This is a genomic window from Streptomyces sp. NPDC058534, assembly GCF_042717365.1.
GTDB lineage: Bacteria > Actinomycetota > Actinomycetes > Streptomycetales > Streptomycetaceae > Streptomyces.
The window spans coordinates 46,119-159,177 of sequence record NZ_JBHXNW010000005.1 but is presented as its reverse complement, the minus strand read 5'-3'; the positions used below and the strand labels follow the sequence as shown (position 1 = coordinate 159,177).

The window sequence follows — 113,059 nt, the reverse complement described above, 5'->3', positions numbered from 1 at the left end:
CTGGAGGCGGCTGATGAGGGTTCCCCGGCGGGCGTAGCCCTTGATGTAGGTGGCGAGGGTGGGGTGCTCGCCCCAGGTCTCCGCCGAGGCCCGGAAGGAGGACGCCAGCGATTCACGGACCGTGTCGTCGCCGAAGCGTTCGATCTCGGACATCATCGTGCGCAGCTCCTGGTAGAGCAGCAGCGACCACAGCCGGGCCGCCTCGCCGAGCAGGGGCAGCTCGGCCTCCTCCACGTCGTGGCCGGCCTCGCTGAGCCAGCGGGCCGCGTCGTCGAGGGCGGCGTTCACCGTGGGGTGGGGCTTGCCCAGTCCCGCGTCGCGGACGATCGCGACCCTGACCCGGCCGGGCTCGCCCAGGGGCGGGCGCACCGGCAGCCCGACGGGGTCGCTGAGGTCCGGTGTCACCATGGCGTGCAGTCCGCGGCGGACGTCGTCGACGGTCCAGCCGAGGGGGCCGTGGACGGCCATGGTCTGGAAGGACATGGGGCTGTCGAACTCCTCCGCCCCGCGCGGTTCGGAGCCGGAGACCAGGCCCATGGTGGGGCGCAGGCCGACCGCGCCGCAGCAGTAGGCGGGGAATCGTACGGAGCCCCCGATGTCGTTGCCCTGGGCGATCGGGGTCATCCCGGCGGCGACCGCGGCGGCGGCGCCTCCGGAGGAGCCGCCGGGAGTGTGGCCGCTGTGCCACGGGTTGAGCGTCCTGCCGTGCAGGTCGTTGCCGGTGAACCAGCGCACGGCGAAGGCGGGACTGTTGCTGCGGCCCATCAACGTGGCGCCGGCCTCGCGCAGCGCGGCGATGCAGACGGCGTCTTCCTGGGCGACGGCGCCGGCCCAGGCGGGTACGCCGTGCGAGCTGGCGTATCCGCGTTGCGAGGTGTTGATCTTGGTGGAGACCGGGACGCCGAGCAGCGGAGGAAGCTCCTCTCCGGCCGCGATCGCCGCGTCGGCGGCGGCGGCCTGGGCGAGCGCTTCCTCGGGCCGGAGGTCCACGAGGGCGTTGAGCGCCGGGTTGGTCTCCTCGACGCGTGCGAGGAACGCCCGCGCGACCTCGGTCGCGGAGAAGGACTTCTCACGGATCCCGGCGGCCAGTTCGTCGGCCGAACGGTCCCACAGCGGCTTCTCGCCTGTGGTGTCGGTCATCGGTGTCTCCTGTGATGAGGGCGTGGGGGTCACTTGTCTGTGCCGCCGAGGTGGGCAGCCCACGGCATGCCCATGTAGGCGAAGGAGGTGGGCGCGCCGCTCACGCGCTTGTTCATGAACATTCGTTCGTGCGTGCTGGCCAGGTAGACCACCGGGGCGGAGGGGGTGAATAGGGCCTGGGCCTCCGTGTACGCCTTGGCCGACGCTGCCGGGTCGGAGGAGGTGCGAGCCTTTTCCAGCAGCCGGGTGACATCGGGGTTGTTGTAGTTCGTCCAGTTGAAGATGCCACGGGGCGTGACACTCTCGGCCACGTAGGAAGCGGGGTCCGGCATGGTGACGTAGCCGAAGGTCAGGACGAGGTCGAGGCCCTTACGGACCGCGGGGTCGTAGAAGAGGGAGGACATCTCGGTGGGCTGGAGCTGCTTGATCTCGATGTCGACGCCGATCTTCTTCGCGGCGGCCTGGATGAACGTCAGCGCCTGCAGCCCGCGCTGGTCACCGGCGGGGATGGCGGCCACCAGCGGGCGAGAGAGCGGGGCGGCCTGGTCGGCCAGCTTCCTCGCCCGCTCCACGTCCGGCTTCGGAACGGCGGGCAGCGCCTTGTAGGCAGCGTCGAACTGGGCCGCGGCCTTGTCGCCGCGCCAGGTGGGCGGCGGAACGAGCGACTTCAGTGTGGTGGCGTCGCCACCGAAGACGTTCTTGATCAGCGCGTCGCGGTCGATGACGTGCGACAGCGCGTCCAGCAGCCGGCGGTCGGCGGCGGGGGACTCGGCGTTCGCGGGGATGAGCAGCACGTTCTGGGTGGACGGACCGAGGTGGATCGCACCGCTGTCGGCCTTCGCGAGCGCGGTGGCGCTGCTGGGCGGCAGCTCGTAGGTGCCGTCCACCTCACCGGACAGGAGCGCGCTGGTCAGCGTGTTGCTGTTGGTGATGAACCGGAAGACGACCTGGTCGGCCTTCGGCTTCAGCTCGGTGTCCCAGTAGGCGTTGTTGCGTTCAAGGGCGATGCTGCCACCGGACTTCCACGAGCCCAGCTTGAACGGCCCGGTACACATCAGGCCGCCCTTGGCGGTGCCGTAGGCGGGTCCTGCCTTCTCCGTGTATGCCTTCTGGTTCACCGCACCGAACGACGTGGACAGTGCCTTGGGGAGGGTCTGGTCGTAGGTCTTGGTGCGCAGCGTCACCTGGTGCGGACCTGTGGCCTTGATCGACGTCACGGCGGCCAGGTAGTTGCCGTACAGCGCCTGCGTCTTCGGGTCCCGCTGCCGCTCCAGGCTGTGGATCACGTCCTGCGGCGTCATGGGAGAGCCGTCCCAGAACTTGACGTCGGAGCGCAGATCGAGCACCAGCGTGCGATCGTCGGTCCACGTGACCTTCTGGGCCAGTCCGGGACTCAGGGAGAAGTCCGCGTTCATCCGCGTCAGCGTGTCGCAGAGGTTCGCCTCGACCGTCTGGGGAGAGTAGTCGCCGATCTTCGCGGGATCCAGGGTCGTCGGCTCCCCGTAGGGGAGCGCCCAGGTCACGCGGTCCACCTCGGAGGTCCCCGGCGTCGTGGTGGTGGTGAGACCCCCGGGCCGGGGCGTTGCGCCGCCTGCGTTCGACGTGGTGGTGCAGCTCGTGGCGGCCAGCAGACCCACGCTCGTGAGCACCGTCAGCGCCGCTTTCTTCGCAGCCATGTCTGTAGCTCCTTGCCGAGAGGAGTGAGGAAGGAAGGGGGACGCTCGCGATGGGGGGAGGGATGCCGACGAGCCGTCGTACATGAACGTCATATAACGTTGTTGCATGTCACGCTCGCATCTGATGAGCTGACGAGTCAAGAGCACCGCTTGACCTTCTCGTCGGGCCCGAGCTTCGCATCCGCTCCACAGAACCGGAGATCACCATGTCCTTCACTCCCGCTCTCGACTTCGCGTTCGAGATCCGCGCCAAGGTGACCGAGACGCTGCACATCGGCCACGGCGACGGGGAAGTCGCCGAGTTCACCCCTATCGTCGGAGGCAGCGTCGACGGCCCCCTCCTGCGTGGAAAGGTCCTCCCCGGCGGAGGCGACTGGAGCAGTACCCGGGGTGAGGTCTGTGAACTGGAGGCGCGCTACCTGCTCCAGGCGGACGACGGCGCCGTGATCGACATCGTCAACCGCGGTTACTACCGGCCCAAGGCCGACAGCCCGGACCAGTTCGACGGAGACCTGCACGTCACGGAGGCCGGCCACTACTACCGGACGTCACCGGTCTTCCGTACGGACGCACCCGCTCACCGCTGGCTGGCGGAGACGGTCTTCGTCGGCCTCGCCCGCCCGGAGGGCGAGGACGTCGTCGTCATCCGCATGTACGCGCTCAGGTAGAAACCGCCGATCCGTGCTCAGGAAAGGGACCGCCATGCGTGATTCAAGGCGTCCCGGAACCGGTCGATCTCCTCGGCGTCGAGGCCGGCGAGCATGCGCTCCTCGAGAGCGGCGGCCGGCTCGGCGTACTCGGCCAGTAGCCGGCGCCCCGCGTCGGCGAGCAGGATCAGGCGCTCGCGGCGATTGGCGGGGTTGGGCTCGCGGCGGATCAGTCCGCGGCTCTCCAGTGCCCGGACCATGTCCGCCATCGACTGGGCGGTGACGAACGAGTCGCGGGCGAGTTGTGCGGCGGAGATGCCGTCGTGCCGCTCCAGCACCGTCAGGGCGGTGTACTGCAACGCCGTGATGCCGACGGGCTTGAGCAGCTCCTCAAGGCGGGCGCGCACCGCCAGTTCCGTCCTCTTGACCAGGTAGAGCAGCGAGGGGCTCACGTTCGTCCTCCTGCGGTGACGGTCTGCGCGGGTCGGTCCATGTCGTTCCTCCACTGGATCCGCCGGAGCGGCGGCACGCCCCACCCTAGGTCATTGACAGGAATCCTGTTGTTTGACCAGACTGCCTTCATCAGGATTCCTGTCGATCCCGGCTCGTTTGCCGGCGTTCTCGGCAACCCCCACTCCGCTCAAGAGAGGCACCCTTCATGGATCTGCACGGGAAAGTCGCCGTGGTCACCGGCAGCGGGCGCGGTCTCGGGCTGGGATACGCCCAGGCCCTCGCCGCGGCGGGAGCCTCGGTCGTCGTCAACGACGTCGACCAGGCCGTTGTGGAAGCCGCTGTCGCCGCCATCACCTCCGAGGGCGGAAAGGCGGCCGGCGTCGTGGCCGCGGTCGGGGACAGCGAGGCGGCCGAGCAGTTGGTCGAGACGGCGGTACGGGAATTCGGGCGCCTGGACGTGCTCGTCACCAACGCGGGCATCCTGCGCGACCGCGTGCTGTGGAAGATGACCGACGACGATTTCGACGACGTCGTTCACGTCCACCTGCGCGGCACCTTCACCTGTGCCCGGGCGGCCGCTGTGCGCATGCGGGAGCAGGGCACCGGCGGCCGGCTCGTCCTGATCTCCTCGCCGGCCGGGCAGCGGGGGAACTTCGGTCAGACCAACTACGCGGCCGCCAAGGCGGGCATCGTCGCCATGGCCCGGACCTGGGCCATGGAACTGGGCCGTGCCGGCATCACCGTCAACGCCGTCGTCCCTGTCGCCGCCACCGAGATGACCAAGACCGTTCCGGCGTTCGGGCCGGTCATCCAGGAGTCCGAGCGCACCGGCAACCCGCTGCCGGACTGGCTGCGCAAGGACGAGGGCCTCGGCACCGTCGAGGACGTCGCCGGCCTGATCACCTTCCTGGCCTCGGACGAATCCAAGGACGTCACCGGGCAGGCGATCGGCGTCGGCGGCGACCGGCTGGCCCTGTGGGCGCACCCCAAGGAGAAGGCCTTCGCCTTCGCCGACGGCGGCTGGAGCGCCGACGCGATCGCCGCCCAGTGGCCGGCCGGCGTCGGCTCAGAGCCCGAGACCTTCGGCATCCCGGCACCCAAGGCCCCGGAGGCATGAGATGGGCGGCCTCGCGCTCGACCTCGACCGGCTGACCGCCATCGACGTGCACACGCACGCGGAGGTCTCCAAGGACGGCCACGGGGCGCTGAGCCCCGAGCTGTTCGGTGCCTCGGAGGCGTACTTCAAGGCCCACAGGCACCGGCAGCCGACCATCGAGGAGATGGCGGACCACTACCGCGAACGTCGCATGGCCGCGGTGGTGTTCACCGTGGACGCCGAACACGCCACGGGACACCCGCGGATCTCCAACGAGGAGATCGCGGAGAGCTGCGCGGCCCACGCCGATGTGCTGATCCCCTTTGCCAGCGTCGACCCGCACAAGGGACGCGCGGGCGTGCGCGAGGCCCGGCGCCTGGTGCAGGAGTACGGCGTCCGCGGGTTCAAGTTCCACCCCAGCATCCAGGCGTTCTCCCCCGACGACCGGCTCGCCTACCCGCTCTACGAGGCCATCGAGGAACTCGGCGTGCCCGCCCTGTTCCACACCGGCCAGACCGGTATCGGTGCTGGCGTCCCGGGAGGCGGCGGCATCCGGCTGAGGTACTCCAACCCCATGCTCGTCGACGACGTCGCCGTCGACTTCCCGCACCTGCGGATCATCCTGGCGCACCCGTCGTTCCCCTGGCAGGACGAGGCCCTCGCGGTGGCCACCCACAAGCCGCACGTGTACATCGATCTGTCCGGCTGGTCCCCGAAGTACTTCCCGCCGCAGCTCGTGCGATACGCCAACACCCTGCTCAAGGACAAGGTCCTCTTCGGCTCCGACTACCCTGTCATCACTCCCGACCGGTGGCTCGCGGACTTCGACAAGCTCGACATCAAGCCCGAGGTCCGGCCGAAGATCCTCAAGGACAACGCCGCGCGTCTGCTCGGACTGCTCAAGAACTGAAGGAGTCGCCGTGTTGAACCAAGGGATCGGCTCCTGGCCGGCGCGCCGGGCCCGCAAGACACCCGACCGGGTCGCCGTCGTCCACGAGGACGACACCTGGACCTATCGCGATCTGCACCAGCGCGTCCTGCGTCTCGCTCACGGTCTGCGAGCCCTGGGCACCGGACGGGGCGACCGGATCGCGTATCTGGGTCCCAACCACCCGGCCTTCCTGGAAACGCTGTTCGCTGCCGGGGTGCTCGGCGCGGTCTTCGTCCCGCTCAACACCCGGCTGGCCGCACCGGAACTGGCGTACAACCTCTCCGACTCGGGCAGCACCGTCCTCGTCCACGCCCCCGAACAGGCCCAGGCCGCCCGCACCGCCGCCGACGAGGCCGGCGTACGCCACCGCATCGCCCTCGAGGACCCCTCCGACGGCACCCTCGGCTACGAGGAGTTCCTCGCGGGCGGCGGCACCGAGCCCCTGGACGAGCCCGTGGCCCCGGAGGACCCGTGCATGATCATGTACACCTCCGGGACCACGGGCCACCCCAAGGGCGCGGTGCTCTCCCACGCCAACATCGTCTGGAACAGCGTCAACGTCCTTGTCGACACCGACCTCCGCGGTGACGAAGTGACCCTCGTCGTGGCGCCGCTGTTCCACACCGCCGGTCTCAACATGACGTGCCTCCCCACTCTCCTCAAGGGCGGCCGGGTGGTGCTGTTCGGCGCCTTCGACGCCGAACGCGTCCTGGAGACCATCGAGAGCGGGCGCGTGACGTACTTGTTCGGCGTGCCCACCATGTACGACGCGATGGCCGCCCGGCCCCGGTGGGCGACGGCGGACCTGTCCAGCCTGCGCACCCTCAACTGCGGCGGCGCCCCTGTGCCGGCCCGCACCATCGCCACGTACCTCGCCCGCGGCCTTGCGCTCAGCCAGGGCTACGGCATGACCGAGGCGTCCCCCGGTGTTCTGTTCCTGGACAAGGAGCAGACGTCGGCCAAGGCCGGCTCCGCGGGGGTGCCCCACTTCTTCACCGACACGCGTGTTGTACTGCCCGACGGCCGCGACGCCGAACCCGGGCAGCGTGGCGAGATCCTCGTCCACGGCCCCAACGTGATGACCGGCTACTGGGGCCTGCCTGATGAAACCGAGGCCGCCTTCACCGGCGAGGGCTGGCTGCGCACCGGCGACGTCGCCCGGACCGACGCCGACGGGTACGCCTACATCGTCGACCGGGTCAAGGACATGTTCGTCTCGGGTGGCGAGAACGTCTATCCGGCCGAGGTCGAGGACGTGCTCTTCACCCACCCCGACGTCGCCGAATGCGCGGTCATCGGTGTTCCCGACCAGGTCTGGGGCGAAGTCGGCCGCGCCGTCGTCGTCCTCAAGTCCGGCGCCCGCGCCGAAGAGCACGACATTCTCGACCACCTGCAGGGCCGGCTCGCCAAGTACAAGATCCCCAAGTCGGTGGTCCTCGCGGACACCCTGCCCCGCACGGCCTCCGGGAAGATCATCAAATCGGCCCTGCGCGACACCTACGCCGACGGCCCACCAGACCGCCACCGCACCTCGTGAGAAAACCCTCTGACCGGCCGGGCTCACCGCTACCTGTACCGACGGAAGGACCCTCCATGCCCACCATCACCAACGGCCTCGACGGCCTCAAGTCCCTCAGCGGAGCCGACCTCGGCCGCACCGACTGGAGGGAGATCACCCAGGAGCGGGTGAACACGTTCGCCGACGCCACCGACGACCACCAGTGGATCCACACGGACCCGGAGAAGGCCAAGGACGGCCCCTTCGGCCGCCCCATAGCCCACGGCTACCTCACCCTCTCCCTCATCATCCCGCTCTTCGGAGAACTCCTCGACATCGCCGGCATCTCCATGAGCGTCAACTACGGCCTCGACAAGGTCCGCTTCCCCAGCCCCGTCCCGGTCGGCGCGAAGATCCGCCTGCACGGCGTCGTGGGCACGGTGGAGGAGGTCAAGGGCAACGGCGTCCAGATGCCGCTGACGTTCGCCGTCGAGGTCGAGGGCAGCGACAAGCCCGCGTGCGTGGCCCAGGCCGTCTACCGTCACTACGCCTGATCAACTCGAACACCGCGTCGGCCCGCGCAGTGATCCAGACTCACGACCACGGCCTTCGCGCTGATCCACTCTGTGACGGAGCACGGGATCAGGCGAAGGCCGCCTACACGTCAGGGCAGGGTCCATTTCTGGTTGGGACCGGTGTGGCAGGTCCACAGGTGGACCGGGGTCCCGTCGTTCCAGGTTCCGCCGGAGGCGTCGAGGCACTTGCCGGACTGCGGATTGCGCACGGTGCCGTCGGCCTGTGGCTGCCAGGACTGCGCGCCGGAACCGTTGCAGGTCCAGAGCTGGATGCGCGTGCCGTCCGCGTTGCCACCGCTGGAGACGTCCAGGCACTTGCCCAGTGCCTTCACCGTGCCGTCCCCGGACACCGTCCACTTCTGCGCGGCCGTGCCGTTGCACGTCCACAACTGGACGGTCGTACCGTCGGCGGTCTGCGAGTTGTCGACGTCCAGGCACTTGCCGTTCACGCCCTTCACCTCACCCGCGGACGGCCCGGCGTTCAGTTCCTTGGCCCGGATGTTGCGGAACGACACCGTGTCGCCGTCACCGTGGTTCTGGATGCCGATGTGTCCCTGGCGGAGGCTTCGGGCGGGGTCGGTGTTGGTGAAGTCGTTGATCTTGCGGCCGTTGAGGAAGATCTCCAGCCGTTCGCCGGTGACGCGGAGTTCGTAGGTGTTCCACTCTCCGGGCGGGTTGAGCGCGGCGTCCCGCGCGGCGATGTCCGCCGCCTGGAACCCGTAGACGGAGCCCGTGGTGCGGTCCGGGGCGTCGGTGGCGTCGATCTGAATCTCGTAGCCGTTGTTGACCGCGGACCAGGGGTCGTCGGAGGCGGGGAAGCCGAGGAAGACCCCGGAGTTGGAGTCGTCCTCCATCTTCCAGTCCAGCTTGACGGAGTAGTCGCCGGTGAACTCCTTGGCGGTGTACCACATCATGCCGAGGCCGCCGTACGACGTCAGGGAGTCGTCGGCGAGCGTGAATCCGCCGGGACCCGCCTGGCTCCAGCCGCTGGTGCCGGAGCCGTCGAAAAGGCTGGTGTAGCCGGTTTCCGGACGGCAGTCCGACTCGGTCATGCCGGCGGCCCACCGGACACCGCCCAGCAGGTGGCGGCGGAAGTCGGCCTGTCCGTAGGACTCGTCGGTGTGGCCGCCACCGGTGTAGAAGGCACGGCCGCCTTCGTAGTCCTTGCACCAGGCGATCGGATGGTCGCCGGACATGGAACCGCCGGAGTAGCTCGACTCATCCAGCGAGGCCAGGACGCGTGCGGAGGCGCGCGGGTTGGTGCGGTAGTTGTACCACTCGTCGGTGCGCTGCCAGGTCCGGTCGAGATGGGCGGTGGCATCGTGGGCCCGGTCCTCGACCCGTACGGTGGCGGACTGGACGGCGGGATGGGACTGGAAGAGGGCGCCTGCCAGACCCTCGTAGAACGGCCAGTCGTACTCGGTGTCTGCCGCCGCGTGGACGCCGACGTATCCGCCGCCGTTGTTGATGTACTGCTCGAAGGCCGTTTGCTGGGCGTCGTTCAGTACGTCACCCGTGGTCGAGAGGAAGACCACCGCCTCGTAGGGGGCCAGTCCGGCGGTCGTGAAGGCTCCCGCGTCCTCGGTGGCGTCGACGGTGAAGTTGTTGGCCGTTCCCAGTTCGCGCAGGGCCGCCAGCCCGTCGTCGATCGACGAGTGGCGGAACCCGGCCGTCTTGGAGAAGACCAGGACCTCGTAGTGGGGGTCGGCGGCTGCCTGCGCCGTCTGAGCGGCGGGTGCCGACGGCGGGGACGGTCTCTCGGGCGCTGCCGCGGCATGGGGCGTGGCACTCAGTGCTGCTGCCGCGATCAGGGCCAGGGTACCGATCAGGTTTCTGTGCAAGGCGGCGTCATCTCCTTCATTGAGAGGGGACGGACTGCGGAGTTGCGGGTGGGGTGGGGTGGGGCTCTGAAGAGATGCAGTAGGGCTGTCGTGCGAGTAGCCGGACGGTCCATCACGGCGCATGCCGGTCGGAGGTGCGGGAGATGCGGAAGGTGCGGGAGGTGCCGCGGATGGCGCGTCAGACGCCAGTCCCGTCGCACCGCGGACGAGGGCAGTACGGGGTTCAGCGGGCATGTGGGGACCGGGTCGCCCGGGCATTCCGAACGGGATGGTGGGCGAGCTGCCCCGGCGATGCTCACATCGCGGAGATCCGGCGCGGGACGGGACCGGCGCGTCATCGCTCCGTAGCAGCTCATGGCAGCGAGATACGGCCGTAGGCCGGGCCTCGAACCTGCCCACGTCGCCGCGCGAGGCGCTCGCACTACGGGATTCGGCTCGTACTCGCCCAGGAGGCCGGCGTCCGAGGCGGATCACGTCATGCGCGAGGCACCGATCCGGAGTTCCCGTCCGTCAGACTTCGCACGACGCGAGAGTGTCCGCCGACGCCGTCGGCCACAGGCGATCGCGGATACCGATGGTGGGTTCTGCCGGGGTCGGGAAACATGGTGGAACCGGCTGACCGACGGCCCGCGGGACCGCCACTGGCCTGGGGCAAGAGCTGGGGTTCTGCTTCGTAACGGTCGTTTTGAGCGCACAGGTGTCTCCCGAAGCTGTGAGGGGTTGGGGCATGCCCGTCAGGTGGCATGTGCTGGGAGTACTGGCGCGCGCCGTCGCGCCGATGTGCGGCTGTCGTGAGGTTACGACCTGACCGCAGTAACGAAGCTAGCGGTCCTTGCCTGAGTGCGTAAGGCCTTCAGCACGAAGCACGGCCACTTTTCCCTTGATCGGGACAAAGAGGTCTCGGAAGGCGTTCGAGCGCCCTGCTTCCTCGGCGGAAAAGCCGGACGTCTCACCGTCGACCGGGCCTGCGGCATCGACCCACTCTGTCGTCCCCCGCCCCCTGCCCGCCGCAGCCACCGTCCGCCCCCACTTCGACCGGCACGTCCTCGACGGCGCCGATGTCCGCGCCGCACTCCCGGACCTGGTCGGCCTGGCCTCCGGAGCAGAAAGTGCAGAGAGCACGACATTGGCCCGGACCGTCCCCCTCTGCTCCGGGCCGACGCGTGTGTCTGTGCGAACAGCGCTGACACCAAGGCGCAAGTCTTGATGGCCAGGCCGTCGCGGTGCCATTCGTCCCACGGTCTGTAAGGCAGTGCGGTGACTCCCGGAGTGACGATCAGGGCTCTGGCACTCTGCTCACCACGCAGTGGCCGGCGACATCGGAACCTCATCCTCATGCTGGAGCCGCTCTCGGCTTCGTTGCGCACCGCCGCACGGTTGGCGAACAGCGCCGCGCCATCCAGGCATCACTTGGCTCGGGTGGGACCGCCCCGGCCGCGAGGCAGGGCACCTCGGACAGGTGCGGCCGGGGCGGGGTATGAGGTGCCTCGAATCCGAGGTCGCCGGGGGATGACGGGTCGACGCGGATCCGCCGCCCGGTGGCTGTCCAGGAACACCGGACCGGCGGACGACGATCCGTAGCCGGATCACCATCATCACAACCTGGACGCAAAGTGTCAACACTTTGTCTCCCGCTCGGCTATCAGCTCATCAAAGGCCTCCGAGGCCATGGGGAACCTTCTCCAAGAGGGCGGTGTCCGGGAGCGAGGCGGCAGACCGGGTCGCGCGGGGGTGTCGTGCGGTGATCCGGCCCGCGTCGTGCAGGTCGACGTGAAGAATGCGGACCGCTGTGAACTGCAGCTTCAGAACTGCCGAGATCTCGACCATAGCTGTCGGGTGCCGACATGGCTCCAGGATCCGGCGGTGTTCCGGCTGCATCCACGCCGTCGGTCGGCACTCGCTGACAATAAGGGTCACCAGGTCGCAGAACGCGCTGGGGTGACTGTGTCCGCTCGGAAATGTGAACAATCGGTCGGGGTTGCCAGTGTCCACCGGGTGGTGCCCGACGACGCCCGGATTCGCGCTCTCCTGACCCAGAACCGCGAGATGCGCCCCGGTGCCGGCCCCAGAGTGCGGGGCCCGGGGCTGTCCCTACTGCCCGTCGTGGAGACCGACGTCAGGTCCGTTTGTCGCTGCCCTCATGGAAGGCTTCGAGGATGTGCTCGGCGGCCAGGGTGGCGGTCAGTTCACCGTCACGGACCCGGCGTTCCAGCGCGGGCGCCCGGGACTGTACCTCGGGAGAGGAGTGCAGGCGGCCGAGCAGCTCCTCTCGGACCATGGTCCAGGTCCAGTCGACCTGCTGGTCCCGGCGGCGGTCGGCCAGTCGCCCGGTGGACTCCAGCAGGGTGCGATGCCGCTCCAGTCTCTCCCAGACGGTGTCGAGGCCTGCCGACTCCCGCGCACTGCAACTGAGTACCGGCGGCGTCCAGAAGGCGTCCTTGCCGTGCATCAGCCGTAGGGCACCCGCCAGTTCTCGTGCTGCGGCGCGGGCGTCACGCTCGTGCGGGCCGTCCGCCTTGTTGACGGCGATGACGTCGGCGAGCTCCAGGACCCCCTTCTTGATGCCCTGCAACTGGTCGCCGGTGCGGGCCAGTGTGAGCAGCAGGAAGGAGTCGACCATGTTCGCCACGGCCGTCTCGGACTGACCGACGCCGACGGTCTCGACGAGGACGACGTCATAGCCTGCCGCCTCCATCACGAGGATCGACTCGCGGGTGGCCTTCGCGACACCGCCGAGGGTGCCGGCCGTGGGGGAGGGGCGGACGAATGCCGCCGGGTCGACGGCCAGCCGCTCCATCCGCGTCTTGTCCCCGAGGATCGAGCCCCCGGTCCGGCTTGAGGACGGGTCGACTGCCAGGACGGCGACCCGGTGCCCCCGCTCGGTGAGCATCGTGCCGAAGGCGTCGATGAACGTCGACTTGCCCACCCCCGGCACTCCACTGACCCCGATGCGCCGCGCCTTTCCGCTGTGCGGCAACAACTCGGTCAGCAGCCGCTGTGCCAGCGAACGGTGTTGAGGCAGTGTGGACTCGACGAGCGTGATGGCCCGCGCCACTACCGCACGCTTGCTGTCGAGCACTCCCTCGACGTACGTGTCCAGATCGATCACCATCGCGGTCGCAGCCTCACAGACCGTCGTGTCCGAGATCGGCGCCGAGCCGGGTCACGAGGTCGTGGGCGGCGTCCGGGATCACCGTTCCGGGCGGGAACACGGCCGCCGCGCCCATCTCCATCAGGGTGGGAACGTCCTGGGGCGGGATCACACCACCCACCACGATCATGATGTCCTCGCGCCCCTCCTCGGCGAGCTGCTCGCGCAGTGCCGGTACGAGGGTGAGATGACCGGCGGCCAGCGAGGAGACGCCGACGATGTGCGCGTCCGCCTCAACGGCCTGGCGGGCCACTTCGGCGGGAGTCTGGAACAGCGGGCCGACATCCACGTCGAAGCCGAGGTCGGCGAAGGCGGTGGCGATCACCTTCTGACCGCGGTCGTGGCCGTCCTGCCCCATCTTGGCGACCAGGATGCGGGGACGGCGGCCCTCGGCCTTGGCGAATCGGTCCACGAGGGCCCGGGTGCGGTCCACGGACGGTGACTCGCCTGCTTCGTTGCGGTACACACCGGAGATCGTACGGATCTGGCTCGCGTGCCGCCCGTACACCTTCTCCAGGGCATCCGAGATCTCCCCGACGGTCGCCTTCGCCCGGGCCGCGTCGACCGCGAGCTCCACCAGGTTGCCCTCGCCCCCGGCGGCACGTGTGAGCGCCGCCAGCGCGTCCTGGCAGGCCGACTCGTCCCGCTCGTCACGCAGGCGTCGCAGCTTGGCGATCTGCTGGGAGCGCACCGAGGAGTTGTCGACCTTGAGCACGTCGATCTGCTCGTCGGTCTCGACGCGGTATTTGTTGACGCCGATGACCGGCTGCCGGCCCGAGTCGATGCGGGCCTGTGTGCGGGCCGCCGCCTCCTCGACCCGCAACTTGGGTATACCCGCGTCGATCGCCTGGGCCATGCCACCCGCCCGTTCCACCTCTTGTATGTGCTGCCAGGCGCGGCGGGCGAGGTCGTACGTGAGACGTTCGACGTAGGCGCTGCCGCCCCACGGGTCGATCACTCGCGTCGTCCCGGACTCCTGCTGGAGGAGCAACTGCGTGTTGCGGGCGATGCGGGCGGAGAAGTCGGTAGGGAGCGCGAGCGCCTCGTCGAGAGCGTTGGTGTGCAGGGACTGGGTGTGCCCCTGTGTGGCGGCCATCGCCTCCACGCACGTGCGCGTGACGTTGTTGAACACGTCCTGAGCGGTCAGTGACCAGCCCGATGTCTGCGAATGCGTCCTCAGCGACAGTGACTTGGAGTTCTTCGGGTCGAACTGCTTCACCAGCTTCGCCCACAGCAGACGGGCCGCACGCAGCTTGGCGACCTCCATGAAGAAGTTCATCCCGATCGCCCAGAAGAAGGACAGCCGGGGCGCGAAGGCGTCCACGTCCAGGCCGGCCTCCCGCCCGGCCCGGATGTACTCCACTCCGTCCGCGAGGGTGTAGGCCAGTTCGAGGTCGGCCGTCGCTCCGGCTTCCTGGATGTGATAGCCGGAGATCGAGATGGAGTTGTAGCGCGGCATGCGCTGGGAGGTGAAGGCGAAGATGTCGGAGATGATCCGCATCGACGGCTTCGGCGGATAGATATAGGTGTTGCGGACCATGAACTCCTTGAGGATGTCGTTCTGAATGGTCCCGGCAAGCTTCTCCGGCGGTACGCCCTGCTCCTCCGCCGCCACGATGTACAGCGCGAGCACCGGCAGCACGGCGCCGTTCATCGTCATCGACACGGTCATCCTGTCCAGCGGAATGCCGTCGAAGAGCTGCCGCATGTCGTAGATCGAGTCGATCGCCACGCCCGCCATGCCGACGTCACCCGTCACCCGGGGGTGGTCGCTGTCGTAGCCGCGGTGCGTGGGCAGATCGAAGGCGACGGACAGGCCCTTCTGGCCGGCGGCCAGGTTACGGCGGTAGAAGGCGTTCGACTCCTCGGCGGTCGAGAAGCCGGCGTACTGGCGGATGGTCCAGGGCTGATTGACGTACATCGTCGGATAAGGGCCGCGCAGATACGGCGCGATGCCCGGGCGGGTGTCCAGGAAGTCCAGGTCCTCCAGGGCCTGGCCCGTGTACAGCGGCTTGACGGCAATGCCCTCCGGTGTCTCCCAGAGGGGCTCGTCCCGGCCCGTGGCCTGCTTGACGGCTGTACGCCATTCGTCGGCGCCGCCGCCGACGGCCGGAACCCCCAGCTCGATCCCGGAGAAGTCAGGGATGGACATCAGGACACTCCCATGCGGTCGAGGGTGGCGGACAGCACGGCGACCGTGTCACAGCCCGCGAAGACGTAGGAGTCGATGTCAGCGTGGTCACGCGGGCCCGCGAGGAACACGTAGGAGGCACCGGCGGCCCTCAGCTCCGCGACCACGGTCTTGGCCTGCTCCTCGTACACGGCGTCACTGGAGCACAGGCACGCCTCGCGTGCCCCGCTCTCCTCGAAGGAGCCCTCGGTGACCGGCTCGATGCCGCCCGCCTGGAAGAGGTTCGAGGCGAAGCTGAGGCGCGCCGTGTGGGCCGCAGCCGGGCCGAGCGCGGCCAGGAAGATCCGGGGCCGGGCGCCGGTGGCGGCCAGGTGGGCGTCGGACCGGGCCCGCAGCGCTTCGAACTCCTCGTCCCGGCGTACCCGAGGCAGGCCGCCCGAGCGCGGCGTGGGCGCAGGCTTGCGGACGACCGGTTTCTCGGCCAGGAATGGAAACTCGCTGACGCCCGTGATGGGCTCGCGCCGCTTGGCGAGCTTGTTGGTCCGGGCTTCCCAGGTGTCGGCGAGGTCCTGCCCGAGCCGTCCCGAGCGCAGGGCTGCCGCCTGCCCGCCGATGCGCTCAAGCCACTGGAAGAACTCCCAGCCCGCGTGGGCCAGTTCGTCCGTGAGCTGTTCCACGTACCAGGAGCCGCCCGCCGGGTCGATCACCCGGGACAGGTGCGACTCCTCGATGAGGATGGTGGAGGTGTTGCGTGCGATGCGTCGCGCGAAAGCATCTGGCAGACCGAGTGCATGGTCGAAGGGGAGCACCGTCACGGAGTCGGCGCCGCCCGCTCCTGCGGCCAGTGTGGCGATTGTGGTGCGCAGCATGTTCACCCAAGGGTCGCGGCGCGTCATCATCACCGGCGAAGTCACCACGTGCTGCAGCTGCGCCCCCGCTGAGGGCGCCCCGCACACTTCGGCCACCCGGGCCCACAGCCGCCGCGCTGCGCGCAACTTGGCCATGGTGAGGAACTGGTCGGCGGTCGCCGCGTACCGGAACTCCAGTTGCGCGCACGCCTGTGTGAAGCTCAGCCCTGCGTCGGTCAGCTCTCGCACGTAGGCGACGCCGGTCGCGAGCGCGCAACCGAGCTCCTGGGCGGCCGAACCGCCCGCCTCGTGGTACGGCAGCGCGTCCACGGTGAGAGCCCGTAGGCCGGGGTACTGGTCGGCGCACTGCCGTGCGAGAAGGCTCAGCGACGCGAAAGGCAGTACTTCTCCCGTCCGGGCCTCATGCCCCAGCGGGTCCGCTCCCAGGTTGCCGCGGGCGGCCTTGTCGGCCACGCCCCGCTCCTCGTACAGCCGTAGAAGTTCCCTCGCCGCGAGGGCGGCTTCGCTGCCGGCGTCGAGAACGATCGGTGCGAGGTCGAGATAGACGTCGTCCAGGACCCGGCCGAGCGAGGACAGTGGGATGCCGTGGGCGCCGACGGCCAGCCAGAGTGACGTGACGCCGTTCTCCAAGTCGGCGAGAACCGCGTCGCCGTCGGGCGCCGCGTGCCATTGCCGTACGTCCCAGCCGCCGACGGTGTTTCCCTGGGCCCGACCCCCGCGTACGAAGGGCGCCAGCCCAGGAAGGCCGGCGTCGGGGGCGGCGTCGCTCCCTGTGTAGAGGGGCCGGGTGACGAGCCCGTCCTCCAGCGGGGTGGACAGCGCTTCTTCCGCCGCGCTTCCGGAGGCTCCCTTGCCGGACTTGCGCAGGACGCTCTCCACGAGAGCCTGCCACTGCTCGTGTGAGGCGTTCGGGAACTCGCCGGCGAGCGAGAGCCCGTCGTCAGGTAGGACGGTCATGGAGGCCTTACCGAAGTCGTCGGACGTTGCCGTTCAGAATAAGAAGCCACCCAAAAAGTGTCAACAGGGCGACTCGATCTAAGCGGAAACAGGTGCGGTAAGGTGTGATTTGAGCTCAATCATGACATGCACTGCCGCAAAAATGTTGACAGATTATGCTGCGGTGCCGCTATGGTGCTGGAAGGTCGCACCTTGCGCACGAGTCCGGCGCCGAGGCGTGCGCTACGCCGCCGTCGCCATCCGCGAGAGGCACATCGGCCCTGGTCGGCCGAATGCCCCGACCCACTCCTCCCGTGCGCTGTCACATGCGCCTGGACCCGCACGCCCAGTCAGAATCGAGTACTCGATCGTGCCGATAGACATCACTCGCCTCGCGCAGGCCGAACGCTTCCAGCCTCCCGGCCATCACAATGTCGGACCCGTCCACCTCTTCGGTGGTGAGCAGTACGACGGAGCCGTCACGGTGGCCTTGTCGCACTACCTCCCCGGTGGCCGCGCCGACATGTCACCCGTGCCGGTGGAGACGCTCTACCTCGTGCTGACCGGCTCACTCACCCTGGCCGACTCCGACGGCGGAATTCACGTCCTGGATGCGATGGACACGGCACGCCTCACGGCCGGAACCTGCCGCAGCGTCGAGAACCGCACGAACCTGGCCGCGAGCATGCTGGTGATCCGGCCGAACCCCACGAGTCCGTCGTTCAACACGTCCGAGGTCCGGTCATGACTGGGGCCCTCGGCGAACTGCTCGTCGTCGACCTGACCCGGGCTCTGGCCGGGCCGCAGGCAGCCATGATGCTCGGTGATCTCGGCGCCCGCGTGATCAAGGTCGAGAGCCCCACGGGGGACGACACGAGGTCCTGGGGACCGCCGTTCGTCCACGCGGACGACGGCACCCCGGAGGCGACGTACTTCCTGGCGTGCAACCGGAACAAAGAGTCGATCACGCTCGATCTGAAGCGTGTCGAGGACGCGCAGGTGCTGGCCCGGCTCATCCGGCGGGCAGACGTCCTGCTGGAGAACTACAAGCCGGGCGCCCTGCAGCGCCTCGGATTCGGGACCGCCCGCCTGATGGAACTGAATCCGCGTCTGGTCGTGCTGTCGATCAGCGGGTTCGGCCACGACGGCCCGGAGGCGAGCCGTGCCGGGTACGACCAGATCGCCCAGGGCGAGGCGGGGCTGATGTCGCTCACCGGACCGGACGCCGACCACCCCCAGCGCGTCGGCGTGCCGATCGCCGACCTGCTGGCCGGCATGAACGGCGCGTTCGGCGTGCTCGCGGCGCTGCGTGAACGCGACCGCACCGGCCGGGGACAGGTCGTCCGCACCTCGCTGCTCGCGTCCGTCGTCGCGGCTCACGCGTTCCAGGGAACCCGCTGGACCGTGGCCGGCGAGGTCGGCCGGGCACAGGGCAACCACCATCCGACCATCGCTCCGTACGGGCTGTTCCGTTGTGCCGGGGGGAGTGTGCAGATCGCCTGCGGAAACGACGCCATGTGGCAGCGCCTGTGCGCCGCGTTCCACATCACGGCAGACGATCCACAGCGCTACGCCACCAACGCCGACCGCATGGCCAACCGGGACAGTCTCACCGAGCTGCTCGAGGGCGTCTTCGCTCACCACGAGCCGGACGACCTCCTGAGCCGGCTCGCCGACGTGGACATCCCCGCCGGCCGGGTCCGCACCCTGGACGAGGTCTACGAGTGGGAGCAGACCCGCTCGCAACACCTTCTCGTCGACATCGAGCACCAGAACCTGGGGAAGATCACGCTGCCGGGCTCGGCCCTGCGCACCTTCGCCGTCGACGACTCGGGCACCGAGACGGAGACCACCCGTTTCGGCCACCGCCCGCCGCCGGTCCTCGACGGCGACGCCGACGCCATCCGGGAGTGGCTGGACACGGAGGAAGTCCGCGCCCGAGTCACCAGCATCTGACGACATCCATGCACAACACGTCTGCGCCGGCCGGGACGAGCCGCACGCAGATCGAGAAGGAGGTTCCGGTGAGAGGTATCGAGCCGGTGACAGCGGCTACGCAGCTGCGGCAGGCTTTCGGATGCTTTCCGTCCGGAGTCACCGCTCTGTGCGCCTACCGCGACGGTGAGCCTGTGGGCCTGGCCGCGAGTTCGTTCACATCCGTGTCGATGGAGCCGCCTCTGGTGTCGGTGTGTATACAGCACACCTCCTCCACGTGGCCGAAGCTGAGGGATCTGCCGCGAGTGGGGCTGAGCGTGCTGGCCGAAGGCCAGGACGAGATCTGTGCACGGCTGGCGAGCAAGGCGGGGGACCGTTTCGCCGGAGTGGACTGGTTCGCCTCCGCAGACGGCAGCGTTTTCGTGGACGGCGCCACGCTCTGGCTCGACTGCACGATTCACGAAGAGGTCACCTGCGGAGATCACGACATCGTACTGCTGGCCATCAATGGACTCAGCGCAGCTCCGGACACCTCCCCCCTGGTGTTCCACGCCAGTCGATTCCGCCGCCTGGCCAGTATCTGACCAGGCAGGGCGCCGCCCTTCCCGGGCGAGCGAAGCGGACCGGCACCGGCGATGTGTGTCGGACGACGGTGGTGAGGAAGTGAGGCTTGACGATGGACAGTACGCAATCGCCGGACACGGCCGACCGGGGAGCCGACCGTAGGGACGGCATTGAGTTCCAAGGCCGCGATCACAGGAGCGCGCGACATCATGACGCCGACGGAACAGCCTGCGTTGAGACCCCGGCAGCGATCGTCGACGCTCCCGGCAGTGAACCGCGGCTGGGCCTGGTCGTCCTGCCGCCGCGCACGCCCGGCACCACGCTCGTCGCCGTCGTCGCGGCACCGCTGAACCCGCTGGACCTGTTGATCGCCTCCGGCACGTTCCACTCCGCCCGGCACGAGGAACCCTACGTTCCCGGCAGCGAGTGCGTGGGCATCGTCCTGGCCTCCGACCGGTACCCGCTCGGTTCCTGGGTCTACGGCGAGAGCGAGGCGTCGCCCGATAGCCCGGGCGCCTTCGCCACCCAGGCGCTCATCGCCGACGAAGACCTCCTCCTGCTGCCCGACGGCCTCGACCCGGTACGCGCCGCCGCGGTCGGCAACTCCGGCATTGCCGCGTACATGCCGCTGATCGAGGAAGCCGGGCTCCGTCCCGGAGGAACCGTGCTGGTGCTGGGTGCCACCGGCGCGGTGGGGCAGCTCGCCATTCAGGTCGCACGCGGATGCGGAGCGGGCCGTGTGACGGGCGTCGCCCGCGATCAAGCGGCGCTGAGCGGACTTCTCGCCCTCGGCGCGGACGCCGTCGTCGACCTGCGCGCCGACGAGAGCGCCGAGGAACTGGCAGCGCGTCTGCTGGCGGTGGCAGGACCCGTGGACGTCGTCCTGGACGGCGTGTACGGCATGCCGCTGGAAGCGGCGCTCCAGGCGTGCGCACCCCGGGCACGGGTGGTCAACATCGGCAATCCGGCCGGGGCGACCGCCCAGGTGCCGGCCGGGCTGCTCCGCGGCAAGCAGCTGACCCTGTCGGGCTTCGCGGGCCTGCACGTCCCGCTGCGGGACAAGAGGGCGGCACTGACCTGGCTGTGGACCGCCCTCGCCCACGACGAGCTGAAGGTCGAGGTGCGCACCGCCGAGTTGGAGGAACTCCCGCAGGCATGGCGGGCCCAGGCAGACTCGCCGCATCACAAGTGCGTCGTCCTGCCCTCCGGGGCGCACCGTCGGCACACGAAGCAACCGGAGCCGGGCGCATGACGACGAGACAAGACACCAACCCCGTCACGCCTCTCCGGCCGGTCGTCGACTGCGTGGTCGTCGGCGGTGGCCCCGTCGGTCTGCTGAGCGCCCTCCTGCTCGGCCGGGCCGGTCTCCAAGTGTCCGTCGTGGAGCGCTGGCCCGAGCGGTACCCGTTGCCCCGAGCCTGCACCATCGACCACGAGGCGCTCCGCATCCTCCAGGCGGCCGGGCTCATGGCCGACTACGCCCACCTCTTCGAACCCTCTCAAGGGGGCAGAGGCGGGTACGAGTTCCGCAACGGTGAGGGCGAGCTCCTGCAGGCCATCGACTGGAACCGAGCCGCAGAGTCGGGATGGGCCAACACCAACGGCTTCTACCAGCCCGACCTGGAAGCGACCCTCGAGGACCTGGCGGTCGCGACACCCGGAGTGCGCGTGCACCGTGGGTGGACCTTCCATGAACTGACCCAGGACCACGAAGGCGTGTCCGTCCAGGTCACCCCCACCGAGAGCCCCGACGAGACCGTCGAAGTCCGGTCGCGATGGGTCATCGGAGCGGACGGAGCCAACAGCGCCGTCCGCTCCGGACTCGGCCTCGAAGTCGGGGACTCGGGGTTCGAGGCCGACTGGCTCGTAGTGGACTACCAGCCACTGGCCGAGGAGAAGTGGAGCGCCTTCGTCACGCAGTACTGCGATCCGGCACAGCCGGCCACCGCGGTCAACAGCGGCCCTGGACGGCGGCGTTTCGAATTCATGTGCCCGGCGGACATGACCGTCGAAGAGCTCGGCCGGGACAGCACGGCCTGGCGGCTCATGGCGCCCTGGGGAGTGACACCGGAGACCGCCCGGCTGGAGAGGCACGCCGTCTACACCTTCCGCGGCCGCTGGGCCCACACCTGGCGCAGGGACAACGTCTTCCTGGCCGGGGACGCGGCTCACCTCATGCCCCCCTTCCTCGGGCAAGGACTCTGCTCGGGCCTGAGAGACGCCCGAGCGCTGACCTGGCGGCTCGGGATGGTCCACCGCCAACTGGCGTCACCGACAGTGCTCGACACCTACGGTCCGGAACGCGTGGGACATGTCCGGGAGATCATCGATGAAGCGGTCTCCGCCGGCCGTGTCATCTGCGAAGTCGACGCCGGCCGGGCGGCTGCCCGGGACGCCGCGATGAGGGAGCGGTCACGCGACCCCGAGGCCGGCACCCGCAAGCCCCCGCACCCCCGCCTGGGTGAGCCGTCACTGACGTCGGCGAGCGGGGGCAGGGACGGACAGCTGGCTCCTCAGGGGCGGATCGAGGTCGACGACCGGGTGGGCCTGTTCGACGACGTCCTCGGCGGCACCTGGCAGCTGATCAGCCGTGCCGGGGACCCCGCAGGTCTGCTGAGCGAGGCAGACGCGGCATGGTTTCGCCTGGTGGGCGGCGTGACCGCTGACGTCTCGGGCCGAGGTTCGGTCAGGGATCTCGACGGTGCCTATGAGCACTGGTTCACCGAGCACGGGTGCGAAGCGCTCCTTGCCCGGCCCGACTTCTACGTGTTCGCGGCGGGTGAGCACACCGACATCCCGTCCTTCGTCGCAGGACTGCGCCGGGCGCTGGACCCGGCGTCCGCGCAGGGGCGGCCAGAGTCCGAACGGCGGAGGGTTCCAGATGGACACGCATGAGGCCGTGACACTCACCAAGGCCACGGAAAAGGAATCACCCGACAGCGCCGCGGGGTGGCGGACGGCCGCGGCGTCCGCGCTGGGTCTCGCGTGCGGCCCCAGCGTGCTCACGGTGATGGCGTTCGGCGCGTTCATCACCCCGCTCGACCGGGAGTTCGGCTGGGGGGTGCCCGCCATCGCCCTGGCCGCCTCCTTCCTCAGCATCACGATCATGGTCATCTCGCCGATTCAGGGCCTCCTGGTCGACCGGTTCGGCGGCAGGCGGGTCATCCTGTGCAGCTCTCCGGTCTTCGCGCTGTCCCTGATGGCGATGTACTTCCTGCCCGACAGCCTGACGGTCTTCTACCTGGCCTGGATCTTGATCCCGGCGTGCGGCCTGGGCCTGTGGCCGGTCTCCTATCTCCGGCTCACGGCGGGCTGGTTCGAGCGCAAGCTCGGGTTCGCACTGGGGATCGCCAACTCCGGCATCGGGGTGGGCACCGTGCTCGTCCCCATCCTCACCGCCTTCCTGATCGGGGCCTTCGGCTGGCGCACCGCGTTCCTCGGGCTCGGAGTCTTCGCGCTCATCGCGTTTCCGGTCGCGTACTTCCTTCTCGCCGAGCCGAGCGCGCGCAGGGCGGTAGCGCAGGCTGGAGGTGACACGCTTCGAGTCGCGGTGACGAGGCGTCCCTTCTGGCTCGTGCTCGGCGCGTTCCTGTTGCTGGGGGTGATCGGATCCAGCATCATCGTCCACCAGATTCCGCTGCTCCAGGACGCCGGTGTCCCGGAGAATGTCGCCAATCTGGTGCCGGTCGCGCTCGGGGTCGCGCTCATCGTGGCGAGGATCGCGACCGGATGGCTGCTGGACCGCTTCAGGGTGTCGCTCGTGATGTCCATCTACCTTGTGGGCGGCGTCGCCGCAGTGCTGTTGTTCGCTGCGGGACCCAACGTGGTCACGGGCATCCTCGCCGCTTCACTGGCCGGGTTGCTGATCGGCGCCGAGTTCGACGTCCTCAGCTACCTGATCCCTCGGTACTTCGGCCGGCTGGCCTTCGGCAAGATCTACGGAATCGCCTTCTCGGTGTTCCAGATCGGCGCCGCGATCGCCGCTTCGGCGGTCAGCGTCAGCCGCGACGCCTACGGCTCCTACACGCCGGCGATGCTCACACTGTCCGTCGTCTGCGTGGTCTGCATGGGTCTGTTCCTCAACCTCGGTCCGTACCGGGACGAGGGTGCGGCCGAGCACCGCGCCGAACCACCGTCCATCCCACTCCCACCCGAGAACGCGATCAGCCCACGAGGAAAGCACGGCACGTCATGACGGCACTGTCACACTCGCATCCGAGCAGCGAACTCCCGCAGGCGCACCGACCGCGGCCGGGCGGCTCGTTCGACGCGACGGCTGTCACCTTCGCCGCGATGGGACTGTTCGACGCGCTGAAGGGCGACCAGCGTGCGCGAGTGCTGTCGCCCCACGAGGATCCCGGCCGTACGCACTGGAACTTCCTGCCGGAGTCCGGTCGCGTCGGCCTGCCGCTCGGAGAACTGGACCGGCACCAGGAAGCGCTGGCGCACCGGCTGATCGCCGAGTCGATGTCGATCCCCGCCTACGCCCGAGTGGTCCAGGTCATGGCCAACGAGCACGTGCTCCGGGAACTCAACCTTCCCGTCTTCGGGCACATCGCGGCCACCTTCCGCGACGCGCGCGGCTACTTCTTCACCTTCTTCGGCCAGCCGCAGCCGGACACCACCTGGGGCTGGCGGCTGGTGGGACACCATCTGTCGATCAACGTGACCGTCGTCGACGGCGACCTGGTCAACGCCACGCCCTTTCTCCTCGGTGCTGAACCGGCTCGTTTCGGCCCCTTCCGGATTCTCGGCGAGGAGGAGGACGCCGCCTTCGCTCTCCTGGACAGCCTGACCGGCTCCCAGCAGCAACGGACGGTCATCCACTCCAGGCCGCCGGCGGACTTCGTGACCCGTACCGTCCCCTCCATCGGAGAGGTGGAGTACCCCGCGTACCACGGTGTCGGCCGCCGCGACGCGATGATCACCGACGAGGACCGCAAGGCCCTGGCCTACTTCAGGGCGCACCCCCGTGGCTGTCGGGCGGGTGACCTCTCACCCACCCAGCGCGGGCACTTCGACGCCCTATTGGCTCTGTTCGTCGAGCGCGCGCGTCCTGGGCTGGTGGGCTACGAGATGGACCGCATCGCGGCTGCCGGAGGCGTCGAGGACCTGCACTTCGCCTGGGCGGGCGGCACCTCCATCGAGCAGCCGCACTATTTCCGCATCCAGGGCCCGGTCACCCTCGTGGAGTTCGACAACGCCGAGGACAACGCCAATCACGTGCACAGCGTCTGGCGCGACCCCTCGAACGACTTCGGTGCCGACCTGCTGATCCAGCACCACCTCCAGCACGACCACGCCGGGTCGCACGAGGACCGAGTAGGACCCCCGGGGCCACATTCCGGGGAACGAGAAGGGGAAGCCACATGAGAATCGTAGGTGTCAAGCGACCGCACGCCGACTCGGGCGTGGAGATCGCAAGCCTCGCCGAGGAAGGCGACGCCGTCACTGTCATAGCCTCCCTGGCGGACTTCTGGGCCGACCCGGCGGGGCAGCTGTCCCGGCCGCCCGCCGGCCCGGTGCTCGCCGCGAGTTCGGTCGAGAAGGTACCCCCCGTACGGCCCGACGCCCGTGTCTTCTGCATCGGGCTGAACTACCTGCAGCACGCCGCTGAGGGGTCCTTCCGCGACCAGGAACTGCCCCCGTATCCCACCCTGTTCGCTCGGTGGACCCAGTCCTTGACCGTGGACGGCGCTGAGGTTCCCGTGCCCTCCAACGAAGAGGGCCTCGACTGGGAGGGCGAGGTCGTCGCCTGGGTGGGCACACCGCTGGTCGACGCCACCCCCGAGGAGGCCCTGCAATCCGTCATCGGATACTCGACTTTCAACGATCTGACCTCTCGCAAGGCACAGAAGCTCACCTCGCAGTGGATTCTGGGGAAGAACGGGGACCGGTCCGGGCCGATCGGCCCGATGATCCCCGCCGCTGAGGTCGGCGACCTCAGCCAGGGTCTGAGGCTGCGGACGCGGGTCAACGGGGTAACGGTGCAGGACGCTCGTACCGATCAGATGATCTACACGGTGGGTGAGACTCTCTCCTTGATCTCCCACACCGTGTCCCTGCGTCCTGGCGACATCCTCGCCACCGGAACACCGGCCGGGGTCGGTTACGCCCGAAAGCCCCCGCAGCTGCTTCAGCCGGGGGACACCGTCGAGGTCGAAGTGGAACGGCTGGGGGTACTGCGCAACACGGTGGTGGGAAATCACCGTCGGTCCGCTCATGACGTTCACTCCGAACGCCGTTCCTTCGACGGTATCGGCGCCTGAGTACCAAGTGTCGACACCTCTGGGCAGGGATCACCAAAAGTGTCGGCAGCCTGACGCCCGATGTCGGCTACGGTTGTGTGTGCGGCTCATTCCGAGCGCCGCTGAGGAACCCGCACATCATGTGGGAACGCACGAGAGGTCGGCAGAGTATGACGGCACAGCCAGCGGAGGCGGAGGCCGGCCTCGCCCACCCCGACGAGGTGAGCAGAGCCCACCACACGCTGCGGCGTGCGATCATGCACGGCGATCTGCGACCGGGCGACCCGCTGTCACAGGTCGCTCTGGCCCGGCAAATGGGGGTGAGCCGCGGTCCCCTGCGCGAAGCGCTCAGGATCTTGCAGCGTGAAGGGTTCGTCCAGCAGGAGTCGCAGCACCGCGCCCGTGTGACGACGTTCAGCAACGAGGATCTCGATGAGCTGTACGCGATGCGCATCAGTCTCGAAGCGCTCGCGATCGGCATCGCCGTTCCCCGGATGGGCCAGGAAGACTTCCATCAACTGGACCAGCTGCTCAAGGAGATGGACGAAACAGCGCGCACGGGAGACGTCGAGCAGTGGGAGTGCCCGCACGAGCGGTTCCACCGCGCACTGGTGCACCCGTCCGGCCCGCGCCTCGAACGCGAACTCGCCCTGCTCTCGGACCACGCCACACGCTATCGCCTGGCCTTCGTCTCCTGGAACCCGCTCGAGTGGCAGGCGGAGACGAGCACGCAGCACCGCACGATCGCCGAGGCGGTGAAGGCACATGACGCGACCGCCGCCTCGCACGCGCTGGCGGCCCATCTCGCCCGCACCGCTCTCGTCGTCCTCTCGATCTCAGCACCCTCCTACGAGCCCGTGCGCATCCGCAGGGCCCTGGCCGCGGCCGGCGTGCAGTAGCCGCTCACGGGGCCCTGCCGCGGAGACAGCTTCAGTCCTCGCTGGATGCGACCGGGAGTTTCGTCTGGATGAGGTCCATGACGGTGGAGTCGGTGAGGGTGGTGACGTCTCCGAGCTGGCGGTTCTCCGCGACGTCGCGGAGCAGGCGTCGCATGATCTTGCCGGAGCGGGTCTTGGGCAGTTCGGCCACCGGGAGGATCCGTTTGGGTTTGGCGATGGGGCCGAGGGTGGTGCCGACGTGGCTGCGCAGTTCGGCGACCAGGTCGTCGGATTCCGCTGCCGCGCCGCGCAGGATCACGAAGGCGACGATGGCCTGGCCGGTGGTCTCGTCGGCGGCGCCGACCACGGCGGCCTCGGCGACCGAGGGGTGGGAGACGAGGGCGGACTCGACCTCGGTGGTGGAGATGTTGTGGCCGGAGACGAGCATCACGTCGTCGACGCGGCCGAGGAGCCAGATGTCGCCGTCGTCGTCCTTCTTGGCGCCGTCGCCGGCGAAGTACTTGCCCTCGAAGCGTGACCAGTAGGTGTCGATGAACCTTTGGTCGTCGCCCCAGATGGTGCGCAGCATTGAGGGCCACGGCTCGGTGAGGACGAGGTAGCCGCCTCCGCCGTTGGGTACCTCGTTGGCCTCGTCGTCGACGACGGTGGCGCAGATGCCGGGCAGTGCGCGCTGGGCGGAGCCGGGCTTGGCCTCGGTGACGCCGGGCAGTGGTGTGATCATCATTGCGCCGGTCTCGGTCTGCCACCAGGTGTCGACGACCGGGGTGCTGTTGGCGCCGATGTTCTTGCGGTACCAGATCCATGCCTCGGGGTTGATCGGCTCGCCGACCGAGCCGAGGACGCGCAGGGAGGACAGGTCGAACTTGGCGGGGATGTCGTCGCCCCACTTCATGAACGTCCGGATCGCGGTGGGCGCGGTGTAGAGGATGGTCACGCCGTACTTCTGCACGATCTCCCAGAAGCGGCCCTGGTGCGGGGTGTCGGGGGTGCCCTCGTACATGACCTGGGTGGCGCCGTTGGCGAGCGGGCCGTAGACGATGTAGGAGTGGCCGGTGACCCAGCCGACGTCGGCGGTGCACCAGTAGACGTCGGTCTGCGGTTTGAGGTCGAAGACGGCCCAGTGGGTGTACGCCGTCTGTGTGAGGTAGCCGCCGGAGGTGTGCAGGATGCCCTTGGGCTTACCCGTGGTACCGGATGTGTAGAGGATGAACAGCGGGTGCTCGGCGTCGAACGCCTGCGGTGTGTGCTCGGCGGACTGCCGGTCGACCGTCTCGTGCCACCACTTGTCGCGGGAGTCGTCCCAGGCGACGTCCTGCCCGGTGCGGCGGACGACGAGCACGTGCTCGACGGTGCCGGCCCGCTCGGCCGCCTCGTCGACGGCCGGCTTGAGGGCGGAGGGCTTGCCGCGCCGGTAGCCGCCGTCGGAGGTGATGACGACCTTGGCGTCGGCGTCCTGGATGCGGGTGGCCAGGGCGTCGGAGGAGAAGCCGCCGAAGACCACCGAGTGGGCGGCGCCGATCCGGGCGCAGGCCAGCATCGCGATCGCCGTCTCCGGGATCATCGGCATGTAGACGGCGACCCGGTCGCCCTTCTGCACGCCCAGTTCCAGCAGGGCGTTGGCGGCCCTGGAGACCTCGTCCTTGAGTTCGGCGTAGGTGACGGCGCGGCTGTCGCCGGGCTCGCCCTCGAAGTGAATGGCGACGCGGTCGCCGTGGCCGGCCTCCACGTGCCGGTCGACGCAGTTGTAGGCGACGTTGAGCCTGCCGTCCTTGAACCACTTGGCGAACGGCGGGTTCGACCAGTCGAGGGTCTCGGTCGGCTCCTCGGCCCAGGCCAGCCGGCGGGCCTGCTCGGCCCAGAAGCCGAGCCTGTCTGCCTTGGCCCGTTCGTACGCCTCTGCCGTGACGTTGGCGTTCGCGGCCAGGTCGGCAGGGGGTGCGAACCTGCGTTCTTCCTTCGCGAGGCTGGCGATCGCCGTACCGTCGATGGCTGCTTCGGCGTCCCGTGATGCCGACATATCTGCTCTCTTTCTCCCCGCGAGGGCACGCAGCGCCTCGACGCCTCTTGCGCGCGCGAGTGGCCTCCATGACCACTGCCTTATCGCACGTGACACTTTGGTGAATGTATCTTGTATCCGAGTCCTGGTCCAGGTTCAACCAGGCAGGAGTTGCCTCGACCGTGGACCTCGCGAGCCCCGAGGCATATGCGAGGTAACAGCTCGCTCGTAATCACCACGCGGGTATTGGCACTGACACCTGGTAACCGGCATGCTGCTCGCAGGGCACCGCTGAGAGAAGGCGTGAACCTTCCTTGTGCCCATGGCAATCTGCGTGTAGTGCCGCCCGATCCCGCGGACCGCGCCGCTTCAAGCCGCATTCACTGACCGCAGCCGATCGCTGTCACGTTCGACACCGATCGTCCGCCGTCGCATGTCCCGGTCGGCGCATCCCCGGCCGGTTCTCCCTTGCGCACGATCAGGAGACATGATGGAACCATCCGGGTACTCATTCTTCGAGGTGAGGCCTGCTTATGCGCCATCACCCCGTCCAGGTCAGGACGACGATGCCTTCGCCGTGCTGCGCGTCGCGGTGGCACGTTCGCGCAAGCGATTCGTCATCGTCAACGCCTCGGCGTGGGCGGTGGCCGTAGGAGCTCCCCCTCTTACCGGACTGCCGGCGGGCACCGAGGCCGTGGGCGAACTGACGGTCGCCATGGTGCTGTTCGCCGTACAGAGCTGTCTGCTGCTCGCCTCCTCGGGGCGACTTGACCGCACTCAGCGTGAGGCACACCGGCACTGGACCGACGGCCAGGCCTCCGTCTCGTTCCCCGAGGGCGGAGAGAACCGATGAGGTACCGAGCCGAGCAGTTCCACGCCGCAGAGGCCTTGGGTGCCGCACCGCTGGTGGCATTCCTCTTGGTCGTCTGCCTGGCAGTACTGCTGTATCTGCTCTACGGAGCGGGGGACCCCGACGAGACCACGGACGTCTACGTGGCCGGCAGGTCACTGCGACCCGTGCACAACGCCCTCGCCCTCACCGGAGACTACATCTCCGTCATCACCCTGCTGAGTGTCACAGGGCTCGTGGCACTCACCGCGCACGACGGCATGGCCATGGCCGTCAGCGGCGTCGCGGCTCTCGGAGTCCTGCTGCTACTCGCCCAACCACTGCGCAACGTCGGGCGGTTCACGCTCGGCGACACGTGGAGCGAGCGCTTCCCCGGTACGCGGGCGCGGGTCGCGGGCACCGTCGCGACGCTCTGCTTCTGCCTGCCGCTCATGGTCGTACAACTCGTCGTGGCCGGCGCGGCCGTGTCCTTCCTGCTGGGGCTCTCCGATCTCGGTGCGGCGGCACAACTCTGCACGGCGCTCATCGGAGGCATCATGATTTGCGCCTCCTCCCTCAACGGGATGCGGGGCAACAGCATGCTCCAGACGATCAAGACGGTCGTGCTCCTCCTCGCGATGGCCGTGCTGGCCGGCCAGGTGCTGGACAAGTTCGGCTGGAGCCCCAACCGCCTGATCGATGCGGCGGGCCGCGGGGCCACCGAGTCCGTGGGTACCGACGCAGGCGGCCCACTGCACCATGGCGGCGCCTCCGGCACACTGTCCCAGCTCTCGGCGCAGATCACTGTGGTGCTCGGAGCCGGCGTCGCCCCGCACATACTCATGCGGCTGAAGGCCTCCGACCGGGGCGAGTCCGCGCGCCGCACGGTCAGGTACACCATCGGTCTGGTCACGGTCTTCTCCGGGCTGGCCGTGCTGGTGGGCTTGGGCGCGACGGCACTTGTGGGCGCGCGAAGCATCGCGGCGGCCGACCCGGAGGGCCTGGCCGCGGTCCCGCTGCTGGCCTTGCAGTTGGCCGCCGACGGGTCGAGCGGTGGTGCCATACTCGCTCTGACGGTGTCCATGATCTTCCTCACCAGTCTGACCGTCGTGGCCTCGCTGACCCTGTCGTCGGCGGCGTCGCTCGCGCACGACATCTACGCCCCGACCGCTGGGCGCACTCGGTCGATGACGAGCGAGATCTGGGCGATGCGCTGGTCCAGCGGGGCCGTTGGAGCGCTTGCGGTGGTGCTCGCGGTCGCCCTGCAGGGCAAGAGCGTGGCCTTCCTTGCGTATTTCGCCGTCGGAGCCGCGGCAGCCGCCATCTTCCCCGCGCTCGTCCTCGGGTTGTTCTGGCCGGGCTACACACGCACCGGCATGCTCTGGAGTGTCTACGGAGGGCTCGGCTGCTGCGTGGTGCTGCAACTCTTCGGACCGGCCGTCTCGGGAACGCCCGCTTCGATACTGCCCGGGGCCGACTTCGCGTGGTTCCCACTGGAGACGACCGGCCTGGTGTCCATCCCGGCGGGCTTCCTTCTCGGATGGGCGGCGAGCCGGGCATCGGCTTCATCGGCAACTCGGTTCGGACACACGCAATTGGAGAAGCAGGCCCTGACCGGCTCCTCGCGCTCGGCCCGCAGCGGCTCGTGGAACGGCGGGCCGTGATCGCAAGAAGTACGGTCCTGACCATGGCTCCGCGGCCGGGTCAGGACCGGAGGGCGGGCTACTACGGTCCCCCGGGTGAGGGGAGAGCGACGGCTCGGAGGAAAGCCTGGGTGAAGGTCTCGATCGCTTCGTCCGTCGTAGGCAGGTCGATGTCGATGACCAGGCCGGTCACGGGGCGCAGCAGGAAATGCAGGAAGATGGGGCTGGTCATCTGCTGCGTGAGCAGCAGAACAGGCATCTCACGAATACGGCCCGCTGCGGCCTCTTCGGCCAGCCACGCCCCCATGCCCGTCAGCAGACGAGGGGTGACGGACTGGAAGACCATCTGCACGTTCTGGTCACCGGGTCGCGCGAAGACTTCTGCCAAGAGGGCCGGCAGGACGCGCGGCTCTCGCTGCAGAGCGTCCACGAGCAGTCGGTAGAACCGGCGAACGGTGTCCTCCAGGTCGCCGCGCGGCCCGGCCAGGAACGCCTCCACGTCGACGATGGGGCTATAGCGCTCGAACACGGCGCGCAGGAGCTCGTCCCGCCCCCCGAAGGTCACGTAGAGGCTCGGCACGGAGCACGCGGCCGAGGCTGCCACGCGTTCGAAGGTGACCGTTCCCAGTCCCTGTGTGCTGATCAGGTCCGCGGTGGCCTCGATGGCGCGCTCTCTCACCGGCTTTCGTGCCCCTGAGGCCATGCCGGCGGCCTGCAGGGCCTTGTCCAGGGGGTGCCGGGTGCCACCCAGTCGACGCAGCAGTGTGCTGCGGGAGATTCCGGCTTCCAGGGCGATGTCGCGCAAGGTCACATCTGCTGCAGGCACGCCTTGTGCGGTCGCGGCTCGGAGCGTGGCGTCGATGATTTCTTGGGGAACGTCGGGTGACTCATTGGTCCGCGACCCATTGGTACGTGGCATGTGTGTTAATGTACTATCTAATTGAGTTCCAGTCCAGGATGGGTGAGGGCCGTTCTCCCGCTCGCCCTTGGTGCGCGGCGCTCAGAAAGTCCTCTCATGACCAAGCACTCTTCCGCGCCCGCCTTTGGACGCGAGCTGACTGTGGTGGTCCTGGGCTTGACCGCCCTGGTCACCTTGACGCGGTGCGCGTTCGCCCTGCCCTCGATTCACGAATGTCATGGCGGGCGGACGCGCTGGTCGCGGATGGGTCTCGCGTGGTACCTGATCGGGCGTTTCCCATGGCGTAGTTGGCCCCGAAAGTCATCGCTCCGTGCGGTTGAGCTCTGCGGCGAAGAAGGCCGAGGCGCTCTTCAGGATCGCGTTGGCCCGGCGCAGCTCCTCGTTCTCGCGTCGGAGGACCGAGATCGGCTCCTCGTCGTCCACAGCCACGGCGGAACCCGCGTCATCCCCAACGTCGGCGCGAGCCGCTGCGCGTGCTTGATCCGCGCCGGCGGGGCCCGGACCCGAGCAGCCGTCCAACAAGCCGGACGCAGCCCCGCCCCGGTGCGCCTCCACGGCCGCCCTCGTGCGGTCTTCGTCGCCGAGCGTGATCGCCGCCACGAGCTCCTCGTGCACGGCCAGACGTCGGGCCAGATAGTCGTTCGGGGTCGAGTCCGCCTCACGGTCCGCGCGGACCGTCAGTTCCGCGATGCACCGCATCGTGCCCACATACATGGCACGGGCGAGGTGGTTGCTGGTGATCTCGGCGATACGTTCGTGCAGCGCCCAGTTGGCCTGGAGGAAGCGCTCCAGATGGTTTCCGGCCTCGCGCAGCGCATCGAGGCACGCTTCGAGGTCCTCGGCGTCCCGATCGGTCCGGCCTCGAGCCGCCTCGAGCGCGATGAGCTCCTCCAGCGAGTCGCGCACGGCGATCGCGTCCGCGACCGTCGTAGCCCCCTGCGGAACCCTCAGCAGCGTCTGACGCAACCGCACCACTGGACTGACCTGCGCGACGAAGAGACCGCCTCCACGCCCGGGACGCACCTCCGCGCTCCCGCGTTCGGTGAGCAACCGGACCGTCTCGCCGATGGTGGCCCGGCCGTACCCGGTCTGCTCCCGCAGCTCCTCCATGGTGGCTATCCGCTCACCAGGGCGCAGGCCCCGGGTGTCGATCATCTGCTCGATGTCCGAGGCGAGACTCTTCGCCAAGCCAGGTGGTCGCGAATACATGCGAAAGATTCTAGCTCTTGACATGGGGACGTAGGCCTAGCAGGCTCGGAAGCACCCGAAACATACGGGTGGTTAATTCAAAGGTCTCGCGGGTGGTATGGCCCCGTGATGGACCAGGACAAGACGGCGCAATCCGTAGCAGGACCGCCACCGTCATGACGCAGTCCCTCGGCACAGTGCCCCTGGCGTTGAGCGATCAAGGCCTGCGGCTCCCGTGCACGACTCCGAAAGCAGGACTCCATGCTGTGTAAGGGAAGGTTCGCGGGACCGGTCGTCGGCCTGCGGTTCGAGACTCCCACGTGCTCGGGTTTCACAGATGAGAAGGGGACCTTCGAATACCGGGACGGTGAAACCATCGCCTTCTCGGTCGGGGCGGTCCTGCTTGGTGCGGCGCGCGGCGCGGAACGCCTCACTGTCGCCGACATCGTCGCGAGGGTCGACGGCAACCTGGACAAACTGGCCGACCCGGGGCTGACGAACATCGCCCGCTTCCTGCAGACCCTGGACCGGGACGGCAGTCTCGACGACGGGATCACACTGACGCCGGAGATCCACACGCTGGTCGGTGACCGCGTCATCAACTTCCGCAATCAGACGACGCTGGCGCCCGGGCCGGCCGACCTCATCCAGGCGTTCACCGACGACCCGGCGGTCACGGTGCTGCTCGACGATCTGAACCAGGCGAAGGTCTTCAGCGATGCCACACCGCGCAAGCTGAGGTCGGCCGCCGCCGCGCGCAATGAGGTGCGGCGCAACGTCCTCGGCATCCGGCGGTACCGCGACGTCAAGATCCCCACACGGAACGGATCGTTCGTCTACGCCGACGTCTACCGTCCCGATCACGGGGACCCCGTCCCCGTCGTCATGAACTGCGGCGTTTACGGCAGGGCATTCGTCCACCACTCGATCTGTGGCGAGGAGGACGCCGAACAGCACGAGCTGATGGAGGAACGGTACTTTCTGGGCAACCCCAACGGGTACGAGTACGAGAACCACGAGAGCGTCAACACGGTGACCTGGATCCCGCGGGGCTATGCCGTCGTGCGCGTCGACAGCCCAGGGGCCGGCAAGAGCCCGGGCACCCTGGGAATCTGGGGCATCGACGAGGCGGAGGCGTTCTACGACGCCATCGAGTGGGCCGGGGTACAGAAGTGGTCCAACGGGAACGTCGGGCTGTGGGGCATGTCGTACTACGCGGTCAACCAGCACGCGGTGGCGAGCCTTCGGCCGCCGCACCTCAAGGCGATGATCGCCATCGGAACGGACGCCGACCTCTACGAGGAAGTCATCTACACCGGAGGCATCCTCAACGAGGAGTTCTTCCCCATGTGGTTCCAGAAGGGCATCGCACCCGCGATCTGCGGTGAGGTCGACGCCAAGGACTTCCTGGCGATGGCCAAACAGAATCCCTTCAAGGACTCCGATCCCGCCCTGGTCTTCGGTCCTCGGTCCGAGGTGCTGATGAATCCGGATCTCAACGATGTCTCGGTGCCGCTCTGGACCGTCGCCGTGACAACGCACCCTGCCAATTTCCACCAACTCGGCAGTAGCGAGACGTACCTCGGCACTCCTACGAAGAACAAGAAGATCGACTTCTGGGAGGACTGGTTCATGAAGTCCTACTCAGCCTCTGCGGTCTATGACCACGTGGCGTTCTTCGATCACTGGCTCAAGGGCGTCGACAACGGGATCATGGACAAGCCGCCCGTCCGCCTCGAAATCCGGACCGGGCGCGGTGCTTCGTACCTGCAGGAAGAGCAGGAGTGGCCGATCGCCCGCACCGAGTACGTCAAGTGGTACCTGGACGCCCGGCCCTCCGATCTGGAAGGGGCCCTTCCCTGCGACAACGTGCTGAGTCTCGGGCACACGCTCCCCGACGCAGAGCGGTCCGTGGACTATTCGGCCCAGGTCGACCCGGCCGCACCCGTCGTACCGCCGGCGCCGATCGCGGGCCGGAAGGAGTGGACCACTGCGCCGTGCAGTCCCGGTGCCACCTTCGTCAGTCCGCCGCTGGAGGCGGACACCGTGCTGGCCGGGTACAGCAAGCTCGTACTGTGGGTCTCCTCCACCAGCGAGGACATGGACCTCTTCGTGTCTGTGCGAGTGCTGGACGAGGACAACAACGAAATCGACTTCTGCGGTCCGGCGGTCATCCCCGGCATCCCCACCGACCTCTATCCCCTGGCCAAGGGATGGCTCAAGGTCTCTCACCGCGAGCTGGACACCGAGCGTTCGACCGACTTCCGGCCGAAGCACACCCATCTCCGTGCTGACCACGCCCCGCTGCGCAGCGGCGAAGTCGTCCCCGTGGAAGTGGAGATCATTCCGAATACGGGCCTGGTGCGGGCCGGCCACCGCATCCGGATCGACATCCAGCCCTACACCGGTGTCGGCCACGGCAGCAGGCATGCCTATGACGCGTCGTATCACGACGGTGCCCGGAATGCGGTCTACACCGGCCCGGAGCATCCGAGCTATCTGCAGCTGCCCGTCCTGCCGCCCAAGGAGGCATGACCGGCCTCGGCAGGTACGCGCGTCGGCCCACCTCCGACCATTACTTGCCTAAGGCGACCTTCAAGACCGCTTCGTTCGAAGCAACATTCGAATCAGTAATGGAGAGTCTGATGAATCTTGAGGAACTGAGCGCCCGAACGGAAATCCACGATGTACTGCTGCGTTATTGCCGCGGTCTCGACCGAGTTGATATGAGCCTGGTTCGCGGCGCCTTTCACGAGGACGCGTGGGTGCAGTTTCCGGAAAGCTTGCACGTCGGTCCTGTCGATGGTTTCGTGGAATTCCTGACGGGGGAGATGCCGCGCTTCGTTCGGACCATGCACTTCCTCGGCAACAGCCTCATCGAATTCGACGGTCCTGCCGTCGCGCATGTGGAGACCTATCTGCAGGCCGACCATCAGGGCTCGGATCGGCACCAGTGGAAGAACGAAACCGTCAAGCTCTGGGCGCGCTACCTCGACAGGTTCGAACAGCGGGACGGGCGGTGGCTGATCGCACGCCGCAGGCTGCTCGTCGACTGGATGTACAGGTATCCCGCCGACGGCTGGTTCGACGATCACCCCGACGCCTCGGTGGGGCGCCGGCACGGGACGGACCCGAGTCTGCGAAAGGTTGCCGGCTTCAGCGGGACGCCGCTGGGAAGTGGCGAATGGCCCGTCTGATCCAAAGTTATCCGAAAAGGCAACCGAGGAGGTAATGAAATCATGGCGATGACTGCGAAAAAGGACATCGATCGGCCACAGGCTCGGGAAATCCTGGCCCGTGTCGAGGATATGCAGACCTGGCTGCGTGAGCACCAGCCCGCCGCGGAGCGAGAGCGTCGTATCCCCCAGGAGAGCATTGAACGTCTCGACGCCGCAGGTGTCTTCACCCTGACCACACCGAGGCGCTACGGCGGTGCGGACTTCACGACACGTGAACTCCATGCCATCTACCGGGCTCTCGGCGCGGGGTGCGGGGCGACATCCTGGATGGTGTGGGCGGCCGCGGGAGGAAATCTGTGGAGCTTCTCCTTCGCCGACGGTGTCATGGCGCCGGTGTACGAGACGCCGTGGGTCGGTAACCGCACCTTCGCGCTGGGAGGCACGAGCCGGCGCATGTCCGGGACCGCGCGCCAGGTCGACGGCGGATGGATGATCAAAGGCGCCTGGCCCTTCGCCACCGGCAGCGTTCACGCCTCCCACGGATTCCTCGCCGTCTTCTATGACGAGACCGACGACGCGAAGGTCGGCATGGTTCTCGTACCGAAGGACTCACTCGTCGCCCGCGATGACTGGGATGCCATGGGCCTGGCGGCCACGGGCAGCCAGACCATGGCGACGGATGGTGAGCTGTTCGTCCCGGACGAGCGCTTCAGCACCCCTCAGGAGCTCACGGCCCGCCTAGCCGAAGCCACCGAGCAAGGAGTGGGGCCGCGCCGCGGGGGGCTTTCCCGCTCGCTCGTGACCGGCACCGGCACGGCGCTCGGCATGGCTGATCACGCCATGGAAGTCTTCCTCAGCGGGTTGGGGAAGCGGAGCATCCCCTATTCGACCTACTCCAAGCAGCTCGAGGCGCCGATCACCCACCTCACCGTGGGCCGCGCTCACGCGCAGATCCGAGCGGCGGGACGAGTCGCCGACGCCGCGGCGGCCGAACTGGACCGACTCGACGCCGAGGGCCTGGACCCCACGGAGCGGGAGATCGTTCAGTTCCACACCGACGTCGCTCATGTCTGGGACGCGTGTAGCTCAGCGGTTGAGAAGCTCTTCCACGCGTCTGGAGCGTCCGCGATCATGAAACGCCAGCCTCTGCAGCTGATCGCCCGCAACTGCCGTGCCGGCAGCCTCCACTCGGCGCACACCATCGACACCTGGATGGAGAACATGGGACGCACGCTGTGCGAAGTCGAGGCCGGTCCCACGTCCACGAGCGTGCTCGAACGACGGGCCTAGGCGGTCGGGATCAGAGTCCAGTTCTTGACGCATGAGAGGGATGCCCCCATGTCATCCGCCGCATTTCGCAAGTACCTCTTCCCCGCGCATCACTCGCGCGTCGCCGACCTCAGGGGCGTTGACGCGTACGCCTACCGCGACCTCGTCCGAGTCGAGGGCACGTTCACCGGTGACATGATCAGGGACTGGTCGCGCCTCTACAAGAACGACTTCGTCGGTGTCACCGAGGACGGAGCCCTGCGTGAGGGGCTCCACCGTCTTGGGCCCGCCGAGCCCGGAGAAGAGGCGCCGGTGGCCGCGATGGTCGCCGCGGCGCACCAGTTGCTCGACACGCTGGACGAGGACGGTCGGGCCCGACTCTCCTACCCCGTGGACGCAGTCGACTGGCAGACGTGGTCCAACCCCGAGTTCCTCCAGTTCGACACCGGCCTGCGTTTGGAGTTCCAGCCGGCCGAGGTGCGGCGTGCGGCGCTCGCCCTCGTTGAGGCGTCCCTCAGCGCCGAGGGATACGAGGCAGTCCGCACGGCGATGCGGATCAACGCGTTCCTCGGCGAGGTCGTCGGCCTGGAAGGCATCCTCAACGAATACAGCTACAACTTCGCCCTGTACGGAGAGCCCGATCAGAGTGTCCCGTGGGGTTGGCAGCTGTACGGCCATCACTGTGCCGTCAACTGCCTGGTGGTGGAGGGGCGCATGTCCTTGAGCCCCGTCTTCCTGGGCGCGGAACCCAATGAGATCGACGCCGGGCCCCACGCCGGCGTGCGCGCCTTCAGCGAACGAGTCGCGCTCGGCAGGCAGCTCATGGAGGCACTTCCGGAATCGCAGCGGCTCAGGGCCACGGTATACGAGCGGATGATCGATCCCTCGATGCCCGATGGCCGCCTGCACCCGGGTGACGAACGGCATCTCGCCGGCGCGTTCCAGGACAACCGGGTGATCCCCTTCGAGGGCATGCCGGTGTCCGGCATGCCGAAGGCGGCCCAGGATCTGGTCATGGCCATCGTCGAGCAGTTCGTTGAGCATCTGCCCACCGGTCCCCGTACCGCCAGGCTGCGGGAAGTGCGAGACCACCTCGACGACACCTGGTTCTGCTGGATCGGTGGCCACGGCCAGGACGACGTCTTCTACTACCGCGTTCAGTCACCTGTGCTCATCGCCGAGTTGGACCACCACTGTGGTGTGTGGCTCGAGAACGACACTCCACAGCCCTTCCACATCCACACAGTTCTGCGCACTCCGCACGGAAACGACTACGGCCGGGCCTGGGTACGGCAGTGGCAGCGCGAGCATCGACAAAGATCGTCACGCCGTCCCGCGTACTGACCGCGACGTCCTTCTCGAAGATGACATCGAAACGTCGTGCGTGAAGTTAGTTTACATGTACTCTGTAACCGAGTTCCGGCTCAACTGGGCTGACTCTTCGCGTCGGAGAGCGAGGATTCCGGCACCGCGACATGATGGATTCACCGGCCTATGAAAGGCGGTGACACCACATGGATGTGAGCGGGACGGGAAATTGTCCTGTCCTTGCCGGGGTGGCGACCGCGCTGATCGACGATCGTGGCATCGTGATCGGCTGGTCCCGTGCCGCGGAACAGCTGCTGGGGCGTGCGGCCGCTCACGTCCTTGGGCGATCCATTGTCCGGCTGCTGGCCGAGCCCGGTGTCATCGCCGGTGGTGAGCTGCCCCGAGACGGCGAAGCCGAGTTGCTCAGCGACTCCGGGCAGGCCATCGCTGTCCGCTATCGCACCGAGAAGTACCAGAGCCTCGGGCTCTCCCTGCTCCTGGCAGTGGCCGTCGAACAGGCGGCCGAGACTGAGTGGGACACGGCGTTGTCGCGGGCGCTGCTCAGTCAGAGTCGCATCGGTTTCATCCTTCGGGACAAGAACCTCGCGGTGGTTCGCTCCAACCAGGTGCGCGGAGCCGTCGCTGGTCCGACGGTTCCTGTGGGTAGCCGGCTCTCCGACGTAATGCACCCGGACGACGCCGCCGGCGTGGAGGCGGCGTTGCGGGGTGTTCTGGAGACGGGCGTGCCGCTGGCCGCCCATGAGCAGCGTGTGCGGTCTGCGCGGGCACCAGACGGTGACTGGTCGCTCGCCGTGTCAGCCGTACGAACGGAGGACACGCGTGGCCGGCCCACTGGGGTCGCCGTCCTGTTCACCGATGCGACCAAGCATTTGCGGGCCGACCGACGGCGGGAATTGAGCCACCGGGCGTCTGCGGGGATCGGCGGCACACTGGACATCAACCGGACGGCCCAAGAGATCGTCGACACGCTGGTTCCCGACGTCGCCGACGTCGCCTGGGTCAACCTCGCCGACGCCACCTATACGGGAGACGAGCCACCGAAGACGTTCGGCGGCGGTGATCTGCATCTGCGGAGGGCCGCGGCGCGTATCGCGACCGGCCCGTGGCCCGCCGCGCTGCTCCAGCCTGGCGAGCCCATCCCTCACTTCCCTGATCTGCCCCTGGTCCGTGAGCTCCAGGAGGGCCGCACCATAGTCGTGGGCCGGGCAGCGCTGGAACGAGCGCTGGTCGACCACCCCTGGTTGCGGCTGGTGGCACCCCGGAACGGGCACTCGATGATCGTGGCTCCGCTCTTCGCGCGCGGCCTCGTGCTCGGGGTCGTGACGGCGTGGCGTACCGATCAGGCCGAACCCTTCGACGAGGAGGACGCCGGCCTGCTTGCCGAGATCGCGGCTCACTCGGCCCTGGGCGTGGACAATGCCCGCCGATACACACGCGAGCATCGTGCCGCCGTCGCCCTGCAAGAGCGCCTGCTGCCACAGGCGTTCACCTCCACCCGAGTCATGGAGACTGCCGGCGCGTACCTGCCCGCCGCCGGTGGGGCCGAGATCGGCGGTGACTGGTTCGACACGATCGAGCTCCCCTCGTTGCGGACCGCCCTCGTCGTCGGGGACGTGACCGGCCACGGACTGCATGCCACCGCGACCATGGGACGGCTCCGAACCGCCGTTCAGACGCTGGCGGATCTGGAACTGCCACCTGACGAACTCCTCGCTCATCTGGATGACTTGGTCTCCCGGCTCGCCGACGAGGCGGAGCTGTCACATCGTGACGTCGTCGGAGCGACCTGCTTGGTGGCTGTGCACGACCCGGTCGAGGGACACTGCACGATGGCCTCGGCCGGCCATCCGCCACCGTTGCTGGCCCTGCCGAGCGCGGATGTGTCCCCGGTGAGTGTGCGGCCCGGGCCACCCCTCGGTGTCGGCGGCCTGCCGTTCGAGCCGACTACCGTCGCTGTGCCGCCCGGCAGCGTTCTCGCTCTGTACACCGACGGTCTGCTTCAGCGTTACGGCACGGACATCGACAGCAGCACGCGTGACCTCTCGGAACGGCTCGCGCTGCACTGCCGCTCCGCCACCGACCTGCCCTCGCTGGCGCAGGACCTGATCAGTGGGGCGGCCCAACACCCACTGTCGGACGACGCCGCGCTTCTGCTCGCGCGCACGTCCGCGGTGCAGCCGGAAGACGTGGCCGACTGGGAGTTCCCGGCAGACCCCCGAGCAGTCTCCTCGGCCAGAGAGATGGCCGGAGCCAAGCTCGCGGAGTGGGGGCTGGACGACATCATCTTCGTCACCGAACTGATCGTCAGCGAACTTGTCACCAACGCCGTGCGTTACGCGGGTGGCCCCGTGGGACTGCGCCTGATCCGCGGCGAAGTCCTCTGCTGCGAGGTCACGGATCCCAGCAACACGCAGCCCCGCATGCGACGAGCCCGTACCTCCGACGAAGGAGGCCGAGGCCTGTTCCTGGTGGCGCAGTTGAGCCGCCGGTGGGGGAGTAGGTACGGACAGAGCGGCAAGACCATTTGGGTCGAGCAAGATCTGTCCGTTTGAAGCCGGCGTCCAGGAGTGCTGCCGCCCGTGCCTCAGCCCTTGTCGGGCGGTGCGGGTGCGAAGCGGTCCAGGGTGGTGATCCCGGCGAACTTGTGCGGCTGCGACCCCGCCATCAGCCTGCCGTAGTTCTCGGATAGGGCCTCAAGATTGAGGGCTCCGTGCAAAGTGATGACCCGTGCGTCGCGCCAGGCTCGCTGAATCGGTTCGCTCTCCATGATGGCTGTCGAGCCGGAGTTGCGCTGCAGCAGCTCGATGGCCTCCGCGCACCATTTGGCCGCGTACGCGGTCTCGGCGAGCACTCGCGCACTGAACATCTGCATGTACTCGGGATCCGCAGCCCCGCCGGCGGCGGCGACAGCGCCCAGCCGGTCGGTTTCGTCAGCGTTGGCGCGCGTCATCAACGTCGCAGACCGGATCTTGGAATGGACCTCGGTGAGCATCAGATGGGTCAGCGGCGCGTCCAACTGGTTCTTGTAGGTGGTGCCGCGGATGGGGCGGCCGGCGGAGCGCTCCAGGAACCTCTCCAGCGCACCCTGCGCGATGCCGATCGACATTCCTGCCATGAGGCTGAACGCCCAGCCGAGCGAGGGCGCCTTCCACAGCGATCCCTTGAGGCCGTTGTCGATGGTTCCGCCGACGACGTGACGGAAGTCGACGACGCGATAGTCGGGCACGAAGAGTTCGTCCCCGACAAGGGTGATGGATACGCTGCCAGTTGCGCGCATGCCGGCGACATGCCAGTCGTTGAGGAACCGCAGCTCATCGCGCGGAACCTGTACGCCCACCAGGTAGGGGCCGTCACCGTCGTCGGCGATGCAACCCAGGTTCGTAAAGGGCGCCCAGAGCGAGTCGCTGCCGAACGTCCAGGGACCGCCCGTGATGACCCAGCCCCCCTCGACTCGTTTCGCGCGCCCGCGGGAGGCAGGGAAGTGACTCGATCCGGCGACTCGTGGCCCGGTCCACTCGCATCCGAAGACCTCCTCGACGACGCGAGCGCCCGAGCCGGCGGGAATCCAGTTCGTAGAGGCGCCCACCCACACAGTCCAACCGGACGAGCCGTCCCATTTGGAGACTTCGGACACGACGTCCACCTGCTGCCGCACCGTCAGCTCATCCCCGCCGAACTCAACGGGATTGCCGATGTTGAACGCGCCTGTTGCGTCCAGATCGGCGATGGTCTCGTTCGAATGACGGCCCGCACGCTCGGCGTCGAGCGCACGCTCACGCAGGGTTGGGCCCAGCGCGCGGACGTTCTCGAGGATTTTCGCCAGCCTCTCGGAGGTGTCTCGAGTCGAAACCATCGTCGTCATCTCCTGTATGTCGTTCTGTGCGAGACAAGGGTCGGCTCGTCAGCTGCCGCCGGCTCTTGGCGGTATCTCTCATGAGGCCTCGATGGGGAGTGCGACGACAGCGGTGGCGCTTCCCGGGATGGTGTGGCAGGCCTTGGCCGGCCACCGAAGGGGATTCGGATACGACGCGAGCCAGGAAGTGCCAGGGCGGGCGAAGACACAGCAGAGCCGTCGCTGGGTCGGCCGAAGGAGTCCGCAATCGGGATCGTAGGCCTCGCCAACAAAAGTGTCAACATTATGTCCCGGCTCGTGGGCCGGGTGCCGCAACGATCGCACTCTGTGCGTACGCCGAGAACGTTCGTCCAGCCCGTCGGGCTGCTGTGATCGGGGAGCGACCAAGCGCTCGGCCCGTACAAAGTGTTGACAGTCGTTCGTTGGCGCTTGAGGATGAGGCGCACGCGCCCGCCCGATCCGGCGGCTCTTCTTGTCACGGGATATGACGATGGCCGTCGGCGCCGCGCGGCGGAGCGGAGCCTGCGAGGGAGCAAGCGTGGGCTCCGAGGAGACGGCTTCTTTCGCTTCCCAGTCATCTGCTGACGCTGGTGGAGCCGTACTGCACCGGTGCGCCTTAATCTCGCTATCGACGCAAAAGACCCGAAATGCAGCATAGAGTATGAGGGATACGAGCATGATTGAACATGACAAGGCTGCCATCGTTGAGGTCCTGAACCTCTACGGCCTGGCGCTCGACGCCCATCGCTGGGATCTCTTCGACCGCATCTTCACGGAAGACGTGACCGCGGAGTTCGGCCCGGCCGGAGCTGCCTGGTCCGGACTCTCCACCTTCAAGAGCTCCTTCGCCGGGTTTCACGAGACCTTGGACAGCCATCAGCACACGATGATGGGCCAGTTGGTGCACGTCGACGGGGACAGGGCCTACGCCTTCAGTTACGGCAACTGGCTTCTCGTGCGCGAAGCGGCCGAGGGCGGCCCGACGTGGCAGGGGACCGGGTGGTACGACGACGAGCTGTTCCGAACCGATCATGGTTGGCTCATCCGGCACCGTGTGTGTCGCCTCACGTCCTGGACCGGCAACCCCTTGGTGCCCGAGCCGCAGGCGGAGCACAACCCCGACATGCAGACGAACGTGCTGCGTGAGCACAGCGAGGCGGGGAAGATCGCCTTCCTTAACGCGATCCAGGCCAAGTAGGCGCACCTACCGGGTTCACGCTCCTCGTCGAGTCAGGCGCCCTCGTGGCGAGTGTCGGGCAGGACTGCGGGTGGTCCTCCGTGCATGTCGGACGGAAGCGCCGCGTTCTGCCCTTCGGGCTACCGGGGCTAACTCCTGCGACCGGGCTCCGGAGTGAGTAGGTAGGCGACTGCCATGTCCCTGAGCTCGTCCGCGTACTGACGCAGAGCCGCCTCGCTGGTGAAGCTGTCCGGACGCAGCGAGTTGTGAAAGCAGGCCCCCAGGAGGACCCGGGCCGCGGTATCGAGCGCTGCCTCCGGGGCGGGGCGCCGGATCTGATCCATGTAGGGCATCGCGGCGTCGAGGAGGAAGCGGTGGATCTCGGAGATGGTGCGGGCGCCACGATCAAGGGCGCCGCCTCCCCGGGTGCGCAGCAGCTCGGTGAAGAGATTGCCGCCCTCGGCGAAGGAGCGGAGCAGCGAGTGGGCGTATGCGTGCATGACGCCGGACAGCGACGGCTCGGCCGCGCGTAGCTGCCTCGCCACGTACTCCTCGCGTCGATCCAGCATGCGGGCCGTCAGAGCACTGATCAACTGCTCTTTGCCTTCGAAGCGACGGTAGATCGAGCCCACCGACATGCCGGCGCGTTCGGCGACGCCCGTGATGGTCAACTCCTCCAGACCGACCTGGGAGGCGAGTTCCTCAGCGGCCTGCAGCATCCGAGCCAGCGTCGCGGCGCTGCGTGCCTGTCGGGGCTCTCGGTAGTGCGTCAGGTGGTTCCCGTCATCAGTCACGGCACGCATGGTACAGAGGACGGCTTTGGTCACTCGTCTTGACAGAGTTTGCTCTACCACTCCTAGTATTGCGAATGAGAGTTCACATTCGCACTCAGGGTGGAGTTCCCGGATGACTGACATGCAATCTTCGACGACAGCGGCCGTCCTGCTCGCGTCAGGGCCGGCCGGGCCCGGGAGCATCGATGACTTCGAGCTCTTCTACTCCCGACGTGTTCTGAGCCTCCTCAAGACGCGGCTGGGGCGGCAGCCGCTGCTCGATCTGCTGGCCAAGGACATCGAAGAGGGCAATGCCTTCCTGAGGCAGAGCGCGCGGGACTCCGGAGGCAGCTTCACCTCGGGCACGACAGTGCTGGAGACGCAGGGTCTCAAGGCCGGACAGTTCCTTGCCTGGATGGGCAAGGCCTTCGCCGACGAGAACGTGCTCCTCGCGGCTCAGCCCGAGCACTACGCGATGGTCAACAAGGACGATGGGTCGGTCCATGTGACCGAGAACATCGGCCCGTACATCTGCTCCTTCTACCTCGGCGACTGGGCCGCGGAGGCCATGGCTTGGGCCACGGACGCGGACGAACTCCTGCCTGAGAGCACCTTTCCGCACAAGAAGGCCACGAACCTCTTCCTCGCCGACGGCACGATCGTAGGCCGCGTGCTGATCCAGTTCGGCGATACGGACGAGGGCTTTTCCTCACACCTGACGGTCTACCTGCCCAGCTCCAGTCCAGCGGACATCCTGGAACACCATCTCCGGCATTTCGCTGTGGAGTTCAGGAACTGGATCATGGCCGCAGCGACAGCGAGCGCCTGAGGGGGCGGCACCTCGGCCAGAGGACAGACGCCCAGGAAGCCGTCGTCACCGCCCGCATGGCGGACTCGGTGGTGGGCCAGTGCCGACGGGGCCTGCGACAGTGACCGGGCCACCATCACGGGTGAGTCACTGCCGGTGGCGGCAGGCGGCCGCTCCTCTGTTCGGGGCCTCAAAGTCTGCGGCCGACCGCATGCGCGGCATCGCCGCCTCGCCACACCGACTGAGCTTGTGCTTTACCCCCAGCTTGGTGATCGAGGAGGGCACCGTGGAGGACCTGCCGCTTCACGAGTTGGGGCTGCTGCGTGGGGCGGTGGAGGGTTGCGACACTCGCTACTTTGGCTCACTGCTGGCGCTCGACCGGCACGCATGTCTGATGCTTCGGGCCGGCCTGATCGCACTGATCCCGGCAGGTATGCAGCGAGACGATGAGTGCCAGTTCTACGAGGCCACCGCAGCAGGCCGGGAGTTCTACGCCGCCCATCTCTCCGGGCTGGATGAGCGTGCCAAGGGCCGAGCGAGCTCATGGCGCGACCATCCGCAGCTTGCGGCTGCGGCGCGGGCACTGGGCAGGATGCTGGATGCGGTTGAGCGCCGCGCTGACTCGGCCGGGATCCACAACGCGATCAACTGAGCCCAGCCTCGGCACTGAAGCCGTTCCCGCTCGATGATCGGCTCGGATCGTCTGACGGTTTGCTGACGTCGTAGCGGGTCTCCCAGTGGCGGTGGAGGTCAGCAACCAGCGGTCGGGGATGAGCCGGACGTGACCTGAGAATGAACAATGCCGTCTTCACGGAAGTCGCCCGCCGACGAGTTTCCCTTGCCAGGACGGCGGCAGCAGACACCCGGCGGCGTCAACAACGCAGTCAGCAGGCCGCTCCGCATCGAAGACAGGGCGACCTGCTGACTCGTGCACCCGCCTCAGGCAACCTTGACCGGCAGTTGCAGGTAGGACGCGTGTTCGCCACCGGTGCGGATGATGTGCTGTCCGCTCTCGGCCGGGGTGTACTCGCGGATTCCGGGCATCATCGTCCCCAGCAGCGAGCGGCCGCTGATGACAAGGCGAAGCTGCTCGCCCGGATAAAAGGTGAGCCCCACAGGGAGCAGGTCGATCTCGACGTTGACGACCTCACCCAGCGAGAGCTTCTCGACCCGATCGAAGGTGTGGGCGGGGACGTCATCGGTGGACAACTGCTTGTCCAGGTGGCGCATCGAGACGCGCAGGCGTCCGTCCGCTCCCTTGTACCGCAGGATCGAGCCGCCGCGTTCCGTGACGTCATGAATCCGCGCGCTCTGGTTGGGCACGGTGAACTGCTGCAAAGGCGTGCCGTACGCGTCGAGCTTCTGGACGAGGAGGAACAGGTCCATGTCGTCCGCGCCTTCCGCCTCGACCCACAGGTGCGCCTTCGGGTAACCGACCAGCACGGTCTCCTGGTCGAAGCGCGTCACGAAAGACACCTCGTCCGGGTTGGAACCGAGCGCGTAGCCGGCCGACGCCCCGTCGGCCGGGGCCGTCGTCCCCAGAGTCCGTGATCGGCCGTCCAAGTAGTACTTCGTCGGGGTGACGCCCGCCGGCGGGAACTGGTCCGCAGGGATATTGACCTGGTCGCCGCCCTGGAGGTCGAGCAGGGAGTAGCGCACACGGGGCGTCTCCTCCCACCCGTTGTCCTCGTCCTTGAGGAAGCGGTCGAAGAACCGGCGCAGCTCCTCCCGGTTCGTCTCGTCGTAGTAGTCGGGCCACTCCTGGCTGTTGTGGATGCGCAGCCACTTGTCCTCGGACGCGATGCGGCGCCAGGCACGGAAAGTACCAGCGGTGTGCAGCGTGTTGGAGTAGCTGGCGACGACGTACGCGGGCACATTGATCTTCTCGAACTGCGGGATCTTGTTCTCCCACAGCTCGTTCATCAGCGGATGGCGCTCGGCCTCCGCGATGATGTCCTCCTTGCTGCCGTTGCCCCAGAAGCTGTAGTCCCGCAGCTGACGGGCGAACCCGTGGTCGGGCAGGCCGCCGCGCATCACCAGGTCGCGGTAGACGTCGCTCACGCCCTCCCACGGGTTGATCGCCGCCAGGTGCGGCGGCTGTTCGGCCGCGGTGAACCACTGCGACACCGCGAGGTAGGAGGTTCCGCTCATGGCGACCTTGCCCGTGCACCAGTCCTGAACGGCGAGCCACTCGATCAGGTCGTAACAGTCACGGCCCTCCTGGCGGTCCCACAGCACACTGTCGCCTTCGCAGTGGGCCACGCCCCGGATGTCCGGGTTGCAGATCGCGTAGCCCTGCGCGCACCAGTACGCGGGATCCGGAGCCTCGAACTTCGCGAGCCCGGACATGATGCCGTTGTCCAGTCCGACCAGACTGAACACACCCATGACGCTGGCCGAGGTCCCTTGACCCTTGCCGTACGGACTCCACGCCACGATGACCGGGACCTTCTCGGCGCCCGCAGGCCGCAGTACGTCGACATAGATGGTCACGCCGTCACGCAAAGTGACCGCGACATCCTTTTCGAGCACGATGTCAACGGGCAGCGGCTTGAACGGCGCCGCGATCTGAAACCCCGCCTCCAGCGTACGAGTGCCAGGCTCGAAATCGCTCAGGATGCCGTACCGGTCACCACCCGGCTTCAGCGGGTGTGACGGCATGAGTACCTTCTGGTCATCGCTCATGGTGAGCTCCTCACATCTCTGGACCCGGCGTCGGGCTGTGACGACTCGGCGAGCGTACGTCCGCCAACCGCAAAACTCAACGTGTGTTGAGATGCTGGTTCCGGGGTTAGATTTGGGGTATGACCGCGCATACGAAATCCGTCAGTACCGGGCGCCGTGGACGTCGGCCGGGGACGAGCCAGACCCGGCAGGCCATCCTCGACGCTGCCCGCGCCCGGTTCGCAGCCGACGGCTTCACCGCGACGACGATACGGCGGGTCGCGGCCGACGCCGACGTCGACGCGTCGTTGGTGATGCAGTTCTTCCGGTCGAAGGACGAGCTGTTCGCCGCCGTGATGTCCGTCCCCGCAGAGGCTCTGACGCGCTTCAGCGCAGCGTTCGAGGGAACGGATGCCCACCTCGGTGAACGCGTGGTCCGCGCATTCCTCGACGTGTGGGAAGTGGAGTCCTCGAGTTCGAAGCCCCTCATGGCGATGCTCCGGGGCGCCATCGTCAACGATCAGGCGAACGAACAGCTGCGCGAGTTCCTGCAGGAGCGGCTGTTGGTCGACAACATCGCCTCGCGCGCCGTCGACAACCCAACCCTCCGGGCGGGGATCGTGTCATCGATGCTCGTCGGTCTCATCGTGGGGCGAGGAATCGTCGGCGTAGCAACCCTCGCCGAAGCGGAACGCGAGACGCTGATTGCGCTGATCGGGCCCGCCGTACAACGCGTGCTGGTTCCGATGCCGACGGCCGCCGACGATGGCGGAGGCGACGGCTCCGAGGGGGCCGGCAGATGACGGCGATCGGCGGCCGCCGCCGCTACGGTGTTGGGCCTCGGATCGCGTGAACGTCCGACCCGTCGGCCGGATGCAAGAAGATCGGTACGTGCAAGGCTGAAGATCATGGTCAGTGGCCGCCGACAGCGACGGTGGGTCTGCATGTTGACCGGTGAGAAGGGCACGCGCCGATCGAGGCGGTGATCTCGTCGCAACGGCGGGGTCGCGGGGTCGCTCCACCTCACTCGTGCAACAGCTATTGACGCTTGTTTGTGAGAGTTTTACTTTCCTTCGTATGAGAGCGCTCTCAAGTCGTCGCTTACGTCAGGACTTTGAGGTTTCCTCCATGCCGGACTCCCGCTCACGATCCGCCCCTCACAGCAGACCGGCTGCCGCCTTGGTGCTGGTCACCGCCTTGGCCGCCGTCAGTCTCGGTCCCGCCGCGACTCCGGCGGCGGCAGCCAACGTGCCGGTGGGTGAGGGCAGCTACTCCGACACCCGTCCCCCGGGCGCCTCCGGGCCAACAACCAACACCGGTACCCCGGTGACTCCCAAGGTCACTCCGGGTGCCAAGGGCAAACCGGTTCCGACCAATGACTGGTGGTCGTCTCTGGCCTTCCAGAGGTACGGCGACAATCCCTACTCCACCCCGATGTACGGGCATCCGCTCACCTACCAGGCCACCGGCGGAGGGCTGGAGATCGGCTACCCCACCACCCCCGCGGTCGTCGGCGAGGGGCGCCAGTACGAGTACGCGCACAAGCGCGACCTCACCCTCGGCCTGACCGGCCTGAACTCCCCGGACACGAAGGCCGATGCCTGGTCCGACTGGACCGTCACGCCCTACTGGTCCGACGGCACCCGCACCCTGCGCACCACCATCGGTCACGGCCTCCCCTTCGTATACGCCAAGGGGTCGGGCGGCAACGCCCAGATCACCACCGCCGCCGCGCCGACCGTCTTCGCCGACCAGGGCAGTGTCCTCGGCATCACGGTCGGCGGTCACCACTACGCCCTCTTCGCCCCCAGCGGCAGCGACTGGAACGTCTCGGGCTCCACCCTGACCGCCCCTCTGGGCGCCAAGGACTACTTCTCGCTGGCTGTGTTGCCGTCGGTCGACGCGCTGGCCACGTACAAGAAGTACGCGTACAGCTTCGTCACCGGCTCCAAGGCGACCTGGTCCTACACAGCGGGCTCGGTGAAGGCGGGCTACACCCTCACCACCCAGGCGCAGGAGGGCAGCGAGACCGGCACGCTCCAGGCGCTCTACCGACACCAGTGGCTGCACACGACCGATCCGCTGACCTCCTACACCTATGTGTCGCCGCGCGGCACGATGAAGGTCCGCGAGGGGACGACTTTCACGACGGCACAGCAGTCATCGGCCGTCCTGCCCGCCCTCCCGAAGTCCTCGGGCGTCGACCCGGCGCGCCTGAAGACGCACCTCGACGAGGTGGTGAACGCGGCCGACCCGTTCTCGGGTGCCACCGACACGTACTGGACGGGCAAGGCGCTCGGCAGACTCGCGCAACTCGTCCCCGTCGCCGACCAGATCGGGGAGACCGCAACCCGCGACAAGCTCCTCGGCCTGCTCAAGGGCCGGCTCCAGGAGTGGTTCACCGCAGGTGGTGCGAGTGAGTTCTCCTACGACAGGGACTGGAAGACCCTGACCGGCTACCCTGCGTCGTACGGCAGCGACACGGAACTCAACGACCACCACTTCCACTACAGCTACTACGTCTACGCGGCGGCGATCATCGCCCAGTACGACCGGGCCTGGGCAGCCGACTCGGCGTGGGGCGGCATGGTGAAAACCCTCATCAAGGACGCGGCCAACCCCGCCCGCGGCGACACGGCCTTCCCCTTCCTCCGCGGCTTCGACGTCTACGCGGGCCACGGCTGGGCCTCCGGCCACCAGGGCTTCGCCGCGGGCAACAACCAGGAATCGTCGTCCGAGTCGACGAACCTCAGCGCGGCGCTGGTGCTCTGGGGCTCGGCCACCGACGACACCGAACTCCGCGACTTGGGAGCCTACTTGCTCACCACCGAATCGGAGGCGATCGCGCAGTACTGGTTCGACGCCGACGAGCAGGTGTTCCCCTCCGGCTTCGGCCATGACACGGCCGGGATGGTGTGGGGGAGCGGAGCGGCGTACGCGACGTGGTGGACGGCGAACCCCGAGGAGATCCACGGCATCAACGTCCTTCCTGTCACCGGGGGCTCACTCCACCTGTCCCGACACAAGGCCGCGATCCGGCGCAACCTCGCCGAACTCGTGCGGGAGAACGGCGGCCCAGCCGTCGAGTGGCGCGACATCCTCTGGGAATTCGAGTCGCTCGCCGACCCAGCCGCGGCCAAGTCCAAGTGGGAAGCGGGCCAGGCCAGTTATACCCCTGAGCAGGGGGAGTCCAAGGCGCACACCTATCACTGGATCGGCACCCTGGACACGCTCGGCGCACCCGACCCCACGGTGACGGGCGACATCCCGACGTCGGCGGTCTTCACCAAGGGGACGGTGCGTACGTACACCGCGCACAACTTCGGCGCTTCCCCCCGAACGGTCACCTTCTCCGACGGCGCGACCCTCACAGTCCCGGCCCGCTCCACGGCGACAGGCACCGGAACGGGCGGCGGCGACCCGGATCCCGATCCGGACCCGCCCACAGGGAACGTCTTTCAGCTCCGCACCGGTGGCGCACTCACCACGGCGACCGGGGAGACAGCCGGCAGTGACACCCTCGCGGCTGCGGGCGGCGTGAACCACGACGGCACGCCGTACCGGCCGCTGGTCTACGAGGCGAAGAAGATCAACGGCACCTTCGCGGCAGGCACGTCCACGGCCTTCCGACTCCAGTTGGACGCCGGGACCGTGGTCGGCCTGGGCCAGCAGGCGAGGATCAGCTACGACCTCACGGGCGACGGCACCTTCGAACGGACGGAGACCTACCGGTACTTCGCGACTGATCCTGTGACCGGGTGGGAGACCTACAGCGAGAGCAGCGGCCTCAAGTCGGCGACCGGCTCACTGGGGAACATGCAGGGTGGGACGGTCCGCCTGGAGGTCTGGCCGGCGATTGGCAACGCCCCGGCAAAACTCCGGACCGGGACGGCCGATTCGACACTGACGATCCCGTTCGGCTAGGCAGGACAGGTGCTTACTCTCGCCCGCTGGGTGGACGGGTTCGAGGGCACGACAGGACTTCGTCCTTGACCTCAAGTGAAGTAGAGGTCGCAGAGTGGGTGTTCTACTGCAGATCTACCGGAAGGAACGGCCATGCGCGCCGTTGTGCTGCACGAGTTCGGACCCGCTGAGAACCTCCGTTATGAGGCTGTGCCCGATCCCGTACCGGGACCGGGCGAGGTCCGCCTCTTGGTGAAGGCCGCGGGGGTCCACCAGATCGAGACGGCCATGCGGGAAGGGCTGGAGATCGGTCCGCCGCTACCAGGACTTCCGGCGATTTTCGGGGGAGAGGTGGCCGGCGTCGTCGAGGCGGTCGGGCCGGCAGTGGACGACGCCTGGATCGGCGCCCACGTGGTGACCGCGCACGGCATGCCCGGGGGTTACGCCGAGCTCGCCGTCGCCGACGTGTCGTCCCTGCACCGGATTCCGGCCGGACTGGGGCACGAGGCCGCCGTCACCATGGTCGTCACCGGCACAACTGCCATGGGCCTGCTCGACATCGCAGAGCTCACCTCCGGCGACGTGGTCCTGGTCACCTCTGCGGCCGGTGGCATCGGCCGTCTGGTCGTCCAGTTCGCCGGCCGTCTCGGCGCCACGGTCATCGGTGCGGCGGGGGGACCGGCCAAGACAGCAGCTGTGCGAGAGCTGGGAGCGGACATCTCTGTCGACTACAACCTGCCGGACTGGGCGGATACGGTCCGCGACGCCTTGGGCGGGCGCGGCGTCACGGTCGTTCTGGACGGTGTCGAGGGCGACAAGGGACGGGCCGCCTTCGGGCTGCTGGCCGAGGGCGGGCGCTACATCACCATCGGCGCGGCTTCACGGAAGGAGTTCCGTCCCGATGAAGCGGAGCTGAAGGAGAACGGCGTGCACTTCACCGACGCACTGGCCCTGCTGTTGGAGGGCCAGGACGCGGCCGCCGATGAGGCCCGCGCGCTGACGGCGGCCGCCGACGGGAGTCTGGTGCCCGCCTTCCAGACCTTTCCCCTGTCGCAGGCCGCTGCGGCGCACGCCGCTCTGGAGGCGAGGGCGACAACAGGCAAGGTCGTCCTTGTTCCTGACGCACACGGGTGAGATACGGCCAGCATTGGTCCGTCGAAGCAGTGGTCTCACGAAGGTGCAGAGCGATGTCGCACGCCTGCCAGCCCCTACCGTCTCGCCATGACGTTTCTGGGATGGCAGCAGGCATGGTGCCTGTCAGCCGTTGATGATGTCGGTGAATCGCTGGGTGTTGATGTTTCCTCCGGAGGCGATGATGCCGATCCTCCGGGGGTGGTTGTCGATGTGTCCGGCGAGGAGTGCGGCCAGGGCGGTGGCGCCGCTGGGTTCGAGGACGATCTTGAGTCGTTCGGAGGCGAAGCACATGGCGTTGCGGATCTCGTCGTCGCTGACGAGGGCGATGCCGTCCACGAGCTGCTGGTTGATGGCAAAGGTGATCTCGCCGGGGGTGGGCAGGGCCTGTCCGTCGGCGAGCGTTCGCGGCACGGGGATGGTGATGCGCTCGCCGGCTTCCAGGGAGCGCTTGGTGTCGTCGCCGTCGGCGGGTTCGACGCCGATGACGGTGATGGCGGGGTGCAGCGTCTTGGCGGTGATGGCGCTGCCTGCAATGAGACCGCCGCCTCCGACGGGGGCGATGAGGGTGTCCAGTTCCCCGGTCTCCTCGAAGAGTTCGAGCGCTGCGGTGCCCTGGCCGGCGATGACGTGCGGGTGGTCGTAGGGAGGGATGAGCGCGAGGCCGCGTTCGGCGGCGAGTGCCTCGCCGAGTTTGGTCCGGTCCTGGGAGTAGCGGTCGTAGGTGACGATTTCCGCGCCGTATCCGGCGGTTGCCTCCTTCTTTGACTGGGGGGCATCCTCGGGCATCAGGATGACGGCGCTGGTGCCCAGTTCCCGGGCGGCCAGTGCAGTGGCCTGGGCGTGGTTGCCGGAGGAGTAGGCGGCGATGCCCTTGACCAGTTGTTCGGACGTCAGCTGTGCGGCGGCGTTGTAGGCGCCCCGGAACTTGAAGGCGCCGATGCGCTGGAAGTTCTCGCACTTGATGAATACCTCGGCACCGACGAGGGCGTTGAGGGTACGGGAGGTCAGGACAGGGGTGCGGTGGGCGATGCCGTGGAGCCGTGCGGCGGATTCACGGATGTCGTCGAAGGTCACGGGCAAAGCGGTGGTCATGAGGTGTCCTCGCGTGGGTTGGGGCTGGGACCGGGCAGACGGCAGGGTGGGGGGTGGTTCTGGCGTGCAGTCACCAGCCGGTGACGCGTTCCCAGTTGGCCTGGATGACGTGGGCTTCGTCGGTGGGCTGGGTGCTGTCGATGACGTGGTAGCCGCCGTGCTGGGCCGCGGTGGCGCAGGCGTGGTTGGGCAGGATGCGCAGCCGGGTTCCGACGGGCAGGTCGGGCAGGTCGGCACCGTCGCGGGTGGTCAGGGTGCCGTGCTCCTGGCTCGCCGCGCTCATGATCAGGTTCGGGATCGGGTTTCCGGCCAGGTCGAGGACGAGGCCGTAGCCCTGGTCCTGGGCCTGAGTTGCCGTGCCGCGGTCGCGGGACATGGCCATCCAGCCGCCGTCGGTGAGGATCCAGCCGTACTCGGGGCGGTGGCCGATCACGGTCACGACCACCGACAGGGCGAGGTCCTCCACACGACAGACGTCCAGACCGGCCATGACGAGGTCGAAGAAGACGTAGTTCCCGGCGCGCAGTTCGCTGACGCCGGTCAGGTCCTCGGCCGCGAACGCGGTCGGCGTGGAGCCGACGCTGACCGTGTGGACGGGCAGACCGGCGGCGCGCAGCCGCTTCGCCGCGGTGACCGCCGTATCGCGTTCGTTCTTGGCTGCCAGCCGCTGATCTTCCGGGGTGTAGGCGAAGTACGACTCGCCCGCGTGGGTCAGGACGCCGTCGAGGCATCCGGCCTCGTGCAGGATACGGCCGATGTCGGTGAGTTCGGAGGCGTCGGCCTTGAGGCCCCCTCGGTGGCCGTCGCAGTCGATCTCGATCTGTGCGGGGATGGCGAGACCGGCTTCGCGGGCGGCGTCGGTGACGAAGGCGGCCTGTTCTCGGCTGTCGAGCAGCACGCGCAGGGTGACTCCGCGGCGCAGCAGGGCGATCACGCGGGTCAGCTTGTGCGGGTCGATGCCGACGGCGTAGGTGATGTCGGTGTAGCCGCCGTCGGCGAACGCCTCGGCCTCGGCCAGCGTGGAGACGGTGACGGGACAAGGGGCACCGCCATGCATCAGCGCGGCGACGTCGAGGCTCTTGGCCGTCTTGATGTGCGGCCGCAGGGTGACCCCGAGCCGGTCGGCCCGGCCGGCCAGTCGTTCGATGTTGTGCAGGGCCCTGTGCACGTCGACGACGGCGAACGGGGTGTCGGGGTCGGCCAGCGTCTTCGCGGCGGCCGGGGGCGGGGTGGTGTTCACAGGGCTACGTCCATTTTCTTGAGCAGGGCCAGGCCCAGGCAGAGGTCCTGCAGGCCGATCCCGGAGCTGTCGAAGACCGTGATGTCCTCGCGGCCGTCCCGTCCCGGGGCGCGCGTGGTGAGAACGTCGCCGAGCGCGGTGAGCACGGTTTCTTCGGGGGCGTGCTGGCTCTCGCCCATGCGGCGGGCCTGCTCGGGGAGATCGCAGAAGACGCTGGCGCGGGTGAACAGTTCGGGCGGCAGTTCCCGCTTGCCGGGGGCGTCGGCGCCCATGCACGAGATGTGGGTGCCGGGACGGATCCATTGGGATTCGAACAGGGGTGGGGTGTCGGCCTGGGCGGTGGTGGCGGTAACGATGACGTCGGCTCGTGCGCAGGCTTCCTCGGCGCTGACGCTCTGCGCGTCGTGGCCTTCTGCGGCCAACTCCGCGACCAGCCGAGCGGCGCGCTCCTTGTCCCGTCCCACGACCAGCACCGTGATGATGGGCCGTACGCGGCTGACGGCCCGGACCTCGTAGGCAGCCTGGTGCCCGGTACCGAAAACGGCCAGGGTTGCGGCGTCGGTGCGCGCGAGGAGGTCCACGGCCAGGGCGTCGGCGGCAGCGGTCCGGTAGGCGTTCGCGGTGCCGACCTCCAGGACGGCTGCGATTCTGCCGATGGTCTGGTCGAACAGCAGCAGGGTGGAGTGGTGCCGCGGCAGTCCCTGCGCGGGGTTGTCCGGCCAGAAGGTACCGATCTTCACCCCCGCATGGGTCGCGGAGGCGGACGGCTTGAGGCTGTACCGGTTGCGCGGATCGGATCCATGCACGACGAGGCTGGGCAGGGCGGCAGCGTCCACGGTGGCGGCGAACGCGGCGCGGGCGGCGTCGAAGGCGAGGGCCTCGTCCACCAGCGCGGCGGTCTGCTGTTCAGTGATGTACAGCAGGCCGGACGGGGCCGGCAGCTGGTCCGCGCTCGGAACGGGGTGGCGGTCAGTCGAGGGCTGCAACCGCATACACCTCCACCGCGGACCCGTAGTGCAGTTCCGTGGCGCCGGCGACGGCCCGTGCGGGCCTGGTCGCACCGAGCCACTCCTTGTAGACGTGATCGAAGGCCGGCCAGTCACCGATGTCGGTCACGTGGACGGTGACCGAGATCAGCTTGTCGTGGCTGGTGCCGGCCGTGGCCAGGCACGCATCGAGGTTGCTGAGCACCTGGCGCGCCTGGACCTCGAACGGCTCGCCGGCCAGGAGGGAGCCGTCGGGTGCCACGGGGAGCTGGCCGGAGATGTGGGCCACGCCGCGGTGGGTGGCGATGTGCGAGTAGTGGCCGGCGGGCGGTGCCAGCTGCGGGCTGTCGGACGTATCGATCGAGGGGGTGCCGCCCGTGTTGGGGTGGTGGTTCCCCGTGGTGATCTCGCTGATGGTCATCGTCTCACTTCGTGTAGGAGTAGACGCTGGCTCGGGAGATGCCGAGGAGATCGGCGATGCTCTGGGCGGCGTTGCGGGTGTCGAAGTAGCCGTCCTCGTACAAGCGGCGCACAAGGTCCTTCTTGGCGTCCCGGGGCAGGGCCCGCGGGGTTGTGGAGCGCTCGGCGGCCACTGCTTCGATGACTTCGCGCAGTTCCCGGCGGCTGCGGTCGCTCAGCCTCTCGAGCTGAGCGTCGCGGTTCTCGGGATCGGTCGCGACCAGGTTCGACAGCGTCAGCGTGATGGGTGAGAGCGTGGAGATGTCCAGGTTCAGGCAGATGGCGGCGATGTACTGCCCGGCTGTGTTCTTGATCCCGATCGAGGTGCTCTTCGCGGGGCGTCCGTCGGGGAACTGATTGGCGTAGTTCTGGATGACGCTGGGGTACTGCGGGTCCCGGATACGGGCCAGGCCCAGCTCGGTGGCGGACTGCCCCACCTGGCGTCCGGACAGGTTGTTCTCGATGAAGCGGATGGCGTGGTCCGGATCGCGCAGGTCGTGCAGCACTACCTCGCAGATGCCGGGGAACATGCGGCCCAGCGCTTGAGTAACCTTCTCAGCTTCGGCCAGGAGGTGCTCGTCCTCCGGCTCCCTGGACGTCGCCGGCCCGGCAAGCCCTCGCCCCTCCGGAGTGGTGTCACTGTCCTTCATCTCCTGCTCCCTGCTTCGGCCCGGCGCTCTGCGCAGTCACTTCTTTGATTTTTCGTCTAACCCTATACAGACAATCTATCTGCCTCTGGAGTTTCCGTCCAGCACGTCGATGGCCGTCACGTCTGCTCGGCCGAGGTCGATGTTTGGGCGGGCCGCCAAGCGCCCAAAGGTGTTCGCGGCCGCGTTTCGCCGGGCGCGGCGTGCCGCTCAGAATTGTTACGCACCGTTACTGTGCTCGTGCCCGGCTACCGAGGCTCATGAGGTCGATGCCGGGCGGCAAATACGGCAGCGCACTCGGCGCGATGCCGAGTCGAAGAGCAGGGAGTATCAGGTGAACCTCGATGACGTGAAGGCCGAAGCGGCGCGTCTCTCGCATTGGGCTCACATCGCCACGGTGGGCGCCGACAACAAGCCGGATGTTGTCCCGGTGTGGCCGGCCTGGGAGGGCGAGACCGTCTGGATCTCCACGGGTGCGAAGAGCGTGAAGGTGCGCAACATCGCTGCCAATCCGGCTGTCGCGATGCACTGGCAGGTCGACGCGAGCGGCGACGGCGTGATGCTGTGGGGCACGGCGACGGTGTACACCGACATCGACACGAAACGCCGCCTGTGGACAGGACTGTTCGACTACGACCTGAACGACTTCGTCCCTGACGGCCCGGAGTCGCCGGAAGCCGCCTTCGTTGCCATCGCCCCCGAACGGGCACTCGCGTTGAAGCAGTACGGAATGGCAGGCCGCGACACATGGCGCCGGACCTGAGTCGGCAGCCGCGGCGGGGTGTCTCGCATCCGAACAGTCGGCATTGAGCTGCAAACGTTCTAGTATGAAATGAGTCGTAACGTCACTTTCCTCCGTCGGAGGAGGGCAACGTGTCTGCCGCCACCCGCGGGTATCTGCCCGTCTCGGAACACGGGCTGATCGGGGACCTGCGCAGTGCTGCTCTCGTGGGGACGAATGGCACGATCGACTGGTACTGCTGCTCCCGATTCGACGCGCCCAGTGTGTTCGCCTCGATCCTCGACGCCGAGAAGGGAGGGAGCTTCGAGCTCGCGCCGGACGTGCCGGCCCGCACGAAGCAGTTCTACTTCCCTGACACCAATGTGCTCATCACCCGCTTCTTCGCGGATGACGGGGTGGCTGAGATCCAGGACTTCATGCCGATCGTCGACAACTCGCGTGAGGCCGACCGGCACCGGCTGCTCCGCAGAGTGGTCTGTGTCCGCGGATCACTGCCCTTCCGGGCCGCCGTCTCACCACGGTTCGGCTACGCGACCGAACCGCACACCATCCGCATCGAGCACGGCTGTCCGATCTTCGAGTCGGCCTCACTCTCCCTTGCGCTGACGACCAGCGTGCCGGTGGAGCACGACGGCCGGGACGTGTGGTCCCTCTTCAAGCTCCACGAAGGCGAGAGTGCCGTCTTCGCACTCGACCGTGTCGGGGACACCGTCGCCCCCCGGGCCTGCGCGGTGGCCGAAGCGGAGGAACTGTTCCAGGCCACCGTCCGGTACTGGCGACGGTGGCTGTCCACGTCGCGCTACCGCGGCCGCTGGCGCGAGATGGTGCACCGCTCCGCACTGACGCTCAAGCTGCTCACCTACGTCCCGACCGGCGCCATGGTGGCGGCACCGACAACGAGCCTGCCCGAGCAGATCGGCGGCGAACGGAACTGGGATTACCGGTACGTGTGGATCCGCGACTCGGCTTTCTGCGTCTACGCGCTGCTGCGGCTCGGTTTCACCGAGGAAGCGCAAGCTTTCATGCGTTTCCTGATCGAGTACGCCCACCTCTCCGACTCCGGAAACGGCCCCTTGCAGATCATGTACGGAGTCGACGGGCGCCGGGATCTGGCCGAGGCCGAGCTGCCCCATCTCGAGGGCTATCAAGGCTCTGCCCCCGTACGCGTGGGCAACGAAGCGGTCGGCCAACTGCAGCTGGACATATACGGCGCCCTCGTCGACTCGATCTACCTCTATGACAAGTGGGGAGAGCCGATATCCAGCGCACACTGGGACACGGTCTGCGACCTGGTCGACTGGGTCTGCGACAACTGGGACCAGCCGGACGAGGGCATATGGGAAACCCGCGGCGGACGCAAGAGCTACCTCTACTCCCGACTGATGTGCTGGGTGGCGATCGAGCGGGCGATGCGCCTGGCCCGGCATCGCGGGCTGCCGGCCGACATGGTGCGCTGGAGCGGCTCGCGCGACGCCATCTACCGCCAGATCATGGACCGCGGCTGGTCGGCCGAACGCAAAGCATTCCTCCAGCATTACGGAGACAGCGTCCTCGACGCCTCCGTGTTGATGATGCCGCTGGCCAAATTCATCTCCCCCACGGATCCGAAATGGCTCTCGACGCTGGACGCACTGGGAGAGGAGCTGGTCGCGGACTCCCTGGTCTACCGGTATGACCCGCAGGCCAGCCCGGACGGACTACGGGGCGAGGAAGGAACATTCTCGATCTGCTCCTTCTGGTACGTCGAGGCACTCAGCCGCGCCGGACGCCTGGAGGACGCACAGCTGGCGTTCGAGAAGATGCTCACGTACGCGAATCATCTTGGCCTGTACGCGGAGGAAATCGGCCACACCGGCGAGCAGAACGGCAACTTCCCGCAGGCGTTCACACATCTCGCCTTGATCAGCGCGGCATTCAACCTCGACCGGGCGCTGGGCTGAACAGCGCCCGGTCGAGGCCAGCCGTCAGGTGTCTGGACCGGCGGCCTACTCGACCGCCATCTCACCCAGCTCCGACCAGTCCTCCTGGTCGAGCGTCGCGTTCACGATGCGCGGCGTACGGGCCAGGTGGCGCGGCAGCTGCTCCCGCGCGGCCCGGAAGTGCGCGGACTGCACGTGGGCCGCGCCCGCCTCGTCGTCGCGGAACGCCTCGACCAGGACGTACTCCGAAGGATCCTCGACGCTGCGGGACCAGTCGAACCAGAGACAGCCGGGTTCCGCCCGGGTGGCCCGGGTGAAGTCGCCGGAGATCTCCGGCCACCGGTCCGCGTGCTCCGGAAGGACCTGGAACTTCGCCGTAATGAAAATCATGGGGCTCTCCCTCTGTGGTGCGGGTCCGGGTCCTGCGGGACGGAGCAGGACCCGGCTCCCGGATCACGGTACGAGGGTCGGGGGTCAGGCGTCGGCCCGCGTCCGTCGCCGGCCCACCAGCCGCGCCAGCGGACGCCTCAGCAGCGGCCAGGCCAGCAGCAGCACGATCACCGCGTACACCGTCACCGCGAACGGCGTGTTGACCAGGCCCGTCACGCTGCCGTCGCTGATCTGCAGGGCGCGGCGCAACTGCTGCTCGGCGTTCGGGCCGAGGATGACACCGATCACGGCGGGCAGGATGGGCAGGCCGTAGCGGCGCATGCCGAAGCCGACCAGGCCGATGATCAGCAGGATCACCAGGTCGACGACCTCGCCGCCGACCGCGTACGCGCCCACCGCCGCGAAGAACATGATCCCCGCATAGAGGTACGGCCGGGGAATCCGCAGCAGCTTGGCCCACACGGGTGCCAGCGGCAGGTTCAGCGCGAGCAGCAGCACCATGCCGACGAAGAGGGACGCGATGAGGCCCCAGACCAGCTCGGGTTCGCGTTCGAAGAGGAGCGGGCCGGGCTGGATGCCGTACTGCTGGAACGCCGCCAGCATGACCGCCGCGACCGCCGTCGTCGGCAGGCCCAGGGTCAGCATGGACACCAGCGTGCCCGCCGCCGAGGCCGACGCCGCCGACTCCGGTCCGGCCACGCCCTCGATCGCGCCCTTGCCCCACTCGTCCTTGTGCTTGGACAGGCGCTTCTCCGTGACGTAGGAGAGGAAGGTGGGGATCTCCGCACCGCCCGCCGGGATCGCGCCGAACGGGAAGCCGATGAACGGGCCGCGCAGCCAGGACTTCCAGGTGCGCCGCACGTCCCCGCGGCCGAGCCAGGGCCGGCCCACCGGAATCGGCTCGGCCGCTCCGCGCCGCAGGTGCGCCGCCACCCACAGCGCCTCGCCGATCGCGAACAGACCGACCGCGACGATCACCACGTCGACGCCGTCGGCGAGCTGCAGCGAACCGAAGGTCAGCCGCTGCTGACCCGTCATCTGGTCCAGGCCCACCAGGCCGATGGTCAGGCCGATCAGCAGCGAGGCCAGACCTCTGACGCGCGACGAACCCAGCACCGACGTCACGGCGATGAACGCCAGCACCATGATGGCGAAGTAGTCCGGCGCACCGATGTCCACCGCCAGGTCGGCGACCGTCGGTGCCAGCGCCACCAGCAGGATGGTGCCGATCATGCCGCCCGCGAAGTGGCCGATGGCGGCGGCCGCGAGGGCCTGCGCGCCGCGCCCCGCCTTGGCCATGGGGTTGCCCTCCATGGCCGCGACCACCGCGGCGCTCTCGCCGGGGGTGTTCAGCAGGATGGAGGTGGTCGAACCGCCGAACATCGCGCCGTAGTAGATGCCGGCGAACATGATGAACGCCGCGACCGGGTCGAGGCCGTACGTCACCGGCAGCAGCAGCGCCACCGCCATCGCCGGGCCGATGCCGGGCAGGACACCGATCGCCGTGCCGAGCAGCACACCCAGGGCGGCCCACAGGAGGTTGAGCGGGGACAGGGCCGTACCGAACCCGTCCATGAGGGAGTTGAGGGCGTTCATGTCAGAGCACTCCCATCAGCGGACCGCCGGGCAGCGGCACACCGAGCAGCTTGTCGAAGACGACGTAGGTGAGCAGGGACAGCACCGCGGCGATCAGCGGGTCGCGGTCCACGCGCCGGCTGCCCAGGGCGAAGGCGGCGCCCCAGAAGAGCAGGGCCCCGGCGACCGGGAAGCCGGCCGGCTCGATGAGCGCGGCGGCGCCCAGGAAGATCCCGGAGAGCAGCAGCACCGTGCGCCAGTCCGCCGGTTCGGACAGGTCGATGTCCTCGCCGCCCTCGGCCTCGCCCCGGCCGCCGCGCAGGACGTCCACGGCGAGCAGCGCGGCGATCACCAGCAGGCCGATGCCGACCACGATCGGCACGGTCTTCGGGCCGACCGGACCGCGCTGGGTGATGTCGACGTCCATGGTGAGCGCGTCGGTCAGGACGAGCGCGCCCAGCGCCAGCAGCATGGCGCACACGCCGAGTTCGGAGTGGTCCCGCAGCCACGAGCGCCGCTCGGGCGCCGGGGTGCCGGCCGCGTCCGGGGCGGGCTCGGGGGCGGGGGTGGAGTCGGTCGGCGTCGTCACAGTCCAAGCTCCTTCAGCACCGACACCACACGCTTGTCCTGGGCGTCCAGGAAGGTGCCGAACTTCTCACCGGTCAGGAACGCGTCGTCCCAGCCGTTCTTGTCCATCGACTCCCGCCACTCGGGCGAGTCGTGCAGCTCCTCGACCAGGCGCGTCAGCTTGTTCCGCTCCGCCTCCGACAGGCCGGGCGGGGCGACGATGCCGCGCCAGTTGGTGAAGTCCACGTCGTAGCCGGACTCCTTCAGCGTCGGCGCGTCCTTGAGGTCGTCCACCCGCTCCGGGCCGGTCACCGCGAGCACCCTCAGCTCGCCCGCCTTGATCTGGTCCAGGTACTCGCCGACGCCGGAGACCCCGAAACCGACCTTGTTGCCGAGGATCGAGGCGAGCAGCTCGCCACCGCCGTCGAAGGGGATGTAGTTGACCGACTTCGGGGCGATCCCGGCGGCCTGCGCCATCAGCATCGGCGCGAGGTGGTCGGGCCCGCCGGGCGACGAGCCACCACCCACGGGGATCTTGCCCGGGTCCTTCTTCCAGGCGGCGATCAGCTCGTCGATCGTCTTGTACGGCGAGTCCTTCGCGACCACCACGACGTCCTGCTCCTCGGTGAGCCGCGCGATCGGCGTGGTGTCGGCGAGGGTCTTGGGCGCGTGGTTGGAGCGGACGGCGCCGACGACGCCGAGGCCCATGGACATCGCGAGCTTGCCGTTGCCGTGTTCGCTCACCAGCCGGCTCAGACCCACGGTGCCGCCCGCGCCGGGCAGGTTGAACACCTCGATGTTGTGCGTGAGCCCGGCGTCCTCGGCGTTCTTCGCGGCCGTGCGGGCGGTGATGTCGTAGCCGCCGCCGGGCGTGTTGGGGACCATGAAGCGCAGGCCGGGAATCTGCGTGCCGGAGTCGGAGTCGCTGCCGGAGGAGAGCAGCGGCGGTCCCGCGAGCACGAGCACGGCGGCCCCGAGCAGGGCAAGGGGGGTGCGCAGGCGCACGAATGACACCACCTGTCGGTTGGGTAGATCGGTACGGGGAGCCCTGTGGGGGAGGGTGACGTGGGCCACATGGTGCCCGCACTCCGGCGGCGTGTCTTCCTTGCGGAACCAAGGGAGGTTGTGGTCATTGCGGTCGCCGCTTCATTGCGAAGACGGCACATCTCTTTCCTTCGCCGCAGGTGGGCGCCATGATGGCGACCCGGCACACCCGCCCGCCCCCAGTCAGCCGAGATCGAGTCCGCCGTGGCACCCACCTTCCGCCGTCAGACCCTCGCGGGCGAGATGCTGGTCCTCCAGCTCGCCATCGTCGTGGTGGTCCTGTGCGCGGTCGCCGCAGTCTCGCTCGCCCAGTCCCGCGCCACCTTCAACCGCGTCGAGGGCCGCCGGGTCACCGCCCTCGCCGAACAGCTGGCCGCCACACCACTGGTCCGCAGCCAGCTGCTGCGCCCCGTGCCGCAGGAGGCCCTCGCGCCGCTGGTCAACTCCACACAGACCCAGTCCGGCGTCACCTCCGTCACGATCGCCGACGCCGACGGCAGCGTCGTCAGCTCCACCGACCCCACGCTGATCGGCGGCCGGCTGCCGCACGTCGAGGGCGCCGCCGCGGGGCGCGGCTGGTCGGGGCCCCTGACCCTGCGGGGCAGCCGTGAACTCGTCGCCCAGGTTCCGGTGCTCGGCGCCACCCGGGACACCCTCGGCCGGCACCTCGGCACGGTGATGGTCGGCGAGGCCGACCCGACGGTGTGGCAGCGCCTGGGCGGCGCCTCCTCCTACCTCCTCGCCTACCTCGGCATCGCCAGCGGCCTCGGCGTGGCCGGCTCCTGGCTGCTGGCCCGGCGCGTCAAACGGCAGACCCTCGGCCTGGAGCCGCGCGAGATCGCGGGACTCGCCGAGCACCGGGAGGCCATGCTGTACGGCATCGCCGAGGGCGTCGTCGCCCTCGATCCGCAGCACCGGCTCACCCTGGTCAACGAGATGGGCCGGCGTCTGCTCGACCTCCCCGCCGACTGCGTCGGCCAGAGCCTGGACAGCCTCGGGATCGAGGGGCGGCTGCGCGACGTACTGGCCGGCACCGCGCCGGACGCCGCCGAACCCCGCGACGAGGTCGTCGTCCGGCACGGGCGGGTCCTGGTCATGAACCGCATGACCGTCACCAAGGACGGCCGCCCGCTGGGCTCGGTCACCACCCTGCGCGACCGCACCGAACTGGCCCGCCTGGAGCGGGAGATCGGCTCCTTCCGCAGCACCTCCGAGCTGCTGCGCGCCCAGGCCCACGAGTTCGCCAACCAGTTGCACACCATCTCCGGGCTCATCCAGATCGGTGAGCAGGACGAGGTGGTGCGCTACATCCGCGCGCTCAACCAGCGCCGCCAGTCCCTGGACGTCACGCTCAGCCGCCGGGTCCGCGACACCGCCGTCGCCGCGCTGATCACGGCCAAGTCCTCGCTGGCCGCCGAGCGCAGGGTCGCGCTGCGGGTCTCGGACCGTACGGCGCTGGACCGGCTCGTCCCGCAGGACGCCGCCGACGTGGCGACCGTCCTCGGCAACCTCGTCGACAACGCCGTGGACGCCGCCGCGGCGGGCGACGACCATGACGCCTGGGTGGAGGTCGAGCTGCGGCAGGACGCCGCCAGTGTCGAGATCGTGGTTCGCGACTCGGGACCCGGCGTGGCCCCCGAACTGGCCCGCGAGGTCTTCTCCCACGGCTTCACCACCAAGGCCGCCCGGCAGGGCGAGCGCGGCATCGGCCTGGCGCTGACCCGGCTCGTCTGCGAACGTCACGGCGGTGAGATCTCGGTGACCAACACCCCCGAGGGGGCCATGTTCACCGCACGCATGACCGTCAGCCACCTCACCGACGCGGTGGCGGAAGGAGCAGCGCCATGACGGGTACGAGCGGCACGCCCGACGCGACCGGTACGGCGGGAGCGGTGGCGCCCCACGCCGCCGACGCCGCGATCGGCGTGCTCGTGGTCGACGACGACTTCATGGTGGCCCGCGTCCACCGCGCCTTCGTCGAACGCGTCGAGCCCTTCCGGGTGGTCGGCGTCGCCGGCACCGGCGAGGAGGCGCTCGCCGCCGTCGCCGACCTGCGCCCCGACCTCGTTCTCCTCGACCTCTACCTGCCGGACGTCTTCGGCCTGGATGTCATCCCCCGGCTGCGCGCCGCCGGGCACGACTGCGACGTCATGGTCATCAGCGCGGCCCGGGAGGCGGACGCGGTGCGCGGCGCGGTCCGGCACGGCGTGGTCGACTACCTGCTCAAACCGTTCGAGTTCGAGGACCTGCGGGTCCGTCTGGAGCGCTACGCCGTCCAGCGCGGCCGGCTGCTCGGCACGGTGGTGCGCAGTCAGGCCGACGTCGACCGCGTCCTGGCGGGCGCTACGCCCACCGCCGCGGCACCGGCGCTGCCCAAGGGCATGAGCGTGGAGACCGCCGAGCTGGTCGAACGCACCCTGCGGGAGGCCGACGGCACCCTGTCCGCCAGCGAGTGCGCGGCACTGACCGGCGTCTCCCGGGTCAGTGCACGCCGCTACCTGGAGCACTTCCACACCGTCGGCACCGCGGACGTCTCGCTGCGCTACGGCGTGGCGGGCCGGCCGGAGCGCCGCTACCGCTTCCGCGGCGCGGTCACCGGCCTGGCGCTCCCGCCCGCAGCCCGTCCATGACGAGGTCGAGGAGCCGGGTGACCCTCGGCTGCCAGTCCTCGCTGGCGTCGACCTGCCAGAGACCGCCGATGGCCAGGAAGAAGTCGTCCGCCGACACACCGGGGCGGATGGTGCCGGCCTCCTCGTTCGCGCGGAGCAGCAGCTCGGTCGCCTCCGTGACCGGGGCGGGTTCCGGTTTCGCCGGGCTGCCGGGTGCGCTGGTGACCAGCCGGATCGCGTCCGCCAGACCGACCTTGGTCAGGGCGAACCGGGCGAGCCGGTCCATCCACTCGCGCAGCGCCCGGTCGGGTTCCCGCGTGGCCAGCAGCTCCCTCGCGGCGTCCGCGACCTGCTGCATCTCGTAGCGGTAGACCTCCAGGACCAGCGCCTCGCGATGCGGGAAGTTGCGGTAGAACGTGCCCTGCCCTACGCCCGCCTTCTTGGCGATCGTGCTCAGCGGGGCGTTCGCGCAGCGCGTCAGCTCCTCCGTGGCGACGCGCAGGATGCGCTCACGGTTGCGCTGCGCGTCGGAGCGCAGGGGCGCGTCCGTCCTGTCCCTCTTCGGCGGCGGCACTCCTCCTCCTTCCGGGTTCGTGGCCGAATCCCGTTCTTGCTAACCGGACAACTGTCCGTTACGTTCTCAGTGAGCGGACAGTTGTCCGGTTACTTGCCCACTTTAGCGGCGAACGCGGCTTTTCCTGTCACCGGACACCGAAGAAGCTGTCACCAGAGACCAGAGAAGGCTGATCATGGCCCCAGCACCCTCGTCGACGACCAGCGCCGTCACTCTGAACATCAACGGCGAGAAGCACCAGCTGACCGTCGACCACCGCACCACCCTGCTCGACGCCCTGCGCGAACGACTCGATCTCACCGGCACCAAGAAGGGCTGTGACCAGGGACAGTGCGGAGCCTGCACCGTCCTGGTCGACGGGCGCCGCGCCGTCTCCTGTCTGAATCTCGCCGTCGCCGCCGAGGGGCGCGAGATCACCACCATCGAGGGCATGGCCGAGGGCGACCGGCTGCACCCGGTGCAGCAGGCCTTCCTCGACCTCGACGGCTATCAGTGCGGCTACTGCACTCCCGGCCAGATCTGCTCGGCGATCGCCGTCATCGAGGAGCACGCGGCCGGCTGGCCCAGTGCCGTCACCGACGACGTACGCCCCGAGGCCGGGCCGCCACCCCTGACACCGGACGAGATCCGCGAACGGATGAGCGGCAACCTGTGCCGCTGCGGCGCCTACGTCTCCATCGTCCAGGCCGTCACCCGCGCCGCCGAGGCCCACGAGGCCGCGGCCCGCGACGACGACGGCGCCCGGACCGCAGAGGAGGCGGCGGCATGAGGGAGTTCGGATACCAGCGTGCCGACGACGTCTCCGGCGCGGTGGCGCTGCTCGCCGCCGACCCGGACGCCCGCTTCCTGGGCGGCGGCACCAACCTCGTCGACCTGATGAAGACCGGCGTCGAACGCCCCGCCCGGCTCGTCGACGTCCGCGAACTCCCGCTGGACGGCATCGAACCGACCGCGGACGGCGGCCTGCGCATCGGCGCCACCGTCACCAACAGCGACCTCGCCGCCCACCCCGAGGTGCGCCGCCGATACCCCGCGCTGGCCCAGGCGGTCCTGGCCGGCGCCTCCGGCCAGCTGCGCAACATGGCCACCGTGGGCGGCAACCTGCTCCAGCGCACCCGCTGCGGCTACTTCGCCGACCCGAGCCGGCCCTGCAACAAGCGCGCCCCCGGCACCGGCTGCCCCGCCATCACGGGCGAGCACCACAACCACGCCGTCCTCGGCGCCTCCGACCACTGCGTGGCCACGAACCCCTCGGACATGGGCGTGGCGCTCGCGGCCTTCGACGCCGTCGTCGGTTACGAGACCCTCGACGGTCCCGGCGAGCTGCCGCTCGCCGACCTCTACCTCCCCGTCGGCGACACCCCCGACCGCGAGACCGCCCTGCCGCCGGGCGCGCTGATCACCGGCGTCACCCTGCCGGCCGCCCCGGTCGCGGCCCACTCCCGCTACCGCAAGGTGCGCGAGCGGGCCTCGTACGCCTTCGCGATCGGCTCGGTCGCCGCCGCGCTCGACGTCCGGGACGGTGTCGTGCGCGAGGCGCGCCTCGCCTTCGGCGCGGTGGCCTCGCGGCCCTGGCGGGCCCACGCGGCCGAGGCCGTGCTGACCGGCGCACCGGCCGACGGCGAGACCTTCGCCGCCGCCGCGGACGCCGAACTCGCGGCCGCCAGGCCGCTGCCCGACAACGGATACAAGGTGACCCTCATGCGCAACCTCGTGGTGGCCGTGCTCACCGAACTCACCGAGGAGGCCGCCCGATGAGCACCGCCACGACCGGCGGCCGTACGACGGTCAGGGGCGTCGTCGGCACCGCGCAGACCCGCGTCGAGGGCCGCGAGAAGGTCACCGGCGCGGCACGCTACGCCGGCGAGATCCCCTTCGCCGGCCTCGCGCACGGCTGGCTGGTGCTGTCCACCGTCACCCGCGGCCGCATCAGTTCGGTCGAGACCGAACCCGTCCTCGCCATGCCCGGCGTCCTCGCCGTCCTGCACCACGGCAACGCACCGCGCCTCGAAACCGACTACGTCGGCCTGCTGGGCATCCCGCCGGACCCGACCGCCGCCGTCTTCCAGAACGACCGGGTGCCGCACCTCGGCTGGCCGGTCGCCCTCGTCGTCGCCGAGAACTCCGAGCAGGCCCGCGAGGCCGCCGAGGCCCTGGTCGTCGCCTACGACGAGGAACCCCACGACACCCTGCTCACCGGCGCCCACCCCGGCGCCTACCCTGCCGTCGGGGTGATGCCCGCCGAGACCGAGAAGGGCGACCTCGACGCCGGCCTCGCGTCGTCCCCCGTCGTGGTGGACGAGGAGTACACCACCCCCGAAGAGCACCACAGCATGATGGAGCCGCACGCCGCCACGGCCCTGTGGGACGGCGGCCGGCTGGAGGTCGTCGACTCCAACCAGGGCACCACCTGGATCCAGGGCGAACTGGCCAAGATGTTCTCCCTGGACGAGTCCGCGGTGCGGGTGCGCTCCGAGCACATCGGCGGCGGCTTCGGCAGCAAGGGCCTGCGCGCCCACCAGGTGTCCGCCGTGATGGCCGCTACCGTCCTCCAGCGCCCGGTGCGCGTCGTGATGACCAGGCGTCAGATGTTCACGCTGGCCGGCTACCGCAGCCCCACCGCGCAGCGGGTCAGGCTCGGCTCTGACACCGACGGCCGGCTGCGCGCCCTGGACCACCGCTCGGTGAGCCAGACGTCGACCGTCTACGAGTTCGTCGAGCCCAGCGCGGGCGTGGCCCGGGTCATGTACGACGCCGAGGCGCACCGTACGGCCAACGAGGTCGTCCGCCTCGACGTGCCGTCCCCGACGTTCATGCGCGCGCCGGGCGAGGCGCCGGGGTCCTTCGCGATCGAGTCGGCGCTCGACGAACTCGCCGAGCGCTGCGGCGTCGACCCGGTCGAACTGCGCCTGCGCAACGAGCCCGAGACCGGCCCGGTATCCGGTCTGCCGTTCAGCAGCCGCAACCTGGAGGCCTGCTTCCGCGAGGGAGCCCGCCGGTTCGGCTGGGCCGAGCGGGACGCGCGTCCCGGCGTGCGCCGCGACGGGCGCTGGCTGCTGGGCACCGGCACGGCCGCGGCCTCCTTCGGCGCCGGTGCCGCCCCCTCCACGGCCCTCCTCACCGCCGAGGCCGACGGCGGCTTCACCGTGCGGATCTCCGCCGCCGACGTCGGCACCGGCGCCCGCACCGCGCTCACCATGATCGCCGCCGACGCGCTGGAGGTGGCGCCCGACCGGGTCCGCGTCCGGATCGGCGACAGCGACTTCGGCCCCGCCATGATCGCGGGCGGTTCGATGGGCACCCGCTCCTGGGCCTGGGCGGTCACGGAGGCGGCCCGCGAACTGCGCGAGCGGCTGGCACTGGGCACCGCCGTCCCGCCGGAGGGCATCACCGTGCGGTCCGACACCACCGCCGCCCTGGGCAGCCTCGCCCAGAAGGAACGGCACTCCTACGGCGCCCAGTTCGCCGAGGTCGCCGTGGACACCGCCACCGGCGAGGTGCGGGTGCGCCGCATGCTCGGCATCTTCGCGGCGGGCCGGATCGTCAACCCCCTCACCGCCCGCAACCAGTTGGTCGGCGGCATGATCTGGGGCGTCTCCATGGCCCTGCACGAGGAGGCGGTACGGGACCGGGCGAGCGGTGGCCTCTACGCCCCCGACCTCGCCGGCTACCACGTCGCCACGCACGCCGACATCGGCGACATCGACGCGGACTGGGTGGACGACTCCGACCCGGAGGACCCGGTGGGCATCAAGGGCGTCGGTGAGATCGGCATCGTGGGCGCCGCGGCGGCGGTCGCCAACGCCGTGTGGCACGCGACCGGCGTCCGCCACCGGAACCTGCCGATCCGGCCGGACCGCGTCCTGTCGGCGGCGACCGCGGGCGGGGGAGCGGCTGCCACGGGCGGGGGAGCGGCGGATGCTTGACATCGCCGCCGAACTGGACCGCTGGCTCGACGAGGGCCGGGAGTTCTCCGTCGCCACGGTGGTCTCCGTCGGCGGCAGCGCACCGCGCGGCCCCGGCGCCGCCCTCGCCGTCGACAGCGAGGGCACGGTGATCGGCTCGGTCTCCGGCGGCTGCGTGGAGGGCGCGGTGTACGAGCTGTGCTCCGACGCCCTGCGCAGCGGCGAGACGGTGCGGGAGCGGTTCGGCTACAGCGACGAGGACGCCTTCGCGGTCGGGCTGACCTGCGGCGGAGTCATCGACATGATGGTCACCCCGGTCGGTGCGGACGCGCCGTCGCGGGAGCTGTTCCGGGCGGCGCTGGCGACCGCCGCCCGGGGCGGGACCGCCGCCCTCGCGAGGGTCGTCCAGGGCCCGTCCGACCTCCTGGGCCGGGCCCTGCTCGTCCACCCCGACGGTACGTACGAGGGCGGTCTCGGCGGCCACCCGGACCTGGACCGCACGGCGGCGGCCGAGGCCGGTGCCCTGCTGGACAACGGCCGCACCGGCACGGTCGGCCTCTCGGAGGACGGCTCGCACTGCCCCGGCGGGCTCACCCTGCTCGTCGAGTCCAGCGTGCCGCCGCCCCGCATGATCGTCTTCGGGGCGATCGACTTCGCCGCGGCGCTCGTGCGGGCGGGGAAGTTCCTCGGATACCACGTCACCGTGTGCGACGCCCGGCCCGTCTTCGCCACGCCGGCCCGTTTTCCCGCAGCCGACGAGGTCGTCGTCGACTGGCCGCACCGCTACCTGCGGAGCACGTCCACCGACGCGCGGACCGTGCTGTGCGTGCTCACCCACGACGCCAAGTTCGACGTGCCCCTGCTGACGGAGGCACTGCGGATGCCGGTCGCGTTCGTCGGCGCGATGGGCTCGCGCCGCACCCACCGGGACCGCGACCGGCGCCTGCGCGAGGCCGGCCTGACGGAGCACGAGCTGTCCCGGCTCCGCTCACCGATCGGCCTGGACCTCGGCGCCCGCACACCCGAGGAGACCGCGCTGTCCATCGCTGCGGAGATCGTCGCCGCCCGCCGCGGCGGTACGGGCGAACCCCTGACGGGCGGAGCGACCCCGATCCACCGGGACCTGACGGAGACGGCCGCCTGAGCCCCGCGGCGCGACGGGCGCCGTCGTGAGGTCGCAGAGCGGGACGGTGCCCTTGGCCTCGCCGAACACGTCACGGCACCGGTACCGGCCCGCGCCGCCCGGCCCCCGTGCCGGCGGCGTCCACCCCGTGGACCCCGTGCTCGCACAGCGGCCCCACCTCCAGCCCCGCCGCGCGGCAGTCCCGCACGAGGTCCGGCAGGGCACCGAGCGCGGCCCGCCAGCTGCCGGCGGCGGAGGCGTGGTCGGTGTCGTGGAGGAGGATCGTGCCGCCCCCGCACAGGTCCGCCGCGACGGTCGCCCGTACCGACGCGGGTGTGGCGTCCGACCGCCAGTCCTTGCCCCAGGCGGTCCACAGCACCGGCCGCAGCCCGGCCCGGCGGGCGGCGGCCCAGCGTCCCGAACTGAGGATGCCGTACGGCGGGCGGTACCAGAACGGCACCCTTCGCGCGGCCTCGCCCACCACGTGGGCGGCCCGCAGCAGCTCGCGCGCGTCCCGCCCGGGCGACGGCAGCCAGGGGCGGTCGTGGGCCCAGCCGTGGACGGCGAGCTCGTGCCCTCGCCGGGCCAGCTCCCGGGCCGTCGCCGGGTGGCGTACGACGTTCTCGCCGAGCAGGAAGAACGTGGCGCGCACCCCGAGTCCGTCCAGTACGTCGAGGAAGCGCGGCGTGGCCACCGGGTCGGGGCCGTCGTCGAAGGTGAGGGCGACGTGACCGGGGCGGCCCTGCCCCGCCAGGCCCGGGAACCGGCGCCGGCGCAGCTCCGGCAGCCAGGTCACGGCCGGACCGATGTGGGCCAGCGCGACGACGGCGGGCGCGACGGCGCAGACCGCCCGCCCGGTGTGAAATCCCTGACGCATCCGTGGTGCCTCCCGTCCGCTCCGCCCGACTCAAGCCCCCCGCCGTTATCGTCTCCGCCGCGCCGGCCCGTCCCGCGCGGCCGGCACCGTGTCCCACGCCCCGTGGACCGACGGCGCCCGCGCCAGACCGACACTGCCGAGGCCGATCAGCGCCACGCCGGTCAGCTCGGGCAGCACCCGCACGCCGAGCGCGATCTCCTCACCGAACAGGCCCCATCCCAGGGCGACGCTGGTCAGCGCGTCGCCGAGGGTCAGGGCCGGCTGCGACGCCGCGAGCGTCCCCGCCCGCAGGGCGCTCTGCAACAGCAGGAAGCTGACCACACCGACCGCCGCGGTGGCGTACGGCGGCCACTGGGTCAGCACCGCGCCCACCCCCTGCGGGAGCCGGCCGGTGACCTCCTTCAGCAGGGCCGCCGTACCGCCGAACCCCACCGCGGCCGCCGATCCGAACAGCGCGGCGCGAGGCGCGCCCCACACCAGGCTGCCCGCCGAGGCGAGCACCGTCACCAGGACGAACAGCGCCAGCCCCGCCCAGCCCCACCGGCCCTCTGCAGCGGTGTCCTCACCGGCCGAGGGAGCCGCCGCGCCCAGGAACAGCGCGAGCCCCAGGGCCAGGGCCACGAAGGCCACCCACGTGCGCGAATCGGGACGCCGGTGGAAGACCGCGCTGCCGACCATCAGGGTGAACAGCAGCTCGCTGGCCATCAGCGGCTGGACGACGGCCAGACTGCCCACCGCCAGCGCGGCCGCCTGCAACACCGTCGTCACCGCCAGCAGCGCCGCGCCGGCCACCCAGTACCGGTCGCGCACCAGCCGCAGCAGTGAGCGCACCATCGTGTGCCCCGCGCCCGCCCGCTCCTCGTCCTGAGCCGCGGCCCGCCGCTGCAACACCGACGCCGCCGCGTTGGACAGCGCCGCGAACAGGGCCAGGACGACGGTGAGGACGCTCACCGCCGCGCGTTCCCGCTCATCCGAACCGCGCCGCCAGCCGCCGGTACAGCCCCGGAGCCGCTCCCCGCACCCGGCACGGCAGCCGCAGCCAGGCGGGCACGTACACCTCGTCCCGGCCCCGCAGCACCGCGTCGCGCACCGCGTCGGCCACCCGCTCGGGAGGCACCGGACGCGGCCTGGAGCGCTGATAGGGAGCCCCGCGCCGCTCGAAGAACGGCGTGTCCACGACCCCGGGCACCACATGGGTGACGCCCACGCCGGTGCCCCGCAACTCGTAGCGCAGCGCGTCCGCGAAGGCGCCGATCGCGGCCTTGGCGGCGGAGTACACGGCCTCGTCGCGGACCGCCACCAGACCGGCCAGCGAGCCGATCAGCACCACCCGGCCCGAGCCCGCGGCCACCATCCCCGGCAGCACCAGCCGCACCAGCCGCAGCGTGGCCAGCACGTTGATGTCGAGCACGTCGTCGACCGTGTGCGGGGGCATGTCCAGGAACTCCCCGGCCCAGCCCACCCCGGCACCGGCCACCAGCAGGTCCACATGACCCACCGTGGCCAGGGCGAAGTCGGTCAGTTGCCGGTCGGCTCCGGGCAGGGTGAGGTCCGCGGCGAAGGCCGTGGCCGACGCGTCGTCGGCGACCTTCCGCAGCCGCACCGGGTCACGCCCGGTGAGCACCAGCCGCCAGCCGCCCTCGTCCGCCAGCCGGCGGGCCACGGCCGCGCCGATGCCGGAGGACGCCCCCGTCACGAGCGCCGTCCGGGTCCGCGCGTCCGGGACGCCGGCGGGCTGCCGCCGGGTGCTCGCCTGGTCCGCGTCGGGGGCGACGGTCCGCGGTCCGGGGGCGGACCGCGGACGGGAGAACGCATGGACCATGGGGACCACCTTGGCTCGGGGCGGACACCGGGAGCGTCCGACCGGGCGGTCGGGCTCCGGCGGCCGGCCGGACGGGCGGTCACGGAGTATCCCTGCCAGCCCGCCCGAAACACACCCATGTGGGGTGGTTTGGAACATGCCGGGTGGGCAACTTGGTCCGCCGTGCATCCTCGCAGCTCATCGGCCGGCCCCTCGACGGGCTCCCCGGCGCCCCGGCCCGCGACACCGCGCGCCCCCCGGGAGGGCAGCCGTCTGCTGGTGGTCAGCGCGAGCATGGGCGCCGGCCACGACACCGTCGCCGCCGAACTGGTCCGCCGCGCCCGCGAGCGCGGCGACGACGCCCTGGTCGTCGACGTCCTCGCGCTCCTGCCCTACGGCCTCGGCGGCGCCCTGCGGCGCTTCTACCGGGGGTCGGTACGCCACGTCCCCTGGGTGTACGCCGCCGTCTACCGCCTCTTCCTGCGCCCCGGCGCAGGCCGCCGCCCCAGCGGCACGCCCCTGGCCCGGCTCGCCGGCGGCAGGCTGCGGGAGCTGGCCGAGCGGACCGGCACGGACGTCGTCATACCCGTGTTCCACCTCGGCGCCCAGCTGACCGGGCACCTGCGCGCCCGCGGTCTGCTGCCCGTGCCCAGCGTCGTCCTCGTGATCGACTTCGCCGTTCACCGGCAGTGGCTGCACCCCGGCAACGACCACTGCCTGTGTCTCACCGAGGACGCGGCACGCGAGGTGCGCGAGAGCACGGGTATCGCTGCGGGGACCTGCGGTCCCGTGGTGGCCCCGGAGTTCTTCGCCGACGCCCCCGGCGCGGCCGGGTGGCGGGCGCTGTTCGACCGGCTCGGTCCCGGGCGGCCCCCCGTCGTGGTGTCCGCCGGCGCCTGGGGAGTCGGCACCCACCTGGACGGCACCGTCCGGCTCCTCGCGGACCACGGCTTCCTGCCGGTCGTGCTCTGCGGCGGCAACCACCGGCTGCGCCACACCCTGGCCGGCACACCGGGCGTCGTCGCCCTGGGCTGGGTGACCGACATGCCCGGCCTGCTGCACGCCGCCGGCGCCCTGATCGACAACGCGGCCGGCCAGACGGCCGTACAGGCGCTCGCCGCCGGACTGCCGGTTGTGGGATACCGCCCGATCCCGGGCCACGGCGCGGACGGTGTCCGGCGGATGGCCGGGCTGGGCGTGTCGGAGGTCGCCGGGGACGACACCGCGCTGCTCGGCGCACTAGGCCGGCTCACCGCCCGGGGCCCGGCCCGCCGCGAGCGGATCGCCGCCGGACGCGCGCTGTTCACGGACGACGCCCTCACCCGGGTGACCGACCTGGCCGACGCCGCGCGCGCCCGCGGCTGAGCACGGAGCTTGTTTCCCCTCGCGGGCCGTGGGCACCCGGCCCCGAGCCGGAAGCGGCACAGGGAGGCGAGGACGTGCGGCTGAACGAATTCCTGACCCGGGTCCGCGACCTCGGCGAGTACCACAGCGACGACGAGGCCGAGCAGGTCAGCAGGGCCGTCCTCTGGGTGATCGCGTCCCGCGTCGCCCCCGGGGAGGCGGCCGCGCTCGCCGCCGACCTGCCCGCGCCCCTGGACGACGTGCTGCGCCCCGAGCGCGGGCGGCCCGAGTCCTTCGGACGCGACGAGTTCCTGCGGCGGGTGGCCCAGCAGACCGGCGCCCGGCCGCGCACCGCGGAGTGGGACGCGGGCGCCGTGCTCGCCACCCTGACCGAGGCGGTGCCCCGCGAACGCGTCGACCGGCTCCTGGCCCAACTCCCTGCGCGCCGACCTCCTGGGCGGCCCGGGCCGGACACCGCGCTGAACACCCGCGAGCCGACCTGGGGGACCCGGCGTGAGGTCAGTCGCGATCCGCGCGCTCGGCCCGCTCCGCGTGCAGCTTCTTCACCCGGGCCGTCTCCTTGCGGACGTCGGCCTGGACGGCCTGCTCCCGCTCCAGCCACTCCGGACGCTCCTGCTTCAGCGTCTCGATCTGCTCCGTGGTGAGCGGCTCCGTGACCCCGCCCCGGTGCAGGCCCGCGATGGACACACCGAGCTTGGCCGCCACCACCGGCCGTGGGTGCGGGCCGTCACGCCGCAGGTCACGCAGCCACGCGGGCGCATCGGTCTGGAGCGCGTTCAGCTCGGCGCGCGTGACGACGCCCTCCCGGAACTCCGCGGGTGTGGCTTCGAGGTACACACCCAGCTTCTTCGCCGCGGTCGCGGGCTTCATGGACTGGGTGTTCTGGTGCGACGTCATGCCGTCCAGGGTATCGAGCATGTGAGCGGCCCCCGACCACGCCCGGTAACCTGGCCGGGTGACAGGCTCGGAAGACCACCCCTCGTTCCGGCTCGCGTACGTCCCGGGGGTGACGCCCGACAAGTGGGCGCGCATCTGGAACGAGCGGCTGCCGGACGTCCCGCTGTCCCTGACGCAGGTCCCCGCCGCCGGCGCGGACGGCGTCCTGCTGGACGGGGACGCCGACGCCGGACTGGTGCGGCTGCCCGTCGACCGGACACTCCTCAGCGCCATCCCCCTCTACACCGAGACCACGGTCGTGGTGATCCCCAAGGACCACCTCGTCACCGCGGCCGACGAGGTGACCGTCGAGGACCTCGCCGACGAGATCGTGCTGCACCCCCTGGACGACGTCCTCGGTTGGGAGGAGCGGCCGCCGGGCCGGCCCGCGTTCGAGCGTCCGGCCACCACCGCGGACGCCGTCGAGCTGGTGGCCGCCGGGATCGGCGTGCTGCTGATGCCCCTGTCGCTGGCCCGGCTGCACCACCGCAAGGACCTCACGTACCGGACGGTCACCGACGCACCGCAGTCGGGCGTGGCGCTGTCCTGGCCGGAGGACGCGCACACGGACCGGGTCGAGGACTTCATCGGCATCGTCCGCGGCCGGACCGTCAACAGCACCCGGGGCCGGCAGCCCGACCCGGGGCCCGCGAAGGGCGGGCGCACCGAAGCGGCCCCCGCCCGACGGAAACCGGCGGCCGGCAAGCAGCAGACCGGCAAGCAGCAGACCGGCAAGCAGCAGACCGGCAAGCAGCAGACCGGCAAGCAGCAGACCGGCAAGCAGCAGACCGGCGGAGCCCGGCGCGGCGGCACCCCGCGCAAGAAGAGCGGCAGCGGCGGCGGGCGCGGCAAACCCCGCCGCCGCTGACCCTCGGACGTGACCCTCGGACACCCGAACGCGTCAGCGGACTGTCGGACTCGGCGTCGGCGCCGAGGTGTTGACGTCAAGACCGGGCGGCTGGGTGAGGGACAGCACCGGCTCGCCCGGCTGCGGCGCGGGCGGTGTGAGCTGCACCTTGGGCAGGCTCGGCGGCGCCGTCTGCTGGAAGTTGACCTGGTCGAAGTTGACCAGCCCGGTCTTCTCCAGCACGGTGATGTGGTCCAGGACGGTGTCGTTGGCCTGATCGGCCAGCTGCCGCACCAGGGAGTTCTTGGTGTTGGCGCGGATCTTGGCGATGGCCGGGAAGATCTGGCCGTGCGTGATGCGCATGATGTTCACCGCGGTGGTGTCGAACTGCTTGCCCGTGGTCCCGTCGACGGTCGACACGAACTGCTGCTGCTGCGGGGACGCCAGGTTGGGCAGGGTGATGCCCAGCTCGGGAGCGATCTTGCGGCAGGTCGCGTCGAGCCGGGAGTGCCCGACGACCAGGTGCTCGCCGGCCTCCTTCATCTCCGGTGTCGTCCCCCGTTCCATAGCCATCAGCCCCAGCGGGTGCTCCCACAGTCCCGCGGCACGCACCTTCACCACGAAGTCCCGGTCCTGCTCGGTGAGCGGCCCGTACCGCGTGTTGGTGATGATCCGGGCCTGGTCACTGCCCGTGTTCTGCATCCCGAGCATGGTCGGGTAGGCGAGGGCGGTGAGGGTGAGGACCAGGGCACCGGCCACGAAGGCCGTCCCTGCCGTGGTGCGCGTGATGCGCATCGTGCCTCCTGGGGCGAAAACAGGCTCGGACACCAGGAGGTACGGATACGGGCGCTGCTCTGATCACCTCTCCGGGCAAAAACTTGCCCGCGTCGGTCCGCGTACGAGCCCGCCGCCGGGCCGCCGGAGCGGTCAGCCGGTCCGGACCACTCCCGCGAGCCAGTCGTACGCCGCCCGCGCGGTGAACGCGTCCTGGCCCCCGCGCACCAGCAGTCCGGCGGTGGCGAACTCGGGCGCGTCCGCCTGCGCCGCGACGTAGGGCACCGCGATGCAGCGCATCCCCGCCGCGTGCGCGGCGGCGGCCCCGGGGGCGGCGTCCTCCAGGACCACGCAGTCGGCCGGGTCCGCGCCGATCCTGCGGGCGGCCTCCAGGAAGACGTCGGGGGCCGGTTTGCCCCGCGTCACCTCGTCGGCCGAGACGACCGTGCGCAAGTGCCCGTCCAGGCCGGTGCGGGCCAGGATCGCCCCGATGGCCTCGGGCGACGACCCGGAGGCGACCGCCAGCGGGACGCCCTCGCCGGCCAGCCACTCGACCAGCCTCCGCATCTCGGGGTACGCGCGGGCCGAGGTGCGGGCCAGCTCCAGGTAGTGGCGGTTCTTGACGGCGAGCAGCTCCTCCACGGGTGCCCTCAGCGCGTACCGTCGCTTCCAGTCGGCGACCGTCTCCTGTGTGCTGATGCCCACGTACGTCTCGTGGTCGGCCCAGGTGAAGTCCGCGACGCCGTACTCGGCGAGGGTCAGCCGGCCTGCTTCGTAGTAGTTCGGCTCGCTGTCCACGAGCGTTCCGTCGAGATCGAAGATGACCGAGATGCCGCCGAGAGTGCTCATGCGCCCCAGGATGCCAAGGATCACTTCCGGGCCGAGCGCCCGATCGACTCCACCAGGGGCAGCAGCCGGTACGTGACGCGCTCGCGGAGCACCACCTCGCTGCAGGTGCGCACCACCCCGGGCAGGCTGATCAGCTTCTGGACCACGTCCTCCAGATGCGCGTTGTCACGGGCCACGACCCGGGTCAGCAGGTCCCCGCCGCCCGTGATGGAGAAGGCCTCCACGATCTCGGGCACGGCCGCCAGCGCCTCGCCCACCTCGTCCAGGTGGCCCTGGGTGACCTCGATGTGCACGAACGCGAGCACCGGGTGGCCGAGTGCGGCGGGGGAGAGGGACGGTGCGGTACCGGTGATCACGCCCTCGCGCTCCAGCCGGTCGAGCCGCGCCTGCAGCGTGCCGCGGGCGACGCCGAGGAGCCGGGCGTACTCGCGCACGCTGGTGCGCGGCTGCTCGAGGAGCAGTCGCAGGATGCGGGTGTCGAGCGCGTCGACGGCCATGACGGGCCGGGTCCTCCTTCGTCAGCCATTGGCTCTCGGGTGGCCGTGGGAATGCCATGGCGACTGTACCAATGGCCCAGTTCGGAAGCGGCCGGTTGAGCCAGTGGTGGCAGGGATGCTCCTATAGGACGGTCGATGGCGCTGCGGACCCCGTGGCGCCTTTTTCATGCCAGTACGTTCGGGCCGGTGCGAGGGGGCGGTAGGCAGTGCTGAAGAGGGTGTTCATGAGCCCGGATCCGGGGCGGGCGCGGCTGCGGTTCGCCGCGCGCGCAGTCCTCGGCATCGGGGCGGCCGTCGTCGTGTGCGGCCTGGCCGGTATCTCGCTGGTGGGCGCCGTCATCGGCGGGCTCGCCGCGCTGCTGGCGCTGTTCACCGTCACCGACGCGACCGTCCGCGGGCAGGTCGTCACCACCGCGCTGCTGCCGTTCGCCGGGCTGCCCGTGCTCACCGCCGCGGCGATGCTGCACGACCTCCCCGTGGCCCGCGACCTCACCTTCCTCGCCGTCGTCGGCGTGGGCGTGTACGCCCGGCGCTGGGGCCCGCGCGGGCACAGCCTCGGCGTGTTCGCGTTCATGACCTTCTTCATCGCCCAGTTCCTGCGGGCGACCACGGACCGGCTGCCCGAGATGTTCGCCGCCGTCCTGCTGTCCGTGGCCACCGCCGCGGCGGTGCGCTTCGGCCTGTGGTGCTACGAGCGCCGCCGGCCCGCGCCCGCTCTCCCGGCACCCCCCGGCGGCACCGGGCTCGCCCGGATCACCACCCGCCAGGCCGTCCAGGCCACCGCGGGGGCCGGCTTCGCGCTGGTCGTCGGCCAGCTGGTCTCGGGCGAACGCTGGTACTGGGCCGTCGGCGCCGCCTGGTGGGTGTTCGTCAACACCACCTCGCGCGGTGAGACCCTGGTCCGAGGCTTCCGCCGGGTCCTCGGCACCGTCGTCGGTATCGGCCTGGGCTTCCTGGTGGCCTTCCCGCTGGCCGGCTCCGTGGTGCCCACCGCCGTGCTCGCCGCCGTCTGCGTCTTCGGCATCTTCTACACCGCGGCCGTCTCCTACACCTGGATGATGCTCTGCGTGACGCTCCTCGCCGAGCTGCTCTACGGCCTCCTGGGCGTCCTCAGCCCCGGCCTGCTCGCCCTGCGGATCGCCGAGACCGGCGTCGGGGCGCTCGGCGCGGTACTCGCCGTGCTCTTCCTCCTGCCCGTCACCACGCACGCCGTCACCGACGCCTGGATCCAGCGCGCCCTGCGCTGTGTGCACGCCTGCACCGCCGAGGCCGCCGCCAGGCTCGCCGGAACCGAGGGCGCCGACCCGGCGCCGCGCGTGGCCGAGCTGGAGCAGCTGCTCGGCCGGGTACGGCTGTCGGTCGCCCCGCTCGTGCACCCGCTGAACCCGATGTACGGCCGTAAGCGGCGCGCCCGGCGCGTGCTCGGCCTGCTCGACGACTGCGCCCGGGAGATCCGCGGCCTGATCGTCGTGGCCGCCGACCCGGAGGCCTCGCACGACGCCCGGCTGGCCGCCGCCTGCTGGCGGGTCGAGTCCGCGGTGGAGGCGCTCACCGGCGGGGGCGACGTGCCCGCCCACGCGGGCGGACCGCGCGCCGTCGAACCGGCGCTGGCGCACCTCCACGACCTGGAGCGCACCCTCGCCGAACTCGCCGCGCCCCTGCGCGCCCCCTCCGGGTCCCCGCTGGTCGGCGCCTGAGCCGTCGGGCGCCACGCCACCCGTTTGGTCTAGACCGCATGTGATCGACTGCTACCGTCGCTCCGGGGCGGACGACCGGTCGGCACCGACCCGCCCGGGACGGCGTGTGACGAGTGACGCAGGACGAGAGGGGCAGCGGTGGCGGACGGTGGCAGGCGGCAGCGGCGGGCGTACATCGGGTCGTTCACGGCGGCCGGCGGCCCCGGCATCCTGACGGCGGACGTCGACCCCGACAGCGGCGCGCTCACCGTGGTGAGCGGCACGGACCGGCTGCCCGACCCGTCGTACCTGGCCCTGGCCCCCGACGGAGGCACCCTCTACGCCGTCAGCGAGACGGCCGAGGGAGCGGTGGCCGCCTACCGCGTGAACGGCGACAAGCCCGAGCCCGCCGGACGGCCGGTGCCCGTGGGCGGCGACGGACCGACCCACCTCAGCCTGTACGACGGTCACGTGCTGACCGCCAACTACGGCTCGGGCACCGTCTCCGCCGTGCCGGTCCGCTCCGACGGCACCCTCGCCCGGTCCGCGTCCGGAGTCCTGCGGCACACCGGTTCCGGCCCGCACACCCAGCGGCAGCAGGCGCCGCACGCCCACCAGGTGCTGCCCGACCCGAGCGGGCGGTGGGCGGTCAGCGTGGACCTGGGCACCGACTCGGTGCGGGTCTGCACCCTGACGGACGGCGCCCCGGCCGTGCACCGGGAGACCGCGCTGCGCCCCGGCTCGGGCCCGCGCCACCTGGCGTTCCACCCGGACGGCACCCACGCCTACGTGCTCAACGAACTGGCGCCCACCGTCACCGTCTGCCGCTGGGACGCGGCCGAGGGCGTCCTCCAGCCGCTCACCGAGGTGCCGGTGCTGCCCGGGGCACCGGCCGGGGACGCCTACCCGTCCGGCGTCGTGGCCTCGCCCGACGGCCGCTTCGTGTGGACCGCGACCCGCGGCGAGGACGTCCTGTCCGTACTCGCCGTGGAGCCGGACGGACTGCGCCTGACCGCGACCGTGCCCTGCGGCGGGCACTGGCCCCGGGAGATCGCCGAGTCGGGAGGCTTCCTGTACGCGGCCAACGAACGCTCCGGGGACGTGACGTGGTTCGCCCTCGACCCGGACGGCGTGCCCCGGCGGGCCGGCTCGCTGGCGGTACCGGCGGCGTCCTGCGTGGTCTTCGGCTGACGTCGGGCGGGGTCCACGGCGAAGGAGCCCGCTCCTCTCCCGGACGAATTAGCCAACAGCGTCCTCTCCCGGAGCGGGCCCCTTCGGCCTCCCTGAGGTGCCGCCCGTGCCGCCCGTGCCGCCCGCGCCGCGCTCGCGCGGGCGTCCGCGCGTCCGCGCGTCAGCGGACCGGCGTGCCCTGCGGCTGCTGCGGCGAGATGCCGAGCGCCGTCGTGTACTTGGCCAGCGCCAGCTTGCCGATCGCCGGGTACGGCCCGAGCGACTCGGCGGTGGAGCAGCCCGCCTCCTTGGCCGCCTCCACCAGCACGGACGCCTCGATCTCGGGGCCGATCAGGTAGGGCGCGAGCGCCAGCTGCTGGGAGCCGGAGGAACGCAGCTGCTCGGCCACGGACGCGATCGAGCCCTCCTCGTCCAACGCGGCCGCGATCACCGGCACGGCGAGGCGCGCGGCGAGCAGCATGCCGGTGATCCCGGCCGCCTGGACCGCCTCGTCTCCGCCCACGGAGGCCAGGATGATGCCGTCCGCGGCGGTCGCCACGGTGAACAGCCGGGCGCGGTCGGCGCGGGCCAGACCGGCCTCGGAGAGCCGCACGTGCAGGGCCTCGGCCAGCAGCGGGTGCGGGCCGAGCACGTCGGTCAGCTCGGCCGCGATCCTGCTGTCCATGACGGCCTGCCGGATGCGGCGCAGCAGCGCGTTGTCCGGGCCGGCGAGCAGCGGCACGACGACGGCGACGGGGCCCTCGGGCTCCTTCACGTCCAGGCCGGCGGAGCGCGCCTGTTCGAAGCGGGCGGTGCGCTCCTCGGCGGCGCTCACGAGCACGGCGGACAGTGAGGGGAACTCGGCGTCGTCCCCTTCGAGGTGTCCGACCCGGGCGTCGAGGCCGGGGAGCTCGGAGCGGGCGATGCTGATGACCTCGTCGGCGAGGCCCCGGGTGGCGCTACTGGGCGTGCCCGGGACCGCGAGGACAAGCGCGGGCGCGCCCTCGGGAGCCACCAGGGGTTCGGGGCGGCGGTGCCGTCCCGGCTGGCGGGGGCGCGGCATTCGTACTGGCAGGCCGGACGCGGGCCCAGTGGGGGAGCTCATGGCGCCGCATGTTACTGGTTTCCGGTGTTTCCCTGTTCGGGGAGGGTGCAGGTGAGCGGTATCCGTCCTGTTTTGTCTGATGAGTGATGTACGGATCGGCTGACATCGGCACGATTCACCTCCCCGGCGGACCGATTCTCAGCCTTCCGTCACGGTCGTCACCCACAGCATCGCGTCATCACCCGGGAGGGTGAGCGAGCCGGTCGCCAGGTCGGTGGCGATGCGGACCGAGCCGTCCAGCGGATCGCCCTCCGCGGCCGTCCGCCGTGCCCGCGGCAGCCGCTTCACCAGCTCCTCCTCCAGCGGTACGACGAGCGGTTCGCCCAGCTTCAGCAGGCCGCCGGTGACCGCGAGGCGGGGCTCGCCGTCGCGGGGGCAGACCGCGGCGGCCGAGTCGGCCATGTCCCGTGCGGCGGCGCGCAGGATCCCGGCGGCCACGGGGTCGCCGGCCGCGCAGGCGGCCACGTCGGGCGCGAAGGAGGCGAGGACGGCGGGGCGGTCGGTCCGCGGATACAGCTGCCCGGGGAGTCCCGTCGCCGGGCCGAAGCGCTCCTGGGCTCGGGCCAGCAGAGACGTGGAGCCGCCCTCCCGTCCGTCGTGGGCGCGCAGCGCGGCCTCCAGACCGGCCCGGCCGATCCACGCGCCGCCGCCGCAGTCGCCCAGGAGATGCCCCCAGCCGTCCGCCCGGCGCCAGCCAGTCAGGTCGGTGCCCGTCGCGATCAGGCCGGTCCCCGCGGCCACCACCGCTCCGGCCCGGGGGCCGAGGGCGCCGACGTACGCGGTCACCGCGTCGGCGACCAGCGCGACCTTCCGCGCTCCCAGCTCCCGGGCGAGCGCGCCCGGCAGTTCGGCGCGCAGGGCGTCGCCCAGGGTGGCCAGTCCGGCGGCCCCGACGACGACGGTGCCGAACCGGTCCACACGGGTCTCGGCGGTCAACGCCTGCACCATGGGCAGCAGTTGCGCCATCAGGTGATCCGGCTCGATGCCCCGCGTCCCGGTGCGCACGGGCTCCCGGGACGCACGGTGCCCGAGCGGGCCGCGCCCGTCGTCACCGGCGGTGCCCACGACCACGCGCAGACCCGAGCCACCGGAGTCCACGGCCAGGAAGCCGCCGCTCACGGCAGCCGCCAGTCGACCGGCCGGCCCCCGAGCCGCACCAGCAGGTCGTTGGCCCGGCTGAACGGGCGGGAGCCGAAGAACCCCCGGTCGGCCGACATCGGGGACGGGTGCGCGGACTCCAGGGCCGGCAGGTCGCCGAGCAGCGGCCGCAGGTTGCGGGCGTCGCGGCCCCACAGGATGGACACCATCGGCTTGCCGCGTGCCGCCAGGGCGCGTATCGCCTGCTCGGTGACCTCCTCCCAGCCCTTGCCGCGGTGGGCGGCGGGCTTGCGCGGGGCGGTGGTGAGCGCCCTGTTGAGCAGCAGCACGCCCTGCCGGGTCCACGGAGCGAGGTCGCCGTTGGAGGGCTGCGGCAGGTTCAGGTCGGTGTTCAGCTCCCGGTAGATGTTGAGGAGGCTGCCGGGCAGCGGACGCACCTCGGGCGCGACCGAGAACGACAGCCCCACGGCGTGCCCCGGGGTCGGATACGGGTCCTGTCCGACGATCAGGACCCGGACGTCGTCGAAGGGCTGCTGGAAGGCCCGCAGAACGTTGGCCCCGGCCGGGAGGTAGGTGCGTCCGGCGGCGATCTCCGCGCGCAGGAAGTCACCCATCGAGGTGATCCGTCCGGCGACGGGTTCCAGCGCCTTCGCCCAGCCCGCTTCGACGATTTCATTCAAGGGTCGTGGTGCCACGGGCGTCACCCTACTGCCGTACGGGTGACGCCGATCAAGCGGTGGCCAAGGCCGGATCCCCCCATCCGGTTCATGCCAGGACCGCGGCCCGCACGCACAGCACGTCCGGCAGGTGGGAGGCCAACTGCCGCCAGCTGTCGCCGTCGTCGGCCGACGCGAACACCTCGCCGTTGCGGTTGCCGAAGTACACGCCCGCGCGGTCGGCGTCGTCCGTGCACAGGGCGTCGCGCAGCACCGTGCCGTAGTGGTCCTCCTGGGGCAGGCCCGCGGACAGCGGCTCCCAGCTCTTCCCCGCGTCCGCGGTGCGGAAGACCCGGCACCGGTGATCCGCGGGCACCCGGTCGGCGTCGGCGTTGATCGGGAAGACGTACGCCGTGTCGCCGCGGTGCGGGTGGGCGGCCACGGCGAACCCGAACGTGGACGGCAGCCCTTCGCCGATGTCCGTCCAGTGGGCGCCCGCGTCGTCGCTTCGGTACACCCCCCAGTGGTTCTGCAGGTACAGCCGGTCCGGGTTGGCCGCGTCCCGCGCGACCTTGTGCACGCACTGGCCGAACTCCGGGTCGGGGTCCGGCAGGAAGACCGCGGAGACACCGGAGTTGGACGGTGCCCAGCTCGCGCCGCCGTCGGTGGTCCGGAACACGCCAGCGGTCGACACGGCGACCGTCACCGACTTCGGGTCCCGCCGGTCGGTGAGGACGGTGTGCAGCCCCTCCCCGCCGCCTCCCGGCACCCACTGGGAGCGCGTGGGGTGCTCCCACAGGGGCCGGACCAGCTCGAAGCTCTCGCCGCGGTCCTCCGAGCGGTACAGCGCGGCCGGTTCCGTGCCCGCGTAGACCACGTCCGGCTCGGCGGCGGCCGGGTGCAGCTGCCACACCCGCTCCAGTGAGGCGTCGGTGTCCTTGGGGAACTTGACGGCCGGAGCGCTCGGTTCGGTCCAGGTGCGGCCCAGGTCGTCGGAGTGGAACACCGACGGGCCCCAGTGCGCGCTGTCGCCGCCGGCCAGCAGGCGCGGGGTGTCGCCGCGGATGTCGAGGGCGACCGAGTAGACGGCCTGGGCGTTGAAGTACGGACTCTCGTCGAACTCCCAGGTGCCACCCCGCCGGCGCCCGATGAACAGGCCCTTGCGGGTGCCCACGGCGAGCAGTACCTCGGTCATGCCGATCACCTCCGCGGCGTCCTCGTCGACGCCTTTGTCTCGGACACGGGCCAGTCTGCACCCAGCCACTGACAGTCACCTCTGGAGTCGGCGTCGTCGCAGGTCGCAGCGGTGATGCGGCATTCTCGCGGAGCCGGAGCCGGAGCCGGAGCCGGAGCCGGAGCCGGAGCCGGAGCCGGAGCCGGAGCCGGAGCCGGAGCCGGAGCCGGAGCCGGAGCCGGAGCCGGAACCGGAACCGGAACCGGAGCAGGAACCGGAACCGAGCAGGGGGAGGGGCGGGCACGGTCCGGAACCCGGCCCCGCCCGCTCAGTCCGCCGCAGGCAGCGCCCGCGCCAGGATGCCGCCGAGGTCGGCCGTGGACGGCAGGGTGCCGAAGGCATGCCCCCAGTCGCCGCCGAGCCGCGTCGCGCAGAAGGCGTCGGCGACGGCGGGCGGTGCGTGCCGGACCAGGAGGGAGGCTTGGAGGGTGAGGGCCATCAGCTCCACCAGCCGGCGGGCGCCGGTCTCGGACGCCTCGGTGAGCCCCGTCTCCAGCCGGGCCACGGCGGCGTCCAGCCGGGAGTCCGCCCCGCGCGCGAGGGCGAGTTCCGCGAAGAGGGCGTGGGCGGTGGCGGGGGAGCGGCCCAGCGCGCGCAGGACGTCGAGGGCGTTGACGTTCCCCGAGCCCTCCCAGATCGACAGCAGCGGCGCCTCGCGGTAGTGGCGGGGCATGCCCGACTCCTCCACGTAGCCGTTGCCGCCGAGGCACTCCAGGGCCTCCGCGGTGAACGCCGGTCCCCGCTTGGTCACCCAGTACTTGCCGACGGCGGTGGCGATCCGCCGGAAGGCCGCCTCGGCGGTGTCCCCGCGCACCGCCCGGTCCGCCGCGCCGGCCAGCCGCAGGGTGAGCGCCGTCGCGGCCTCGGACTCCAGCGCCAGGTCGGCCAGCACGTTGCGCATCAGCGGCTGGTCGACGAGCCGGGCGCCGAAGGCGCTGCGGTGCCGTACGTGGTGGCCGGCCTCGACCAGCGTCTTGCGCATCAGTGTCGCCGAGGACATCACGCAGTCCAGCCGGGTGCAGTTGACCATCTCGATGATCGTCTTGACGCCCTGCCCCTCGGATCCGACCAGCCAGGCGACGGTGCCGTCGAACTCGGGCTCGGACGAGGCGTTGGACCGGTTGCCGAGCTTGTCCTTCAGCCGCTGGATGCGGAACGTGTTGCGGGTGCCGTCCGGCAGCACGCGCGGCACCAGAAAGCAGGACAGGCCCCCCTGCCCGCGGCCGGGCGCCACCTGGGCCAGCACCAGGAACACGTCGCACATCGGCGCCGACGTGAACCATTTGTGCCCGTGCAGGGTGTACACGCCGGGCTCGGCGGTCGGGGTGGCCGTCGTGGTGTTCGTGCGGACGTCCGAGCCGCCCTGCTTCTCGGTCATCCCCATCCCGGCCAGCAGGCCGCGCTTCTCCGTGGGCGTCCGCAGCCCCGGTTCGTACTCCCGGCCGGTCAGCAGCGGCTCGTAGACCTTGGCCAGCTCCGGGGTGCCGCGCAGCGCCGGGACGGCCGCGTACGTCATCGACGTCGGGCACCCGTGTCCCGCCTCCGTGTGGCCCCACACCAGCCCGCCCGCCGTGCGCGCGACATGGGCGCCGGGCCGGTCGTCCGCCCAGGGCGCACCCGCCAGGCCCTCCCCGACCGCCACTCGCAGCAGGTGGTGCCAGCTCGGGTGGTACTCGACCTCGTCGACCCGGTTGCCGTACCGGTCGTGGGTGCGCAGTACGGGTTCGTGGCGGTTGGCCAGGTCGCCCCAGTCCTGCGCCTCCGCGCTGCCGGCCCGCCGGCCGAGCCGCCGCAGCCCGTCCTCGGCCCACCCGGCGCCCTCCCGCCGCAGACCCTCCATCAGCGCCGTGTCGTCGGAGGCGTCGTAGGGGGCCAGGGGAGGGGGCTGATTGGTGACGTCGTGCGTGGCGTACCCCTCCGGGTGGCCCGCGGACTCCTCGTACTCCTCGTACTCCTCGTACGGCTCCTGCGCGAGTGTCGTCATGACCCGAGTGTTGCACCATCGCTGCGGTCGCAGCAATAGTGCAACATCGTGGGCGCACGTACAGTACGTGCTCATGTGGACGGACGACACGCGCCCGCGCGGATGAACGGTTCCGAGGCCCCCGGCGAGCCGCCGCTGCGCCCGCTGTCCGCGCGGTCGGTGGTGCTGAGCCTGCTGCTCGGCACGCATCCCCCCGAACTGCCGGTCCGGGAGCTGGTACGGCTCGTGGAGGGTTTCGACGTCGGCGGGTCCACGGTGCGCGCCGCGCTCAGCCGGATGGCCGCCGCCGGGGACCTGAGGCGCACGGACACCGGCTACCGGCTCAGCGAGCGGCTGCTGGCACGCCAGCGGCGCCAGGACGAGGCCCTGCGCCCGCGCACGCGCGCGTGGGACGGCGACTGGGAGATGCTCGTGATCACCGCGACGGGCCGCGGTCCCGCCGAACGCGCCGAGCTGCGCACCCGGTTGACCGCCCTGCGCCTCGCCGAACTCCGGGAAGGCGTCTGGCTGCGCCCCGCCAACCTGCGCCGCCCGCTGCCCGCCGGTCTGGACGGGGTGGCCGAGCGCCTCGTGTCACGTCCCGAGCGCCCGGCCGCTGAGCTGTCCGCGCGGCTGTGGCCGCTGGACGCCTGGTCCCGCACGGCCCGGGACCTGCTCGCGCGGGTCGAGCGCGCCCGGCGGCCGGCCGAGCGTCTCACCGCCTTCGCGGCCGTCGTACGCCATCTGCTCGCCGACCCGGTGCTGCCCGCGGAACTGCTCCCGTCCGACTGGCCGGGAGCGGCCCTGCGGGACGCCTACACGGAGTATCAGCGGGAGCAGTCCGGACAGGTCCGGGCGAGTGGCACCCGGACCTGACACGTCACTTGTAGGTGATGTCGGAGGACGCGTACTTGCAGTACGTGCCGTCGGCGCCCGAGCCGTTGGAGTCCGGCTCGTCGCCGTCGTCGTTGCCGATGTACTTCTGGCACGGGACGATCTTCTTGCCGCCGTCCCCGACGATGGTGATGTTGCGCAGGGTCGCGCTGTCGCCGTAGTTGGTGTTGATGCCGGCGATCCGGCCGCCCTTCCAGTTCACCTCGATGGCGTTGAGATTGATCGTCCGCTTGTACTGCGACGAGCAGTTGCCGCAGGAGCGGATGAAGGTGCCGAAGTTCTTCACGGCGAAGTCGGAGACGTTCAGGGTGCCGGCGCCGTTGAACTGGAAGACCTTGTCACTGGCTTCCTTGGCGCCGCCGCCGGAGACGGTGTAGACGTTCGACGACGAGGAGCCCCGGAAGGTCGCCGCGTCCTCGCCGACGTCCTCCCACCAGACGTTCTGCAGCGTGCAACCGCCCTCGCAGTGGATGCCGTCCGCGGCGGGGGCGCCGATGATCACGTTCTTGAGGACCGCGCCGGGTGCCAGTTCCAGGATCGGGCCCTGGTCCTCGTCCTGGCCGCCGGAGCCCAGGTCGCCGGTGCCGTACAGGCGCTTCATCCCGTAGTCCTTGGTGCCGGACACCGAGATGGTGGAGGAGACGCCTTCGCTGCCGTTGGGGGTGGGCCAGGTCGCGGCGTGCACCGAGGTCGCCTCGGTAGTCATGAGCATGCCAACCGAGAGTCCGAGCGCGGCCAATGCGCCGACGGCCGTGCGCCGTTGCGCGTGGGGGCGTGTCGCAGCGGTCATGTTCTGATCCCTTCCATAGGGAGTGGGGGTGGAACGGAACATGTACGTGAACGATGTGCGTCATCTTGTTTGGTGTGCGAACACGGTGGGGCACATGCGGGGTATGGGTGCCCCACCGCGTGCGCATCGGTCATGCTGATGAACGGACCGTAGAGGGTAAGCGCTTTCTGGTCAACGCTTCGCGCGAAACGCCGCCTCACATGCCCCAGCCGTACTGGTCCGGCATCCGGACGTCCTCGCCCAGCTCCCGCGCCGCGTGCTGCGCCCAGGACGGGTTGCGCAGCAGCTCGCGACCCAGCAGTACCGCGTCGGCCTCACCGTTGGCCAGGATCTTCTCGGCCTGCTCCACCTCGGTGATCAGGCCGACGGCGGCGACCGGCAACGCGGCCCCGGCCTTCACGCGCGCGGCGAAGGGGACCTGGTAGCCGGGCCCGGTCGGGATCCGCACGTGCGGGACGTTGCCGCCGGTGGAGACGTCGAGGAGGTCGACGCCGTGGGCCTTGAGGTCGCCGGCCAGCCGGACGGTGTCCTCCTGCGTCCAGCCGCCCTCGTCGAGCCAGTCGGTCGCCGAGACGCGGAAGAACAGCGGCTTGTCGTCCGGCCACACCTCCCGTACGGCGTCGACGACCTCCAGGGCGAACCTGGTGCGGTTCTCGTACGAGCCGCCGTAGGCGTCGGTGCGGTGGTTGGAATGCGGCGACAGGAACTCGTGGATCAGGTATCCGTGGGCGCCGTGGAGCTCGACGATCTCGAAGCCGGCGGCGAGGGCCCGGCGCGCGGCGTCCGTGAACTGGCCGACCACCTCCTGGATCTGCGGGACCGTCAGCTCGGTCGGCACCGGATGCCGTGCGTCGAACGGGAGCGCGCTCGGGGCCAGCGGCTGCCAGCCGTACGCGTCCGGCCCCACCGGAGCCCCGCCCTTCCAGGGCTGCGCGGTCGACGCCTTGCGGCCGGCGTGGGCCAGCTGGACGGCGGGGACGGTGCCCTGGGAGCGCATGAAGTCCGTGATCCGGCGGAACGCCTCGACCTGCGTGTCGTTCCACAGTCCCAGATCCTGCGGGGATATGCGGCCCTCGGGCGACACGCCGGTGGCCTCCATGACGATCAGGCCGGTGCCGCCGACCGCGCGTGCGCCGTAGTGCGCGAAGTGCCAGTCTCCGGGGACGCCCGCCGACGGGCCCTGGGGCGCGGCGGAGTACTGGCACATCGGCGGCATCCAGACCCGGTTCGGGATCGTGGTGTCACGCAGTTGCAGAGGCTGGAAGAGGGCACTCATGGCGGGCTGCTCCCTGGGGCGTGGTGGGGCGGGACAGCTAGTACGATACGTCTCGTAGTACGGCGAGTGTCAAACTACGGCGATCCTCGTACAATGAAGACCCCGGACGAACTGGAGTCGCTGTGCCCCCCGCCGCCGCAGGCGCCCGTGAGCTGCCGCACCCCACGCGCGGAGAGATCCGGCTCGAGGGCGTGCTGCATGCGCTCTCCGATCCGGTGCGGCTGCGGATCGTGCGGGATCTCGCCGCCGACAGCGACGCGCTCTTCTCCTGCTCGCACTTCGAGCTGCCGGTCACCAAGTCGACCACCACGCACCACTTCCGGGTGCTGCGCGAGAGCGGGGTGGTCCGGCAGGCCTACTGCGGCACGGCCAAGATGAACGGCCTGCGGAGGGGGGACCTGGACGCGCTGTTCCCCGGGCTGCTCGACGCCCTGCTGTCCGCCGCCGCCCGCCAGGCCGCCGCCCCTGGTGACAGTTGACCGCGTGTTCCGTTCGTATGGAATGTGACCATTCGGTTACGTTGTGTATGTGCTCGAAGCATCCTTCTTTGATCGTTCTCTTCAGCTTTCCGATCGCTGTCCGGACGACGGTGAGATGTCCGTGCGGCACGCCTGGGTCGTGAGGGAGGGCGGCACCACGGCCTCCTGGTTCGACGTCCGGCTGGCGTTCGCCGACGGCGCCCGGGTGGACGCGCTCGCCGTCCTGTCCGGTCAGGAGGTGCGGGTCGAGGGCGTGCGGGCCGAGCCGCCCCTGTCCCTCGACGACCTCGCCGTGCTCGCCGAGTGGCTGGAGAACCCGCTCTTCGCGGCCTGCGTGCCGGCGCCCGCCCATGCCGTACCGGCCACGTCGCGCCGGGCCCGTCCCGCGTGGCCAGGCAGCAGGGAAGAGCGCCGTCTCGTCGCGCGGGAGTACCGCGAGGCCCGCGAGGAGGGGGCCGACCCCGTCCTCGCGGTGATGCGCGTGACGGGGCACAGCAGGCGCAAGTCCCTCAGGCTGATCGGCCAGGCGCGCGACGAGGGGTTCCTGGCGCCGCGTCGCGCCCGCCGCTGAGCCGCCGTCGGCCTAGCGTCACAGCATCTCGCGCATCCGCGAGATCTCGCTCGTCTGCTGGGCGACCACGTCGTCGGCCATCTCCTCGACCTGCACGTTGTTGCCCTGCGACTTGACGTCCGTGGCCATGGTGATCGCACCCTCGTGATGGGTGATCATCAGAGTGAGGAAGAGCTGGTCGAAGGCGGTCCCCCGCGCCGCGCGCAGCTTCTTCAGCTGTGCCTCGGTCGCCATGCCGGGCATCGCGGCGTGCTCGTGCCCGCCGCCCGTCTCCTTCTCGTCCTTCTCTTCCTTCTCGCCGTGGTTCTTCAGCCAGCCCCGCATCGCCTCGATCTCAGGGCCCTGCGCGGCGGAGATCCGTTCGGCGAGCTTCTTGATCCGGCCCGACTCGGCCTGCTTCGGCACGAGTTCGGTCATCTTCAGCGCCTGGGCGTGGTGCTGGATCATCATCCGCGCGTAGGAGACGTCCGCCGAGTTGGGGGAGTCGTCGTCGGCGCGCTGCTTCTCGGCGTCCTCGGCGGACAGCGTCCGGTTGCCCTCGCCCGGTTGGCCGGGAGCGATCACCGAGGGCCCGGTCGTGGCGGCCGACCCGGTGTCCGAGCCCGAGTCGCAGGCGCTCAGGCCGAGCACGGCCAGTGCGGTCAGCGAGGCCGTGACGAGCGACGCGCCGGACATCGCGGGGCGAAAGGGCACAACAACCTCCTGTGGCTGGGGGCAGCCCCTCTGGGGGAGGGATGCGGAACACCTCGTGGGTGCGATGACCGTCCTAGCACGCTTCCGCGCGTCACTGATCAAAAAACTTCATTGCGTGTTTGTTGAGCCCCTGTTGGTATGGGCATGGCGAAGACGATACTGCGTGGTGCGTGAACCGTTCCGACGGGAACGGACCTAGGGAGGAAACAGTGACCCTGTTGAACGACCCGCGAACGCGGCGCAGACGCCTGGGAGTCGCGGCGGTCGCCGCCGGACTGCTCTCCGCGCTGCTCACCGCCGGCCCGGCCGTGGCGACCCCAGACCCCGGGGACAGCCCGGCCACGTCGAAGGAGGTGTCGAAGAGCGCGCGCGCCGACGTGCGCGAGGCGATAGAGAGCGGCGAGATACCCGGCCAGGACGAGATAGTCCACTCGGACAACATCGAGCACCTGACGAACATCCCCAAGGACGCGCTGTCGGGGACCAATTCGGACCTGGCCTTCCAGGGCCGGTACGCCTTCGCCGGCAACTACGACGGCTTCCGCATCTTCGACATCAGGAACCCGAAGAAGCCGAAGACCGTCGCCCAGGTGCTGTGTCCCGGTTCGCAGAACGACATCTCCGTCTCCGGGGACCTGCTGTTCCTGTCGACCGACTCCTCGCGCAGCGACAGCAGTTGCAACAGCACCACGCAGCCGGCGACCGAGAAGTCCTCCTGGGAGGGCATGAAGGTCTTCGACATCAGCGACAAGCGGAACCCGAAGTACGTCGCCGCCGTCGAGACCGCCTGCGGCTCGCACACCCACACGCTGGTGCCCGAGCGCAAGAACGTCTACGTCTACGTCTCCTCGTATTCGCCGAGCGCCTCGTACCCCGACTGCCGGCCGCCGCACGACGGGATCTCCGTCATCAAGGTGCCGCGCAAGGCGCCCGAGCGGGCAGCGGTCGTGGACTTCCCGGTGCTGTTCCCCGGTGAGGGCCCCGACGGCGGCGGCAACCCGGGCGGGCCCACCAACCCGGGCGTCTCCAAGACCACCGGCTGCCACGACATCACCGTGCTGCCCTCCAAGGACCTGGCGGCGGGCGCCTGCATGGGTGACGGGATCCTGTTCTCCATCAAGAATCCCGAGCGTCCGAAGGTCATCGACCGCGTCCAGGACAACGTGAACTTCGCGTTCTGGCACTCGGCGACCTTCAACCAGAAGGCCAACAAGGTCGTCTTCACGGACGAGCTGGGCGGCGGCGGCGCGGCCACCTGCAACGCGGAGATCGGCCCGGACCGGGGCGCCGACGGCATCTACGACATCGTCGGCCGGGGCGACCACCGCAAGCTGGTCTTCCGCAGCTACTTCAAGATCCCCCGTCACCAGGCGGACACCGAGAACTGCGTCGCCCACAACGGCTCGCTGATCCCGGTCAAGGGCCGCGACATCATGGTGCAGGCCTGGTACCAGGGCGGCGTCTCCGTCTGGGAGTTCACCGACTCCAAGCGCCCCAAGGAGATCGCCTACTTCGAGCGCGGACCGCTGACCACGGACGGCATCACCACGGGCGGTTCCTGGTCGGCGTACTACTACAACGGCTACATCTACTCGAACGACATCGCCAAGGGCTTCGACGTCCTCAAGCTCAACGACCGGCGCACCGACCCGGCCAAGCGGGTTCACCTGCGTGAGCTGAACACGCAGACGCAGCCGGACTACTTCGACTGAGCCTGGTCGTCGGGCCCGCTGGTCGCGAAGAACCGCGACAGGTCCGTGTCGCACGTCGTCCCGTCGGACGCCTCGGCGTCCGGCGGGACACCCATCTCCCACTCCAGCCGGTAGCGCTTGAACAACTCGGCGCGCAGTACCGGCACGGGCATCGGTACGCCCGGCACCAGGGCCGCGAAGACGGCGCCCATCAGCAGCGCGCGCAGCGTCGGGTAGTCGCGGTCGACGTCCCGCGAGCCGTGCCGGGCGACGGTGTCCCGCAGCAGTTCCGCCAGCCTCCGCTGCTCGGGGCACGGTACGAAACCCACCTCGGCCTGGAGCAGGCCCGCCATGTGCTGGCGCATGAGCACCGGCCGGTCCCTGGCGAGGCCCAGGATCGCGTCGATGGCCCGCGCCATCCGCTCGGCCCCGTCGGCGGTGCCGGGTTCGCGCTCCAGGGCCTCCTCCAGCGTGCGGTGCATCAGCCGGTGCACGGCGGACTGCACCAGTTGGCGTTTGCCGGGGAAGTAGTACGAGACCAGGCCGCGCGCCGAGCCCGCGCGGTCGGCGATGGCGCCCAGCGTGGTCGCCTCGTACCCGTGCTCGCCCACCAACTCCACGGCGGCCTGCAGGAGCCGCTCCTTCGAACGCCGCCGCAACTCTTCATTGACCGAGGCGCTGCGCGGGGACATGCTGTACTCCTGCGTTGACTGGCTGGCAGCCAACTATACTCGGCGCAGGCGGGCCGGCCTCCAGAGGTCCGGTCCGGTCATGTCCGTCCCGGGCGACACGGGGGATCGTCCGGGGCGGACGCACTCGCCCCGCTGGTCGCCTCGGGCCACGTGCCCGCCCCGTTCAGCGCACCAGGTCGAGCACCGGCCGCAGCCCGGCCGGACGCTCGGTCACCGGCAGATGATCCACGAAGTGCACCCCGCAGCCCAGGGCCGCGGCGCCGCCGTCCGCCCGCCGGTCGTCACCGACCATCAGGGTCCGTCCCGGCTCGACGCCGAGTGCCTTACAGGCGAGGGCGAACAGCCGGGGGTCGGGCTTGCGGATGCCGTGCTCGTAGGACAGGACGTACGTGTCCACGTACCGGTCGAGGCCGTGTGCGCGGAAGACCGGCCGCAGGTCCCAGCCGATGTTGCTGACCACGCCCACGGCGACGCCCTGCCCGCGCAGCGCCTCCAGCACCTCGGCGGCGTCGGGGTAGGGGCGCCAGGCGCCCGGTGTCATGTGCCGGTCGTACAGCGCGTCGTGCAGCCCGGGGTCCGGTAGCGGCACCCGCCGGGACAGCCCGGTGTAGGCGGTCCGGTGCAGCTCGGAGCTCTCGTCGCGGATCTCCCACACCCCGGCCAGCTCCTCCGGCACCCGCACCGGCGGCGCGCCACCGGGCAGCGCCCCCGCGGCCTCCAGGGCCCGCGCCGTCTCGGCCAGCTCCGGACCGGACAGGGTCACGCCGGCACCGTCGAGCACCGCACGCAGCCAGGCTTCGGAGGATTCGATGCGGAACAGGGTCCCGGAGAAGTCGAACAGCACGGCGGTCATGGGCGGATCCTACGAGGGGCCGCGGCGCTCTTGGACGGGGGCCGGGGACGGGGCCGTGAGCGAGGGGGCTCGGGATGGGCTCTCCGGTCGGGAGCGGTGTGCCCCGCGGTGCGGCTGCGCCCGGTGGGCTCCGGCGCAGGGAGCGGGGGCATCGGGGCGTTGGGCGGACCCGTTCGAGGCGACGCACCAGTGCCCCGAGTGACCCGGCGGTGGTGCGCCGGTGACGGGCTCAGGGATGCCGGCGCTGGTGTACCAGTACCGCGAGTGCCGTGACCAGGATGCCCAGGAGCCAGCCGCCCGCCACGTCCGTGGCCCAGTGCACGCCCAGCCATACCCGGGTCACGCCGACGCCCGCCACGGAGATCGCCGCCACGGTCCAGGCGGCGCGGCGCAGAGCGGGGGAGGCGCCGTAGTAGTGGACGAGCCACACCAGGAGGCCGCACACGAAGGTCGCCGTCATGGCGTGGCCGGACGGGAAGGCCGCGTAGTGGGCGGAGTCCACGGGGTCGGGCCAGACCGGGCGGGGGCGGTCCACCGCCGCCTTCAGGACCTGCTGGACGAGGCTGCCCAGCAGGCAGGTGGCCCCCAGCCAGACGGCCGTCCACCGGCCCCCGCGCCGGAACCACAGCCACAACACGACCACCGCGCACAGGAGTCGCATCGTCCACGTGTCCCACACCCAGTCGGTGAGGACCCGCATGACCTGCGTGACGTCTGGTTCGTCGACGGCCCAGCGGTGCGTCGTGGTCGCGATGTCGTCGTCGAGGCGGATCAACGGCCCCCACTCGACGGCCACCAGCGTGAGCAGCAGCGCGGAGCACACGGCCAGCGTCCAGGTGAGGCCGGGAGCCGTGCGGGGGCGCGGTGGAGTGGGCGGGGAGTCGACCGGCGGCGTCTGCATGCTGCGATACTCGCCGACCGGGCGGCCCGGAGGCGAATTCCCGGGGTACGAGCGGCCCGCTAGCCCAGCGCCCGCAGCCCCGGCGCGAACGCCACCAGCACCGGCACCGCCGGCACCAGCGCGGCCGCCGCCGTCAGCCGCAGCCGTCGGGCCGCCGAGAGCCGGTCGGGCGGGGTGAGCAACCGGTGCACCCGCTGCGGGACCTGGGCCTGCGGGGTCGGGCACGGACCGAACACGCCGCGGCCCTCGTTGAGTTCGACCAGTGCCAGCGCGGTCGTGAGGCGACCGAAGCGGCGGGACGCCACGTCGTCCGCGGCGAGTTCGACCAGGCGGTGCATCTCGTCGCGGAACGCGGCGAAGACCGGCACCTGCGGGAACCCGTCCGCCAGCGCGGCCGAGCAGTGCAGCAGCCAGTCGTGCCGCGCCTGCGCGTGCCCCTTCTCGTGGGCGAGGACCGCGTCCAGCTGACGGCCCTTGAGGCGGCTCAGCGCGGCGGTGGTGACGACCAGTTGCGGGGGAGTGCCGGGCAGCCACCAGGCGTCCGGCCGCTCGCCCTCCAGGACGACGAGCCGGTCCGGGCCGGGCACCTCGCCGGGCAACAGCGGGGCGCGGTGCAGGAGTTCCGCGTGGCGCACCCGACGCCGGGACCGGGCCCGTACGACCTCCCTGACCAGCATCGCGGCGCTCCACAACCCGGCGCAGGCCAGCGTGAGCGCGGTCGTGTCCGCCCAGAGGCCGGACGTGCCGAGCGCGTAGGCCTCGACCACCGGGCCCGGCGCCGTCGCGAAGACGGGCCCGCCCACCGCGTGCCAGGCCGCCGCCGCGCTGAACGTCATCGACAGCGCGCAGCACACCAGTACGGCCGCCACCACGCACTGCCACACCCACAGGGCGACCACCGGTTCGCGGTCCGGCCAGTCGGCCCGGGCGAGCAGCCTGGGGGCGAGCACGGCCGTCAGGGCGCCGAGCAACAGCAGTGCCGCGGGGAGAATCATGGGGGCAGCCTATGAGCGCGGCGCCGCCGGCAGTACGGGCCGACGCCCAAAGTGACGCAGGCAACGATTGCGCGCGGCGAACACCGGGCAAGACCGGCCGGTGGCGGGGTTACACGGCGCGGTCGCACTGCCGGGTCACATGGCCGCCAGCATGGCCAGCATCGCGATGCCCATGGAGAGGCGGCAGGCCCGGGCAAGCTCCGGCCGGTCCCCCCACCCGGCCGTCGGACCGCCCCCGGCGACGGCGACGACCGGCAGCAGGCGTACGCCGGACAGCAGGACGTAGCCGGTGAAGTAGAGCAGCAGCGCACCCGTCGCCGCGGGTGGTCCCGACGCGCCGGGCCCGTGGGCATGGGCCGGCGAACCGGCCATCACCACCGCCATGTAGACCATCGCCGCGGCTCCGACGAGGTGGTGCAGATGGTGACCCCCGTACCGCGCCGCCGCCCATACGGCGCGCAGCCCGGCGGCGCCGAACACCACCACGTATCCGGCCCAGGCCCACACCGGTGGGGTGAACGCCGCCGCGGGCACGGCCATGGCGGCCATGCCGAACCCCATCAGGGCCTCGCCGCCCGCGGCACGGCGCTGTTCCCCCTCATGGCTGCGCATCCGCAGCAGGCAGTACGCGCCGGTCGCCGCGCACAGCGCGACCAGCAGCCATCCGGGCGACGCCGGTCCGTGCACACGCACCTCCCCGTTCGGCGGTCCACGGTCGGTCAAGGCCTGCCCCGGCCACACGGCGCGCACGCGAGCGCAAGGGGGTACGCAGGGGGTATTCGGGGGAGCGCGGGGGATCGCCGCTGGTCGGGGCCGCGGTATGGCGCGACGTGGGGGTCGGCGTCGACTCCAGGAAGCAATCATTCACAAGTAAAACACATGCTAAAGTAATCCGTATGAGCAGTGCGCCCCCTTCCGCGTCCGGAATCCCGCCCGGCCGACGTCTGTCCCTGACCGGCGTGCTGCGCCTGCGCCGGCCCTCCGAGATCTGGTTCAAGCCCGCCCTGAGTTCGGTCGCCGCCGTCGCCCCGCCCAACCTGCTCCTGCTGTCCCTCGGCCGGCTCGACCTGGCGATGTACACGATGGCCGGGTCCCTGTGCGCGCTCTACGCCCACAACCGCCCCTACGCCGCCCGGGCCCGCGCCCTCGCGTGGGTGGTGCTCGGCATGCTCGGCGGCGTCGCCCTCGCCCTGGTCACCGCCTCGCTCACCCGGAACGCCGTCGTCCTGGTCACCGTCGGAGCCCTGCTGGCCGCCGTGCAGAAGGCACTGTGCGACGCCACCCGCATCGGCCCGCCGGGCAACGTGGTCCTGACCTTCATCAGCTCCGCCGCCCTCTTCGTCCCGCACACCCTCGGCCAGATCCCCGCCCACCTGGCGCTGGGCGCCGCCGCCGGCGCCTGGGCCTGGCTGGTCTGCATGGCACCCGTCCTGGTCCGACCGCACGGCCCGGAACGCCGGGCCACCGCCCAGGCCCTCAACGCCGCCGCCGCGTACGCCGAAACCGCGCACGCCGACCCCCGTGGCACCGGCGACGGCCACGCCCCCGCCCGTGCCGCCGGGTACGGAGCGGTGCAGAACGCCTGGCAGACGCTGCTGTCCGTCCCGGCCACCGGCACCCGCGCCACCACCCGGCACGCCCTCGAACGCCTCGTCGTCCGCGCCGAGGTCGCGCTGGCCGCCCCCGCCGACACCGACCCCGAGCCGCTGCGCGCCTGGGCCATCGCCCTGCGCGGCACCGGCCGCGTCCCCCGCACCGACGACGGCCCGGCCGTCACCGACGAACTCCTCGGCGTCGACACCGAACTCGCCGCCCGCCCCGCCCCCCTGTGGCAGCGGCTCGGCCCGCTGACCCCGGTCGCCGTACGCACCGCCCTCGGCTGCGCCCTGGCCGGCTACGCCTCCCTGGCCCTCGGGGTCGGCCGCCCCTACTGGGCCCTGGTCACCGCTGCCGCGCTCTACCAGGCCAACCTGACCCTCACCTGGAGCCGGGCCGTGCAGCGCGTGGTCGGCAACCTCGCCGGGGTGCTGCTCTTCGCCGCCATCGCCCCCCTCGCCCACCTCGGGCAGGCCCTGCTCGTCCTGCTCTGCCTCGCCCTCAACTTCGGCGCCGAGGCCCTGATGACCCGCAATTACTGGCTCGGCAGCGTCTGCGTGACCCCGATGGCGCTGCTCATCACCGAGTTCGCCGGAAACCAGGAACCGGGTTCCCTGATCACCGAGCGGGTGGTGGACACCCTCGTCGGCGCCCTGGTCGGCTTCCTGGCCGCCGTCGCCGTCACCGACCGGCGCGCCGGGAACCGCGTCGAGCGGGCGCTGCGGGCCGCCGACCGGGCCCGGGAACACACCGCCCGCGTCCTGGCGGAGCCCGAACCGGCGCCCAGCGCCCTGGAGGCTGCCCGCCGGGCCCTGGCCGCAGCGCTGACCGACCTGCGGGCCACCGTCGACGGGGCGTCCGGCGAATGGTGGGGACGCGCACTGCCGCAGGAGAGGGTCGTGCTCGCCGAGCAGTCCGGACACCGTACGCTCGCCGCAGCGGTGCGACGCCGGGCAGCGCGTCGGGACCGGGACACGGGCACGAGAGCGGAGGACGTACGGCCATGACCGCAACCGACGGGGGCTCGGCGACCGGGGGCGACGGGAGAGGGGGACCGGGCGGGGACACCGTGGCCGCGGTCGTGCGGCAGTGGCGGGCCGTCCACCCGGACCTCGACACGGGGCCGATGGAGATCATCGGCCGTATCAACCGCTGCGCCGCCCTCCTCCAGCAGGCCGAGGACGCCCCGCTGCGCCGGGCGGGCCTGAGCCGGGCCGAGTTCGACCTCCTCGGCGCGCTGCGTCGCACCGGCCACGAGCTGACCCCTGGCGACCTCGCCCGCGAGACCTTCTCCTCGGGTGCGGCCGTCACCAAGCGCCTCAAGCAGCTCACCGAGCGGGGCCTGGTGGAACGGCGTGGCGACACCCGTGACCGCCGCGTCGCCCACGTCCGCCTCACGGAGAGCGGACGCGACCTCGTCGACGGCATCCTGCCCGAACAGCTCGCCTACGAGGCCGCCGTCCTGTCGGGCGTCGACGAGCCCCGGCAGGGCGAGTTGGCGGCACTCCTCGGCGGGCTGCTGGGCCAGCTGGAGGGCCGCCTGGACGCGCTGCGGGTCTGACCGGGGCACCTGACGGCCGGGCCGGACCGGGCCCCCGACGGCCGGGCCGAACAAGCGCCACGCCTCCTGACGGGAGCAGGCGCCACACGCCCCGCCCGGCAGGCTCAGCGCTCGTCCCCCGCCCGGTACACGCCGAACATCGCGCCCCGCGGGTCGCGCAGCACCGCGATCCGCGGTCCGTCGGGAGGCGAGACGGGCTCCATCAGCACCGTGCCGCCGCCGTCGGTCGTGCCGGCCGCCGCCGTGTCCACGTCCGCCACCGCGAAGTAGGGCAGCCAGTGCGCCGGCACCTCGTGCGGGAACTTGTCGTCCATCGTCACCATGCCGCCGAAGTCCGCCCCGCCGATGCCCCACTGCGGGTAGTACTCCGAGGCGGTGACGCTCCAGCCGAACACCGTGGTGTAGAAGTCGGCGGCCCGGTCGGGCTCGCGGGTCAGCAGTTCGACCCAGCCCAGCGAGCCGTGCGCGTTGAACAGTCCGGCACCGGCGAACGAGCCGGGCTGCCACAGCTGGAACAGGGCCCCGGTGGGGTCCACCACCACCACGAAGCGGCCGTGGCCGAGGACGTCCGTGGGACCCTCCGGCACCGTGCCGCCGGCCGCCGTCACCTGCCGGACGGCGGTGTCCGCGTCGCGCACGGCGAACACCACGTTCCACGCGACCGGCTGCTCCGGCCGCGACAGGGGGGTCAGGCCGGCGACCGCCTCACCGCCGAGCCGGGCGATCGTGTGGCCGCTCGCCCGCTGCCTCGGGTCCGTCTCGGGGCGCCAGCCGAACAGCCCGCTGTAGAACCGCTCGGCCGTCGCCAGGTCGTCGGTCCCCAGCTCCGCCCAGCAGGGTCCGCCGGTCACCGGTTCGTGGAGCTTCATCGTGGAGCCTCCTTCCGCCGGGCCGCAGGCCGTCCGCCCCCTTCCAGCACGCTAAGGCCGCCCCGGGGCCGGGGCCATCCGGCACGCACCGCCCCGGCGGCCGGGGCGGCTCAGATCCCCGGCCGGTAGCGCAGCGGATGCTCCGCGGGCACCTCCACCAGCACGATCCGGGTGCCGTCCGGATCCGCGATCCACATCTCCACCAGCCCCCACGGCTCCTCGACCGGCGGCCGCACGATCTCTACGCCCTTGGCGCGCAGTTCGTCGTGGGCCGCCGCCGCGTCCTCGACCTGGAGCCACACCTGGAGCGCGGGGGAGAGCGGGGCCGCGGAGCGCCCGGAGACCTCCAGGAAGCCGCCGCCGAGGAAGTAGACGGTGCCCCGTTCGGGACCGGTGCCGAACTCCCGGTGGACGGCGAGGCCGAGCTGGTCGCCGTAGAAGGCGCGGGAGCGTTCGGGGTCGGTGGGGCGGAGCAGGATCCGGCTGCTGAGTACATGCACCATGCGTCCCGACCCTACTGGCGGCGTTACGCTCATCGGTGCCCCCGCCGCGCCCGAGAACGAACCGGAGACGCCCCACATGGACACCACCGCCGGCCGACTGGTCTACCGCGATGCCACCGACACGGACGTGGACGGGATCGTGGCGCTCATAGAGTCGGCGTACCGGGGCGACTCCAGCCGGGCCGGGTGGACCACCGAGGCGGACATCCTCCAGGGGCAGCGCACGGACCCGCAGGGCGTGCGGGACGTCGTGAAGTCGCCGGACAGCCGGCTGCTGACGGTCGAGCGGGACGGCCGGATCGTGGCCTGCTGCCAGCTGGAGCACCGCGGGAAGCACGCCTACTTCGGCATGTTCGCCGTCAGCCCCGCGCTCCAGGGCGAGGGCCTCGGCAGGACGATCATCGCGGAGGCGGAGCGGCAGGCCCGCGAGACGTGGGCCGCCACGGAGATGCACATGACCGTGATCTCCGTCCGCGAGGACCTCATCGCCTGGTACGAGCGCCGCGGCTACCGCCGTACGGGAAAGATGACGCCCTTCCCGTACGGCGACGAGCGCTTCGGCCTTCCGCTCCGCGACGACCTGCGGTTCGAGCTGCTGGTCAAGCCGCTGGTCTGAGCCTCAGGCGGTGAAGCGGCCGGTGCGCTTGATCTCCGGGTAGTCGGTCGTCGCGCCGTCGAGGCCCAGGGCGCGCACCAGCCGCAGCTGGTCCTGGGTGTTGATGGTCCAGGAGAAGACCCGCAGACTCGCCTTGCGGGCCCGTTCCACGATCTCCAGGGTGATCCGGTTGATGTCCAGACACAGGGTCCCGGCGCCCGCCTCCACGGCCCGGTCCACGACTTCCTTGCCGTAGTACTGCGCGACCAGGGCGGTTCGCACCCCCGGCACCAGCCGGGCGATCTCGACGATGGCCTCGTCGTGGAACGAGATCACCTCCACCCGGTCCACCAGGTCCCGGCGGAGCATCACCTCGGAGAGTGTCCGGGCGGCCGCCGCGTCCTTGATCTCGGCCTGCAACGGCACGGAGACGGCGTCCAGCACCTCCTCGAAGACCGGGATGCGCTCCCCGCTGCCCGCGTCCAGCGCGCGCAGCTCCTCGAGGGTCTTCTCGGCGATCGCGCCGGTGCCGTCGGTGGTGCGGTCCACCTCCGCGTCGTGCATGACGACGAGCGCGCCGTCCTTGCTCAGGTGCAGGTCGAGTTCGACGACGTCGAGGCCGGCCTGCTCGGCGGCGACGAAGGAACGCAGGGTGTTCTCGGGTTCGACACCCATCGCTCCGCGGTGACCGATGGTGAGGAAGTTCAAGGCTCGACTCGCTTCCGTCGACGTCGGCGATGGCAGGGCGGCAGCCTAACGGCCCTGCGGGACCGTTTCCCCTCTGCCGCGCCTGGTATACGAGCCGAGGCGTCCCGCAGGAAAAAATGCGGTGAAGGCCAGGGTGAGGCAGGATAATTTACGGGGCCTCCCCTTGATGGGAGAAACCTCGTATGCATACGGTGTCCTGACGCAAGCTTCTCTCGTAGAGGATGGGACATGACGGAAATTCTTGTGCAGGTGGGTGCGGAGGGCGACGTTCCTCCGGTGAGCAGGGTGGTGGAGCACCCGGCGTGGCCCGTGCTCAAGGATGCCGTGGAGCGGATCCGGCCATGGCAGTCCAAGGACGGGTCGATCGACTTCGACGCCGAGGGCACGCCCGGGCGGACCGACGCCGAGGACGCCGTACGCCGGGTCGTCGAGGCGGTCCGGGAGCTGTCCCCGCTCCTCCCGCACGACCACGCCTACCACGAGGCCCTGGTGGCCGACCTCGGCCGCTGGGCCGACGGCGGCTTCGAGGTGCCCGACTTCCTCGACTCGCTGCTGGCCTTCCAGCCCGCCGCGGGCCGCGCGGACGGCCTCCAGCACCTGGTCGTCTTCCCGATGTACACGCAGAACGGCAACCCGGACCGCAACCTCGAAGCGGTCGTGCTGCGCATGGTCTGGCCCGACTGGCTGGCCGAACTGGAGCGCACCCGCTACGACAACCCGATGTTCTGCGGCATCACCTTCGAGGACTTCACGGCCGGCTACGACACCAACTCGGCCGTCCTCTTCCCGGAGACCATCGCCGTGCGCGAGGCCCCGGAGCGCTTCTCCTGGGGCGGCATCTTCTGCGACCGCGAGGCCGCCCGCTTCCGCCGCGTCACCGAGGCCGCCGTGGGCATCCTGGGCGTGGAGCTGCCCGAGGACGTCGCCGCGCTGGTGGACGACCAGAAGCGCTGCGAGGAGGCCTTCGTCCTGTGGGACATGGTCCACGACCGCACCCACAGCCACGGCGACCTGCCCTTCGACCCGTTCATGATCAAGCAGCGCCAGCCGTTCTGGATGTACGGCCTGGAGGAGCTGCGCTGCGACCTCACCGCCTTCAGGGAGGCCGTACGCCTGGAGGCCGACGGCGTCCCGCAGGCCCGTGACGTGCAGTACGCGGTCCTCTTCGACCGCATGTTCCGCTTCCCCGTCACCGGCGAGCGCGTGCGCAACTACGACGGGCTCGGCGGTCAGCTCCTCTTCGCCTACCTGCACAAGCACGACGTGGTCCGCTGGACCGACAACAAGCTGTTCATCGACTGGCAGCGCGCCCCCGAGGTCACCAACCAGCTGTGCGCCGAGATCGAGACGCTCTACCGGGACGGCATCGACCGCCCGAAGATCGTCCACTGGTTCGCCGGCTACGAGCTGGTCTCCACCTACCTCGCCCCGCACCCGGGCTCGAAGTGGGCGAAGGGCCCCGACGCCCTGGACCTGACCCTGCCCCCGCGCAAGCTGGTCGACGACGTGCTTGCGGACGAGTTTCCGCTGAGCATGTTCTACGAGGCGCTGTCCAAGAAACTCAAGAAGGTGATTGCCTCGACCCGGGGCATCACCGCGGACGGCGCCGGACGGGCCGCCGCGTGAGCGACGGCACCGGAGGTCAGGCACAACAGCGGCAGGCACAGGCTCGGGAGGCGAGGACCATGGGGAACGGGGCGCTCGACGGCGCGGTGATCGCGGTGGCAGGGGCGGGCGGACCCGCCGGACGGGCCGCGCTGCTGCGGCTCGCCGAGGCGGGTGCGACGGTCGTCGGCTCGGACAACGACCCGGAGCGGCTGGCGGAGGCCGTGGACGCGGCCCGCTACGCGCACGGTGGCGCCAGCGTCACCGGCGAGACCGTGGACCTGCTCGACCTGGAGTCCGCCCGCGCCTGGGCCGACCGCACCGAGCAGGAGTTCGGACGGGTCGACGGCCTCGTCCACCTCGTCGGCGGCTGGCGCGGCAGCCAGAGCTTCACCAAGACCAACCTCGACGACTGGGACCTGCTGGAGCTGCTGCTCATCCGCACCGTGCAGCACACCTCCCTCGCCTTCCACGAGGCGCTCCAGCGCAGCGACCGCGGCCGGTACGTCCTGATCAGCGCCGCCGGCGCGAGCAACCCCACCGCGGGCAACGCCGCCTACTCGGCCGCCAAGGCCGCGGCCGAGGCCTGGACCCTGGCCATGGCGGACTACTTCCGCAAGGCGGGGGGCGAGCAGGGGCCGACGTCGGCGGCTGCGATCCTGGTGGTGAAGGCGTTGGTGCACGACGCGATGCGCGCCGAGCGGCCCAACGCGAAGTTCGCGGGCTTCACGGACGTGCGTGACCTCGCCGAGGCCGTCGCCGGAGTCTGGGACAAGCCCGCCGCGGAAGTGAACGGAAACCGCCTGTGGCTGACCGAGAAGCCGTGAACCCTCCGAAGACCGACGCGCGTCGCCATCACGACCCCGAGGTCCGCGGCTTCGCCAGTGACAACTACGCCGGGGCCCACCCGGAGGTGCTCGCCGCGCTCGCGCTGGCCAACGGCGGGCACCAGGTCGCGTACGGCGAGGACGAGTACACCGAGAACCTCCAGCGGGTGATCCGCGGCCACTTCGGCTCCGGCGCCGAGGCGTTCCCGGTCTTCAACGGCACCGGCGCCAACGTCGTCGCGCTCCAGGCGGTCACCGACCGCTGGGGCGCGGTGATCTGCGCCGAGAGCGCGCACATCAACGTCGACGAGGGCGGCGCCCCCGAGCGCATGGGCGGGCTGAAACTGCTCACCGTGCCCACGCCCGACGGCAAGCTCACCCCCGACCTCATCGACCGGCAGGCGTACGGCTGGGACGACGAGCACCGCGCGATGCCGCAGGTCGTCTCGATCACCCAGAGCACCGAGCTGGGCACGCTCTACACGCCCGACGAGATCCGCGCCATCTGCGAACACGCCCACGCGCACGGCATGAAGGTGCACCTGGACGGCTCCCGGATAGCCAACGCCGCCGCCTCCCTGGACGTGCCCATGCGGACGTTCACCAACGCCGTCGGCGTCGACCTGCTCTCGCTCGGCGGCACCAAGAACGGCGCCCTGTTCGGCGAGGCGGTCGTGGTCCTCAACCAGGACGCAGTCAGCCACATGAAGCACCTGCGCAAGCTGTCCATGCAGCTCGCCTCCAAGATGCGCTTCGTGTCGGTGCAGTTGGAGGCGCTGCTCGCCAAGGACCTGTGGCTGCGCAACGCCCGGCACGGCAACGAGATGGCGCGGCGCCTCGCCGACGGCGTGCGTGCCGTGCACGGCGTGGAGATCCTCTACCCGGTGCAGGCCAACGCGGTCTTCGCCCGGCTGCCGCACGAGGTGAGCGAGCGCCTGCAGAAGCGGTTCCGGTTCTACTTCTGGGACGAGGCCGCCGGTGACGTCCGCTGGATGTGCGCCTTCGACACCACCGAGGACGACGTCGACACCTTCGTGGCCGCGCTCAAGGAGGAGATGGCGCGCTGAGCCAGGGGGCTCCCTCGATGCATAGATATGCGGTCACCTGAAAAGTCATTGACTGACGGGTGATCGCGTTTCTATGCTCTGCGGGCATGGAGCTGATCCAGAAGACCCCCGACCTGTCCGCATATCTGGCCGCCGACGAGGTCATCGACCACGACCATCGCCGCGTACGGGAGGTGGCCGGCGGACTCGCCAAAGAGGCGGCCGATTCGTATGCGTATGCACGACTGGCCTTCGAGTTCGTGCGGGACACCATCCCGCACTCAAAGGACTCCGGAGACCCGCGCGTCACCTGGCGGGCCTCCGACGTCCTGGAGCGGCGCACCGGCATCTGCTACGCCAAGGCGCACGCGCTGACCGCCCTGCTGCGGGCCGAGGACATCCCGACCGCCCTGTGCTACCAGCGCTTCGACGTGGTGCACGGACTGGTCGCCGTACGCTTCAACGGCGCCTGGCACCGGCAGGACCCGCGCGGGAACAAGCCCGGCGTGAACGCGCGGTTCTCCCTGGAGGGGGAGCGGCTGGCCTTCACGCCGGACCACGAGGCCGGGGAGGCGGACTACCCGGAGCTGTACGCCGCGCCGCACCCGGCCGTACTGGACGCCCTGAAGGCGGCCACCGACCGGCCGCACCTGTGGGCGATCCTTCCCGCGGCGCTCTGACCCGCCCGGCTCAGTGCGCCTGGGCCGCGCGCAGCTGCTCCTGCGTCGGCGCCGTGCCGCCGAGATGGGCCGGCATCCACCAGGTGTCGTCCGCGCCCTTGGGACGCACCGGGTAGGCGCGCTGTGCGGCCTCCAGCAGCTCCTGCACGCGCTCGCGCAGGCGGCGGGTGATCGCGCCCGCGTACTGCTCGCGGGAGGCCTCCATCGCCTCGCCGACCCGGATCGTGACCGGGGTGTGGCTGCGCTTGAAGTTGCGCGGGTGTCCCTTGGTCCACAGCCGCTGCGTACCCCACAACGCCATCGGGATCAGCGGGACTCCCGCTTCCTGCGCCAGGCGCGCGGCGCCCGACTTGAAACTCTTCAGCGTGAACGACTCGGAGATCGTCGCCTCCGGGAAGACCCCGATGATCTCGCCGGACCGCAACGAGTCCAGGGCGTGCGCGTACGCCGCCTCGCCCTGCTTGCGGTCCACCGGGATGTGCTTCATGTTGCGCATCAGCGGGCCGGATACCCGGTGCCGGAAGACCGACTCCTTCGCCATGAAGCGCACCAGCCGCTTCTGGGGCAGCGCCGCCAGGCCGTCGAAGATGAAGTCCAGGTAGCTGATGTGGTTGCTCACCAGCACGGCGCCGCCCGCGCGCGGGATGTTCTCCGAACCCTGGCAGTCGATCTTGAGGTCCCACACCTTGAACAGGGTGCGGGCGAGACCGATGGCCGGGCGGTAGGCGAGTTCTGCCATGGGCGGGTCGGACCCTTCCTTGTCAGCCTGGGAAGGGGGCTCCCAGTCGAAAGTTACGCAGCCGTAGGTTTACGGCTTGTCGCAGATCGTGCCCCAAGAACGGCCCGTGTACCAGCCTTGGTGCCCGTACGCCGCGAGATCCTCATCACTCGCCCGTCCATTTGGTGGCCGGAAGACGATGGTGGACCGGGAATCTCCGCGTCGCCGCGAGTGCTGCACCTGGGGACGACCGGACCGGCGGCGCGCTACTCGGGCGCGCCCATGAGGGCCGCGGACGCGGCGGAACGGGGGCGCGCTGGTGCGCGGGCAGGGTGACGACGGCGGGCTCGGGACACCGGGCCCCCACCTCGACGCGGCCGACCTCGGGGCGGAACTCGGCACCCGCGCCACGCTCGTGCAGTTCTCCAGCGCCTTCTGCGCCCCCTGCCGTGCCACCCGGCGGGTCCTCGGCGAGGTCGCCCGCATGGTCCCCGGCGTCGCCCACGTCGAGATCGACGCCGAGGCCCGCCTGGAACTCGTCCGCGTCCTCGGCGTACACAAGACCCCGACCGTGCTGGTCCTCGACGGCGGCGGCCGCGTCGTGCGGCGCGCCGTCGGGCAGCCGCGCAAGGCGGACGTGATCGCCGCCCTGGGCGAGGCGGTGTGATCAGCGCCACGCCGGGGGTGAGGCGTCCTCCACAGCTTCCGCGTCCCGGGACGTATTTGACTGTGTGTGCCACCTGTCGTCAGCCTGCCCGAAGGCCCCGCTCCCCGTTGCCGGGACCGAGGCGCAACGCAGAAGGACACCCCGTATGACGGCCACACCCGACGTCGCCGCGCCGCGGCTCGCCACCGACGACCTGCTGCGGTCCGTCTTCCGGCGGCACGCGGCGGGAGTCGCCGTGATCACCGCGTCCGGTGCCGCCGGTCCGGCCGGCTTCACGGCCACGTCCCTCACGTCCGTCTCCGCCCGGCCGCCGCTGCTCTCCTTCGGCATCGGCACCGGCTCCTCCAGCTGGCCCGCGGTCTCCGCGGCCGAGTACGTCGGCGTGCATGTGCTGGGCGAACACCAGGAGGAGCTGGCCGCCACCTTCGCCCGCAGCGGCGCCGACCGCTTCGCGGCGCCCACCCCCTGGCGCGAGGGTCCTCGGGGAGTGCCCGTGCTGGACGGGGTCCTCGCCTGGCTCGTGTGCCGCGTCGTCGGCCGGGTGCCCGCGGGGGACCATCGCATCGTGCTGGCCGAGGTGCTGACCGGCGACCCCGCGGGCGCCGGCGGCCCGCTGCTGTACCACCAGGGCGGCTACACCGGTCTGCGCGACTGACCGGTGCCGGCTCCGGCACCGGCCGCTTCTGCGGAGGCGTCGAGTTCCGGTTACGCTGCGTTGCGAAGGTCACAGTTCAAAGCGCTTGCTTAGCGGGAAAGAACTGGGTGTACTGATGAGTAATATTCCGGTGCGAAGCGCAGGTCGCCCCGCCCGGGATCGGCCGCTTGGGGCGCCTATGCTGCCTGCAAGAGGCAGCACTGAAATGTCGACGCAGTAGGAGAGCCGGCGTGAGCTTGAGGATCGTTGTCACTGTGAAGTACGTGCCCGACGCCACTGGCGACCGGCACTTCGCCGATGACCTGACCGTCGACCGGGACGACGTGGACGGTCTGCTCTCCGAGCTGGACGAGTACGCGGTCGAGCAGGCGCTGCAGATCTCCGAGAATTCCGACGACGACGTGGAGATCACCGTCCTGACGGTGGGCCCCGAGGACGCCAAGGACGCTCTGCGCAAGGCGCTGTCCATGGGCGCGGACAAGGCGATCCACGTCGAGGACGAGGACCTGCACGGCACCGACGCCATCGGCACCTCCCTGGTCCTGGCCAAGGCGATCGAGAAGGCCGGCTACGACCTGGTCGTCTCCGGCATGGCCTCCACCGACGGCACCATGGGTGTCGTACCGGCGCTGCTCGCCGAGCGGCTGGGCGTGCCGCAGGTGACGCTGCTGTCCGAGGTCTCCGTCGAGGGCGGCGCGGTCAAGGGCCGCCGGGACGGCGACACGGCCACCGAGCAGCTGGAGGCCTCCCTCCCGGCCGTCGTGTCCGTCACCGACCAGTCGGGCGAGGCGCGTTACCCGTCCTTCAAGGGCATCATGGCGGCCAAGAAGAAGCCGGTTCAGTCCTGGGACCTCTCCGACCTCGACATCGACGAGGACGAGGTCGGCCTGGAGAACGCCTGGACCGCGGTCGACTCCGCGGCCGAGCGCCCGGCGCGCACCGCGGGCACCATCGTCAAGGACGAGGGCGAGGGCGGCAAGCAGCTCGCCGCCTTCCTCGCGGAGCGAAAGTTCGTCTGACGCAGCCTGGCGGGCCAGAAGTTCATCTGAGCCCCGCTCCGCCGACCGCCCCTCATCTTTCGCAAGCAGGAGAGAAGAAGTCCCATGGCTGAAGTTCTCGTCTACGTCGATCACGTGGACGGTGCCGTCCGCAAGCCGACCCTGGAGCTGCTGACCCTCGCCCGCCGTATCGGCGAGCCGGTCGCCGTGGCCCTCGGTGGCGGCGCCGCCGACACCGCCGCCGCCCTCGCCGAGCACGGCGCGGTGAAGGTCCTCACCCACGAGGCCGCCGAGTACGCCGACTACCTGGTCGTGCCGAAGGTGGACGCCCTCCAGGCCGCCGTCGAGGTGGTGTCCGCCGAGGGCTCCCTGGCCGCCGTGCTGGTCCCGTCCTCCGCCGAGGGCAAGGAGATCGCCGCCCGCCTGGCGCTGCGCCTGGGCTCGGGCGTCATCACCGACGCCATCGACCTGGAGGCCGGCGACGAGGGTCCGGTGGCCACCCAGTCGGTGTTCGCCGCCGCCTTCACCACCAAGTCCCGCGTCTCCAAGGGCACCCCGGTCATCACGGTCAAGCCCAACAGTGCCGCCGTCGAGCCCGCCGCGGCCGCGGGTGCGGTCGAGGCCCTGTCGGTCACCTTCTCCGCCGCCGCTACCGGCACGAAGGTCACCTCGCGCACGCCGCGCGAGTCGACCGGCCGCCCCGAGCTGACCGAGGCCGCGATCGTCGTCTCCGGCGGCCGTGGCGTCAACGGCGCTGAGAACTTCGCGATCATCGAGGCGCTCGCCGACTCGCTCGGCGCGGCCGTCGGTGCCTCGCGCGCCGCGGTGGACGCGGGCTGGTACCCGCACACCAACCAGGTCGGCCAGACCGGCAAGTCCGTCTCGCCGCAGCTGTACATCGCCTCCGGCATCTCCGGCGCGATCCAGCACCGCGCGGGCATGCAGACCTCGAAGACGATCGTGGCCATCAACAAGGACGCCGAGGCCCCGATCTTCGACCTGGTCGACTACGGCGTCGTCGGCGACCTCTTCGACGTCGTCCCGCAGCTCACCGAGGAAGTGAAGTCCCGCAAGGGCTGAGCGCCCTCCCGGCATTCCGGCCGAGGGCCCCCCCCCCCCGGGGCGGGTGGGGGGGGGGGGCCCCCTCGGGCGCGGTGGCGCCCCCCCCCACCGCCGTACGCCCGTCCCGGCCGAGGGCGAGGCCCGCCGGGTAGGAGGGGTC

At 70.4% G+C, this 113,059-nt stretch carries 102 protein-coding genes and 1 pseudogene (1 of these 103 running past the window's edge); 55 read left to right on the top strand and 48 right to left on the bottom strand.

Annotated features, from left to right (window positions below; genetic code table 11):
- Positions 1-1,140, bottom strand: partial view of an amidase gene (locus ACFWR9_RS04670; protein ID WP_383835461.1) — the 5' portion only. The gene continues 309 nt to the left of window position 1, outside the view; only the first 1,140 of its 1,449 coding nucleotides appear in the window; it begins with the start codon at positions 1,138-1,140; its stop codon lies beyond the left edge, outside the window.
- 29 nt (positions 1,141-1,169) lie between these two features.
- A complete protein-coding gene (locus ACFWR9_RS04665) occupies positions 1,170-2,816 on the bottom strand; it encodes an ABC transporter substrate-binding protein (RefSeq protein ID WP_383835459.1) in 1,647 nt (548 codons plus the stop codon).
- A gap of 206 nt (positions 2,817-3,022) precedes the next feature.
- Here ACFWR9_RS04665 and ACFWR9_RS04660 point away from each other — a divergent pair, with 206 nt between their 5' ends.
- On the top strand, positions 3,023-3,484 hold the full coding sequence (locus ACFWR9_RS04660) for a DUF3237 domain-containing protein (RefSeq protein WP_383835456.1): 462 nt from the start codon (positions 3,023-3,025) through the stop codon (positions 3,482-3,484).
- Positions 3,485-3,501: 17 nt separating this feature from the next.
- Here the strand turns inward: ACFWR9_RS04660 and ACFWR9_RS04655 are convergent, their stop codons facing one another.
- Positions 3,502-3,915: a MarR family winged helix-turn-helix transcriptional regulator gene (locus ACFWR9_RS04655; protein ID WP_383835453.1), complete on the bottom strand. Its 414-nt coding sequence runs from the start codon at positions 3,913-3,915 to the stop codon at positions 3,502-3,504.
- Positions 3,916-4,121: 206 nt separating this feature from the next.
- On the opposite strand from ACFWR9_RS04655, the gene ACFWR9_RS04650 reads away from it, so the two are divergent.
- The 4 genes from ACFWR9_RS04650 to ACFWR9_RS04635 are packed head-to-tail and all read left to right on the top strand — an operon-like array spanning position 4,122 to position 7,995.
- Entirely contained in the window at positions 4,122-5,033 is a 912-nt protein-coding gene (locus ACFWR9_RS04650) for an SDR family oxidoreductase (RefSeq protein WP_383835450.1), read from the top strand.
- A 1-nt stretch (position 5,034) separates the two neighbouring features.
- Positions 5,035-5,922 (top strand): amidohydrolase family protein, encoded by an 888-nt coding sequence (locus tag ACFWR9_RS04645; protein WP_383835447.1) that lies wholly within the window; start codon positions 5,035-5,037, stop codon positions 5,920-5,922.
- A 10-nt stretch (positions 5,923-5,932) separates the two neighbouring features.
- The gene (locus ACFWR9_RS04640) at positions 5,933-7,480 is read left to right on the top strand and encodes a long-chain fatty acid--CoA ligase (protein WP_383835444.1); all 1,548 of its coding nucleotides are present in this window, start codon (positions 5,933-5,935) and stop codon (positions 7,478-7,480) included.
- A gap of 56 nt (positions 7,481-7,536) precedes the next feature.
- Positions 7,537-7,995, top strand: a complete 459-nt coding sequence (locus tag ACFWR9_RS04635) for a MaoC family dehydratase (RefSeq protein ID WP_383835441.1) — start codon at positions 7,537-7,539, stop codon at positions 7,993-7,995.
- Positions 7,996-8,105: 110 nt separating this feature from the next.
- Here the strand turns inward: ACFWR9_RS04635 and ACFWR9_RS04630 are convergent, their stop codons facing one another.
- The 5 genes from ACFWR9_RS04630 to ACFWR9_RS04610 form a co-directional block, all read right to left on the bottom strand.
- A complete protein-coding gene (locus ACFWR9_RS04630) occupies positions 8,106-9,857 on the bottom strand; it encodes a ThuA domain-containing protein (protein ID WP_383835438.1) in 1,752 nt (583 codons plus the stop codon).
- 1,650 nt (positions 9,858-11,507) lie between these two features.
- Positions 11,508-11,849: a DUF742 domain-containing protein gene (locus tag ACFWR9_RS04625; protein WP_383835435.1), complete on the bottom strand. Its 342-nt coding sequence runs from the start codon at positions 11,847-11,849 to the stop codon at positions 11,508-11,510.
- A 124-nt stretch (positions 11,850-11,973) separates the two neighbouring features.
- On the bottom strand, positions 11,974-12,969 hold the full coding sequence (gene meaB / locus ACFWR9_RS04620) for a methylmalonyl Co-A mutase-associated GTPase MeaB (protein ID WP_383835432.1): 996 nt from the start codon (positions 12,967-12,969) through the stop codon (positions 11,974-11,976).
- Between the two features lie 13 nt (positions 12,970-12,982).
- The gene (scpA, locus tag ACFWR9_RS04615) at positions 12,983-15,160 is read right to left on the bottom strand and encodes a methylmalonyl-CoA mutase (protein WP_383835429.1); all 2,178 of its coding nucleotides are present in this window, start codon (positions 15,158-15,160) and stop codon (positions 12,983-12,985) included.
- Entirely contained in the window at positions 15,160-16,965 is a 1,806-nt protein-coding gene (locus ACFWR9_RS04610; protein WP_383835426.1) for a methylmalonyl-CoA mutase family protein, read from the bottom strand. Before ACFWR9_RS04610 ends, scpA begins: the two co-directional genes overlap by 1 nt.
- A gap of 349 nt (positions 16,966-17,314) precedes the next feature.
- Between ACFWR9_RS04610 and ACFWR9_RS04605 the strand changes: the two genes are divergently transcribed.
- The 9 genes from ACFWR9_RS04605 (at position 17,315) to ACFWR9_RS04565 (ending at position 26,590) form a co-directional block, all read left to right on the top strand.
- Positions 17,315-17,692 (top strand): cupin domain-containing protein, encoded by a 378-nt coding sequence (locus ACFWR9_RS04605; RefSeq protein ID WP_383835424.1) that lies wholly within the window; start codon positions 17,315-17,317, stop codon positions 17,690-17,692.
- A complete protein-coding gene (locus ACFWR9_RS04600; protein ID WP_383835421.1) occupies positions 17,689-18,900 on the top strand; it encodes a CaiB/BaiF CoA transferase family protein in 1,212 nt (403 codons plus the stop codon). Before ACFWR9_RS04605 ends, ACFWR9_RS04600 begins: the two co-directional genes overlap by 4 nt.
- Positions 18,901-18,968: 68 nt before the next feature.
- Complete coding sequence (locus ACFWR9_RS04595; RefSeq protein WP_383835419.1) at positions 18,969-19,463, top strand: flavin reductase family protein; 495 nt, start codon at positions 18,969-18,971, stop codon at positions 19,461-19,463.
- A 92-nt stretch (positions 19,464-19,555) separates the two neighbouring features.
- Positions 19,556-20,695: a zinc-binding alcohol dehydrogenase family protein gene (locus ACFWR9_RS04590; RefSeq protein WP_383835416.1), complete on the top strand. Its 1,140-nt coding sequence runs from the start codon at positions 19,556-19,558 to the stop codon at positions 20,693-20,695.
- Complete coding sequence (locus ACFWR9_RS04585) at positions 20,692-22,338, top strand: bifunctional 3-(3-hydroxy-phenyl)propionate/3-hydroxycinnamic acid hydroxylase (protein WP_383835413.1); 1,647 nt, start codon at positions 20,692-20,694, stop codon at positions 22,336-22,338. The genes ACFWR9_RS04590 and ACFWR9_RS04585 overlap by 4 nt, the downstream gene beginning before the upstream one ends.
- Complete coding sequence (locus ACFWR9_RS04580) at positions 22,325-23,638, top strand: MFS transporter (protein ID WP_383835410.1); 1,314 nt, start codon at positions 22,325-22,327, stop codon at positions 23,636-23,638. Before ACFWR9_RS04585 ends, ACFWR9_RS04580 begins: the two co-directional genes overlap by 14 nt.
- The gene (locus ACFWR9_RS04575) at positions 23,635-24,816 is read left to right on the top strand and encodes a DUF3500 domain-containing protein (protein ID WP_383835407.1); all 1,182 of its coding nucleotides are present in this window, start codon (positions 23,635-23,637) and stop codon (positions 24,814-24,816) included. The genes ACFWR9_RS04580 and ACFWR9_RS04575 overlap by 4 nt, the downstream gene beginning before the upstream one ends.
- Entirely contained in the window at positions 24,813-25,712 is a 900-nt protein-coding gene (locus tag ACFWR9_RS04570) for a fumarylacetoacetate hydrolase family protein (RefSeq protein WP_383835404.1), read from the top strand. The genes ACFWR9_RS04575 and ACFWR9_RS04570 overlap by 4 nt, the downstream gene beginning before the upstream one ends.
- Before the next feature lie 149 nt (positions 25,713-25,861).
- The gene (locus ACFWR9_RS04565) at positions 25,862-26,590 is read left to right on the top strand and encodes a GntR family transcriptional regulator (RefSeq protein WP_383835401.1); all 729 of its coding nucleotides are present in this window, start codon (positions 25,862-25,864) and stop codon (positions 26,588-26,590) included.
- A 31-nt stretch (positions 26,591-26,621) separates the two neighbouring features.
- Here ACFWR9_RS04565 and acs read toward each other — a convergent pair whose 3' ends face one another.
- Complete coding sequence (acs, locus tag ACFWR9_RS04560; protein ID WP_383835398.1) at positions 26,622-28,607, bottom strand: acetate--CoA ligase; 1,986 nt, start codon at positions 28,605-28,607, stop codon at positions 26,622-26,624.
- Between the two features lie 556 nt (positions 28,608-29,163).
- Here acs and ACFWR9_RS04555 point away from each other — a divergent pair.
- Both ACFWR9_RS04555 and ACFWR9_RS04550 read left to right on the top strand, forming a co-directional pair.
- A complete protein-coding gene (locus tag ACFWR9_RS04555; protein ID WP_383835395.1) occupies positions 29,164-29,439 on the top strand; it encodes a hypothetical protein in 276 nt (91 codons plus the stop codon).
- Positions 29,436-31,079 carry a cation acetate symporter gene (locus ACFWR9_RS04550; RefSeq protein WP_383835392.1) on the top strand — a complete coding sequence of 548 codons (1,644 nt, stop codon included), beginning with the start codon at positions 29,436-29,438 and terminating at the stop codon, positions 31,077-31,079. The genes ACFWR9_RS04555 and ACFWR9_RS04550 overlap by 4 nt, the downstream gene beginning before the upstream one ends.
- 61 nt (positions 31,080-31,140) lie before the next feature.
- Here the strand turns inward: ACFWR9_RS04550 and ACFWR9_RS04545 are convergent, their stop codons facing one another.
- Positions 31,141-31,977, bottom strand: a complete 837-nt coding sequence (locus ACFWR9_RS04545; RefSeq protein WP_383835389.1) for a TetR family transcriptional regulator — start codon at positions 31,975-31,977, stop codon at positions 31,141-31,143.
- A 300-nt stretch (positions 31,978-32,277) separates the two neighbouring features.
- Positions 32,278-33,186, bottom strand: coding sequence for a FadR/GntR family transcriptional regulator (locus ACFWR9_RS04540; RefSeq protein WP_383835386.1), 909 nt, complete (start codon positions 33,184-33,186; stop codon positions 32,278-32,280).
- 240 nt (positions 33,187-33,426) lie between these two features.
- Here ACFWR9_RS04540 and ACFWR9_RS04535 point away from each other — a divergent pair, with 240 nt between their 5' ends.
- From ACFWR9_RS04535 to ACFWR9_RS04515, 5 genes are all read left to right on the top strand, one after another.
- Positions 33,427-35,700, top strand: coding sequence for a CocE/NonD family hydrolase (locus ACFWR9_RS04535; protein ID WP_383835383.1), 2,274 nt, complete (start codon positions 33,427-33,429; stop codon positions 35,698-35,700).
- Complete coding sequence (locus tag ACFWR9_RS04530; protein WP_383835380.1) at positions 35,697-36,362, top strand: nuclear transport factor 2 family protein; 666 nt, start codon at positions 35,697-35,699, stop codon at positions 36,360-36,362. The genes ACFWR9_RS04535 and ACFWR9_RS04530 overlap by 4 nt, the downstream gene beginning before the upstream one ends.
- Positions 36,363-36,404: 42 nt before the next feature.
- Entirely contained in the window at positions 36,405-37,634 is a 1,230-nt protein-coding gene (locus ACFWR9_RS04525) for an acyl-CoA dehydrogenase family protein (protein WP_383835377.1), read from the top strand.
- Positions 37,635-37,682: 48 nt separating this feature from the next.
- Complete coding sequence (locus ACFWR9_RS04520) at positions 37,683-38,957, top strand: DUF3500 domain-containing protein (RefSeq protein ID WP_383835374.1); 1,275 nt, start codon at positions 37,683-37,685, stop codon at positions 38,955-38,957.
- A 170-nt stretch (positions 38,958-39,127) separates the two neighbouring features.
- A complete protein-coding gene (locus ACFWR9_RS04515) occupies positions 39,128-41,494 on the top strand; it encodes a SpoIIE family protein phosphatase (protein WP_383835371.1) in 2,367 nt (788 codons plus the stop codon).
- A 32-nt stretch (positions 41,495-41,526) separates the two neighbouring features.
- Here the strand turns inward: ACFWR9_RS04515 and ACFWR9_RS04510 are convergent, their stop codons facing one another.
- Complete coding sequence (locus tag ACFWR9_RS04510) at positions 41,527-42,804, bottom strand: acyl-CoA dehydrogenase family protein (RefSeq protein WP_383835368.1); 1,278 nt, start codon at positions 42,802-42,804, stop codon at positions 41,527-41,529.
- Between the two features lie 667 nt (positions 42,805-43,471).
- On the opposite strand from ACFWR9_RS04510, the gene ACFWR9_RS04505 reads away from it, so the two are divergent.
- On the top strand, positions 43,472-43,993 hold the full coding sequence (locus ACFWR9_RS04505; protein WP_383835365.1) for a nuclear transport factor 2 family protein: 522 nt from the start codon (positions 43,472-43,474) through the stop codon (positions 43,991-43,993).
- A 128-nt stretch (positions 43,994-44,121) separates the two neighbouring features.
- Here ACFWR9_RS04505 and ACFWR9_RS04500 read toward each other — a convergent pair whose 3' ends face one another.
- Complete coding sequence (locus ACFWR9_RS04500; RefSeq protein WP_383835362.1) at positions 44,122-44,775, bottom strand: TetR/AcrR family transcriptional regulator; 654 nt, start codon at positions 44,773-44,775, stop codon at positions 44,122-44,124.
- 103 nt (positions 44,776-44,878) lie between these two features.
- Here ACFWR9_RS04500 and ACFWR9_RS04495 point away from each other — a divergent pair, with 103 nt between their 5' ends.
- Both ACFWR9_RS04495 and ACFWR9_RS04490 read left to right on the top strand, forming a co-directional pair.
- Positions 44,879-45,574 carry a hypothetical protein gene (locus tag ACFWR9_RS04495; protein WP_383835359.1) on the top strand — a complete coding sequence of 232 codons (696 nt, stop codon included), beginning with the start codon at positions 44,879-44,881 and terminating at the stop codon, positions 45,572-45,574.
- 247 nt (positions 45,575-45,821) lie between these two features.
- A complete protein-coding gene (locus tag ACFWR9_RS04490; protein ID WP_383835357.1) occupies positions 45,822-46,205 on the top strand; it encodes a hypothetical protein in 384 nt (127 codons plus the stop codon).
- A 287-nt stretch (positions 46,206-46,492) separates the two neighbouring features.
- Here ACFWR9_RS04490 and ACFWR9_RS04485 read toward each other — a convergent pair whose 3' ends face one another.
- Positions 46,493-48,238 carry a CocE/NonD family hydrolase gene (locus tag ACFWR9_RS04485; RefSeq protein WP_383835354.1) on the bottom strand — a complete coding sequence of 582 codons (1,746 nt, stop codon included), beginning with the start codon at positions 48,236-48,238 and terminating at the stop codon, positions 46,493-46,495.
- 119 nt (positions 48,239-48,357) lie between these two features.
- Between ACFWR9_RS04485 and ACFWR9_RS04480 the strand changes: the two genes are divergently transcribed.
- From ACFWR9_RS04480 to ACFWR9_RS04470, 3 genes are all read left to right on the top strand, one after another.
- On the top strand, positions 48,358-49,020 hold the full coding sequence (locus ACFWR9_RS04480) for a TetR family transcriptional regulator (protein ID WP_383835351.1): 663 nt from the start codon (positions 48,358-48,360) through the stop codon (positions 49,018-49,020).
- A gap of 325 nt (positions 49,021-49,345) precedes the next feature.
- Positions 49,346-52,141, top strand: coding sequence for a glycosyl hydrolase (locus ACFWR9_RS04475; RefSeq protein ID WP_383835348.1), 2,796 nt, complete (start codon positions 49,346-49,348; stop codon positions 52,139-52,141).
- Between the two features lie 132 nt (positions 52,142-52,273).
- Positions 52,274-53,254, top strand: coding sequence for a zinc-binding dehydrogenase (locus tag ACFWR9_RS04470; RefSeq protein ID WP_383835345.1), 981 nt, complete (start codon positions 52,274-52,276; stop codon positions 53,252-53,254).
- 123 nt (positions 53,255-53,377) lie between these two features.
- Here the strand turns inward: ACFWR9_RS04470 and ACFWR9_RS04465 are convergent, their stop codons facing one another.
- The 5 genes from ACFWR9_RS04465 to ACFWR9_RS04445 all read right to left on the bottom strand — a co-directional run bounded on the left by ACFWR9_RS04465 (position 53,378) and on the right by ACFWR9_RS04445 (position 57,681).
- Entirely contained in the window at positions 53,378-54,346 is a 969-nt protein-coding gene (locus ACFWR9_RS04465; protein WP_383835342.1) for a pyridoxal-phosphate dependent enzyme, read from the bottom strand.
- Positions 54,347-54,416: 70 nt separating this feature from the next.
- The gene (locus ACFWR9_RS04460; RefSeq protein WP_383835339.1) at positions 54,417-55,586 is read right to left on the bottom strand and encodes a DSD1 family PLP-dependent enzyme; all 1,170 of its coding nucleotides are present in this window, start codon (positions 55,584-55,586) and stop codon (positions 54,417-54,419) included.
- Complete coding sequence (locus ACFWR9_RS04455) at positions 55,583-56,578, bottom strand: ornithine cyclodeaminase family protein (RefSeq protein ID WP_383835336.1); 996 nt, start codon at positions 56,576-56,578, stop codon at positions 55,583-55,585. The genes ACFWR9_RS04460 and ACFWR9_RS04455 overlap by 4 nt, the downstream gene beginning before the upstream one ends.
- On the bottom strand, positions 56,556-56,993 hold the full coding sequence (locus ACFWR9_RS04450) for a RidA family protein (protein ID WP_383835333.1): 438 nt from the start codon (positions 56,991-56,993) through the stop codon (positions 56,556-56,558). Before ACFWR9_RS04450 ends, ACFWR9_RS04455 begins: the two co-directional genes overlap by 23 nt.
- 4 nt (positions 56,994-56,997) lie before the next feature.
- Positions 56,998-57,681 carry a transcriptional regulator gene (locus ACFWR9_RS04445; RefSeq protein WP_383835330.1) on the bottom strand — a complete coding sequence of 228 codons (684 nt, stop codon included), beginning with the start codon at positions 57,679-57,681 and terminating at the stop codon, positions 56,998-57,000.
- Positions 57,682-58,012: 331 nt separating this feature from the next.
- Between ACFWR9_RS04445 and ACFWR9_RS04440 the strand changes: the two genes are divergently transcribed.
- Complete coding sequence (locus tag ACFWR9_RS04440) at positions 58,013-58,441, top strand: pyridoxamine 5'-phosphate oxidase family protein (RefSeq protein WP_383835327.1); 429 nt, start codon at positions 58,013-58,015, stop codon at positions 58,439-58,441.
- 110 nt (positions 58,442-58,551) lie between these two features.
- Positions 58,552-60,360 (top strand): glycoside hydrolase family 15 protein, encoded by a 1,809-nt coding sequence (locus ACFWR9_RS04435; RefSeq protein ID WP_383835324.1) that lies wholly within the window; start codon positions 58,552-58,554, stop codon positions 60,358-60,360.
- Between the two features lie 45 nt (positions 60,361-60,405).
- On the opposite strand, the gene ACFWR9_RS04430 is transcribed toward ACFWR9_RS04435, so the two are convergent.
- From ACFWR9_RS04430 to ACFWR9_RS04415, 4 genes are all read right to left on the bottom strand, one after another.
- A complete protein-coding gene (locus ACFWR9_RS04430; RefSeq protein ID WP_383835321.1) occupies positions 60,406-60,729 on the bottom strand; it encodes a putative quinol monooxygenase in 324 nt (107 codons plus the stop codon).
- 84 nt (positions 60,730-60,813) lie between these two features.
- Positions 60,814-62,325 (bottom strand): tripartite tricarboxylate transporter permease, encoded by a 1,512-nt coding sequence (locus ACFWR9_RS04425; protein ID WP_383835318.1) that lies wholly within the window; start codon positions 62,323-62,325, stop codon positions 60,814-60,816.
- 1 nt (position 62,326) lies between these two features.
- Entirely contained in the window at positions 62,327-62,893 is a 567-nt protein-coding gene (locus ACFWR9_RS04420; protein ID WP_383835315.1) for a tripartite tricarboxylate transporter TctB family protein, read from the bottom strand.
- Positions 62,890-63,876 carry a Bug family tripartite tricarboxylate transporter substrate binding protein gene (locus ACFWR9_RS04415; protein ID WP_383835312.1) on the bottom strand — a complete coding sequence of 329 codons (987 nt, stop codon included), beginning with the start codon at positions 63,874-63,876 and terminating at the stop codon, positions 62,890-62,892. The genes ACFWR9_RS04420 and ACFWR9_RS04415 overlap by 4 nt, the downstream gene beginning before the upstream one ends.
- 243 nt (positions 63,877-64,119) lie before the next feature.
- Between ACFWR9_RS04415 and ACFWR9_RS04410 the strand changes: the two genes are divergently transcribed.
- Entirely contained in the window at positions 64,120-65,763 is a 1,644-nt protein-coding gene (locus tag ACFWR9_RS04410; protein WP_383835309.1) for an ATP-binding protein, read from the top strand.
- Positions 65,760-66,545 (top strand): response regulator, encoded by a 786-nt coding sequence (locus ACFWR9_RS04405; protein ID WP_383835306.1) that lies wholly within the window; start codon positions 65,760-65,762, stop codon positions 66,543-66,545. The genes ACFWR9_RS04410 and ACFWR9_RS04405 overlap by 4 nt, the downstream gene beginning before the upstream one ends.
- On the opposite strand, the gene ACFWR9_RS04400 is transcribed toward ACFWR9_RS04405, so the two are convergent.
- Positions 66,508-67,098: a TetR/AcrR family transcriptional regulator gene (locus ACFWR9_RS04400; RefSeq protein WP_383835303.1), complete on the bottom strand. Its 591-nt coding sequence runs from the start codon at positions 67,096-67,098 to the stop codon at positions 66,508-66,510. The two genes, ACFWR9_RS04405 and ACFWR9_RS04400, sit on opposite strands and share 38 nt — an antisense overlap.
- A 175-nt stretch (positions 67,099-67,273) precedes the next feature.
- On the opposite strand from ACFWR9_RS04400, the gene ACFWR9_RS04395 reads away from it, so the two are divergent.
- From ACFWR9_RS04395 to ACFWR9_RS04380, 4 genes are read left to right on the top strand one after another with little or no spacing between them, the layout of a single operon-like run.
- Positions 67,274-67,867, top strand: a complete 594-nt coding sequence (locus ACFWR9_RS04395; RefSeq protein WP_383835300.1) for a 2Fe-2S iron-sulfur cluster-binding protein — start codon at positions 67,274-67,276, stop codon at positions 67,865-67,867.
- A complete protein-coding gene (locus tag ACFWR9_RS04390) occupies positions 67,864-68,856 on the top strand; it encodes an FAD binding domain-containing protein (RefSeq protein ID WP_383835297.1) in 993 nt (330 codons plus the stop codon). Before ACFWR9_RS04395 ends, ACFWR9_RS04390 begins: the two co-directional genes overlap by 4 nt.
- The gene (locus tag ACFWR9_RS04385; RefSeq protein ID WP_383835294.1) at positions 68,853-71,024 is read left to right on the top strand and encodes a xanthine dehydrogenase family protein molybdopterin-binding subunit; all 2,172 of its coding nucleotides are present in this window, start codon (positions 68,853-68,855) and stop codon (positions 71,022-71,024) included. The genes ACFWR9_RS04390 and ACFWR9_RS04385 overlap by 4 nt, the downstream gene beginning before the upstream one ends.
- Complete coding sequence (locus ACFWR9_RS04380) at positions 71,017-72,147, top strand: XdhC family protein (RefSeq protein ID WP_383835291.1); 1,131 nt, start codon at positions 71,017-71,019, stop codon at positions 72,145-72,147. Before ACFWR9_RS04385 ends, ACFWR9_RS04380 begins: the two co-directional genes overlap by 8 nt.
- A gap of 70 nt (positions 72,148-72,217) precedes the next feature.
- Here ACFWR9_RS04380 and ACFWR9_RS04375 read toward each other — a convergent pair whose 3' ends face one another.
- From ACFWR9_RS04375 to ACFWR9_RS04365, 3 genes are read right to left on the bottom strand one after another with little or no spacing between them, the layout of a single operon-like run.
- On the bottom strand, positions 72,218-73,003 hold the full coding sequence (locus tag ACFWR9_RS04375) for a polysaccharide deacetylase family protein (RefSeq protein ID WP_383835288.1): 786 nt from the start codon (positions 73,001-73,003) through the stop codon (positions 72,218-72,220).
- Between the two features lie 45 nt (positions 73,004-73,048).
- A complete protein-coding gene (locus ACFWR9_RS04370) occupies positions 73,049-73,954 on the bottom strand; it encodes a DMT family transporter (protein WP_383835285.1) in 906 nt (301 codons plus the stop codon).
- 16 nt (positions 73,955-73,970) lie between these two features.
- A complete protein-coding gene (locus tag ACFWR9_RS04365) occupies positions 73,971-74,825 on the bottom strand; it encodes an SDR family NAD(P)-dependent oxidoreductase (protein WP_383835282.1) in 855 nt (284 codons plus the stop codon).
- A 273-nt stretch (positions 74,826-75,098) separates the two neighbouring features.
- On the opposite strand from ACFWR9_RS04365, the gene ACFWR9_RS04360 reads away from it, so the two are divergent.
- Both ACFWR9_RS04360 and ACFWR9_RS04355 read left to right on the top strand, forming a co-directional pair.
- Positions 75,099-76,169 carry a galactosyldiacylglycerol synthase gene (locus ACFWR9_RS04360; RefSeq protein ID WP_383835521.1) on the top strand — a complete coding sequence of 357 codons (1,071 nt, stop codon included), beginning with the start codon at positions 75,099-75,101 and terminating at the stop codon, positions 76,167-76,169.
- Between the two features lie 74 nt (positions 76,170-76,243).
- Positions 76,244-76,591 (top strand): annotated as a pseudogene (locus tag ACFWR9_RS04355) (DUF2267 domain-containing protein); the annotation flags it as partial.
- A 76-nt stretch (positions 76,592-76,667) separates the two neighbouring features.
- Here the strand turns inward: ACFWR9_RS04355 and ACFWR9_RS04350 are convergent.
- Entirely contained in the window at positions 76,668-77,066 is a 399-nt protein-coding gene (locus ACFWR9_RS04350) for a DUF5997 family protein (protein ID WP_383835279.1), read from the bottom strand.
- Positions 77,067-77,124: 58 nt separating this feature from the next.
- On the opposite strand from ACFWR9_RS04350, the gene ACFWR9_RS04345 reads away from it, so the two are divergent.
- Positions 77,125-77,973, top strand: a complete 849-nt coding sequence (locus ACFWR9_RS04345) for a LysR family substrate-binding domain-containing protein (protein WP_383835275.1) — start codon at positions 77,125-77,127, stop codon at positions 77,971-77,973.
- Between the two features lie 33 nt (positions 77,974-78,006).
- Here ACFWR9_RS04345 and ACFWR9_RS04340 read toward each other — a convergent pair whose 3' ends face one another.
- The 3 genes from ACFWR9_RS04340 to ACFWR9_RS04330 form a co-directional block, all read right to left on the bottom strand.
- On the bottom strand, positions 78,007-78,747 hold the full coding sequence (locus tag ACFWR9_RS04340) for a DUF4142 domain-containing protein (protein WP_383835273.1): 741 nt from the start codon (positions 78,745-78,747) through the stop codon (positions 78,007-78,009).
- A gap of 132 nt (positions 78,748-78,879) precedes the next feature.
- The gene (locus ACFWR9_RS04335; protein WP_383835270.1) at positions 78,880-79,575 is read right to left on the bottom strand and encodes an HAD family hydrolase; all 696 of its coding nucleotides are present in this window, start codon (positions 79,573-79,575) and stop codon (positions 78,880-78,882) included.
- 20 nt (positions 79,576-79,595) lie between these two features.
- Positions 79,596-80,072 (bottom strand): Lrp/AsnC family transcriptional regulator, encoded by a 477-nt coding sequence (locus ACFWR9_RS04330; RefSeq protein WP_383835266.1) that lies wholly within the window; start codon positions 80,070-80,072, stop codon positions 79,596-79,598.
- A gap of 206 nt (positions 80,073-80,278) precedes the next feature.
- On the opposite strand from ACFWR9_RS04330, the gene ACFWR9_RS04325 reads away from it, so the two are divergent.
- On the top strand, positions 80,279-81,769 hold the full coding sequence (locus ACFWR9_RS04325) for an FUSC family protein (RefSeq protein WP_383835264.1): 1,491 nt from the start codon (positions 80,279-80,281) through the stop codon (positions 81,767-81,769).
- Between the two features lie 138 nt (positions 81,770-81,907).
- Positions 81,908-82,939: a lactonase family protein gene (locus ACFWR9_RS04320; RefSeq protein ID WP_383835261.1), complete on the top strand. Its 1,032-nt coding sequence runs from the start codon at positions 81,908-81,910 to the stop codon at positions 82,937-82,939.
- 160 nt (positions 82,940-83,099) lie between these two features.
- Here the strand turns inward: ACFWR9_RS04320 and ACFWR9_RS04315 are convergent, their stop codons facing one another.
- From ACFWR9_RS04315 to ACFWR9_RS04295, 5 genes are all read right to left on the bottom strand, one after another.
- A complete protein-coding gene (locus tag ACFWR9_RS04315) occupies positions 83,100-84,023 on the bottom strand; it encodes a sirohydrochlorin chelatase (RefSeq protein ID WP_383835258.1) in 924 nt (307 codons plus the stop codon).
- Positions 84,024-84,161: 138 nt separating this feature from the next.
- Complete coding sequence (locus tag ACFWR9_RS04310; RefSeq protein WP_383835255.1) at positions 84,162-85,142, bottom strand: N-acetylglucosamine kinase; 981 nt, start codon at positions 85,140-85,142, stop codon at positions 84,162-84,164.
- On the bottom strand, positions 85,139-85,816 hold the full coding sequence (locus tag ACFWR9_RS04305; RefSeq protein ID WP_383835252.1) for a uracil-DNA glycosylase: 678 nt from the start codon (positions 85,814-85,816) through the stop codon (positions 85,139-85,141). The genes ACFWR9_RS04310 and ACFWR9_RS04305 overlap by 4 nt, the downstream gene beginning before the upstream one ends.
- Before the next feature lie 70 nt (positions 85,817-85,886).
- Positions 85,887-87,041, bottom strand: a complete 1,155-nt coding sequence (locus tag ACFWR9_RS04300; protein ID WP_383835249.1) for a WD40/YVTN/BNR-like repeat-containing protein — start codon at positions 87,039-87,041, stop codon at positions 85,887-85,889.
- A gap of 238 nt (positions 87,042-87,279) precedes the next feature.
- Positions 87,280-88,995, bottom strand: coding sequence for a DNA alkylation response protein (locus tag ACFWR9_RS04295; RefSeq protein WP_383835246.1), 1,716 nt, complete (start codon positions 88,993-88,995; stop codon positions 87,280-87,282).
- A gap of 102 nt (positions 88,996-89,097) precedes the next feature.
- Between ACFWR9_RS04295 and ACFWR9_RS04290 the strand changes: the two genes are divergently transcribed.
- Positions 89,098-89,850 (top strand): PaaX family transcriptional regulator C-terminal domain-containing protein, encoded by a 753-nt coding sequence (locus tag ACFWR9_RS04290; protein ID WP_383835518.1) that lies wholly within the window; start codon positions 89,098-89,100, stop codon positions 89,848-89,850.
- 4 nt (positions 89,851-89,854) lie between these two features.
- Here the strand turns inward: ACFWR9_RS04290 and ACFWR9_RS04285 are convergent, their stop codons facing one another.
- Both ACFWR9_RS04285 and ACFWR9_RS04280 read right to left on the bottom strand, forming a co-directional pair.
- A complete protein-coding gene (locus ACFWR9_RS04285) occupies positions 89,855-90,658 on the bottom strand; it encodes a pectate lyase (protein ID WP_383835243.1) in 804 nt (267 codons plus the stop codon).
- Positions 90,659-90,854: 196 nt separating this feature from the next.
- A complete protein-coding gene (locus ACFWR9_RS04280; protein WP_383835240.1) occupies positions 90,855-91,934 on the bottom strand; it encodes an NADH:flavin oxidoreductase/NADH oxidase in 1,080 nt (359 codons plus the stop codon).
- A 122-nt stretch (positions 91,935-92,056) separates the two neighbouring features.
- On the opposite strand from ACFWR9_RS04280, the gene ACFWR9_RS04275 reads away from it, so the two are divergent.
- A complete protein-coding gene (locus ACFWR9_RS04275; protein ID WP_383835237.1) occupies positions 92,057-92,413 on the top strand; it encodes a helix-turn-helix domain-containing protein in 357 nt (118 codons plus the stop codon).
- Between the two features lie 115 nt (positions 92,414-92,528).
- Entirely contained in the window at positions 92,529-92,984 is a 456-nt protein-coding gene (locus ACFWR9_RS04270; protein WP_383835234.1) for a DUF6214 family protein, read from the top strand.
- Positions 92,985-93,002: 18 nt separating this feature from the next.
- Here the strand turns inward: ACFWR9_RS04270 and ACFWR9_RS04265 are convergent, their stop codons facing one another.
- A complete protein-coding gene (locus ACFWR9_RS04265) occupies positions 93,003-93,659 on the bottom strand; it encodes a DUF305 domain-containing protein (RefSeq protein ID WP_383835515.1) in 657 nt (218 codons plus the stop codon).
- A gap of 227 nt (positions 93,660-93,886) precedes the next feature.
- Between ACFWR9_RS04265 and ACFWR9_RS04260 the strand changes: the two genes are divergently transcribed.
- Positions 93,887-95,389 (top strand): LVIVD repeat-containing protein, encoded by a 1,503-nt coding sequence (locus ACFWR9_RS04260; RefSeq protein WP_383835231.1) that lies wholly within the window; start codon positions 93,887-93,889, stop codon positions 95,387-95,389.
- Here ACFWR9_RS04260 and ACFWR9_RS04255 read toward each other — a convergent pair.
- From ACFWR9_RS04255 to ACFWR9_RS04235, 5 genes are all read right to left on the bottom strand, one after another.
- Positions 95,377-96,060, bottom strand: a complete 684-nt coding sequence (locus ACFWR9_RS04255; protein WP_383835228.1) for a TetR/AcrR family transcriptional regulator — start codon at positions 96,058-96,060, stop codon at positions 95,377-95,379. The two genes, ACFWR9_RS04260 and ACFWR9_RS04255, sit on opposite strands and share 13 nt — an antisense overlap.
- Before the next feature lie 163 nt (positions 96,061-96,223).
- On the bottom strand, positions 96,224-96,913 hold the full coding sequence (locus tag ACFWR9_RS04250; protein WP_383835226.1) for an HAD family hydrolase: 690 nt from the start codon (positions 96,911-96,913) through the stop codon (positions 96,224-96,226).
- 229 nt (positions 96,914-97,142) lie between these two features.
- Positions 97,143-97,814: a phosphatase PAP2 family protein gene (locus ACFWR9_RS04245; protein ID WP_383835223.1), complete on the bottom strand. Its 672-nt coding sequence runs from the start codon at positions 97,812-97,814 to the stop codon at positions 97,143-97,145.
- 59 nt (positions 97,815-97,873) lie between these two features.
- Positions 97,874-98,809, bottom strand: coding sequence for a M56 family metallopeptidase (locus ACFWR9_RS04240; protein WP_383835220.1), 936 nt, complete (start codon positions 98,807-98,809; stop codon positions 97,874-97,876).
- Positions 98,810-98,944: 135 nt separating this feature from the next.
- Positions 98,945-99,496, bottom strand: a complete 552-nt coding sequence (locus tag ACFWR9_RS04235; protein ID WP_383835217.1) for a DUF5134 domain-containing protein — start codon at positions 99,494-99,496, stop codon at positions 98,945-98,947.
- A 209-nt stretch (positions 99,497-99,705) separates the two neighbouring features.
- Between ACFWR9_RS04235 and ACFWR9_RS04230 the strand changes: the two genes are divergently transcribed.
- Both ACFWR9_RS04230 and ACFWR9_RS04225 read left to right on the top strand, forming a co-directional pair.
- Entirely contained in the window at positions 99,706-101,412 is a 1,707-nt protein-coding gene (locus tag ACFWR9_RS04230) for an FUSC family protein (RefSeq protein WP_383835214.1), read from the top strand.
- Positions 101,409-101,966 carry a MarR family winged helix-turn-helix transcriptional regulator gene (locus ACFWR9_RS04225; protein ID WP_383835211.1) on the top strand — a complete coding sequence of 186 codons (558 nt, stop codon included), beginning with the start codon at positions 101,409-101,411 and terminating at the stop codon, positions 101,964-101,966. Before ACFWR9_RS04230 ends, ACFWR9_RS04225 begins: the two co-directional genes overlap by 4 nt.
- A gap of 104 nt (positions 101,967-102,070) precedes the next feature.
- Here the strand turns inward: ACFWR9_RS04225 and ACFWR9_RS04220 are convergent, their stop codons facing one another.
- Positions 102,071-102,835 (bottom strand): VOC family protein, encoded by a 765-nt coding sequence (locus ACFWR9_RS04220; RefSeq protein ID WP_383835208.1) that lies wholly within the window; start codon positions 102,833-102,835, stop codon positions 102,071-102,073.
- Positions 102,836-102,945: 110 nt separating this feature from the next.
- A complete protein-coding gene (locus ACFWR9_RS04215) occupies positions 102,946-103,338 on the bottom strand; it encodes a VOC family protein (protein ID WP_383835205.1) in 393 nt (130 codons plus the stop codon).
- A gap of 76 nt (positions 103,339-103,414) precedes the next feature.
- On the opposite strand from ACFWR9_RS04215, the gene ACFWR9_RS04210 reads away from it, so the two are divergent.
- On the top strand, positions 103,415-103,954 hold the full coding sequence (locus tag ACFWR9_RS04210) for a GNAT family N-acetyltransferase (protein ID WP_383835202.1): 540 nt from the start codon (positions 103,415-103,417) through the stop codon (positions 103,952-103,954).
- Between the two features lie 3 nt (positions 103,955-103,957).
- Here ACFWR9_RS04210 and ACFWR9_RS04205 read toward each other — a convergent pair whose 3' ends face one another.
- Positions 103,958-104,641 (bottom strand): glycerophosphodiester phosphodiesterase, encoded by a 684-nt coding sequence (locus ACFWR9_RS04205; RefSeq protein WP_383835199.1) that lies wholly within the window; start codon positions 104,639-104,641, stop codon positions 103,958-103,960.
- Positions 104,642-104,869: 228 nt separating this feature from the next.
- On the opposite strand from ACFWR9_RS04205, the gene ACFWR9_RS04200 reads away from it, so the two are divergent.
- The 4 genes from ACFWR9_RS04200 to ACFWR9_RS04185 all read left to right on the top strand — a co-directional run bounded on the left by ACFWR9_RS04200 (position 104,870) and on the right by ACFWR9_RS04185 (position 108,799).
- A complete protein-coding gene (locus ACFWR9_RS04200; protein ID WP_383835196.1) occupies positions 104,870-106,267 on the top strand; it encodes a DUF6421 family protein in 1,398 nt (465 codons plus the stop codon).
- Positions 106,268-106,326: 59 nt separating this feature from the next.
- Entirely contained in the window at positions 106,327-107,073 is a 747-nt protein-coding gene (locus tag ACFWR9_RS04195; RefSeq protein ID WP_352153659.1) for an SDR family NAD(P)-dependent oxidoreductase, read from the top strand.
- On the top strand, positions 107,070-108,140 hold the full coding sequence (locus ACFWR9_RS04190; protein WP_383835193.1) for a threonine aldolase family protein: 1,071 nt from the start codon (positions 107,070-107,072) through the stop codon (positions 108,138-108,140). The genes ACFWR9_RS04195 and ACFWR9_RS04190 overlap by 4 nt, the downstream gene beginning before the upstream one ends.
- Before the next feature lie 86 nt (positions 108,141-108,226).
- Complete coding sequence (locus tag ACFWR9_RS04185) at positions 108,227-108,799, top strand: transglutaminase family protein (RefSeq protein ID WP_383835191.1); 573 nt, start codon at positions 108,227-108,229, stop codon at positions 108,797-108,799.
- Positions 108,800-108,809: 10 nt separating this feature from the next.
- Here the strand turns inward: ACFWR9_RS04185 and ACFWR9_RS04180 are convergent, their stop codons facing one another.
- Complete coding sequence (locus ACFWR9_RS04180; RefSeq protein ID WP_376361080.1) at positions 108,810-109,538, bottom strand: lysophospholipid acyltransferase family protein; 729 nt, start codon at positions 109,536-109,538, stop codon at positions 108,810-108,812.
- A 298-nt stretch (positions 109,539-109,836) separates the two neighbouring features.
- Here ACFWR9_RS04180 and ACFWR9_RS04175 point away from each other — a divergent pair, with 298 nt between their 5' ends.
- The 4 genes from ACFWR9_RS04175 (at position 109,837) to ACFWR9_RS04160 (ending at position 112,917) form a co-directional block, all read left to right on the top strand.
- Complete coding sequence (locus ACFWR9_RS04175) at positions 109,837-110,184, top strand: TlpA family protein disulfide reductase (protein WP_383835189.1); 348 nt, start codon at positions 109,837-109,839, stop codon at positions 110,182-110,184.
- A gap of 145 nt (positions 110,185-110,329) precedes the next feature.
- Positions 110,330-110,839: a flavin reductase family protein gene (locus tag ACFWR9_RS04170; protein WP_383835187.1), complete on the top strand. Its 510-nt coding sequence runs from the start codon at positions 110,330-110,332 to the stop codon at positions 110,837-110,839.
- A 230-nt stretch (positions 110,840-111,069) separates the two neighbouring features.
- Positions 111,070-111,858 (top strand): electron transfer flavoprotein subunit beta/FixA family protein, encoded by a 789-nt coding sequence (locus ACFWR9_RS04165; RefSeq protein ID WP_383835184.1) that lies wholly within the window; start codon positions 111,070-111,072, stop codon positions 111,856-111,858.
- Positions 111,859-111,942: 84 nt separating this feature from the next.
- Positions 111,943-112,917, top strand: a complete 975-nt coding sequence (locus ACFWR9_RS04160; RefSeq protein WP_383835181.1) for an electron transfer flavoprotein subunit alpha/FixB family protein — start codon at positions 111,943-111,945, stop codon at positions 112,915-112,917.
- Positions 112,918-113,059 lie beyond the last annotated feature (142 nt).

Bases quoted from the DNA above. Each gene is read 5' to 3' on its own strand.
- ACFWR9_RS04455 (WP_383835336.1), bottom strand. From the start codon at position 56,578: ATGCGGTTGCAGCCCTCGACTGACCGCCACCCCGTTCCGAGCGCGGAC.
- ACFWR9_RS04315 (WP_383835258.1), bottom strand. From the start codon at position 84,023: ATGAGCTCCCCCACTGGGCCCGCGTCCGGCCTGCCAGTACGAATGCCG.
- ACFWR9_RS04565 (WP_383835401.1), top strand. From the start codon at position 25,862: ATGACGGCACAGCCAGCGGAGGCGGAGGCCGGCCTCGCCCACCCCGAC.
- ACFWR9_RS04265 (WP_383835515.1), bottom strand. From the start codon at position 93,659: ATGTCCGGCGCGTCGCTCGTCACGGCCTCGCTGACCGCACTGGCCGTG.
- ACFWR9_RS04270 (WP_383835234.1), top strand. From the start codon at position 92,529: ATGTCCGTGCGGCACGCCTGGGTCGTGAGGGAGGGCGGCACCACGGCC.
- ACFWR9_RS04445 (WP_383835330.1), bottom strand. From the start codon at position 57,681: ATGAAGGACAGTGACACCACTCCGGAGGGGCGAGGGCTTGCCGGGCCG.
- ACFWR9_RS04470 (WP_383835345.1), top strand. From the start codon at position 52,274: ATGCGCGCCGTTGTGCTGCACGAGTTCGGACCCGCTGAGAACCTCCGT.
- ACFWR9_RS04195 (WP_352153659.1), top strand. From the start codon at position 106,327: ATGGGGAACGGGGCGCTCGACGGCGCGGTGATCGCGGTGGCAGGGGCG.
- ACFWR9_RS04485 (WP_383835354.1), bottom strand. From the start codon at position 48,238: ATGAGCGATGACCAGAAGGTACTCATGCCGTCACACCCGCTGAAGCCG.
- ACFWR9_RS04530 (WP_383835380.1), top strand. From the start codon at position 35,697: ATGACCGGCCTCGGCAGGTACGCGCGTCGGCCCACCTCCGACCATTAC.
- ACFWR9_RS04230 (WP_383835214.1), top strand. From the start codon at position 99,706: ATGAGCAGTGCGCCCCCTTCCGCGTCCGGAATCCCGCCCGGCCGACGT.
- ACFWR9_RS04160 (WP_383835181.1), top strand. From the start codon at position 111,943: ATGGCTGAAGTTCTCGTCTACGTCGATCACGTGGACGGTGCCGTCCGC.
- ACFWR9_RS04290 (WP_383835518.1), top strand. From the start codon at position 89,098: ATGAACGGTTCCGAGGCCCCCGGCGAGCCGCCGCTGCGCCCGCTGTCC.
- ACFWR9_RS04255 (WP_383835228.1), bottom strand. From the start codon at position 96,060: ATGTCCCCGCGCAGCGCCTCGGTCAATGAAGAGTTGCGGCGGCGTTCG.
- ACFWR9_RS04170 (WP_383835187.1), top strand. From the start codon at position 110,330: ATGACGGCCACACCCGACGTCGCCGCGCCGCGGCTCGCCACCGACGAC.
- ACFWR9_RS04405 (WP_383835306.1), top strand. From the start codon at position 65,760: ATGACGGGTACGAGCGGCACGCCCGACGCGACCGGTACGGCGGGAGCG.
- ACFWR9_RS04200 (WP_383835196.1), top strand. From the start codon at position 104,870: ATGACGGAAATTCTTGTGCAGGTGGGTGCGGAGGGCGACGTTCCTCCG.
- ACFWR9_RS04330 (WP_383835266.1), bottom strand. From the start codon at position 80,072: ATGGCCGTCGACGCGCTCGACACCCGCATCCTGCGACTGCTCCTCGAG.
- ACFWR9_RS04380 (WP_383835291.1), top strand. From the start codon at position 71,017: ATGCTTGACATCGCCGCCGAACTGGACCGCTGGCTCGACGAGGGCCGG.
- ACFWR9_RS04425 (WP_383835318.1), bottom strand. From the start codon at position 62,325: ATGAACGCCCTCAACTCCCTCATGGACGGGTTCGGTACGGCCCTGTCC.
- ACFWR9_RS04575 (WP_383835407.1), top strand. From the start codon at position 23,635: ATGACGGCACTGTCACACTCGCATCCGAGCAGCGAACTCCCGCAGGCG.
- ACFWR9_RS04660 (WP_383835456.1), top strand. From the start codon at position 3,023: ATGTCCTTCACTCCCGCTCTCGACTTCGCGTTCGAGATCCGCGCCAAG.
- ACFWR9_RS04585 (WP_383835413.1), top strand. From the start codon at position 20,692: ATGACGACGAGACAAGACACCAACCCCGTCACGCCTCTCCGGCCGGTC.
- ACFWR9_RS04645 (WP_383835447.1), top strand. From the start codon at position 5,035: ATGGGCGGCCTCGCGCTCGACCTCGACCGGCTGACCGCCATCGACGTG.
- ACFWR9_RS04335 (WP_383835270.1), bottom strand. From the start codon at position 79,575: ATGAGCACTCTCGGCGGCATCTCGGTCATCTTCGATCTCGACGGAACG.
- ACFWR9_RS04350 (WP_383835279.1), bottom strand. From the start codon at position 77,066: ATGACGTCGCACCAGAACACCCAGTCCATGAAGCCCGCGACCGCGGCG.
- ACFWR9_RS04375 (WP_383835288.1), bottom strand. From the start codon at position 73,003: ATGCGTCAGGGATTTCACACCGGGCGGGCGGTCTGCGCCGTCGCGCCC.
- ACFWR9_RS04520 (WP_383835374.1), top strand. From the start codon at position 37,683: ATGTCATCCGCCGCATTTCGCAAGTACCTCTTCCCCGCGCATCACTCG.
- meaB (WP_383835432.1), bottom strand. From the start codon at position 12,969: ATGGTGATCGATCTGGACACGTACGTCGAGGGAGTGCTCGACAGCAAG.
- ACFWR9_RS04245 (WP_383835223.1), bottom strand. From the start codon at position 97,814: ATGCAGACGCCGCCGGTCGACTCCCCGCCCACTCCACCGCGCCCCCGC.
- ACFWR9_RS04570 (WP_383835404.1), top strand. From the start codon at position 24,813: ATGAGAATCGTAGGTGTCAAGCGACCGCACGCCGACTCGGGCGTGGAG.
- ACFWR9_RS04500 (WP_383835362.1), bottom strand. From the start codon at position 44,775: ATGCGTGCCGTGACTGATGACGGGAACCACCTGACGCACTACCGAGAG.
- ACFWR9_RS04475 (WP_383835348.1), top strand. From the start codon at position 49,346: ATGCCGGACTCCCGCTCACGATCCGCCCCTCACAGCAGACCGGCTGCC.
- ACFWR9_RS04635 (WP_383835441.1), top strand. From the start codon at position 7,537: ATGCCCACCATCACCAACGGCCTCGACGGCCTCAAGTCCCTCAGCGGA.
- acs (WP_383835398.1), bottom strand. From the start codon at position 28,607: ATGTCGGCATCACGGGACGCCGAAGCAGCCATCGACGGTACGGCGATC.
- ACFWR9_RS04650 (WP_383835450.1), top strand. From the start codon at position 4,122: ATGGATCTGCACGGGAAAGTCGCCGTGGTCACCGGCAGCGGGCGCGGT.
- ACFWR9_RS04465 (WP_383835342.1), bottom strand. From the start codon at position 54,346: ATGACCACCGCTTTGCCCGTGACCTTCGACGACATCCGTGAATCCGCC.
- ACFWR9_RS04240 (WP_383835220.1), bottom strand. From the start codon at position 98,809: ATGATTCTCCCCGCGGCACTGCTGTTGCTCGGCGCCCTGACGGCCGTG.
- ACFWR9_RS04515 (WP_383835371.1), top strand. From the start codon at position 39,128: ATGGATGTGAGCGGGACGGGAAATTGTCCTGTCCTTGCCGGGGTGGCG.
- ACFWR9_RS04610 (WP_383835426.1), bottom strand. From the start codon at position 16,965: ATGACCGTCCTACCTGACGACGGGCTCTCGCTCGCCGGCGAGTTCCCG.
- ACFWR9_RS04480 (WP_383835351.1), top strand. From the start codon at position 48,358: ATGACCGCGCATACGAAATCCGTCAGTACCGGGCGCCGTGGACGTCGG.
- ACFWR9_RS04540 (WP_383835386.1), bottom strand. From the start codon at position 33,186: ATGTATTCGCGACCACCTGGCTTGGCGAAGAGTCTCGCCTCGGACATC.
- ACFWR9_RS04365 (WP_383835282.1), bottom strand. From the start codon at position 74,825: ATGGTCCATGCGTTCTCCCGTCCGCGGTCCGCCCCCGGACCGCGGACC.
- ACFWR9_RS04340 (WP_383835273.1), bottom strand. From the start codon at position 78,747: ATGCGCATCACGCGCACCACGGCAGGGACGGCCTTCGTGGCCGGTGCC.
- ACFWR9_RS04250 (WP_383835226.1), bottom strand. From the start codon at position 96,913: ATGACCGCCGTGCTGTTCGACTTCTCCGGGACCCTGTTCCGCATCGAA.
- ACFWR9_RS04665 (WP_383835459.1), bottom strand. From the start codon at position 2,816: ATGGCTGCGAAGAAAGCGGCGCTGACGGTGCTCACGAGCGTGGGTCTG.
- ACFWR9_RS04395 (WP_383835300.1), top strand. From the start codon at position 67,274: ATGGCCCCAGCACCCTCGTCGACGACCAGCGCCGTCACTCTGAACATC.
- ACFWR9_RS04385 (WP_383835294.1), top strand. From the start codon at position 68,853: ATGAGCACCGCCACGACCGGCGGCCGTACGACGGTCAGGGGCGTCGTC.
- ACFWR9_RS04430 (WP_383835321.1), bottom strand. From the start codon at position 60,729: ATGATTTTCATTACGGCGAAGTTCCAGGTCCTTCCGGAGCACGCGGAC.
- ACFWR9_RS04360 (WP_383835521.1), top strand. From the start codon at position 75,099: ATGGGCGCCGGCCACGACACCGTCGCCGCCGAACTGGTCCGCCGCGCC.
- ACFWR9_RS04390 (WP_383835297.1), top strand. From the start codon at position 67,864: ATGAGGGAGTTCGGATACCAGCGTGCCGACGACGTCTCCGGCGCGGTG.
- ACFWR9_RS04525 (WP_383835377.1), top strand. From the start codon at position 36,405: ATGGCGATGACTGCGAAAAAGGACATCGATCGGCCACAGGCTCGGGAA.
- ACFWR9_RS04280 (WP_383835240.1), bottom strand. From the start codon at position 91,934: ATGAGTGCCCTCTTCCAGCCTCTGCAACTGCGTGACACCACGATCCCG.
- ACFWR9_RS04210 (WP_383835202.1), top strand. From the start codon at position 103,415: ATGGACACCACCGCCGGCCGACTGGTCTACCGCGATGCCACCGACACG.
- scpA (WP_383835429.1), bottom strand. From the start codon at position 15,160: ATGTCCATCCCTGACTTCTCCGGGATCGAGCTGGGGGTTCCGGCCGTC.
- ACFWR9_RS04580 (WP_383835410.1), top strand. From the start codon at position 22,325: ATGGACACGCATGAGGCCGTGACACTCACCAAGGCCACGGAAAAGGAA.
- ACFWR9_RS04545 (WP_383835389.1), bottom strand. From the start codon at position 31,977: ATGCCACGTACCAATGGGTCGCGGACCAATGAGTCACCCGACGTTCCC.
- ACFWR9_RS04505 (WP_383835365.1), top strand. From the start codon at position 43,472: ATGATTGAACATGACAAGGCTGCCATCGTTGAGGTCCTGAACCTCTAC.
- ACFWR9_RS04215 (WP_383835205.1), bottom strand. From the start codon at position 103,338: ATGGTGCATGTACTCAGCAGCCGGATCCTGCTCCGCCCCACCGACCCC.
- ACFWR9_RS04295 (WP_383835246.1), bottom strand. From the start codon at position 88,995: ATGACGACACTCGCGCAGGAGCCGTACGAGGAGTACGAGGAGTACGAG.
- ACFWR9_RS04220 (WP_383835208.1), bottom strand. From the start codon at position 102,835: ATGAAGCTCCACGAACCGGTGACCGGCGGACCCTGCTGGGCGGAGCTG.
- ACFWR9_RS04495 (WP_383835359.1), top strand. From the start codon at position 44,879: ATGACTGACATGCAATCTTCGACGACAGCGGCCGTCCTGCTCGCGTCA.
- ACFWR9_RS04590 (WP_383835416.1), top strand. From the start codon at position 19,556: ATGGACAGTACGCAATCGCCGGACACGGCCGACCGGGGAGCCGACCGT.
- ACFWR9_RS04450 (WP_383835333.1), bottom strand. From the start codon at position 56,993: ATGACCATCAGCGAGATCACCACGGGGAACCACCACCCCAACACGGGC.
- ACFWR9_RS04535 (WP_383835383.1), top strand. From the start codon at position 33,427: ATGCTGTGTAAGGGAAGGTTCGCGGGACCGGTCGTCGGCCTGCGGTTC.
- ACFWR9_RS04180 (WP_376361080.1), bottom strand. From the start codon at position 109,538: ATGGCAGAACTCGCCTACCGCCCGGCCATCGGTCTCGCCCGCACCCTG.
- ACFWR9_RS04185 (WP_383835191.1), top strand. From the start codon at position 108,227: ATGGAGCTGATCCAGAAGACCCCCGACCTGTCCGCATATCTGGCCGCC.
- ACFWR9_RS04225 (WP_383835211.1), top strand. From the start codon at position 101,409: ATGACCGCAACCGACGGGGGCTCGGCGACCGGGGGCGACGGGAGAGGG.
- ACFWR9_RS04510 (WP_383835368.1), bottom strand. From the start codon at position 42,804: ATGACGACGATGGTTTCGACTCGAGACACCTCCGAGAGGCTGGCGAAA.
- ACFWR9_RS04285 (WP_383835243.1), bottom strand. From the start codon at position 90,658: ATGACCGCTGCGACACGCCCCCACGCGCAACGGCGCACGGCCGTCGGC.
- ACFWR9_RS04600 (WP_383835421.1), top strand. From the start codon at position 17,689: ATGACTGGGGCCCTCGGCGAACTGCTCGTCGTCGACCTGACCCGGGCT.
- ACFWR9_RS04550 (WP_383835392.1), top strand. From the start codon at position 29,436: ATGAGGTACCGAGCCGAGCAGTTCCACGCCGCAGAGGCCTTGGGTGCC.